Consider the following 115,343-nt stretch of genomic DNA (forward strand, 5'->3'; position numbering starts at 1 on the left):
TGAAGATTTAGGGCAATCGCAGAGTGACTTAAAGCAGCGTTACGGTCAATATCTTGGCGATGAATTTGGCGAGGGTGAAGGCGCTGAAATGCTATCCAATTCCAATGTTGATGTATCTGAGCCAAACAGCGAAGCGTTATCTCATCAAGATGATGAACACCTTGAGCACCAAAAGAATGCACAACAAGCCAGCACACAAATTGCTGAGCACGGTCACGAAGAGCACGATCATCAAAATAATAATGATAAAAGTGGTATGAGTGAAATCTTAGCACGTTTTGGCCACAATCATGGTGAGGCCGATCTTGGCCCTATCACTAAACGTAATCCGAAAGCGTTGATGAAACGTGCGGTAAGTATTATGTGGCAAGCCGAATTACATTTAATGCTATCACAACCTGAAAAAGCACTGCCATTTGAGAAGGAGGCTTATAAGTACCTAAAACTTGCCAAACAGGCTGATCGTATTTATGTCAAACGCCTTGGCTTTGAGCCACCACCAGTAAAAGAAGATAAACGATTAAGCGGTGAGCTTGAGGATATTTTGTCAAATAATTTAATTACTGATGCCAGCTTGAATTTAAATGATGACTCGATATTGTTTCAGCAACTGTTTCAACTATTTAATGAACAACAATACAGCCAGCAATTATCCGCAGCTCATTTAGCACTTATTGAAGAAGCAAAGCAACGGTTTACCATTTTAGCCCAAGATAACCCAACATTGATTAAACAAGCTGCGCTACTCGAACAGGTGATTATAGCCGGCTCTATCGCAGCGCTTGAAAACGTTAAGACATGTGATGACTGCGTTAATCAATTTATGCAAAAGCTGTGGCAGATATTACCCGCAGCGGTGGCAATACCAACAACGAGAAAAATCATGGTTGATACAGACTCTCCACTTTATAAAGAGTATTTATTGCACACTCAAAAGCAAAGTAGTGCAATGCAACATGGTGGTAAACAATAATGTTTTTCAGCCAATTAAGTTTTAGTACATCGTTACCTTATTTGATGGTTACTATTGCCGTACTGTTAACCAGCTTTTTTATCGTTGGCTATTTTCTATACCAGCGTTTTGCCAGCAAACAAGAGTTACGTTTTTGGCTGTTGCTAGCCCTTAATGGCATCGCAGCTTTAGCCTTATTTGGTTTGGTGAGCCAACCACATTGGCAAACTAACGAACCACAGTTTGCCACATTAATTACTGCTGGCAGTGGTCAAATGGCAACTGACCTAACATCGCCAGCATTTATATTCAACGATAATCAAAAGCCAAAAAAACACACTCAATGGCCACTAATTTATAGCACCGAACAGCTAAGTGAACATTTACCAAACTTACAAAAACTGCAAATTGTCGGTCATGGCTTATATCCTTCACAGCTCCAGCATATCTCCGATATCGCTATTAAATTTACCCCAGATGATATTAGCCCAGGCTTGATTGATGTTAGTTGGAATAAACAATTAATTTTAGGCGAACCATTAAACTTCAGTGCGCGTTTTAGAGCCTCAAATGCTAGCGCCATTCTAACAGCAAGGATATTGGACTTAACCGGTAACACTGCAGCCGAGATGAATATATTAGCCAATGAATCATTTCAATTAACCTTGCAACCCAAAGCGCTTGGTCATTATCTTTATCTGATACAAATAATAGATAACAATCAACAAATACTCACTCAACAATCGATTGGTGTGAATGTGACTAAGAGGGTGGATACTAATATTATGATCATTCAGTCTGCGCCCTCTTTTGAAAGCAAGCAATTGGCTAACTGGATAAGTCAGTATCAGTCAAAAGTGATTGTTCATACCCAGATCAGTAAAAATAAGTTTTTATCGCAACGTTTTAATATTGCCGCTAACGTAGGTATATCTTTAAGTCCTAAGTTGTTGGCAAGGCAAGATTTAGCGATTGTTGATGGCACAAGTTTAATAGCGATGTCCTCGTTGCAACGGCAATGGCTCTCTCACGCCGTTGACAATGGTTTAGGATTGCTGGTACTTGCTGATACAAAACTAATAGAGCATTTAAAAACTGAATCGTTAGACATTATTAATGACTTTTCATTAACCGAATCGGCACAAAGTAACAGCAGCATTTACCCCGTTTGGGCACAATCGCAAACGATAGATAATATTTCCGAGGTTGCTTTAACGCGTTTACCGGCAGCATTGAAGGTAAAACAAGGCAAAGTACTCATTGCTGATAAACAACCTTTAAATGTAGCAAAAGACAAAGGGTTGGGAGTCATTTCCATGTCGATATTACGAGAGCGGCATCGATGGTTCACCCAGGGAGAGTTAACTACTTACAGCAATTACTGGCAATTTTTGCTCACGAAAATCAGCCGCTCAAATAATCGCGATCGATTTAGCACAGGCGTTTTAACTGCGCCAATTTTAGCCACTCACAAACAACAAATATGTGTTTTTGCCAAACAAGATATAACGGCACAAATAACTCAGCTAAGCAGCCAAGAAACTAGGCCAATACAGCTAAATAAAAGCCTGCTGGTGGAAAATCACCATTGTGGTGTTTATTGGCCTCCAGTCGGTGATTGGTATAAATTAACCTTAAATAATGCCTCAACAACTAATGCTATTAGCCATCAATATGTGCATGTAGCTGCGAGCAGTGATTGGAAAACTTGGCAGCAATATCAAAAGGTACGTTCGACATTGCAAGCAGTTCAAAATAGCAAAAATAACACTCCAGAAAACTCCACTTTGGGCGCTAAGTTACCGATAAATACAAGTGTCTTTTGGTGGCTATTTATTATTAGTGCCACTATGTTGTGGCTTGAACAGAAAACACGAGCTTCGATAAAGCAATAGCCTTAACGGATTGGTTGACCTGGGCTCGGTTCAATAAATGTTGCTTAAGCCGCATTCCAGTAGTTTACATATAACCGGTTTTTACTAAAATAATACAACCTTGTTTGCTAAATGGATTGTGTTTTGAATAATTAGGCGAACGTAACCAAGTACCTTGGGGATAGCTGCCATGCTCATCTTCAAATACCCCATCCAGAACAAATATCTCTTCACCGCCAGCATGCACATGTGGTTGAAAATGTGTACCGGGTTGCCAGCGAACAAGCGCTGTATGCTCGGTGCCAAATGAATGTAATGGCATTACCGACAAGCCATCTACTAAACCGGGTAACCACTCTTGCTTAGCGGTTTCAATTTTTACAAACTCACTGTCGCCTGTTTGAAACTGATTAAGCTTTACAAATAACTCACAACCTTCAGGGCTTTTCGGTGAATGACTTGAGCCTGGAGGATTACGAAAATAAGTCCCCTTTGGGAACTTGCCATGCTCATCTTCAAACACGCCTTCTAAAACAAATATCTCTTCGCCACCGGGGTGAGAATGCGCCGAAAACCCAGTTTCTTTCTCGTATTTAACCACGCTGGTAGTCAAGCCCGATTCAGCGCCTTCACGCTCTAACTTTTTACGATAAACACCTTTGCTTGGGGACTCTTCCCAAGACATATCAGCGGTGTTTATTGCTAACGCGACACTACGATCTAAATTTAAATTCATCAAATTTACCTTTATAATATTCTTATTATGACTAAAAATATAAGAGCTGTAATCATTTCGTAACAGATACGTATTATTTCGTTACAATTTTAGTTTGATTCTTATATCTAAAAGTTTTACAACACCACGACTATGTTATAAAAACAATGTCGAATAATAATTTTTAGCCTAAGTAAATCAATTTTAGCTTAGGTAATAGTAAGCATTACAGGGGAATACCTTAAATGAAAGCACGTATATTAACGCCAATTGCGTTAGCCATTGCTCTTGCAGGTTGTAATTCAGCTACCACTGAAACAACAGCAAGCACCGAAGTAGCTCAGCAAACAGTAAATGTTGAAGCATCTAATCCGTTTTACCAAGAGTACGACACTCCGTTTGGTATTCCTCCATTTGAAAAAATCAAAATGGCGCATTACAAACCTGCGATGGAAAAAGGTATTGCAGAAATAGAAGCTGAAATTGCGGCAATTATTAACAACCCGGCTGCGCCAACATTTGAAAACACAATTGAAGCGATGGAAAAAGGTGGCGACTTACTTGATAAAGTAACCAATACTTTCTACGGTTTAATTGGCTCGATGTCGTCTCCGGAAATGCAGGCAATTTCAAAAGAAATGTCACCTAAATTCTCAGCAATGAGTGATGATATAAACCTAAACGACAAGTTATTCCAACGTGTTAAAGCTGTATTTGATCAAAAAGACTCATTAACGCTTAACACAGAGCAAAAAACATTATTAGAAAAGACCTATAAAGGCTTTGTTCGCGCCGGTGCAAACTTAAACGATGCAGACAAAGAAACATTACGTGGTTTAAATCAACAGATTTCTTCATTAAGTATTCAATTTGGTGAAAATTTATTAAACGAAACCAACGGCTTTGAGCTAGTTATTGAAAACGAAAAAGAACTAGATGGTTTACCAGAAAGCATTGTTGCTGCGGCAGCTGCTACTGCAACCGCTAGAGGCCATGATGGTAAGTGGGTATTTACTACTCATCGTCCAAGTTTTTACCCATTTTTAACTTACTCAACAAACCGTAAGTTACGTGAACAGTTGTTCTATGCATATACGCATCGTGGCGATAATGACAATGCCAACGATAACAAAGCAATTGCTTCAGAAATGGCATCACTTCGTTATCAACGTGCGCAAGTACTAGGGTATAAAACTCATGCTCACTACGTACTTGAAAACAACATGGCAAAAACGCCTGAAAATGCTTACGGATTATTAGACAAAGTTTGGCCAGCATCACTTAAACGCGCTAAGCAAGAAGTTGCAGATATGCAAGAGTTTGCTAATTCACAAGGTGCTGATTTTAAACTAGAAGCATGGGATTGGTGGTACTACTCTGAAAAAGTTAAAAAGATGAAATACGCTTTAGACGAGTCAATTACAAAACCTTACTTTGAACTTAACAACACAATGCAAGGTGTGTTCTACACAGCAAACCAATTATGGGGCGTTGAGTTTAAAAAGCGTGATGACTTACCTAAGTATCACCCAGACGTAACTACTTATGAAGTGTTCGATAAAGACGGCTCTTCAATTGGTATTTACATGACCGACTTCTACGTGCGTGAATCAAAACGTGGTGGCGCTTGGATGAGCTCTTTCCGTAAACAATTCAAAATGTACGGCGAAAACGTTCAGCCTATTATTTATAACGTATTAAACTACCCTGCTCCTGTAAATGGTGAGCCAGTGTTACTAACGTTTGATCAAGCATCTACATTATTCCATGAATTTGGCCATGCTATCCAAGGCTTGTTATCTGACGGTTACTACCGTTCATTAACAGGTACATCTTTGCCTCGCGATTACGTGGAATATCCTTCACAAGTGATGGAAAACTGGATGACCGAGCCACAAGTGTTGAATAATTTTGCTAAACACTACCAAACAGGTGAAGTGATTCCAGCTGAATTAGTAGAAAAAATTCAAGCCTCTGGTAAGTTCAACCAAGGTTTTGCTACTACTGAGTACATGGCAGCGGCTTTACTTGACTTAAAATGGCACACGCTTGAAACAGCTGAGCTACAAGATGCAGATAAATTTGAAGCTGATACGTTAGCTGAATTAGGTTTAATTAACGAAATCGCACCTCGATATCGTTCAACTTACTTCTCACACATCTTCGCTGGTGGATACTCATCAGGTTACTACGGCTACATTTGGTCAAACATCTTTGATGCCGATACATGGGAAGTATTTAAAGAGAAAGGTATCTTTAACCAAGAAGCTGCTACAGGCTATCGCGTAAACGTACTGCAAAGTGGTGGTACTGAAGATCCGATGACAATGTACAAGCGCTTTAGAGGTAAAGAGCCAAACCCTGTATACTTACTTGAACGTCGTGGTTTAGTACCTGAGAGCAAGTAAATTCAATTGAAGAGAACCAATCTTTGAAGCACTCATACTAGATTGGCATCTTGTCATAAAAACCCGCTAAGTTAGCGGGTTTTTTATTGAGTTAATTTAACTCATGTTGGCCTTTCTATTTTTCAATAACCAGTAAACCCAATACCCCGCCAATGCAGACAATAAGTGCTTCATTGTATGACCACTTATAACGCCTGTTAATTCCAAAATAGGTTCATCATAAACCTCACTAAACTTAGCTAGTGCATAAAACAAAAAAATAAATATGCATGAGTATTGGTGACTATATTGCCATTTATACTTAATCAACATGATGGGCAACAAAACCAGAGGAAGGTATTGAGTTAACAGGTAAAAACGCATATCGCCATGCATAAAATGCTCGGAAATGCCCCAATATATAACACCAGAAACTCCTAACCCCACTAACGGTAGCAGAATTTTACGGGCTAACCTTACTGACACTAGTTCACCAACAAACGCCGTAAATAACGCCATAAAGCTTATCGCAATAGCCAATCGGTCAAACACTAACGTGAAGTTATTCGGTTCAATATGGTAATAACTAGAGCCGATAAACGTCAACATAAGGCCGATGAAAAACAATTGATAACTGGGTAAAACACTTATGTCGCAGTATTTTTCCGGTTTATTTAATAAAGCTGTAAGACCAATTAAACCAACAATAAAAAATGCGATGTTAGAAATTACATTTAGCGCGTTTGGAATAAAATACAGAGCTTGCTGATCGGCAAATTGATGATACTGCGGTTCTTGTGCCAATGGCGGTACAAGTAAAAGAAACATGACTAATGCCAAACTGCCAAAAATTAAATAGTTTTTGTTCATAATCGACCTTGTAAGTAGTGACTCATAAATAACATCTTGATTCACTTCTTAAGAGCAGGTTTTATGCCACCTAGCACCACCGTGTAAACGCCTGAATTTTATACATTAATTCCAATCAACAATAATAAATATTATACAAACATACAAAAATGTACATTTAAACTACACTTTTACCTGTTAGACAATTTTAGTACATGGTAGGGGCTATGCAAAATTTAACAGCTGTAGAGTATACGTTTTTTTCAAAATTCATTCGTGCGGTGTTATCAAACCCGTTTACCGATGAGCGAAAAATTTTAAGTGATCTGATTTCCAAAAATTACTTTCCAGAAAAAGATTCAAAAGTACACTTTTTCAAAAAACTGCAACCTTTGCTTAATGAGAACATCGATAAACTCGACAAACGTGGCTTTAAACAACTAAGTGATTTTAGCGGCATGGAGAGTAGACTGATTTATTTTTCATACATAGTTGCCATCTATTTAAACTTTGTCGATGACTTTGATGAGTTTATTAATCACCAATCAAATAATAAAAACGCCAGTCTGGCATTTCCCAAAGGGCAAGAGATATTAGTTCAATTAGAACAACGCGGTTTTTCAGCTAAAGAATCTTTACGCTTGCTTGAGCTTTATTACCAATTTCGACGAGCCTATTTATTTCTTAACAACGGCCTTGTCGGGCAAAGTCAGAGCATGGCCAAGCTGAGAGTTGAGTTATGGAATAACTTATTTACCTTTGATGTGCCAAATTACCATCAAAGCTTGTGGAATCAAATGGAAGATTTTTCACTATTTATATTAGGTGAAACAGGTACTGGTAAAGGTGCAGCAGCCAGAGCCATAGGTTTATCAGGACACATTTTATATGACAAAAACACAGGATGTTTCAGAGATAATTTTCAAGATATTTATGTTGAAGCGAATCTATCTCAGTATTCAGAAAATTTAATTGAATCAGAGTTGTTTGGTCATAAAAAAGGTGCATTTACTGGCGCCTTTGAGCAATACCAAGGCCTATTCAACCAATGTAAACTAAACGGTTCATTGTTTTTAGATGAAATTGGCGACATAAGTGAAAACATTCAAATAAAGTTATTAAAGGTGCTACAAGAAAGAGTTTTTACCCCAGTAGGAAGCCATAAATCAGAAGCGTTTCATGGCAGAATAATTGCTGCAGCAAACCAACCTTTACAGGAGCTTCGTCAAAATAACAAACTAAGAGACGATTTTTACTATCGCTTATGCTCAGACATTATTGAAATACCAACCCTTAGACAACGCCTGTCTGAATCTTCTGATGAATTGGTAATATTAACCAGAGAGCTGGTAAAACGCATTTGTCATCAAGAAGATGAAAACATTGTTTCATTGGTTATTGAGTCGCTAAACAAACACGTGAGTAAAGATTATCATTGGCCAGGTAACGTTCGTGAACTTGAACAAGCCATTCGGAGAATTATCCTCAGAGGTAGCTATCATGGCGATACTTTACGAATACAAGGCAATAATAGTGTAGATAATATTATGCAACTTATGGCGGATTCAAATATAGATGTTAAAGAGCTAACCATACGGTATTGCCAGAGTTTATACGAGCAGCTGAATACCTACGAAGCCGTTGCCTTAAAAACTAATTTAGACCGAAGAACGGTAAAAAAACATGTGACTGGTGAATAATGCACATCAGTATTAAATTTAACAATATCGACTATGAAATCGAATATTGTTAAATTTGATCATATGTTTTGATGTAAGACCTTACACAAGATTAACTTTTAATATTCTGCCATTGTTTCATTGCCTCTGGATTTCCGTTTTTTGCTTGAATATATAAATTCAGCATTTTTATTTCGTGGCATTGATACTGTGGAGCCGTGTCGGCAGGTACTTCAATTAATGTTATACCTTTATTTTCTCTAACCGATTGTTCGAAGACTTGAGTAAACTCAGCAATAGTTTCACAGTGAAACCCTTTACCGCCATAGGCACTTACGAGTTTAATAACATCAAAGTCTGGTGTTGAACAATGATATATGTCCCCTTCTCCACTTTTACCTAAATGATAAATATCGTTTCTCATGTAAATTATAATTAGGCTTGATTGATCTTTTTGCAGATGTATTAATTCGTTCAGCTGAAAATGAAAGCCGCCATCTCCGGTGATCAATACCGCGATGTCATCTGTTTCTTGTTTCTGTATTTCATTACAAATAGCTCGAGCGTAAGGCAAGCTAGTTCCCATAGCAGCATACCAGGGGTTTGTAATCCAACTTCTACCAATAGTTGCTTTCTTAGTGGTTAAGCCATAAGAAGCAAAGTATGAATTGCCAATTTCTGGAATGTAAACAAATGGTTTGCGAGTGTTTTTTTGAATGTTGTTAAGTACTGCAGAAAGGTTATGAAAATCAATTTTTGCTGAATCGTCAAACTCTTTTGCTTCTTTAGCAGGCAGTGTTATATCAAATTTATTAATACCTGATGTTAATAAGTTTGCAAAAATATTTATTATTTCTTGCTGGTTTTGTACCGTCCCTTTGATTGTGGTTTTATTTTCAAAAGAGTCAATTTGGTGTGTCCCGGTATTAAAGGCTGAGTTAGTATCTTGCGCATGAATACTGGTGTCGACTTCAATAATGTAATCTGCCTGTTGCTCAATATAATCTCGATTTTCAGGTAAGCTGAATACTCCGTTATATGTGCCAAGCGATAACGGATCATACTCGTCGAATAACCCTTTGGCTAACCAAGTTGTCGCGTAAGGAATATTATAGGTATGGCAAAATTCCATTAATTGGCCGCGCAGCTGCTTATTAAGCTTTACATTTTCACCTATAAACACTAAAGGTTTTTTAGCTGCATGTAATTTTTTTACTATGTGGCTGGCAATCAAGGCTTCGCCCTGTAGCACAAAATTGTTTTTGTTAAGCTGATTTATATTTTTTGGTAATGCGATTGCTTGTGTTTTTTGGAATATTAAATCTCTTGGGATCTCAATGAACACAGGTTCTTTATTTAAATAAGCGTGGCTAACAAGTTGGAAAAAACGTTCTGCGGCCATATTGGGTTGCCCCAAGGAACGCGCTCCCTGTAACCGTTCAGCTTTCATCCCTAACGAACGAAACGATTCTAATGCACAATCGTAGTTTGCTCGCCAGGTGGAAGATGATGCAACAGTGTGGTGGATGGTGTGATTTGAGATTTCATTTTCGCCCGGCGCACCGGATATAAATATTACTGGTAATTTTTCTGTGATCGCCAAAGCTGCAGCACTGGTACAAGGCAAGCTTCCAACTGTGTAAGTGGTAAGCGCCACACCAATACCCTTAATTTCAGCATGCCCGCAAGCGTTGAAGCCGGCATGCATCTCGTTGCTTGAAGGCGAAAGGGTTATGTTAGAGCTTAAAGCGGAAATAAGGTTTGCGGCAAAATCCCCTCCTACACCATACAATTGATCACAGCCGAAAAACTGCAACACATTAACAAGTGCATCCCCCAATTGTGGTAACGTTTTACTGTAATCCCCACCAAAATTATTTTGGTAATGTACGTTTATATCTGTCATTAATCCCCCTAAAGACCGATCTTTTTTTGTTATTATTTTGATCGAAAAATGTTAAGTGTGGAGGTATTTTCGTCGATAATATTTTTGTAAGGTTGCGCTGTATCAATAATTCAGGTGATAGAGTTTAGACTGTGCTGTATTCACTTAATTATTTGGAAAGAATATTTTACATCCATATCCTGCTCAATTCATTTCTGGATATAAAAAAGCCCCCTAATTGCTAAATGAGGGGGCTGATAACTACATGAAGTAATTAGTCACTAATTAAAATTGAAGCCTTGGTTTGTGTACCAGACGGCGCTGTAATTGTAACCGTCAATGGTCCGGTATCAGCTACTTCCTCGGCATCGTCTGATTTTTTAATCACAACGCTACACGATTCAAAGCCAAGGCTCGAAGAGTTCAATACGGTACAACTGCTAGGACCAACGATTACGCCATTACTTGCAGAGAAGTTGACCGTAGTGCCTGCTGGCATTCGACCGTTATGCAGATCAGTAAAATTAGCAATCACAGTGGCAGGACCATTGGCAATATCTACCGTTTGAAAATAACTATTGATGTCTTTATTATTTAAACCACTTTCGATTAAACCAATTACGGCGTACGAACCTGATTGCAATATAGTAATGTTTTGCCAAATAGGAATTAACTGTTTGGTACAACCTTGCCCTTCAACTGGACATAAAACAGTATTAACCATTTGGTTACCCTGCCAGTCATAACGACCATTAGAATTAAAATCTACATACTCTTCATTATCGCCACCATTTTGATGACAAACAAAGCCAGTATCTGCGTGGCAAGCATCGATTTGCTCTTGCGCACCAACTTCTAATGTCCCATCACTGTATCGACCGCCATAGAAACCATCTTCATTATCATCTCTAAAACCTTCGGCAGGTAAATCCTGAAACGCTTCATTTTCGTCATACAGACCATTGCCATTACTATCAGAGAAGCTTTCTTCACCAATTAAATGAGCAAAAATAGTTATTCTATTGCCATAAACAGAGCCAAGTCCGCCCCACATTGATGGCATATCTACTGTTGCTAGCTGACCGTTATCGTATGGGCATGGCACAATGTCGTTCGTTGAATTTAAGTTTGTATTTACACCATTTTGATCTAAACAATCCATACCATCTCCCAGCCAGCGGCTAAAAGTATTAGGCTCTCTGAAATCAGGAATTGGTGTTCTAGGATTAGAGCTTGTCCAAGTAACGACACAACGGCCATTAGTGGTTTTACACGCTGGCTCAATTTGACCAAACTCAGTAGTAAATGCAATAGCTGTACCATCTGGAACCGGGTTATTAAAATGATCAGCTACATGTGCAGTGACCTGCACTTGCACACCATCAATTAACCATGTTTCCGGATTTAAATTAGAAACAGCCAGACTAAAGCTATTAGAATCTGCAACACCTGATGAGATGACCAGCAGATCTGAAACGGTAGACAAATCTGGATTAGACACTAAGGTAGCAATAACTCTTATTGTTGACGCAACATGCCCAGATTGGACAATAACGTCAACAAAGCCATCGGCGTTGGTTTGTGCACTTGTATAATTTAAAGAAATATTACCTACTTGCGATGACAATTCAAACATCACTTCTTCATAAGCAGCCGGATTCCCCGTTACATCAAGCACTTGAAAAGTTAATACAGAGGTTTCACTGCGAGTAACTCCACCGCCACTACCTCCGGTTCCCTGTAAAGCGATAAATTCATTTGATGCTCCGATAAAATTGATACTGCCAGCAGTAGCGTCTTGCACATCAATGACTACACTGGAGCTAAGCAGTTGACTACCGACCTTGGCGTTTACTTCTATAGTATCGGCTTGTCCACAGGCAATATCTTTATAAGTAGATTGCGCGGTCCCGTTCACACTGACAACAACGGATTCAATTGTTGCTAAACCTGCTGCTACACATACAGAAGAAAAATTCACCACTACCGGTTCATTATAGGATGTCGCATTATCGTCATCGTTGATAGTTACACTAACAGTTGATGTTCCTGTTGCACTTATCGATGCTGGTGAAGCAACTGCCTCAGACATAGAGACGTTAGTAGTTTCAGCGCTAACTGAAAAGTTCATACTCGCCGACAAGCCGCCACCAGAAGCAATTATCGTATCAGCCCCTGCTTGATTCCCTGCACTGAGAATAATAGACGCAACGCCATTTTCATCAGTTAACACAGTCCCAATAGCAGGGTCTAGTACACCAAGGTTATATTGCATGGAAAACGCTATTAATACGCCAGCTTGCGGCTGTTCATCAATAAGCATGGTTGCACTTACAACAACAGGGCTGCCTGTAACAACATTTAAGGTTTCAACACCCAAACTATCAGCCATTGTAACGTTGAAACTAATTACCTCTTCAACAGTTGTTGTGACAGTATCATCAGAGGAGGTATCGGTTGAAGTATCGGTTGAGTTATCTGTGCCATTAAGATGGGCGGCTATATTTTCCGGACTTGGTTCATCACCTTCACAACCAACCAACAGAAACAAGATCACAAATAAAGAAGTTAACACTTTGATGGTGTAGTTCATTAAATTATTCCTTAATATCATTCTGTAAGCTACAGCCCTTTGCTACAGATATTTTTTTTGTAGTCTTTTAGCTTAGTTGAATTAAAGGTTAACTTTCTAAAATCAATTAAAAACGCAATCTGATGACATAATATGCAATATTATGAAGTAATTAAGTAAGGAGGGTGACTGATTAAACAGAAGTGCTAATGGCAGTTGTTAACAATAACAATTGCCATATTTATACTCTCAGTGTGTATAAATTAATTAACTTGTTCAATTTCGAAAACAATGCTTTTTAATAGCCGTTCTATTTGTTCAGTATTGTTTGCGACTATCTCAGACTCCAGTTCAACCGCAACATCAGATATTTTTTGAAAACCAAACATAGCAGCGGCACCGGCAAGCCTATGAACTAGATGTAAAAACTGCTTAACATCATTATCTTGATGATATTTAATGAGTGATATTCTATCTTTGTCTAAATCTGTTTTAAACGCTGACACCAAGTCAGAAATATCAACATCTTTAAACGTATTTTCAACTTCATCAGTATTTATATCGCTATTATAATAATGACTGACGGTATTGATAAACACATCTCGTTCTATCGGCTTTTTAAGGTGGCCATCAAAGCCTTGTTGCAAATACTCACTAACTTCGTGGGCCATAGCATTAGCCGTTAAAGCAATAATAGGTACTTCACAACCATGCTGGCGCAGTTTAATCAGCGCTTCTAAGCCATCCATTTCTGGCATTTGAATATCTAATAGTATGAGTTCTGGCTGATGGATAAAATTTTGCTCGATAGCTTGAAGACCATTTTCTGCAGTAATAACCTCTAGGCCAAGATGTGATAACAAACGTGTTATTAATCTTCGATTATCAGCATGATCTTCCGCTAATAGAATTTTACCTTTAAGTTTAATATTTTTACTTGTTGAAATAGGTTGTTTTACTTGTCTAACTGTAGCCAAATCAGCTGGCGAATATGGCAAAGTAAAGGTAAAGGTACTGCCTTTTTTGTATACACTCTGTACGCTAATTTCACCTTTCATCATTGATGCTAATTGCCCTGACAAAAATAACCCCAACCCAGTACCACCAAAGCGACGATTAATACTGCTATCGGCTTGCACAAAACTATCAAATACAGTGCTTATCTGTTTATTATTCATGCCTATACCTGTATCAGACACTGTAAAGACCAGACTATTATTTGCCAAACTAACATCAACTAGAACTTTACCTTGTTGAGTAAATTTTATGGCATTAGAACAAAGATTTATAAGGATTTGATTTAATCGTAAATAATCTACGTTTACAGCACATGGCACTGGTATGTTATTGGTTACGGTAAACTCTAGATGTTTCCTTGAAGCTTGTTCAGTAAACATATTAGATAAACCATTACAAAGATCACTAATATCATGTGCACTTATATCTAGTTCTAATTTCTCAGCTTCAATTTTACTGATATCTAAAATGTCATTTACAATTTGTAATAGGTGCTGGCTATTGGAGTGAATAACCTTTATTTCCTGACTTAAATCAATCGCTTCAACTTCTCCGTTAATAATCGCTTCAGATTGTCCGATCACTGCACTTAAAGGGGTACGAATTTCATGGCTCATATTAGCCAAAAACTGACTTTTAATTTTATTCGCTTGTTCAAGCTTTTTAGAAGTTTGTTCAAGTTCATAGGTGCGTTCTTTAACTTGACTGGCTAATAGCTTTTTAGTGCTAAGTTCTTTTTTACGACGATAAAAGAAGAACACTGCACCTAACATTAAAACAAAAGCAACAATGATAAAGTTACGAGTTAATTTGTCTTGCGAATTTTGTAAAAGTTGCAATTGTTTGGCTTGTTGTAACTGTTTAACTTGTTGAGCTAATTGCTTGGACTCGAATACCGCCAACTCTTCATTAAGTGCTTCATTAGCGTCTTTATCTTTTTCACGCTGGTATTGTTGATAAATGTTTACCGCTTCTTGTGGGTTGTTTTTAGCCGCATGAAGTAAGGCGTAAAGTGCTAAATTACCATTCATCAAAGCCTTATGCTGAGAAGAAACCGCAATATAATTGGATAAATCATTAAACGTTAATGACTTTTGGTAATCACCTTTATAAAAATGTCCCCTTGCTAATTCATAATAACAATTACCTAAAGCCGTTTGATGATTGAATTGTTCGCTTAATTTCACGCAAGAAGTCGCAAGCTTAATAGCTTCATCTACTCTGCCCATTTGATTGTAAAGATCTGAGAGATTATTATGCTGTGAAGCAATATGATAGCCTTCATTATTGTTTTCATAATACGCAAGAGCTTTTAAAGTGTTTTGCTCTGCCAATTCAAATTGCTCGGCACTTTTATACGCGACCCCTAAATCACTATAGGCCAATGCTAACCCTGCTTTGTCATCAATTTCGGTCCGATCATTTATAATTTGCGGTAATATTTCTATCGCTTTATCAAAGCGCTTCAACGTTATATATAAACCTGAAATATTAAAACGAATATCGATTTTGTCTAACCTACTGCCATGTTCTTGATATATCGCTTGTGCCAATCGATACGAGTTTAATGCACCGCGGGTATCACCGGTGTTATTTTGTACTAATCCAATGTTATTGTATAAATGTGCCTGCTTGATCAACTCATCAGTGGTTAAATAGAAATCTAATGACTCTTTATAGGCTGCAAGGGCTTTGGGGAAGTCACCTTTGTAATAATTAAATACACCGATAAGTTTTTCTGCATCAGCATTCGCGTACGGAAGTTTATTTTCTATAGAAGTATTTTTTGCAAGGCTAATGGTAGAAATAGCACTATTTAAATCACCCAATGAAAAATGATTTAACGCGATTTCTGTTAACAGGCTTATCGACTGCTCTGGTGTTGGTGATAATTGTTGAAGAGCGTTCTCTAATCTTAGGTTTGCCGCAGCTTTATCTTCGATGCTTTTTACACTTTCAATGAACACTTCAAAGTTGTCAATTTCTGCCCGTGCAGATGCAGTGACAACGGAAGAAATTAACATAAAAACAGCGACTAAAATCGACATTCGATTCATACACGACCCAAAATTATAATTGATTATTCGTTATTATTTTCAGCACTATAATGCGGTAATGGACTGTTATAACATTTAATCAAGTTTAAAAAAACTACAGATGAAAATAAATAGTTACGGGCATGTAAATTACTTTGGTCATCATGTTAAGCTAACGCGGAAATTAACATTGGAAAGTTAATAACTAAAAAAGGTAAAACATGAACGAAATTAAAAAAATTAATGTCCCGGTAAAGAGTCTCGCAGGCGCGCTTGTGGTAGCCATAGGCCTTTTTGGCTCGATATACACAGTTAATGAAGGCCACATTGGCATAGTAAAGCGTTTTAGTGAAGCAAAAGAGCAAGTAAATCCTGGTTTACACTTTAAAGTGCCATTCATCGATACCGTTGAAGAAATCGAAGTCAGAACACGTAAAAATGAAGAGAAAATGGCGTCAAGTACTAAAGAGCAGATGCCAGTAACCGTAATCGTTTCAGTAAACTGGACCGTAGATAAGTCAGCTGCACTAGATTTATTTCGTCAATATGGTGGTTTAACGCAATTTGAGTCAAGAATTCTTGATCCTAGATTTAGATCAGCAACAAAAGATGTAATTCCTAAGTACGACGCCGAACAACTAATACAAGATAGAGCCAGTGCTATACAGGCAATAGAAGCAAACTTTATTGAAGAGATGAAAGACTTTCCTGTAAGTGTTGATAATATTCAAATTGAAAATATTCAACTTCCTGCAAAGTACTTAACGTCAATTGAAACTAAGCAAACTGAGAAAAACTTAGCGGCAGCTGAAGAACACAAATTAGCCCGTCAAAACCTGGAAGCTCAGCGTGCAGTAAATACAGCGAAAGCTCAAGCTGACGGTATTGAACTTGTTGCTATTGCTGAAGCAAAGGCGATTAAACTAAAAGGTTTAGCTGAAGCTGAAGCCATAACAGCAAAAGCTAAAGCGCTTGGTAATAACCCATTAATTGTTAAATTAACCGAAGCGCAAAACTGGGACGGCAAGCTACCAGCAACAATGCTTGGTGGCGATAACCTGCCTATTTTAGATCTGCGTAACAAATAATATTTAGCGCTAATATTCTACGAACATTAAGATATTAGCGCTTTTTCCTACCCAACTTCCCCACGATATAAAATTCATTCTTTTAAATAACCAATACTCTACTGATTCTGAGCGTCTAAATATTCGCATTATTTAACCGAAAACAAGCTGGTTAGTTACCTTCAAACTAAGGGTTCGGTGTGCCGGGATCATTTTTTATCGATGCTAAGTGCTCTTCAATAACTTGCCATAAGGGTGTGTCTACCCAAGTGTCATCAAGATAGAACTTTTCAGGTTCTTCTTCCTTTGGATCTACCAACAAATTGTAGATTGATGGATAAGCCATGTTTTTAATCGCATAGCTACTTTCATCAATCTCCTTAAGGAGCATCTTCCAGTTTCGCCACTTCACGCCAAACAGTTCATTACCAATATAAATAACAATAGATTCTCGAGCAGATTTAGGCGACTTAGCCATAAAGAAATTAGATTGATCAACACCATCGAGTATCCTATCTTGTGGAATCTTACCACCTCCAAAGTTTGCCAATGTTGGAAACATATCTACCAGGTGAACGATGTCATTTGATACTTGTTTCGCCGGTATTTTTTCTGGATAACGGATCAAAAAAGGCACTCGTAAGGAGCCTTCATAAGGAGAAAACATAGTGCCACGCCAGGGCCCTGTGAATCCAAATGATCGCTTTATCCCTTCACGACCATTGTCTGAGGTAAAGATAAAGATAGTGTTTTCTTTAAGCCCTAGCTTATCAACGGTAGCAAGAAGCTCACCAACATAAGAGTCTGTTTGTGCCAAAACGTCAGCAAAACTGCCATTACCTGTTTTGCCTTTAAAGTCGGGGTGAGCGTCTACAGGTTCATGAGTTTGCGTATAAGGCAGATAGGCGAAAAATGGCTGTTTATTTTTAGCTTTGCGCTTAATAAAATCGATGGCGTGATCGGTTATTTCTCGGTCAATAGTGGCACGTTTGGCACGACCATACACTTCATGTTTTGTTGGTTTTTTGTTTTTTTGTGCCGTCATGATATGGGTAAATTTAACGCCTGCGTCTTTTTGAAAACTATCACTGTCTGGCCAAAAAGCTTGGTCCGAAGAGTTGGGAATGCCATACCACTCATCAAACCCTTGGTCGGTTGGGTAACGTCCCTCGGCGTCACCTAAATGCCATTTTCCGAACATGCCAGTCTCATAACCAGATTCAGACAACATCTCAGCTAAGGTGATTTCCCATTTCGTTAATCCATACCATATATCTCTCGGGGGACCTTCTAGGTTTTGTCGGGTGCGAATACCATAACGACCAGTCATTAATGATGAGCGAGAAGGTGTACATTCAGCTTCTACATTAAAATTAGTGAGTTGCAAACCTTCGGCGGCAATACTATCAATATTGGGTGTTGGTGCACCACGCAACACTCCACCACCATACACACCAATTTCGCCATAACCAAAGTTATCCATAAGCACCAGAACAATATTTGGTTTATCTTCATTCTTTGCCTGTGCATGCGCCAATGGAATTGACTCTAATAGGACTAACGAAAATACTAAATAACTTACACCTAGGATGTACTTGTACATGGCCTACTCCTTTGTTGGCACATGACCCATTTGGCGAGTAATCGCTGTTGATCATTTTTAATATAGTTATAGTCAATAATTTATAGACAAGCCTCCCTTAACTGAATACCCAATAAGGGTAGAATATTTCTAAGTAAGCTATTAAATGTTGGCATTCTTTCACATTAAAACAAAAAGCAATTTGCTTAATATCCCCTGCATAATCTAAAATGTCTGCAATATAACTTATCATCAAAACAAAAAGGTTTTCACATGGCATTGCCAGACAAATTTATCTATTCGATGAACCGCGTTTCAAAAGTTGTTCCGCCTAAGCGTACGCGTTTAGTAATCGAAATATACTATAGATAAATTGAATAAAAAAGCCCTAATTAAAGGGCTTTAAAAAATTAGAATGTAGGTATCTTAAATCTGATCAACCATTATTGGAGCAGGTAATAGGTAATACTACCCTCAATTTTATAGTTCCAATAGAAAACCTTGTTATGCGTTACTTCTCTCGAATATTGGCCTTTGGTAACTTTAAAATTGCCTCGCCAGCACCTTTATATAGGGGGTGTCCCAAAAGGTTCTCTGTTTCACAGTGAGTTGGTTGTGGATATTGAAAGTAGTGTAAATTCTTTGCGGCAACGAAAAATAGTCTGCGCCTTTTTTGAGGGACACCATAGTCTGCCGCCATCAACTCCCTATGTGTCACATCGTACCCTATATCTTGAAACGACTTATATATTTCCTCAATCATATTAGCGCTCTTAACTTGCGCCAAGCCATAGACGTTCTCCATAACGACAATTTCTGGCTTCAAAGCATCAACATGTCTTATGTAATCTCTATATAGGACACCAAGAGGATCTTTAGTAGCCTTCTGTTTTCCTGCTACACTAAACGGCTGGCAAGGAGGTCCTCCAATTACAATGTCAGGATTTTGGCCTAGCACTTCTTTTACTATAGAAGGTTCAAGTTGAGTAATATCTTCTCTGTGAAAATTCCATTCTGGTCGATTGTGACTAACGGTAGCTTCAGCCCATTTTTCAATGTCGGTCGAAAAGCGTGTTTCAAACTGAATTAGTTTGTCAGACGCCTGTTCAAAGCCTAAATCTAGCCCACCTGCTCCAGTAAAATAAGATGCAACCTTCAACTCACCGCCCTTGTTAAGTCGTTCGAAATATTTAGCCACCTCTCTAGCTAATTCTTTTGCAAGTCCCACAGGTACCGCATTACCTATTTGTTTTTGGACTTGGCCTAAAGTTCCTTTGAACTCATAATCAAGTGGAAAGTCCTGTAAAACAGCGGCCTCTCTTGGAGTTATATATCTATCTTCTTTAGGGTGTACAAACTTGTTAAAAATGTATGCTGTCACAGTTAGAGAAGGTTTACCTTTTTCCAACCTCAACAAACGCATATTCGGACCACCTGTTTTTTTATCCCCCTTACGAATAAAGCTTTCATGTTGAAGGTGCTCTGGTAAATCCCCCATTTTACCTCCGGGAGGGAGGTGTTTCATTCTCTCAAGGACTATACCTGTATACTCTCTAGTCTCATGGTTTGGTATTTTCATAGATTAATATCGCGTAAAATAGGTTCTTCAAGTGTGATTATAAAGTCGAATGCCCTGCGGAGCCTATTAGAAAGTATGCCTTTTTGACCATTTAGCTCACTTATATCTTCATCAAGCCCCCAAAGCATATCGACAAATGGGTCTACATATTCCTGCCCGTGACGATAAGCTGGGAGGTTGGATATTATAGCCGTTTTTATGCTAGGTTCATCTTTTAAATTAGTGCCTATTTTCAAAGACTGATATATCCCTTTTTTGATGTCATCGGTGCGATCCATTCCAGCGCTAGTCTTGCTATCACTAATAGATTCTTTTTTAGGCCATCCATCTCGATCTTTTGCAATTTTAGGAGGACTTCCACTAGCGTTTGCAAGGTAGTACATTTTGTTTTGTCGGTCTTTTTTAGAATAAGCATCTCTGGCAGATAACCACTCGTTGATGCATTTTTGAATTATCGGCATATTAACTTCTTCAATAAGGAAGTCTACTAATGGCTTGAATGGCCATAAGTCATCACCGACTTTTCCAAGATTAACGGGACCTATACTGTGAAGAAAAATAGCGGAATCGCACGCTCTAAGTTGTGAATTTGTTATAATTAATTTTTCATGCTCTCCTTTTAAACAACTATTAGGCGCTTTAAATAGAAAAGGGTAAGTTAGCAATGGAGCTGATTTTACTTCTGCTAGTATAACCATTCCATTTTTATGCTTTAGTACAGCGTCGGCAGCTTCTGTTCCACCGACAGCAATAACTTCATTTAGCTGTGGATAAAGTTTTTCAATGAACCTTAATATTACTTCACTACTAAGTTTACCTAATGCTCCTGATTGAGGTTTTACCGCTTTTTGATAAGACCATGTTTCGTTGTTGGTATAACAAGGTGAGCAAAGATTTATAAACCCTAAGTGGGCATTATACTTATCTTCTATATTGTCACATTGTTCAATTGATTTTTCTATCCCTGCTGTAGCATCTATATAAGCAGACGACATAACCAAATCAAAACAAAATGCTTGTATATGGGAATCTTTATCTACAAGCCAACTGAGTAGACGATCTACTTCAGTTCTCCACGGGTAATCAACCAGCGGTTCTCTGCCAGCAATATTGTTAATTTCGAATGTCATTTATTTCTCGATGTATAAAATTGATTTGTCGAACAGCTATTTAAAATGAAAAATGTGCGAAAGGAGGGGTGTCCCACCTTAAACAAAGTTTATTTTATCAATTAAAAACCTAAGTGAATTACTATAGTCAGCTCAAAATAGAAGCTAATATTTTTTCATACCCATTACTTTAATGACTATCCAAAAAATGTAAACCCTCACTAGAAAAAACAATTCTTATCATGGTTTTATTCAAAATAAATTTAAGTAAGTAAAAAGTTAATAACATCAGCGTTTTGTATCAATATTACAGTTCTCACGCCCTAATAGAGAGGAAGGGGTTTTAGATAAATCGAATTAGAAGTAATACAAGCTAATTTCGACTTAAAAAGTTTCTATTTACCTAAATCGATACAAATCCCAATCCAAAGCACTTTTAAACCAATTCCACATCCAAAATAGGACTAAAACATGGCAAAAGGTAATAACCGAGTAAAGCTAGGTATCAGTAGAAATCTGATCGCTAAAATTTCTGCTCGTTTCCCTGAAGTAACAGCAACACAGGCTCTAGAATTTTTCATTCTATCGCATTTAGACAGAAATCCAGATAAGAGTGCCCCTGTGCACCAAGGAATAAACAATGAGCAAAGACAAACTACAAAATATAAGGGTTAGATATAACCTTACAAACTACACACAAATTGACATGCAATATCTAGAAGTTGGTTCAAGGTCGTATATAGAATTTAATGGCTATTCATCGGCTGTAATCAAAAACCCGAAGAGACGACCAGATCTTCGCTCTAAATTAAAGTCTGAACCATTAAGACAATACATCAGATTAAGAAGTGATGTATGGTTTAGAAATATTGAATTAAAAGATATTGCCATCAACCAATTTAAAAACTCAAGAAGAAACGCTGATCCACCGATTAAAAATAGTTGGTGCGTTACATTCATTGATAAGTTAACAAGGAGCAGGTATATCTTTGCCTATATTAATGGTAAAAAATATATTGATATTCACAAATCCTAAGCGGGGGTTTATAGCGAGGGTTTCGATGCTTAACAATAAATCCTAAGCGGGGTGTTCGCTCTATAACCCACGACTTATAGAGGGATAGCGTCTAAGCGGGGGGTTCCCAATATATAGTCCCCGATTATCCCCCTTAATTAATAATTCTAACTAACATCTTTCAGAGTTAAATCTAAAAATAAACCACGGAGCGAAGCGACCCGAACGGCAGAGCCGTGAGGAGCTAAACGAACGATAAGATTCTTAAGCTCTCGACCTTCGGTCTCGGTTCCGCGACTTCGTCGCTACACGTATTATTTAGAGGTTTTTTAATACTGAATATTAGGTAATAACTTAGCTTGTAAATGTTCAGCTTATGCGAGCGCAGCGAGGCAGGATTATGGATGGCTTACCGAGAAAGATCTTAGCTAATACCTTAAAACACCTATAAATCCTATTATCTCCTTCGATATTAAACGATCTTAATTATCCAGTACGAATACCAACGATATAGTTTTCCGTCCGAATTTAGGCTTTAAAAGCGGTTAAATACTTACTAATTTAGTTTTCAGTTATCACGCCCTAATAGAGAGGAAAGAACTAACTTTAAAGGAACATTAATAAAATGAATGATTTATCAATGTCTTTTAAATCAGCACTATATTTTGATGCTTTAATCAGATCTGAAATAAATGCTAATTTTCAAGACGTTAAATACCCCGAAAGCTTTAAAATTGAAGAGCTTTCAAATACCGAAGTATTAATCCATATAGATGGTCAAAGTCTTATAGGCAATTTATCGCTTCCGATCAAGACTGATCAAAACGGCAGGAAATTGTTAAGTGGCATACTTCGTCATTTTAGAACTTTAGGTTTAACGCCAGCCGTGCAGGGGAAATTTAATAACTATCCTAAATCTTACTTTTTAGTCATTAACCGCACAGGTAACGATGGTAAGCAAAATAAGTTAATTTTCACTTACATTAATTCTGAGCTTCATTTTTATAAGGAGGTAATAAATGCCTGATAAAGTAATTAACCGCAAACATAGCCCCGAAACTAAAGCCAAAATATCTGCTTCAATGACAGGCAAAAATAACCCTCGCTTTGGAGCTAAATTAACCGACAACCATAAAAAGGCTTTAACTAAAGGGCGAATTAAAGCTCAAGCCGAAGGTAAGATGGGTAGACCTATCGTTAATCCTAAAATTACGGTAAACGGTTATTCATTTCAGCTAACCAACAATGTTAAAACCGCTACTTTTAATGGCATAAAAGCGATCCTCGCTCATTCAAAATTAAACCCTAATGGTTACTTTAATAATGAATGGTTTGCTAGGAGAAATATCACCATAAAATTTTTAAACAAGTAAGGACTACATATGTCGAAACAATCCAACTACCGACGACAATTTTTCTTATTAAAACGTAAGGCTGAAAAGGAACAACCTAATGAATCAATCAACCCGTGAAAAATTAAGCCTAGCCCTTAAAGGGCGTAAACTAAGTAAATCCCATGTTCGTAATATGCGTAAAGCTTTAACTGGGCGAAAAATGACTGACGAAACTAAAGCTAAAATGTCTGAGTCTGCCAAACAACGCCATGCTAGAGAAAAACTAATCGCTTAAATAAAAATATTATTCCGGTGATATTCTAAATATGGCTTATGCTCTTCTTTAATAAATCTAAGACTTAATTTATCGGTTATCTGCAACGCTTCAATTTCTTGAATAGATAATAACTTCGATATTTTAATCAAACCGTTATTATTAAAAGTAATTAACCCTCGGTCGAATAGCCGATCTAAATTAGGCGCTAATAATAAACCATTATATTTGTCGACCTTTTCAGTATTCGAAGAAACGCTCCAAGGCTTAATATGTGAAGCATTTAATAATTCTGTTCTCTTAAGAGCAGTAACAGAACAAGAGCCCCATAATTCGATTAAAGCATCCCTATATTTACCTTGACCTAATCGCGTTTCAATTTCGCGTACTTTAGTCACATCTAGGGGCGTAGCTATTATTTGTTCAATATCAGTTATTGAATCATTAACCCCAGTATAAGAACTAGCAAACTTAATATATTTATTAATTGCTGACTTAAAACTAGATATGTCATTGAGTAATTGGTATTTATCTCTTTTTTCTCGGTTAGCCTTCAATTCTTCAAGCTTAACCTCTGCAATATTTTTATCTAACGAAAAATCTATTAGCAGCCCTTGGGAAGAAACATACCTTAGCCAAGATATATAGTTATTCTTCGACTGATTGGAGTTAGGTCCTTGCTCACGCATAAATTGCCAGAATTCAGTTTCTTTATAAATTACGTCCATTTACTACCTAATACGGTTGTCGTTATGTCATTCAGTTTATCGCTAAGATAATACTTGAGGCTTTGTTGATAGGTTAGCAAACAAAATGATAAAGGTCATAAGTTATTGTCTTTCTGAGGTAGTCTGCTGCTACCCCTTATGGCTATGGTGTCTATTGAGTTTTATAAAATGTAATAAAGCCCTTCAATATACAGGGGGGCTGTCATAAAAAACCAGGCATTAACTGGCCTAACCCGCGCTTACTTAATTTTACACGTATTTTAACCAGCTAACGTCACTAATCACATTACGATTAAAAGCCATAAAAACCGCTAATTCTTCGCCATATAACGGCAAAAACCACTGAGTTAGTAGGCTTGTATCACAAAGCAATAAATCTAACCGTTTTACCCACTAAATTTCACCCTATTAAAGGATTAACTATGACAAAAGCTCTATACCTTCGCTGTGAAGAAGGCGAAATAAAATTAAACCCTGATCTCACTTACAATGTATTTGACCAAAATATGACAGCCAAGCAATTAGCTAAACTAAATATAAATCATTTACCTTGGCTAGACCAAACGACTGCACTGCAAGAAATTGAAAACTTCCAAAAACTCTCGATACTTTACCACCCTGATATTGTTAGCTCTTTAATTACCGAAGAAGAAAACTCTATTTATTGGGGGAAAAGAGAGCATGAAGCACTCATTATCTTTAGGCGTGAAACCGTTAATAAAAGTGAAGATGATTTGTCTGAGTCTCAGCGCAAACGATTAATCGCTTCGCCTTACGATATAACCGCGAATAAGGCGAGAGTTAAGAAGCACTCTATCATTAAGCAATTAGTTAGCCTTGGTTACCACAAAGATTCAGCGCAAAGTCTTTTTGATGATTTTATGGATAAGAACGGCATTGGTCACATGAACCTAAAAGCAGGCGATATTGTGACTTTGATTGATGAATTTACCCTAGAGAAAAACTAACGTACTCCTAAAGCCTATTTGAAGTTTAAGTAGGTTTTGTGGGTATTGGTTCCCCCTTCCTACGATAGAAAAGCCTGAGCATGCGTATTCACTGCTTACCCCCTAAAAATCCCCTTAAAACTTAAATTATTAACTAAGCATTTTTCAACAATTTGATATTTTCGGATGCATAGCTACTTTGCGGAGGTTTAAGTTTTGGTGGGGGTTTCTAACTGTCAGACAGGCAGTAATGCGATCTAATAGCTATTAGTTCACTTCGTGTAAGTCGCGCCTATGCGTGCAACTTATTTAAACGTAAACCCCAAACTCGCAAGTAAGCGATAAAGGTAAAAAATATGAAAATTAAAACCTATGCACAATACCAAGCTGCATTAGCAAAAATTAAAGCAATTATCGGCAATGAAATGGATCACACAACCATTAACCGCCTAAAAAGCCTTTCAATATCAGACGAACAGAAATTACGTCAAATTGGCTCGGCATTAAATGAAGTCTGCGATAGTGATATTGCAGAAATGAAATCTGCTCATTTAGCACTTCGCCTTAAAGCGAAAACTATTAAGCCAACAAAATCTAAAAGCCAATTAAAGACTAAAAGTAAGAAGGTAAATGACGTGAAAAAACAATTAAAAACCACAACTAAAGCAGAGCGTGATAATCATTTACGCGGTAAAGCCCTTTTATCTTCGGATGCTGCTGTAGCGATTGATAAGTCGCTTCAATTAAAAGTTATTGAACGCGCTCGCGCGGTTGGTGGACTATTCGCAGATGTAAATATTGAAGTTGTTGATAGCCTAATTGTTAAAGCTAATCCTGTCGCCCTAACCGCAGCACAAGTTGCAGCTTATACAGAAAGTGACGGTTCAGTCGCATTTGTTCGCGGTCAAACAGGTTTAGGAACGATGGTTCAGCCTACGGTTTATACGGGCAAAAATGAATTTAAAGATTACATTTCTAAAGAAGTCATTAACGATGTTCACGTAGACGTTGAAGGTTGGCTTTTAAATCAAATGTCACGTTCTTTTAATAATGAGTTTGCCATTCAATTTGTCGCTGGTGATGAAACAACGAATAAAGAGTTTATGGGAATATTCGGTAATCGCTTCCATACCACTAATTCATTTGTTGCGGATAGCTCCCGCGATATTGAAACCCTTGGCGCTTTTGATAGTAAAGTTAATGGTTCATTAGGTGGCGCAGACCCAAGCGTTGCAGGTAATGCCGTTGACAATATACGTGATTTTATCGACACCCTACCGACTGAGCATAGAGATGGCGCTAAGTTGTATATGCATAAAAGCGTATTAAGCCATATTCGAAAACTTAAAACTCTTGAAGGCGCTTCTTTAGTCGTTAACGGAAAAATTGACGATTTTGACGTTGTTCTTGATGACATGATGCCAGCCTATGACGAAGTTGCGGCAGTAGCCGAACCATTAATTCTTTTCGGTAAAGTAAACGAAGCTTTTGCTGTTAAGTCTCATGCCTCAGAGCTAGATATTAACCCGTATAAAATTGATGGTGCTGTTGCCTATGAAGAGGTTCAACGTATGTCCTCATTCATCAAAGACAATAACGCACTTCGAATATTCTTTGCAGGTACTAAAGCACCATAACCTAGCTATAAATCAGCTAAAAACCACTAATTCAAGGGGCTAATTCAGCCCCTTTTTAATATCCAATACAAAACATCACCGTATCCATACGGGATTAAATAAAATAGGAAAATAACTATGTCTTTACGTGACAAATTACGCACTCGCCAAAGCAATATCACCGTTCTTGGCTCAGATAAAGAAAACGAAAATGTTTACGGTTTAAATGCTACGTCGAATGAAAATAAATTAGCGATCTGGAATGACCTTTTAAAGTCTGAACGAACGCAATTATCTTATGGTTCAATATCACTTAGGGGCGTTAGCGGAACCGTTACTGGTAAACGCGAATATCAAATGATGTCCATGCTCATCGGTGATACATTAACTTCAAGTACTTCTGTCGATATAGCCAAGCGTTATATTGATACTTACGACAAGGGCAGCAAGCACGATAATGTCGTATTTAATGAAGGCAATTATAAAGCTTACGGCTGCCACCACGCTAAAAAGCCGTTTATTCCATCGGAAATGAAAGAAGAAAGTGTTCAGGTTTATGTAGTAGATCGCGTAGATACCCAAACGGGCGAAAAGATTGGTCGATATGTAAAAATGACCAAGTCGGAAGCTGCCGATTATCATGCCAAGCAAACGGCTGAATATAAAGCAGGCAAAAATACGATTGAAACTCTAATGGGTGATCCAAGTAAACGCGCAAAGCTTGAAGCTTTATTGGCTGAATAATGCCATTAAATATAAAGTTATTACCGCCAACTAAAGTTACCCTTCCTATTGCACCACTTAAGTATCAACGCAAAATCTGCCAATTTGAAAGGCGTTATTTAGCTAAAGGTGGCGTTCATGAGTATTTAGTCACTACGTCATCATTACGATATTTAGTACGTGAATTTTGCTATTTTCGCTGTCACGGTTGGTGCTTAGAGAGTAACGAACCGCAAACGATTCACTACTGCATGTGGGAAGGTCGTTCTTACGCTATTTCAACTTTAGTAGGATGGGGCAATCGTAAGCATAAAAACTTTAAGCGTATAGATCGTATTTGCCTAGTGGAAGTGGAAGATAGGAAATATAGCTGAATCACTTACCAAAAGTGAGTAAATCAAAAAAGCCAATATAGTGTTAAACTATATTGGCTTTTTATTTCAACAATAACATTAATCGTTTAGATACATTTTCTTAGCTAACTCTTGCTTACGGATTAATTCACTGAAGTTAAACCGACCACCTTCAGTAAATTCGCAAAAATCACTATAACCTTTATTTATAGTTAATTTAGCTCTGTCTTTTAATAAATTTTTATTAAAAAGATCTTGGTTACCTTCAACCACATTAGGAGTTACTTTAATATTCTTCGTTTCATTAACAGTAGCACTTGCAAGCTGACTTTTAGCAGCTTTTATTGCCCTATATTTAGTTTCAAACTTAAAAATAAATTCCCCTAACTCATTAACAGTACGAACATTATAAAAATCATAATCAATAAAAGTATTCCCGTTAGAGGTTCTTTTATCAAGACTTAATGCTTTCACCGTTTCTTCAAAAATAGAATCATTTTCAGCTTTTTTAAAATAGGTAATTCTAGGGTTCGAACCACATCTATTTATAAATCGGTTATCCGCTAGCGTGACACGAATAGGTGACAGCTGATTTTTAATGTGAAACAACTTTCGAGCCTCTATAAAACCAACTTTTATTAGCTCATCTCTCCATTCAAGTTGATTTTTTGAAAAATCAGGGACTTCATTAAAAACTTCCAGCGATGATTGCTCACCAAAGGCTTCAAATTCAAACTTACTAATACTCATATCTATTTTCTCCTCAAAGACATATAAAAAATATTTTTCGAGGCTAAATTAAAGAAAAAGCCAAAGCTTGTATCGCCTAAATCAAGTTATTAATTATTACTTCTAACTTGCGAACTTGGCTACGCTTTAATTTCAAAATAGCACCGAACTAACTTACGTTCTTTTCAAAGCATAGACACAAAAAATAACCTTTACAATCAATATTTTACACAATTAAAAATACGCTAAAAACGTATGGTTTAGTAGGTAATTAAAGGACTAATTTTGCGACAACCACCCTACTACCGATTAAAGAAGAAAAGAGATTCTAACTAGCTAAATTTGCTGTTTTTGGGGCTTTTATCGTATTCTGGCTTTATAGCGTTCAAAAAAGAAACAATTAATGGACTAAGAAAGCTAACCTCGTATAATTATTGAAACCGACAAATAAAAATTAATTAAGGCGCATTAGTGAAAATAACAGCAACAACAAAAGAAGAATTTTCTGTGCAATTTCGTAATTATCTAAACCAAGATAAGAGCCGAAATTTATGTAATATCGTTTACAAGTGGAAAGTTGAAAACAATATTCCGCGGATGAAAGGTGAAAGTAATATCCTTTATATTGGTCAAACTAAACGTAGCCTATATGACAGGTATTCAGATAAAAGATCTTTCAATATAGAATTAACCTATTTTGAGCAATTTTATAAATATGCGATTCAAGAATACGGTAGCTTATTTATCGAAATTTTAGCTGTTGACGATGTAAAACTAGAGGAACATCGGGAGTTAGATCATTATCGCAGTATGCACTTTGAGTATCCGCCATTAAATAGAGCTATCCCTCGAATGCAAAAAAACAATAACTAATACACCTGTAAATGTAACTGCCTGTTACTTATTAGTATTTCCATAACTTCTCGCTTTATGTATAGCTTTATAATATTATTTTTATAAATATAAAAATTAAACTAGCGACATTTTTCAAGCTGGTTATATCAGCTAAAATAAAGGGACTTCATGGCTATACTTAAATTATTTGAAACAAACAACGAACATTTTCAAGAATATTTTTCTCGCATTTTTCAATCCTCAAATATTAACTTCTTATTTGGTGCCGGAGCATCAAATCCAGCGATTACAGTTGCTGGAGATATAGAAAACAAAATTCAAGAGTTATACGATGAAGGAAATGTTAGCGAAGCTGAGAAAGTTGAATACGACTTTTTAGCGAGTGTTCAAAAAATTTGTGCAAAATTAGTTCAAGGAGCGTCCTTTCCGGCTAATAGCCATGAGATTTTAGTACTATCAAACTACGAGCTATTTTTAGACATAATTCAAGACATGCTCCAGCAAAGAAGAAACAGCTTGCTCCCTAAGAAGGTAAATATTTTTACAACAAATTATGACTTATTTGTTGAACAAGCAGCACTTAAGTTTAAAGGGTTAGTATTGAATGATGGTTTTCAAATACGTTCGACTTTGAAAAATGAATATCAATATGAAACCAGAAGCTTTAGTCGTACATTTTTTGAAACTAGTGCTTTATATGATTATAAAGTTGAGTTACCCGTTGTTAATTTATTGAAGATACATGGTTCTATGACTTGGACAATGGATGCTCCAAACTCAGAAATAATTAAGTATAAAGCTGAAACTAACTTCCTCCCCTCAATTGAAGAACTAACCGAGGAACAAATAAAGCAACACCTTGAAAATTACTACTTAATTTATCCTAAAAAAGAAAAATTCAAAACAACATTGTTGAATCACACTTACTACGATTTAATGAGAATTTACTCGAATGAGTTAGATAAAGAGCAAACAGTTTTGATTGCATTTGGCTTTTCATTTCAAGACGAGCATCTATTTGACTTAACCAAAAGAGCATTAAGAAATTCAACCCTTAAAATAATTATATTTGCATTTAACAATAGTGCAAAAGAGTTACTTCTAGAAAAATTCTCAAACTTTAACAATGTAGACATTATCTACAGAAGCAATGATGAACAAATAAAATTTGAACAATTTAATGATGCTATGCAATGTTTCAGAGGTTCAGGAGCAAAAAAATATGCATGATAAAGAGTCAATACTAAAGGTCGGTGAAGTTTGTGAAGTTCAGGGCCGAATAATCATTATTAGAATCTACAAAAATAAGAACCTTTCGGACCTATTTTATGACGGAACCATTATTAAGAATGTTTCCGTAGGTAGCTTTATAGAAATTAAAAAAGGGTTCACTAGCCTAATAGGGAAAATTGAAGGAGAAAGGTTAACTGAAGACAAAATAACCCAATCGACTAACCAGCCTACCTCTACTTATCAACGATATTTAACTGTGAGTTTATCAGGCTATATAGATCGCTCTGCTAAGTTTATTGGTGGGACAACGGAATTGCCGCTAATAGGCAACGAAGCCTATATACTCACCCATGATAAAGTTTCTAAGATTCACAATATAGGCACTTCATGTAATGAACAGTCTATTAATATTGCTGAAACTCATGTAGATAAAATGCCTGTTTCTTTGCCTGTTGATGGTTTATTAAATACCCATATAGCTATTTTTGGTAACACCGGAAGTGGTAAATCAAATACACTAACATCCTTTTATCAGTCTGCGTATAGCTGCTTAGAAAACCATTATGGTTCTAATATCTTTAATGAACGTTGTAAGTTTTTATTATTTGATTTTAATGGAGAATACACTTCAGCTCCTTGTATTACCCGAAATAAAAAAGTCTACAACTTAAACACTCGAAATAAAAATTCAGATAAGGTGCCATTGCCTGGTGAAGGTATTCTAGATATTGAAGTTATCTCCATAATATGCGAAGCAACTGAAAAGACACAAAAACCAATGCTAGAAAGAGCATTAAAAAAATATAAATTAACTCAAGAAAAGGGTTCACCAATAGAGTATGTAAAAGCTATATTAAAAAATATTATTACTAAAACTTTATTGATGGCTGATAAACAAAAAACGGCAGTATTAATAGGATACTTTAGTTCAATTTTTAATAATGCGGATGATCTTCAAGACGACCTTGAGCTACGACAAGATTCTGTTAGGTATATAATTGGAACTGCCCACAATCAAGGATTTATAAATAACCCTGAAAGCCCATATATTCCACGCACAAATTTATTTAAGAAAGTAGATCTATTTTCTTTCGAAGACAATGACTTTAATAATTTTATTAAATTTGTCTATATTCAATTAATTGACGACCTATTAAGCTCGCGTGTAGCAAATGAGCATGTAAAACCTGTACTTGGAAAACTAAAACAGAAAAAGTCATACATTGAGAAAGTAATTAATTTCGATGGTGGTGATATCTGGGAAGGTACTAATTTTGTTGTTATTTCTTTAGATAAAGTAAATATAGACATTAAAAAATTACTTCCACTTCTAATTGCTAAAACCATTTATGATGAAAAGAAAAATTCCCGCAATAACCAATCACTCAACATAATTATTGACGAAGCACACAACATATTATCTAACGAGTCGTTTAGAGAAACAGAGGCATGGAAAGATCATAGATTGGAAACATTTGAGGAGATAATTAAAGAAGGGCGTAAGTTTGGTACTTTTATGACAATTTCAAGTCAGAGGCCAAATGATATCTCTCACACAATTACTTCACAAGCGCATAATTATTTCATCCATAGACTAGTCAATGAACGTGACCTAAATTCAATTTCAAACGCTGTTTCTTACATTGATAAAATAACTGAAGAGTCTATACCTAATCTGCCAACTGGCGTTTGTATATTTAGTGGTATATCAACACAGATACCACTAAAGTTGAAAATACATGAATTAGATGCCTCAGAGCAACCTAACAGTAACACTTTTAAATTTTTTGATAAAAACTTTAATAGTTTAAACGCAAATACTTTGGCCGAATACCTTGATTTAACTGAAGAAGAATTAGAATCTATGGATTTGACTCTTGAAGAGAATACAGGTCATTCAGGTGAAATGGTTTATAGTTTTTATTTTAATGTCCCTGAAGGCACTCCGACCTATATTCTTGAGAAAAAAGGTTGGCAAATAGGTCAGAGTGTTTGTGATATTCCTATTGAATTAGGTGTAGGCTAGCTCCACAGAATCGTCATAAAATCAGTTAAAAAATAATCCAGTTATAATATATAGCTGGAATTTAACCTGAATTTTTTATAAAACCATCAATCGTTGCGGTATATGTCCAACGTTTTTCTTTAGTACTAAACCATACCGCACGACTTTCGCCAGTATTAAAAATAATATTATAAGTAAGTTTTTCTTTATCTTTAAAAGTCGGTTTTTGCATACCTTCAATATGCGTTGTTAATTCATCATCATCAAAATTTCTCTTGAAATCTTCCCACTGTTCGTCAGTTTTAATGCTGCTACCATACCGATAAACGTCGATGCGTTTAATAAATTTCGGTAACATCGACTTTAACTTTAACCTAGTATCAGTAGGGATTTCGCTATGCTTGACCTGATTTAGTAACTCTAAAAACTCGACTTCTTCGGTAGTTTCTAAATGCGTTGCAGCTTCAACTTCACTCTTAACTTTGACAAGATCTTGTTTTAATTTTGATATATTTTCTTCTATATTTTCCTTGCGTAAAACGAAGGTTTCTTTAGTTATAACGCCATCTAAAAGAAGGTCTAATAGTTTATCTAGCTTAGGCTGCAGTAAGTCAATTTCGGAGGTTAAATCAGCCTGTTTTACCTGTAACGAGCCAACATCAATAACATTTCCTTTGAATATCAGATCGTAATTAACTTTATCCTTACAAAGCTCAATTAGTACTTGCTCTAAGAATCGCGCCCGCGAACTACCACCAAAACAAACCGACTCACCCTTGGCATGACCAGAACAACGAATAGATGCCGATTTATTTTTCTGCTGCTGAACCACAAAACGCGACCCGCAATAACCACAAAATGTAATCCCCATATAAATTACAGGCGGATATTTACGCATCGAAGGCGTAGTAGTTCTTGTCTTACGAATTTCTAATGCTTGATAAAATACGCCTTTGGGAACCGTTATAGGGTAATAATCATCAACTTGGGACTCATTGTCCTTACCTACGTTAAAAACTCTACGCCCAATAAGGCGGTAGTCCGTAAGAAGGCGCGTAACATACGATTCATTCCAAACACTTCTTATCTTTCTGGTATTTTTATGGGCAGCTACCCGTTTATGATGCTCCATCCAAACAGCTTCATTTTCGTTTAACCATCTAACGATGCTATTTGCTCCCTTCCCATCGTTATACATTTCAAAGATTTTACGAATAACTTCGCCACGTTTCGGGATCACTTCAAAACCGACGATTTTCGGTGGCGTATGTGATGTATCGTATACTTTAGAAATCCAATTAGGTAAATTGCCCACGGCTACAACTTCGCCATTAGCAACTCGCTTCTGGTAACTGGCGATAGTTCGTTCAGCCCTAGATCGAGATTCTTTGTTAGCTGCTTCGGCTTGCGCCTGTATTCCTACGAAACGCCCAAAATCAGAAACATCTTCCGGTGAAATCGTTTGTCCAGTAGTAGAAAAGTGTATCAATAACCCCGATAAAGCTATTTCTCGAATTTTAGTCGCGGCATCAAAAAACTCTTCACGGCTAAAACGCGTCATATCGAACATTACAACGACACTTCCTTCTGGATATGCGCCATTGCGAGCCGAAGTTAAGATCTCCTGTAAATTTGCCCCTCGATAGGCGCTTACGCCAGCTTCTACAATATCATCTAACCTAACATAATCGTCTTTTTCCATAAGACGCTCTATTGCTTGGTTATTAATATGGCGTTGGTTATCCAACCCACTGCCGTTAGCAGCTTGTGAGCTATCACTTACTCGGATATAATTTACGATAATTTTATTCATATTCTTAAGGTTTCCCCAATGGCATTGCCAGATAAATTTATCTATTCGATGAATAGAGTATCAAAAGTTATTTCAAGTACCAAACGTACAATTTTAAAAGACATCTCCTTATCATTTTTTCCCGGCGCTAAAATTGGTGTTTTAGGTTTAAATGGTTCAGGTAAATCAACGCTACTGCGTATTATGGCAGGTGTTGATAAAGAGTTTGAAGGTGAGGCGCACGCACTTGCCGGCACCAAAATTGGTTATTTAGAACAAGAGCCGCAACTTGATGAAGAAGCTACGGTTCGAGAATGTGTAGAGCAAGCAGTTAGTGAAGTTAAAAATGCCTTGGCGCGTTTAGATGCTGTCTATATGGAATATGCCGAAGAAGGCGCTGACTTTGATGCTCTTGCCAAAGAACAAGGTGAACTGGAAGCAATCATTGAAACCCAAGACGGCCATAATATTGATAACGTGTTAGAACGTGCTGCTGATGCACTGCGTTTACCTGAGTGGGATCAACCAATAAAAGTATTATCTGGTGGTGAACGCCGCCGTGTAGCGTTATGTCGACTACTACTTGAAAAGCCAGACATGTTATTACTTGATGAACCAACTAACCACTTGGATGCAGAATCTGTGGCATGGCTTGAGCGTTTCTTACATGACTACTCAGGGACGGTTGTTGCCATTACCCATGATAGATACTTCTTGGACAATGTTGCCGGTTGGATCCTAGAGTTAGACCGTGGTGAAGGTATTCCTTGGGAAGGCAATTACTCTTCATGGTTAGAGCAAAAAGATGCGCGTTTAGAACAAGAAAAACGTCAAGAAAATGCTTTAGCGAAAACCATTAAGCATGAGCTTGAGTGGGTTCGCTCCAATCCGAAAGGCCGCCAAGCGAAATCAAAAGCTCGCATGGCTCGTTTTGAAGAATTATCAAGTAATGAGAACCAAAAACGTAATGAAACTAACGAGCTTTATATTCCACCGGGGCCACGCCTGGGCGATAAAGTTATTGAGGTTGAAAACCTAACTAAGTCATATAACGACCGCGTACTAATTGATGATTTAAGTTTCTCAATGCCTAAAGGCGCAATAGTAGGTATTATCGGTCCAAACGGCGCAGGTAAGTCGACTTTATTTAAAATGTTATCGGGTGCAGAAGCGCCGGACTCAGGTTCAGTTACAGTTGGTGAAACCGTTAAACTTGCCTCTGTAGATCAGTTCCGTGACGACATGGATGATGCAAGAACCGTTTATCAGGAAATTTCAGAAGATAATGAAATTATTCAAATTGGTACTTATGAAATCCCTGCACGTGCCTATGTAAGTCGTTTTAATTTTAAAGGTACAGACCAACAAAAAGTGATTGGTCAATTGTCAGGTGGTGAACGAAATCGTGTGCATTTAGCCAAACTTGTTAAAACAGGTGGTAACGTATTACTTCTGGATGAGCCAACCAATGACTTAGATATTGAGACATTACGTGCTCTTGAAGAAGCTATTTTAGAGTTCCCAGGTTGTGCGATGGTTATTTCCCATGACCGTTGGTTCTTAGACCGCATTGCCACGCACATCATTGATTACCGTGACGAAGGCGAAGTAAACTTTTTTGAAGGTAACTTTACCGAATACGAAGAGTGGCTTAAGAAAACTTATGGTCCACAGGCAGCTGAACCACACCGCATTAAGTACAAACGTATTACTGCGTAGAAGACACGAATAATGGTTTAAATTACCATTCTCGTTGCTTAAAAAGGATAAGGAGTCGTTGGCGCCTTATCCTTTTTTATTTCGTTATTTCGCTAATTTTGCCATTAACTCGTTTACCGCGTCCAAATGCTCCGGGTTGTTATGACACATGCCTTGAAACACTGCGCAAATATCAAGAAAGTCTGGTAATTCTGTACGCTGCGCCATTTTCATCAAGCGTTTGGTCATACGAAGCGCTGCGGTTGGTTTACTGGCGATTTCGGTAGCAAGTTCGTTTGCTTTATTCAATAACTGTTCAGGTTCAACAACATCGAGTAATAAACCAATTTCTTTTGCTTCGAATGCATCAATGACTTTACCGGTAAAAGTAAGCTCTGCCGCTTTTTGATAGCCAATAACACGTTGCATAAACCATGCTCCGCCATCACCTGGAATAATGCCTAAATTGACAAAGGTTTCGCCAAATTTTGCTTTAGTCGAGGCTATGCGTAAATCACACATATTACAAATATCAAAACCAGCGCCTATTGCCGGACCATTAACAGCCGCAATGACTGGCACTTCACACGATTGGATAGCCAAAGGAATGCGCTGTATGCCTTGACGGTATCTATTTTCAAGTTCAGATACATCGCCAGCAAAGTCCCCACTACGATTAGCCATATCTTTAATATTCCCGCCCGATGAAAATGCAGAGCCAGCTCCGGTTATGATTAGCACGGCAATATCAGCGTTTTTATTGATCCAAGTAATGGTATCTACAATGTCATCAGCAATTTGAGTACTGGTTAAGGCATTTCTTAAATCGTGACGGTTGAATGTTAATGTTACGACTTTATTGTCTAAACATAGTGTTGAGTCAGTAAGTTGTGGTAATTGGTTCATAAGGCTCAGCTTTAAATTTAATGATATTAATTGATTCTATCGAACCTGCTGCCAAATTGTAATGAAATATATCTGCTACTGGTTTTGCATAAAAAATTAGCTATATTGTATGGGTACAATTTTAAAAAATATAAACAAAAAATAATTATTATTACATTCATATTTCAGGACAGATCAATGAAAAAGTTATTAATCCCCTCATTAATTGCTATGGGACTTTTTGCTTGCTCCAATGGCGAGTCAGATAGTGTAGCATCTACACAACCAACACTTAGTTCAGGTATATTACTTGAAAACATGGACACAACAGTAAACCCCGGAGATGATTTTAATCAATACGTTAACGGTAAATGGATGTCTACTGCCACCATCCCAGATGACAAATCATCTGCAGGTGTGTGGGTACAGTTAAGAGATGCCTCTCAGGATAATGTTAAGAAAATTATCGAAGAATCATCGACAGGTACATTTGCAAACGGTTCAAATGAACAAAAAGTTGGCGACTTATATAATTCATATTTAGATATGGAAAAACGTAATGCGCTGAGTGTCACTCCGCTTGATTTTGAGTTTTCTGCGATTAATGGCATAAGCGATTATTCAGAGCTTGCCGTTTACTTTGCCGAAGCGAATAAACGTAACTACAACCCTCCTTTTGCTCTTGGCCAATACGTTGATTTAAAAAATCCATCTACCTACATGATTTACACTTGGCAAGCGGGTCTAGGCTTACCAGATAAAGAGTATTATTTTAAAGAAGGTGAGAAGTCTGAAAGTATTCGAACTAAATACCGTACTCACATTGAAAACATGTTTGCATTGGCTGGTTTCAATGATGGTAAAACGGCAGCAGAGACCATTTTTTCAATAGAGTTAGAATTAGCCGGATATCACCTGGAAAAAGAAAAAACTCGTGATATGGTCGCGCTTTACAATAAGATCCCGCGTAATGAATTAAATACCATTATGGCCGATTTCGATTGGGATAGATTCCTAACCACCGCAGGTGTTAACGATATCGATGGTTTGGTTGTCACCCAGTTAGATTACATGAAAAATTTAAATAAGGTGATTAAGAACACGCCAATTGACAGTTGGAAAGTGTATTTAAAATGGCGTGCATTAAGTGCTAATGGCTCGCGTTTAACAAGTGCTATTGATGATGAGAATTTCGATTTTTATACTAAAACACTGTGGGGCGCAAAAGAGCAAAAGCCTATGTGGCGCCGTGGCGTAGGGGTCGTAAATGCAACCTTAGGCGAAGTCGTTGGTAAAGTGTATGTAGATCGTCACTTTCCACCAGAAGCGAAAGCACGCATGCTAACGATGGTAAACAATTTATTTAAAGCCTACGAGCAAAGTATTAAAGAACTTGATTGGATGACTGATGAAACTAAGGCACAAGCATTAGATAAACTGTCAAAATTCACACCTAAAATTGGCTACCCAGACAAGTGGAAAGATTATTCAAAATTAGACATTAAAGGCGATGATTACTTTGGTAATATTGAACGAGCTGCACTGTTTACTTACCAACAAAACTTGGACAGACAAAACAGCCCTGTAGATAAAACTGAATGGGGAATGAATCCGCAAACCATTAACGCCTATTACAATCCACCATTAAATGAAATTGTTTTTCCTGCCGGAATTTTACAACCACCATTTTTTGATATGAATGCAGAAGATGCGGTTAATTATGGCGCTATTGGTGCAGTTATTGGTCATGAAATCGGCCATGGTTTTGATGATGCAGGCTCTACTTTTGACGGAGATGGTGTGCTTAGAAATTGGTGGACCGACAAAGATAAAGATGAATTTAAAAAGCGTACCTCAGCATTAGTTGCACAATATGATGCTTTTAAAGTATTTCCTGATTTAAATGTAAACGGTACATTTACGTTAGGCGAAAACATTGGTGACTTAGGTGGTTTAAGTATAGGTATGAAAGCTTATAAATTATCACTCAATGGTGAAGAGGGTCCGGTATTGGATGAATTTACCGGAGAACAAAGGGTTCTAATAGGATTTGCTCAGGTTTGGCGCGGCATTCATAGAGAAGAACTATTACGTCAATTAGTTGGCACTGATCCACATTCTCCGCAAAAATTTAGAGTAAATGGCACGGTAAGAAATGTACCAGAGTTTTATACCGCTTTTGACATTAAAGAAGACACTAAACTTTACTTAGCGCCAGAGCAACGCGTTAAAATTTGGTAATTCTTAACAGTAACTGAGAATAGCCAATTACATTGGCTATTCTTCAGACCATTCAAATTCATCAATCGCCGTTCTAGCTTCTGCTATAGTGCAATTAGCTAGAACGACTAATTCTGTAACACTTATACCAGGGTTTCGTTTAACTAAGTTGAGTATTTCAGTATGAGTAAAACTGCCCCGCTCTTTTTCAATTAACTTAACCAACCATTGCCAAGTTTCTTCTTCAGAGTTTCGTACAAGCTCAATAATTTTTGTCATTTGCTCACGGTCAGCTGTTAGCCGCCAGTTTCGCGAACGACCAATACGGTTTAATTCACAGCCAGATTGTCTTACAAGTGCCTTCAACTCAAACGCTCGCATGGCGCGACGTAGAAATGATGGCAATAAGATGTGATGAACTGCTGGCAAAAGTTTAATCTCTTAATTAAAAGTTAATAAAATTGCTACGAGTATATCAAGCTATTAATAAACAAAACAAAAAAATGCTCCTGCTTTTTTATCGTACAGCACATCCATGTGCAAAAAAACCACTGATAAACAGTGGGTTTGAATTTATTATCCTGATTTGATTACTCAGGTATACCGTGCATTTCGTAGCATTTAACTAGTAAGTCTTCTTCTGATTCAACATGATCAGGATCAGGCTTAATACAATCTATTGGGCAAGCAATAACGCATTGTGCTTTTTCATAATGCCCCACACATTCGGTACATTTATTAGGATCAATTTCATAAATCTCCTCGCCAAGGGTTATCGCCTCGTTTGGACATTCCGGGTCGCACATATCGCAGTTGATGCAGGTGTCTAATATTTTTAATGCCATGTATATGATTTCCTTGACGAAAAGCATTTAGCTGATTGTTTTAAAAGAGTTTTCATATCAAGCCTAGTAGAAAAATGCGTTACTTTGATGGTAACTAAAAGTAATAAAATTACTTACATTGTACCAAATTGGTAACACAAATCAGTAACACAAATTTTAAATTTGAAACTTTGTGTTACTGACACTTAAAAATAAATCAAAATTTTTTCGTTTAATCATGATGTGGACACCCGCAGGTTACTATATCTCGTGTTGCAACATTTACTTAGAAGATCTTCGAAAATTGGCCTTGAATGCCAAGGCCTCCTTTTGTTTAAATTTTGGAGATACAAATCATGAAAATTAGAAAACCTGTTAAACCAACGCGAGAAATATACGAAGCAGCCAAAAAAAAATGGGAGTCAGTAAAGCCTAGTTATGAACCTGATGATTTGGAGAATTGTCGTTGTTACGCAGTAACAATACTAGCTTATACAGGTAATGCGAAGCTCTCCAAGTACGAACAAGAAAACAATCTTCGTATCGACTTCACTAAAGGAGGGCGTGTAACCATACGCTCTAATTTCCCTAAAGCTTCTAGGATGAAAAACTTTACAATAGGTGATTACCCTCTGGTTCAGCTTGTTTCGTCTCGCACAAAAATTAAGGAAGTTTTTGATGGCAACTCTAGTAGAGGCACAGTGAGTGACGCAATTGATTTATATGAAAAGGATCTGGAACGTAAAGTGGCTAATAACAAGTTAAGTCAAGGTAGCTTTGGTACTTACGAGTGCCGACTTAATAAATTGCGCCCTTACTTTAACAAAGCCCCAGTTTTTGCTGACTTAATGGCGGGAGGGATAGAATGTGTACTTGACCAAATTATTGAAAATGAATCGCCAAATTATGCTCCAGAGCTTTTCGCAGAATTAAAGAGAGTATGGGGGTTTGCAGCATCTAAGTTAGCTAACGGAAGAAACATAGCTGCGAGCATAGCTGTTGACTATGTGTCTTCACGGGTGGAATGTGTTTCCGCAACAAGGCTGTATACAGATATAGATAGCATTGTAGAGCTTTATATCAATATCGGCTTAGCCCCCAGTACTCAGCAGAAAAACGCTATGCGGTACATGATATTAACAGGTGTACGTCCCATTAATGTCTGTAATTTGCGGTGGGAGTGGCTAGACGATATCCGTTGTCCAAGGAAGATAACCTATCCGAAAGGCACGATGAAGGACAAAAATCGCCCTTTCGAATTACCTGTAACTTCTGCCCTGCGAGCATTACTAAAAGAACAGCGACAATGGCAATTACAAGCTGGTAGCTGCAATAAAGAGTTTGTGTTTTTACAGCCAACTAATCCAAGTGAAGCATTTGCTGTGCGTTCTCTGGACAAGTTAATCAAAGACTACAGTCCTGTTGACTGTGTTAAGGGTGACATTGAAAATGCGAATGTAAAAGGCACAAATGGTGCTTTTAACACCATGTGTCGCAAATTTTGTAAAACTAACATCAAGGGGTTGCTGAAACAAAGCGGCCGTACCTATAGCGATATCAATTTCATTGCAAATTTGGCCATGCACCACAAAACCACTGATGAAGACCACAGAGATGATATGAAGGAACCATACGATTTTACAAACGAACTCTTTCCGCATGATTACCAAGAAAAATTTAACGCCTTTAAGTTACATCAGGCGTCAATTTTAGCTAAAGCTAAAGAGCTTGTAGGAAAGAAAGTCCGTAAAACAGGAAGAGAACAAGCTATAGAAGAGCGTGCTATTGAAAATCAAGAACGCAATAAACTTCGAGCAGAGATCAAATCAAGCATCGGAAAAAAAGGATATTCTTTGTTTATTAGAGATCCACTTCCTAATGGTAATACATTAGTCAAAGATTTAATTTTGGACCAAGAAGGACGTCAGGAAGTAAGGGAACATCTTAGTTCTAGTATGGCGATCGCAGCGTAGTTGATCTCCGATGTTCTAGTTGTAGTGGTCAAGTAAAACTGGCCACGGTCTTGTATTCTTGCCAATATCTTCTTTCTGATTCATTAAAGCTAATATAGCTTGTAAACAATTCAGTTAGATATAAATAAAAACAAGAGAGATAAAACCCAAGGCTCTAATCCGAAGTGGGGAGCAGAGAATAAATGAGATTCTGCATGCAAACCGTTATATTTCCCTAGCTTAAAAACTATCTATAAGTGTCATTACTTCGCAAGAAGTAGATGACTAAAGCTTCGCTATTTGGCGAGGCTTGCAGGAGTGGCGAGAGCCATTTGGATTTTGACGGGGATCTCGTTGATTGAAAACTGTAGTCCGGTTTATCCCGAACACGATTGAGGCTCCCATAGGGAGCTTTTTTTATTTATAATGAGAAGGGCTTTGCTATGCGAAAAATATTCATCAAGTGCGTTATTGCTTTACTTCTGTTTGCGGTCGTCGCTCCGCTTATCAATCAAGCAGTGCCATTTTTTACTGCGTTAAAAATCATTCCTAGCCAGTGGTTGGTATAGTTTTTGAAAAAGCCTTAGTCCATTTTAGGTTGCTAAATTGATCAAGGCTTTTGACTAGGAGCGAACGCAGAAAAATAAAAGATAGGACGGTGGATTTAGCTGCCTGGCTGCCCCCGTTCTTTATTTTCGTCGCGTGCGACTAAGCAGCAAAGCTGTGAGCGAGAGCGAATTTTCACCCTGTGAAAACTTGTTGTGAATCATCTAAAGCCGCGCCCAAGCGCATAAGGCAGACCTCCCCAGCGGTCGTTTTTGGTGAGAGCCGACAGGCTGCCACCCGTCAGCAGCAAACTTGTTTGCGAGTGGCTGACCAACCGATTCCCCGAGTCCCCGAGGACAGGAAGTGGTTGGTCAGGCGCGGAGCGCTGGACGGGTGGCGTTTATTCTTAAATTGAAGTGGAGCGACAGTGACAAGTAAACGTAGGGCGTCCAGCCCGTAAGCGTTTGAGTCCAATTTAATGATAAATAATGAGCGGAGCGAATCAGTCTATTCACGTATGTAATACGCGTCTGTTTTTGTGCCTTGGTGGTGTGCGCAACACATCGACGCTTTATTGTTCACTGTTCCCACGCGTAAAAATCCCCGAGGTGTATCTCTATTTATTTTAAACACACACCAACCAGACGAGCAAAATGAGCGATTATCTCAATAACAACAACTTTTCACCCATCAATAATTTCGGCACAAAATACGGTGGTACAGCGAGCCGTAAAGCTTCTTTACTTTTTGAGCAAAAAGTTTTAATTTGGCTCTCAAAATTCAAATTCACAAACAATATTATCATTGCTGACCTTTGCGATATGAAGCCTACTAGCGCACGCGATAAGTTGCGCAAGTTGGCGAATAAAAACCTCATTCGCAAAGTTCAATGTATGTCGGTCCGTGATAACTTTGTTTACATTCTCACCCAAAGCGGAGTGAATAAACTCTTTGATAATTACAACATTAAAAGCCCGTCACCGTGGCTTGATGTAACCAAAGTCAGAGACAAAACACAGGCTACGCACGATTTATGCGTGCAGTATTTTTGCGCAATACAAAGCGCAATTAATGCAACCTATAGCATAAAAAGCGAATTTGAATTGGGCGATCTGCCAAAAATAAAAGGACGTATTGGGAATAGCAATGTTGAGCTAAAGCACAAACCCGATGCAATTATAAAACACGCTGAAGGCTCTGATTTTAGTGGAAATTGGGCGGTGGAATACGAAAGTGTTCGCAAAAGCAGCGACCGCCTGACTGAAATTTTCACGTATCATTATTTACATAGCAATTTAGATGATCGAGAGCGAAAGTATTGGGCGGTGCATTATTTTTTCAGTCGATTTTCAGACTTAAAATACTATAAGAAGATACTAAATAAAGTAGCAATAAACCGTTACCCTGTATGCTTTACTCACGTTGATGGGGGCGAGGAATACGATGAAAACCAAGAGCAGCGCGACAATTTTTTAAACTGTTTTCACTTCCACCATATTCATAATCAATTATCGGAAAATTTCTATTTTAGGGACAAGGCTATCGATATTAATTTTTGATTCGTAGTTAATATCCCTAAAAAGTCGCTTCTAATTCAATCATAGATAACAACTACTATCGTCTTTTTGCTCACTATAAGATAGCGCGGAAGAGCTTATATACTCTTGGATTGTGCGCTTTAATTGACAGAAGTCTATAAATAATTCAAATGTTTGACAAATTAAAACGCTCAGATGAGCACCTTTTATTGCACTATTGTAGAAAAACATGGGAGAATAAAATGATTGAAATAAAACAATAAAACAGGAAAACAATGAAAAAAACATTAACTACACTAGCATTAGTATTAACCTTAGCTTTAACTTTATTTGGATGCGGCAAAGACATTCCTAGCGATGACTATGTAAGGGAGCTAATTGAAATCCAATTTACTCTTAAAGAACAAGAGGAAATTTTTATACAAGAGTTTAACCTTAATGATGATTTTACCCTTGGCATCATGATATTGGACGAATTTGAAATAACCAAAGCTGAATTAATTAGTGAGAGTCAATATAGGGTAGAGGCATCAATTCTATTTCATTTCACAAGCGACACCGATAAAATTGCGAAAAGCATAGTAGAAAAAATGCGAGCTCACTCTAACGAAAATTTTGACGACGAATACATAGAAGTATTATCACAGTCTTTTACACGTCCGCTTGAAAAGTTATTTGGCAAATCAAAGAAAGGCGAAAGTAAATTTCGCTCTGGATTTTATATATTTAAAAGAGTAGATGGTGAATGGATACTTTCTTAGTACCCTCAGACAATCTATATATTTATTATAACTCTTATTTTAGATGGCATTAGAGAATAAAAAGAAGCACTTAGCGAAAGCGGTGTTTTTTTTATGGCTGAAACAGCACAATCCACCGCCAAGCACTTTCAGGAGTCTGTTTTCGGTTGTGCAGTCAATTAGCTTGCTAATTGACTCCACAGATCAAATAATAACGCTCAATGCATGGGTTATCTAACTACGTTAAAAATTACGCCATTATTGGTCACCGAAAATTTAAAAGGGATTGTGCGCTTGTTTTCCGCATTGCGATGACGAGCCTTGCTAAACACCCACTCAATGTGCTCTTTGGGTTCTTCATTTTTCTTAACTGTAGGTGCTTTCAAATCAATAGTTAAGTCATTAAAGGTGTCTAGTATTGAGCTACCCATTCGGTCTCCAGATTTAACTGTGTGGTTGACTGTGATCACAGCTAGGCCACTTGAACGGAGTTTGCGTAACCAATTAGTGAATTCTTTCATTTTCAAAGGATCTTTATCATCCGTTTCACTTAGCACTGAGATAAAATTATCCAATACTAAAACTTGAGCATCTTTTGCATAATGCTCGACAATGCCTTGCCCAATTTCGGATGTTAGGTCCGGGATATTTAATCCAATGTCATCGGTGTTCATCACAGATAAGTTGTTATCCAATAACTCTAGTTGTTCGCCGTTAAAGCCTTCAGAAAACTGAAAAAGCCTTTCTTGTATGTCTTCTTCGGGCATTTCAGCGTCTATATAAACGATTTTAACAGGAGTCTCAGCTTTCCAATAGAGGAACCTTGTTGCTGTTGCCATCGCCACGCAAGTTCCCAAGACAGTGTAAGTTTTACCACCACCAGCCCCTGCGGAAAAGTTGTTGATGGTTTTAGACCGTATTAAGCCTTCTAAGTAATTCTGCCTTAAAGGGATTACCTTATTCTTTATAGCTTTTACCGTTTTTGGCGCGAATGCTTCAAGCTCTATTCCTTCGCTAGCACATAATTGCTCAAGCCGATTTTTGTTAAAGTCATTTTTGGAACCGACTAAAAACGCTTCATTCAGATCATCGTTAAAATTTTTCAATTGTTTTCACCATAATATCAATTGGTTATTTAAAAAAAGGGAAAGTCTGGCCTCAAGGTTTAGATATTTTTGTATGTCCTGAACCTATAAATTTTCTAATTTTGCAAAAATTAAAAATTTATAGGTTTAAAATGAGTAATGCTGCTGTTTCAAATCACTAATAAATTTACAACTGAACAAGTTAGCAACAGTAAGTTCTGTGCTCAACAAGCACAGTAGTATTAGTACTAATGCACGTAAGCTCTCGTCGTCAACCATGTCAAGGTTCACTTTGTATTCCTGACCAACAGCACAATCATCAGCCTTTATTAAAGATAGGATAATCTGTCCAATATCAATAGAAACGTCGCTATATGCGAACACTTCTAAAAGAGCCTTGAGCTGCTGGATAGCTAGTTCAGTTTGTTTATCTAATATCATTGAGTATTCCTCGATTAAATGAAAAGGAGTGGCAAAAGACACCACTAATTAAGTCGAGAAAAATATACCCTCAACAGATAAATTTTAATAAGTTTGATTATGCTAAATATTGGTAAAAATGGATTGAAATATTGATTGGTTTGTTATCAAATAGCACAAATTACCAATAACAAGAAAAACTAAAGGAATTAATGTGAAAAAAATACTACTTATGTCGTTACTACTTTCTTCGACAATAGCGCACAGCGCAGAGGTATCGGTGACTTGCAACTATCAGAAACACCGAATTTACCACAATAATGAGACTATAAAAATTGATTTTGACAAAAGAAAACTGACACTAGCTAACTCTTTAGAGTACAAAATCACACATATTGGTTCTTACAAAAACACCCCTATTTCCTTAACCGCTGAAAAAAACACCTATACACCATATAGAAAAGAAAGGGTAATTCTAAAATATACCCCAGAAAAGAAACAAATAGGGTCTGTTATAGTTATTGATGAAATTCACCCGAGTAAACAAGGTGAATACTCATCTAAACCTTACAAGGGTGATGATGGATTCCAAGTGATCTCTAGTTCATACATATGTAATCGATAACTTTTAGCTAAAGTAGAACTTACAGTCTATAAGCACTTTCCATTATTGACTCATTAAATTGCTTTAATGAGTCTTTACAAAATTCAATTTTCTTATGAGATAACTTATTGCACTTAATTAAATGTTTCATAGGGTGTTTAGTACGATATACCCACAAGGTTTTACGAGTAACATTTAAATACTGACAAGCTTCTTGATGCGATAACATCACAGTTTTACCTCCTCAAAGACTTGATTACAGAAATGGTCTAATGAATCTGGACAAAAAAATAAATGTCTTCCTGACCGTTTGAATGCCTTAATCAGCTTGCGATGCTCATGTGTATACATATATGACCATAAAGTCTTACGGCATATTTTCAATCTTTTGCAAGCCTCTGTAGCAGTGATAAGGTTATCTATATTCATTGTAACTCCGGTTAATTTGAAGAATTACAGCAATATTAATGTAAGGGTGTCTTTATGTTGAATAATGCGCTAAATTTGGAGAGAGCGTGCTGATATGGATAGAAATCTATGTTACTGTGACAAGGTCTTCTGATAATTGTCAGTAACACGGCAAGTAACACAGATTTCTATCTAGATGAAAACAAAGGCGTTATTTTAGGTGATCGCACATATCACAATTTATGCAAGTATCTAAAATGAGTAACGCCATATTGATCGAACCTTGCGTTAAGCGCTTGCTTGGTTTTGTGCAAATGGGTGACGAGTATTCTCACCATCATTTAAATACCGCATAATAATGCCGTATTCCAAGTCAAAATCAGTATCGAGTTTTATTTGTACAAAATGCCCCGAGCCTTTAGCGTCGGTAACTTCTTCGCCTTTACGGTTTTGCATATACTCCAAGACAAAGCTAATATTGCCTTGTGGGGTCATTAATTCTATTGAATCACCCGTTAAAAACTTATTTTTAACGTCAATTTCAATCAAACCATCTTCCGTTCGACCTAACACTTCACCAACAAACTGCTGACTGTCAGACTTTGAATAACCATATTCATAATTTTGTAAATGGTCATGGCGATGACGCGCCAGGAATCCTTCGGTATAACCACGGCTGGCTAAGTGCTCTAGATTGCCTTTCAGATCTTCATTAAAACTTTTACCTGCAACGGCATCATTCATTGCTTGTTTATATATTTGCGCGGTGCGGGCACAGTAATAGAATGATTTAGTACGTCCTTCAATCTTTAATGAGTGCACACCCATTTTAACTAATCGTTCTACATGCTCGATTGCACGTAAATCTTTAGAATTCATGATATAGGTGCCGTGCTCATCTTCAAACGCCGGCATATATTCACCTGGACGACCTTGCTCTTGCAATAAAAACACTTCATCGGTTGGCTTTTGCTCTTTTTTGGCCATATCTGGCGTCCAAATTTCTGGCTCTTCTGCACCAATAATATCTTGCTGAGGCGCTACGGCAATAATTTCACCATGCTCATCTTCTTTGGCGTCATGGGCATTGTAGGACCAACGACAAGAATTAGTACACGTGCCTTGGTTAGGGTCTCGTTTATTAATGTAACCTGATAATAAACAGCGGCCAGAATAAGCCATGCATAACGCGCCATGTACGAAAACCTCAATTTCCATTTCAGGCACTTTCATGCGAATTTCTTCAATTTCATCTAATGACAATTCACGCGACAAAATAACTCGCTCTACACCTTGTTGGTGCCAAAACTTTACTGTTGCCCAGTTTACAGCATTCGCTTGAACCGATAAATGAATTGGCATATCAGGGTAAGCTTCGCGGATCATCATTATTAGGCCTGGATCACTCATAATAAGTGCATCTGGCTTCATTGCGATAACAGGTGCGATGTCTTTTAAATAGGTTTTAAGCTTTGAATTATGTGGTGATATGTTGCTTACAACATACAACTTTTTACCAAGTGCATGTGCTTCATTTATGCCAATTTCAAGGTTGGCTAAGTTAAATTCATTATTACGAACGCGTAAGCTATATCGAGGTTGGCCTGCGTAAACAGCATCGGCGCCATAGGCAAATGCGTAACGCATGTTTTTAAGACTGCCAGCAGGAGATAATAATTCTGGTGAAAACATGTAAATACCAACCCTATTTATTGTAAGGACATTAAAAAAGAGCGGTATTTTAGTCGCTGAAGGCGAAAGGTTCAATACACATACAGTTAACAACTGTTATTAAATGTACGAACCTTGTTCAATATCAATAAAAATAGATACTTAACGGTTAATCTTCTAAGTAAGAATTAGTTGCTAATTCAAATTGCGCTAACATATCTTCAATGAAACGGTTCACTTCACCGGTCATAAGGGTAAAGTCAGCATCAATTTTAACCATCATATCGTCAGTTGGAATGTCTTCATTTTGCTCATAAACGCTGTCGTGGAACTTAACGCGTTTAACACTTAAGTCATCTGCCAGTACACAAGATAAGGTTTGATCCCAATCAAAAGCAATTTTAACTACCTGTTTTTCACCCTTTTCGCCTAAATGCGCCAGGATTTCATCTGACAATAAATCTTGGTTTTTACAACGAAGTACAGCGCCATCATCGCCCATAGCTTTTAATTCGCCTTCAAAGCCAATAGTAAAGCGTTCAGGTAATGTTTGCTCTAATAACCAACTGGTCATTGTCGTTTCAGCGCCAGCATCTGGTACAAAACTGGTCACCGGTAATGATCCTAAGCACTTACGCAGTAATGCTAAAAAGTCTTCTGCTTTGCCGCGAGAGCTGGTATTAACAACGATGATATTTTTTTCAGGACAAATATAGCCTTGTGTATCACTAATGCGAGAAAAAGCACGAGGCAATAACGCAAAGGTTATGTCTTCTTTAAATTGTTCTTTTTCTTTTTTAGTAGCTTTACGGCTGTGCTCTTGTTCAAGCTGCTCAACCTTTTCTTCCAGCGCTTCTTTTACAACAGAAGCAGGAAGGATTTTTTCTTCCTTACGAGCCGACAATAGGTAACATCCATTTGCATGATGTAATAATCGATTGCCATGCTTACCTATAGCACTTGCCCAACCAAAGCGGGCTAATTCTGTTTTACCACAAGGTGCAAAAACATGCTCTTGTAAAGCTGTTTCAAGCTCTTCTTCAGTTTGAGTAAATGGGCGAGTAAACGCGAAAATGTATAAATTTTTAAACCACATGATGAATTTCCTTGCCCAAAAGTTTAAAGTGGGAGTATTGATAATGAGAATTTTAATTATTGGACAGGCATGATAACCAAACTATTACTACTAAGTATATCTATTTTTTTAGTTTCTAGATTGATGGAGGGAATACGTTTAAAAAGCTTTGTAACTGCCGTTGTAGTCGCTGTGGTTTATAGCGTTGCTGACCTATTATTGTGGTGGTTGATGGTATTCTTTTCTATGCCATTGATCATATTAACATTTGGCTTATTTGTATTTGTTCTGAACGCAATTTTACTATGGATAACCGACCAAATTATTGATGATTTTGAAATCAAAGATCTCAGCACAACGTTTATTGCGTCACTGATTATTTCTGCAATTAACTTAATATTAAATTGGCTTTTTTAAGGCTTTAATTTAACACTGTCTTCTATCTTGAATTTGAGAGTGAATGTACTGCCTTTGTTGATTTCACTTTCAATAATAAATTGAGCATTATGATGATTTGCTACGTGTTTTACGATAGATAAACCAAGCCCTGTACCACCAGTATCACGTGAACGTGATTTATCTACACGATAGAACCGTTCACTTAATCGACTAATATCTTTGCTTTCAACGCCACAACCATTATCGGTAACACTAAATAAACAAGAATCATCAACGATAGCCCATCTGACTGTGATATTACCGCCTTCAGGCGTGTAATTCATCGCGTTGACCATAAGATTAGAGCATGCGCTTTTTAACTCTGATTCTATGCCTAAAATACCAAGGCTCGATTCTATTTCAATATTAATGGTGTGATGCTTGGTCTTATTTAACCAGTTAATGTCTTCAACTAACTGCTCTATAAGTTTTGGCATGTTCACTCGAACACGGATATCCTCGTCGGTATGTACTTCAATACGCGAAAGTACTAACAATTGTTGCACCAGTCTGTCCATGCGCGTAACTTGTTGTTCAATAGTAGCGAATGATTTGCCCCAGTGAGCAGGAATATCTTCATCTTCCTGTACCATTTCGACATAACCACGCATAACCGTTAACGGTGTTTTTAACTCATGAGAAACATTGGCAACAAAATCACGACGCATCATTTCCAGACGTTTTAACTGGCTCACATCACGAGCCAGTAGTAAGTACTGCTCATCACCATAAGTCATAAACCGTAATTCCAGTTGTTGGTTATCATCATCTGGCGATAAGATACTGCAAGGCTCTGAGAAATCGGATTTTTTCAAATATTTAGTCAATATAGGTGAGCGAACGAGGTTGTTAATTCGTTGACCAGAATCTGCAGGCCATTTTATTCCCAACAAGCGTGTGGCTTTTTTATTCGCCCAGCGAATTGAATAATCTAACCCTAATACTATTGCCGCATCAGGGAGCGCTTCAGCGCCATCACGAAATTGTCGAATACGAGAGTTTAATTGCTTTTGTTTTTGACGATAGTTTTTAATGCGCCTGTAAATACCATCATATACATGCCCCCAAATTCCTTTTGACTCAGGAGGATGAAGTAAGTTTTTTTGCCACAACCAATCAATAATATTGATTAAATGTTTGTAATTCCACAATAGAGAAATTACGGTATAAATCCATAAGCACAACCAAATACTATTAAGCCAGTAACCGACAAAGATACTGGCTAAAATGTATAAAAATTGCTTAAAAATAAATTGCTTTGTCGAAAAGCGATAGATCATAAAGGTGCGTTACCTAATTAACTTACTTTACTTGAAAATCGGTAACCAGCACCACGAACCGTTTGTACAAACTCTTCATGACCTTGCCCTGTAATTGATTTTCTAAGGCGTCTAATATGAACGTCTACGGTTCTGTCTTCAACGTAAACATTTGTGCCCCATACATTATCAAGTAATTGTTCTCGCGAATAGACTCTTTCAGGATGGGTCATAAAAAAATGTAGCATTTTAAATTCGGTTGGGCCCAACTCTATTGGGTTACCATCAATTTTAACTCGATGAGATACCGGATCTAAAGTTAAGCCTTTAAACTCAATAGTTTCTTCTAATGACGTTGGAGCAACGCGGCGAATAACAGCTTTAATGCGAGCAATTAACTCTTTCGGTGAAAAAGGTTTGGTGACATAGTCATCGACACCAACTTCAAAGCCTTTCACCTTATCATCTTCATCAGATCGTGCGGTTAGCATAATGATAGGTATCTTTTTGGTATAGTCTTGCTGCTTTATCTCGCGTGCAATTTTAAGACCACTGCCACCTGGCAGCATCCAATCTAATAGAACTAAATCTGGAAGTGGATCAACCAACAATGCTTTTGCTTGCTCATAGTCTGCCGCTTCAATTGCATTAAAACCATTTTGCTCAAGTACAAATGTGATCATTTCCCTAATTGGGGCTTCGTCTTCTACTACCAAAATTTGTCGGCTCATAGCGTTTCCTGACAAATGCTAAATAACGTGTTAACTATCATGCCTTACTTAGATGACAGTTTTATGACAGTGTTCAAATTCATATCATTGTTGATACGATTTTAATTATAGAAGTTTACTAAAGGTTTGTAATCAAATAAAAAATTATCAATGAGGTACAAACTTATTGCCACCCTTGGCAGTTTGCATTCCTTCATCCATGAGTGAGCCAACTTTTGTGCCATCCCTGGCAAGTTGGCATTCCTTCATCCATGAGTGAGCCAACTTTAGTGCCATCCCTGGCAAGTTGGCATTCCTTCATCCATGAAGTAAACAATTAAGTGGCTTTATAAGTAGGATGTTTAGATATTAGAATTTATATTCAATACCTGTTGATAAATAACTTTCGTCTTCATCACCAGTTACACCTTCATCTAAATCAAATGCGGTGTAAAATGCAAAAACTTTTGCATTTTTAGCTAGGGCGTAATCAACACCAGCAGTAAATGCTGTTTTTTCTGCTTCATCACCAAAATCTTCTTCTGATGTTTGTACTTGACCTTTTAACGTAAAGTCTTTGTTTAGCTTATACGCTGCTGATACTAAGAAGCCAGTAGTTTCATCACCGGTTGCCACAACTTCTTGAGAGTGAGCAATAAAACCAAGCTTGAATGCACCCAATTTGGTTGCAACATTTAAACGCATTGCATCTTCACCGTCTACTTCACTGTCTAATGCCACAGAAGCAAACCAGTTTGACTTTTTCAGTCCTGCGTCACCGTAAAATACTGCAGTAGAAATACCCGCTTCACCGCCTTGGTCATCATCACCTTCAGCTACATAAGTAACACCTGCATAGAAATCACCAAACTTTGGAGAAACATACGTTACTGACTCACCCATACGGTTTTCACCTGCCCAAAGGTTTTTAATATCGCCTTCGTAATCACTGAATAAATCAATTTTACCCTGTGATTGCTTTAACATAGTGTCGTTACGACCGAGTAAAACAGTACCAAAATTGCCTTTTAAGCCAATGTACTGGTTACGACCTTTGATGTTATCTTTATCATCAGAATCGTCTGCCATTTCAAGTTGAACTTCGGCTTTATAAACAACTGATAATGAGTCGTTAACTTTAAGATCGCCAGTTACACCTAAACGAGAAGCGTTTGATTTAACTTCTGTTTGAGATTCACCACCTTCGTCTGAATACTGCAAACCAACGTTCGCTTTACCATAAAAATTAATTTCGTCAGACGCCATTGCTGGTGCTGCGAATGTAGCGGCTATTGTTAAAGCCATTGTAGTTTTAACTAAGTTCATAGGTTTACCCTGTTTAAATATCATTAAGTTTTGTAATTGTGGCTATAATGGCAGGTGAATATTACACTTTTATTACACATTGTAATAATATTTAAATTTAATTAATTACAGCAATGTAATAAAAACGTCACATAGCTCTTTTAAGATGGCTTCATCAAATTTAAACCTTAACTTAAATAACTAAAACTCTTTGGAGAGATAGATGAAACTTAAAAGCATATTAACTGGTGTAAGTATTGCGGTAGCAACATTTACAAGCCAAAACGCTTTAGCAGTAGACAGTGACTTACCAGAATATACAAAAACAAGTGGTGTATCAGGTAACTTGTCTTCAGTAGGCTCTGACACTTTAGCAAACATGATGACGTTCTGGGCTGAAGAATTTAAACGCACTTACCCAAGTGTAAATATTCAAATTCAAGCGGCAGGCTCTTCAACAGCGCCACCGGCATTAACCGAGTCTACATCAGGTTTAGGACCAATGAGTCGTAAAATGAAATCGAAAGAAATCCAATCTTTCGAGAAAAAGTTTGGTTACAAGCCTACTCCAGTGCGTGTTGCTATTGATGCCTTAGCGGTATTTGTTCACAAAGATAACCCAATAAAAGGACTAAGCATTCAACAAGTTGATGCAATTTTCTCTAGTAACAGAAAATGCCGAGGCGAAATTGATGTTGATCGTTGGGGCGCTTTAGGTTTAACCGGTGATTGGACAGGTAAAGATATACAATTATATGGACGCAACTCCGTATCTGGCACTTACGGTTACTTCAAAGAAAAAGCGCTTTGTAAAGGTGACTTTAAAAATACAGTAAATGAGCAGCCGGGTTCAGCATCTGTTGTACAATCAGTTTCTGCATCATTAAACGGTATTGGTTACTCTGGCATTGGCTACAAAACCTCAGGTGTTCATGCACTACCATTAAGTAAGAAGGGAAATAAATACGTAGAAGCAAATATGGCTAATGCGATTTCAGGCGATTACCCTCTTTCTCGTTACTTATACGTGTATGTTAATAAACACCCAAACAAACCATTAGCGCCAAAAGAAGCTGAATTCTTAAAAATGGTGTTATCAAAGTCTGGTCAAAAGATTGTTGAAAAAGATGGTTACATTCCACTACCTTCATCAGTGGTAAACAAAGAACTTAAAAAATTAGGTCTTAGTTTCTAAAATTCATTTCGTAAAATACCAAAAAGCCCCGCTGAAAAGTTTTCAGCGGGGCTTTTGTATATTTTATAGTTATACGTTTATATCAACCATTAGATCATCGGAAATCCCTTCCAACGCTTCAACTAAATTATCAACTTTATCTTCACCGTTAATGGCGATAATTGCAGACGCTTTAAAAATAGGTTGGCCAAAGTCTGGTGCACTGCCTTGGCTGCTTACCAACTTAACCAGGTTGCCATGTTGCTTGTGAATCACCGCCGAAATTTCACCAACAATACCTTGTCGATCATTTGCCGTTAGCTCCAGTGATATTGTTTTATCATCGTATTGTTGTGGATGAGTCACTTCAACAATCACATTCAAGCCATCTACTTTTTGCAGATCATCAGCTAAAGGTTCAGCATTTTCTTCACTGACTAACACTTCAATAATTCCGCCAAAAAAACCAGACAAATGACGCAAACTACTGGTTTGCCAATTACCATTATGTGTTTTAACTATTGATGCGAAGTTATCAACGATACCAGGACGATCTTTACCCAAAAAAGAAATTACAACATGTCTCATAAATCATCCCCTCAAGAACAAATAGGTTGTGAAAAAATCTAATACTTTTTAATGAATTCAATTAATTAATAACAGAGCAGATTTGTTTACGCAAAGATTTTTATATATTTTTTATATAAGGTTGCTATAAACACTTTTATTTTTTAGTCTGGATACTATAAATACAGCTTAATAACGTTAATTAAGCAAGTTTAAAACTTATAAATAACAAAGAGAATAAAATGAAACTTAACCAAATAGCGGCCACTTTATTACTAAGTTGTGGTTTAACCACTGGCTTACTGTCAGGTTGCTCTGATACGAATAATAATAATTCAACAGAACATGTATTATTAGCCGATGCTCAGTCTAGATTAAATATTTATAAAGAAGTTACCTTAGATGCCGATTTAAGCCACTTGAGCAGCAATCAAAAACAAGTAGTTTCATTATTAATTGATGCATCAAAAATTATCGACAACTTGTTTTGGCAACAAGCATTTGGCGAGAATAAAAAAGCATTTCTTGCGAGTATAAAAGATCCTGCCACGCGTCGTTTTATAGAAATAAACTATGGCCCTTGGGATAGATTAAATGGTGATAAACCACTATTAACCAATGTGAGTGATAAACCATTAGGTGCTCAGTTCTACCCTGAAGATATGACTAAAGAAGAATTTGAACAAGCTGACTTTGAAGGTAAAAAGTCTTTATATTCAGTTGTAAAAAGAAATGAAAAAGGCCAACTGTTTTCTATTCCCTATTCAGAAGTTTTTAGCAAACAGTTAGAACGCGCAGCAGCAATACTGGAAAAGGCAGCAAGCTTTGCCGATGACAAAGAATTTGCTAACTATTTAACCATGCGTGCTGAAGCATTTAGAACTGATGAATATCAAGCTTCAGATTTTGCCTGGATGGATATGAAAAATAACCCTATCGATGTAGTTATAGGGCCAATCGAAACGTATGAAGATTTACTTTATGGCTACCGTTCAGGATTTGAATCTTATGTATTGATTAAAGATTTAAGTTGGAGTGAGCGTTTAGCGAAATACGCGGCCTTTTTGCCTGAACTACAAAAAGGCTTACCGGTTAGTAAAAAATATAAAGCTGAAGTGCCTGGCTCAGATGCAGACTTAAACGCCTATGATGTGGTTTATTATGCAGGCCATTCTAACGCAGGTTCAAAAACCATTGCCATTAACTTGCCAAATGACGAACAAGTACAACTTGAAAAAGGTACCCGTCGTTTACAACTTAAAAATGCAATGCAAGCAAAATTCGACGCCATTATGTTGCCTATTGCCGATCAGTTAGTGAGCGAGGAGGATCGTAAACACGTTACCTTTACCGCGTTTTTTGCCAATACGATGTTTCATGAAGTTGCGCATGGCTTAGGCATTAAAAATACCATCAATAATAAAGGCACTGTTCGCCAAGCATTGAAAGAGCATGCTTCAGCGCTAGAAGAAGGTAAAGCAGATATTCTTGGCTTATATATGGTTCGCCAATTGTTAGCTAAAGGCGCTATTAGCGAAGGTGAATTAAAAGATTATTACACCACATTTATGGCTGGTATTTTCCGCTCAGTTCGCTTTGGCGCATCAAGTGCTCATGGTAAAGCCAATATGGTGCGATTCAACTACTTTAGTGATAACGGCGCATTTGCCAAAGATGAATTGGGTTTTTATAAAGTTGATATGGATAAGATGACTAAAGCTATAGACTCATTATCTGAATTAATTTTGAAACTGCAAGGTGATGGTGACTATGATGGTGTTGCTAAACTGGTCAGTGACATGGGCATTATACGTGAAGATTTAGCGGCTGATTTAGCTAAACTTGAAGCAGCTAATATCCCTGTAGATATCGTATTTAAACAAGGTAAGATGGTGTTAGACCTTTAATTTAAAGCCTTCATGGTAATTCTAAGTTAATTCATCCTTTAAATAAAAACAGCGCTAATTAAGCGCTGTTTTTTTTGATGCTCAATTTTATCCGATTTGATTAATCATCATCATCATCTTTAAAGCCTAATGGGAAGTTTAATTCCACTTCTTCACCGGTGATAACAGTGACAACATCTAATTGTCCTTTAGGGTTTGCGATAGTTAAGCCATCATAAGTTACCGGGTCATCTTTTAATGAATCGCTGCCAATATTACAGGCAAACGCGACTGTATAAATTGCATCGGTGGGGTCCACTTCAACACCAAAGCCTTCACCGTTTGGTACAAAACCAAATTCATATTCATACTCATCAGCTGAGTCATCCTCCTCTTCATCATCCTCGTCATCCATAACTATAGTGGTACTTGCAAATGGAGCAATTGCCCCCGGAGGAAGATCTGCCGCGTTAAAGCCAACATCATCAGCATCAAAATTATCAGCTAACAGTTCTGGGTTTCCAGTTTGATCGCCTTTATATAAATAAACGGTATGATCCACGCCTGTACATAAGGGATCGACATCTGACTCTATCGCCAGCATTTCAACTAAGCCAACATCCCCTTCTATAGTACCGCTGCTGCTACTGGCAGTAATTCGAACTCCGTGAGGTTTAATAATAAAGCCATTTTTACTTGGGTCATTGCCTCGCAGAACCAGAGACTGAGTTAAATCAAATTCAACGGTATAAGCAGGTCCAGCTGATGACTCTACAGCTCCAAGAACAACATCGAACTTGCCTAAACGTAAGCGTGTACTTGGAACTTTGATGTCATAACAGCCCTCACCGACATAACTGGTCAAATCATCTTCGTTATCAGTTTCAGACATACACATTAATTCATCATCGATCAACTTAACAAAAGAGCTTGCACCGTCTATGACTAATTCCATTTTGTATCGACCGACAGGGACTTCGATACCATCGTCTTCTTTAACGATTGAAAGTTGATCACTGCCAGTGTATTCCAGTAAGTCGATTGTTACTGATGGTTCACCATTAAAATCTTCGATAATTATGGTTTCACGATCATCATCGACGTCGTCATCGTCGTCGTCATCGTCGTCGTCATCGTCATCGTCGTCGTCGTCGTCGTCGTCGTCGTCATTTATAGGGATCAAGCGAATTTCGTCAATTGTAATTACTACTTTATCAGCATCATCGACAAATCCGTCAGATACACCTAACGAGAATGGAACAGAAATTGTTGGTTCGTCGCTTGAATCACCGCCACAACTGTTGACACCAAGAGCAACAGACACCATGAGAGCAGCGTAACTAAGTTTTACTTTTAACATAAGTTACCCTTACCTTTTAATGAGAAGTACTCTTTATTCTAGTTGAATATTCAAAACTTTCTTAGTTAAAGCTTGTACGCCTGCTACGAACAATCAAAAAAAAGCCCTAAGCAATTGTTTACTTAGGGCTTTATAACTCTGAATCTTTTGTTTGGTTATGGACGGTAAACTTTTACATTCATAAAGCCATTATCATGAAGATATAAAGCTTGCAGCTTACTCATTACGCCACGGTCGCAATATAAAAGGTAGGTTTTATCTTTTGGCAAGTCACCAAATTGTGTCGCCAACTTATAGAATGGTATGTGTTTTACATCGATGTCATCAAACTCTAAAGGGTTTGCTTCTTCTTCTTCAGGGCTACGAATATCAAGTATCACATTATCATGCCCCGCGTTGTCTACGGTCTCTACCCGTGAAACGGTATTTACTTCCGCTTCAGTTTCTTTCGCTATATCACGAATGTCTTGCATACGCGTTTCTTCGACAACTTGATCAAGTATGCTCATATCAAAATTAGCTTCTTCAGCTTCAATTTTTGACAAAATGGCTTTAACTGTTGGTTTTTGCGAAATAACTCCACAATATTCAGGAATAGTTTTAGCAAAATCTTCGGTGCCAATTTTACGAGCAATATCAATAATATCTTGCTTGTCATAAGCGGCTAAAGGGCGAAGAATAAGCGTTTCTGTTACTCTATCAATAACATTTAAATTTGTTAATGTTTGACTGGAAACCTGACCTAATGCTTCACCGGTAATTAATGCTTGAATACCGGTTTTTTCAGCAATTTGAGCAGCAGCGCGCATCATCATACGTTTTAAAATAACGCCCATTTGGCCGTTTTCTACTTTTTCAAGAATTTCAGCAACCACCGGTTCAAAATCTACCGCAAAGAATTTAACTTTGTGTGAAGAACCAAATTTATTCCATAAATAATAACTTACTTGTTTAACACCAAGTTCGTGGGCTGAACCACCTAAATTAAAGAAACAATAATGGGTTCTAGTGCCTTTTTTGATCATTTGATAACTGGCAACACCAGAATCAAAGCCACCAGACATTAAAGATAGAACATCTTCTTGGGTAGCTATTGGAAAGCCGCCAAGACCTTCATGACGCTCAGTAACGATTAGCAACTTGTCATTCTTCACTTCAATGCGAACTGTCACTTCAGGTTTTTTTAATTGAACACGGGCCGATTCTACATTTTGATTTAAACCACCGCCAACGTATTGCTCTAGTTCTAAAGATGAGAAATCATGCTCGCCTTGACGTTTGGCTCGAACACAGAAACTTTTGTTTTCAATGTTTTTACCATGTACAGCAAGAGTCTTTTCATAAATGTCGTGCTTGTCGGTAAACTCAAATTGCTGAACTTCTAAAAAGTGAGCAATACCAGGGATACTTTGTAATGCTTCAATTAACTGTAAACGGTTTTCAGGCGTAATATTTTTACTGGTAACTTCAATATTGTCCCAGTTCAATTGAGTACGTACGTCTTCATCTAAACGGCGCAATACATTTTTAATGTTGCCATTTAACAGTTTAGTAAAACGCTTACGTACAGGACGCGACTTCATGGCAATTTCTGCCTGTAATTTAACGATAAATTTCATTATCAAAACCAATTAATTAAAAACGGGCGCATTATATACCCGTTACCATTCAAAGTGTAGGATTTAAGTTTATACCAATTAAGTAAAATTCAAGGTAAAATACCCGCAATAATTATAATTGCTTTTATCTTTGCGATTAAAGAATTACAGATATCACCGTAAATGTAGGTAGCCGAGCGTGAAAAAACCTGAAAATCAAAGTTTTGAAGAATCGATGAATGAGCTTGAAACAATTGTCGATGACCTTGAACAAGGCGATTTGTCGTTAGAAGATTCAATGAAACTGTTTGAACGAGGTTTATCATTAAGCCAAGCGAGCCAAAATAAATTAAGCAAAGCTGAACAAAAAATTCAAATATTGTTAAACAACAATGGTGAAGAGCAACTGCAACCATTTACGGATAACGAGAGTCAAGATTAGTGTCCCAGTTAGAAAACCTATCATTATTTCAAAATCGTATAGATAACTTTTTAAAGCAAAAGCTTGCTGAAATTAAGATCAATGATCAACGCTTATTTGATGCTATGAATTATGGCTTACTCATCGGCGGCAAACGAATGCGTCCTTACTTAGCGTATGTTACAGCAGAAATGTTAGATTTAGATTTAGATGACATTGATCCAATTGCTGCAGCTTTAGAGTGTATCCATGCATATTCGTTATTGCACGATGATTTACCCGCGATGGATGATGATGAGTTACGCCGAGGCCAACCAACATGCCATGTAAAATTTGATGAAGCGACAGCAATACTTGCTGGTGATAGTTTACAAACCTTGGCTTTTGAAATTATTTCAAACCATAAATTTAAACGTATCAGTGCTACTACTCACATTAAGCTTATCCAAATGCTAAGCTTTGCTGCCGGTTATCAGGGTATGTGTGGTGGTCAAGCGATGGATTTAGCGGCTACAGATAAAGTGGTTCCATTAGAACAGCTACAAACCATTCACCGTTTAAAAACGGGGGCATTACTGCAAGCGGCAATTTTAATGTCGGCGCGTTGTCGAGAAGACTTGCCACAGCAAACCTATAATGGCTTACAGCAATTTGCCGAGCAGATTGGCTTAGCGTATCAGGTGCATGATGACATTATTGATATTACCAGCAATGAAGAAACGCTAGGTAAACCCGCGGGCTCAGACTTAGATGCGAATAAATCTACGTATCCTGCACTGTTAGGGTTAGAGGGTGCAATCGAGAAAGAACAGCAGTTATTTCAACAAGCACTTTCAGCTTTAGAAACTTTACCCTACAATACACGCAACTTATCTAATTTTTCGACGTTTATTATTAAACGTGCACATTAAGAAATACTGATTTTATATGACTACAGACTTGTCTCATTACCCATTACTAGCGCAAATTGATAAGCCAGATCAGCTGCGTGAATTTCCCCAGGAAAAACTTCAGCAAGTTAGTGATGAACTACGTAGTTACTTACTAAACTCAGTAAGTAAAAGTAGTGGCCATTTTGCCTCAGGCTTAGGCGCAATTGAATTAACCGTTGCCCTACATTATGTATATAACACTCCATTTGATAATTTAATTTGGGATGTAGGTCATCAAGCATACCCACACAAAATTTTAACTGGTCGCCGAGACCAATTGCACTCTATTCGCCAAAAAGATGGTTTACACCCTTTTCCTTGGCGAGAAGAAAGCGAATATGATGTATTAAGTGTTGGCCATTCAAGTACGTCGATTTCTGCCGCTTTAGGCATGGCAGTTGCAGCTGAGAAAGAAAATAAAGATCGTAAAACTGTTGCGGTAATTGGTGACGGTGCGATGACTGCCGGCATGGCATTTGAAGCACTTAATCATGGCGGTGATATACACAAAGATATGCTTATTGTATTGAACGATAATGAAATGAGTATTTCAGAAAACGTTGGAGCATTGAATAACCATTTAGCTAAATTATTATCTGGCAGTCTTTATACTGGTCTAAGAGAAAGCTCGAAACGTATTTTAGGATCAATTCCACCAATCAAAGAATTAGCCTCTAAAGCCGAAGAACATTTAAAAGGAATGGTTGTACCTTCCACCTTCTTTGAAGAGCTAGGCTTTAATTACATTGGCCCAATTGATGGTCATGATGTAAATGGCATGGTTGATACAATTCGTAATATGAAAGGTCTTAAAGGCCCACAAATATTGCATGTGATCACCACGAAAGGTAAAGGTTACGAGCAAGCTGAACAAGATCCGATTAAATACCATGCTGTACCTAAATTTGATCCAACCAGTGAAAGCCTGCCGAAAAGCGCCCCAAGTTTACCAAGTTATTCAAAAATATTTGGCGACTGGTTATGCGAAACAGCTGAGCTTGATAACAAACTTGTTGCGGTAACACCTGCAATGCGCGAAGGCTCTGGTATGGTTGAATTTAGTCAACGCTTTCCAGACAAATATTTTGACGTTGCAATTGCAGAGCAGCATGCCGTTACGTTTGCTGCGGGTTTAGCTATTGGCGGCAACAATGCTGTTGTTGCAATATATTCAAGCTTTTTACAACGTGCTTACGATCAACTTATTCACGATGTCGCTATCCAAAACTTACCAGTGCTATTTGCAATTGATCGAGCAGGCATCGTTGGTGCCGATGGGGCAACTCATCAGGGGGCGTTCGATTTATCGTTTATGCGTTGTATACCAAACCTGGTAATTATGTGCCCTGCGAACGAAGCTGAATGTAGATTAATGCTTAGTACCGGTCACAAACATAATGGTCCAGCAGCGGTAAGGTACCCTCGTGGTAATGCCATTGGTGTTGAATTGCCAGATATAAACAACACTATCGAGATAGGTAAAGGCTTAGTAATTCGTGAAGGTAAAAAGCTCGCTATTTTGTCATTTGGTACCATGTTAGCTGCGGCACAAAAATCAGCCATAGAGCTCGATGCTACATTGGTTGATATGCGCTTTGTTAAACCACTTGATCATGAATTAATCTCTAGATTGGCTGCTAACCACAGTCATTTTATTACCGTAGAAGATAATGTAATTGCTGGCGGTGCAGGCTCTGCGGTAAATGAATATGTTCTAGCCAATCAATTAAATACGAAAGTATTAAATATTGGCATACCTGATGAGTTTGTGAAGCACGGTACTCAGGATGAGGTACATAGTGAACTAGATCTAGACGCGCAAGGTATCCTGTCAAAAGCGAAAGCGTTTATAAAATAAGACCTAATACTAACTTCAAAATATAAAGCCCTGATATCAACGATATCAGGGCTTTTTGCTTCAAGGATGAAGGAATGCAAATCACCATGGATGGCATTAGATTTGTAAATTCATGGAGGAATTAACTTAGAATTGCCATGGACCGTTCTTTCACATCCTAGTGACCACGGCATATACAACGTCCATGTTGAAAACGGCATAAATTCTGTTGCTTCAAGGATGAAGGAATGCAAATCGCCATAGATGGCATTAGATTTGAAAATTTAATGAGCAGATAAATATAAATTTTACATAAAAAAAAGCGCGTTACTTCAAATACGCGCTTATAGAGTCAAAAGCAGTCCAGGGAAAAATTGCTTTCATTATGTATGACGACGCTTAGTTCAGATAGTTCAAATTAATTTTACATTTTTTTTACAAAAGTTCGATTTGTACATTTAAAACGAAAAAAATGTAAAAAACGTACAAAAAAAAACGCATAAAAATATGCGTTTAAAATGTCATTCATAAGGAAATAAAATGTCTTACACTTTATATGAGTGGCACATTTCAATTTAGTTCAAAATTATTTTAAAATTTTTATAATAAATTTATTTTTCAAAATAATCAGCTAGAAATTCATCAAAACTCAATGTATCCCCAGCTTCAATTTCTTGCTGTTTTGCTAATGATTGTTTTGCCAAGTCAACAAACAAGTCTTCATTAAACACTTGATAATTATGAGCTTCTGCTTCTTGGTTGTATTGGTTTACATAATCCATTGACCAAGTAACAATACCTTTCCCTGTCGTTAATAACTCATCGATAATTCGAGCCGACGGCGTTAATGTTGGGTCATTTATTTTAGCAAGCTCAGCCTTAACTACATTGCTGTATTCGCTAGTGCCATAAGCTTTGTCGTATAACGAAGCAATTAATTTCATCTCAGAAAAAATTTCACTCCCCCACTGCGGTATAGTCTTTTCTATACCACAATCGTTTAACGTTAATGAAGGATCGCGGCCTTCTAAAATAACTTTATTGGTATTGTTATTAAACACCTGCTTTTGTTCTACGGTTACTTCTGGGCTATTTTTAAGCATACAAAATGTAATAAACACATCTAAGAAATACATTTGCTCTTTGCTGATACCGGTACTTACAAATGGGTTAACATCCATAGCTCGCACTTCGATGTATTCAACACCGCCTTCTTTTAGTGCTTCCGATGGTTTCTGTCCAGATTTAGCAACACGTTTAGGTCGAATTGGTGCGTAAAGCTCATTTTCAATTTGCAAGATATTACTGTTTAACTGTTGATATTTACCATCAACTTTTACACCTATTTTGGCAAACTCTTCTGAAGGTAAATTAATTGCTTTTTGCACTCCCTCAACATAATTGTCTATGTGATTATTGCAAATATGAAGATTAGATTGTGACGAGTTAGTGTAACCCAGGTCACTCATTCTAAGTGATGTTGCATACTCTAAATATAAACAACCTGCCGGTGCTTTCTTAAACGGTAAACTTTGTGGTTTACCTTGTAAAAAAGATGGACACAATGCCGGTGAACTACCGTATAAATACGGGATCAGCCAGCCAAAACGTTTATAGTTTCTTATCAATGAAAAGTATCGTTCAGAGATAAAGTCTTGCTTACCCTGAGTGTCGCCGGTTATTTCCTGCAAACTGTCAAAAAATTCAGGTGAAAATGAAAAGTTAAAGTGAATACCGGCAATAACCTGCATCATACTGCCGTAGCGGTTTTTTAACCCTTGACGGTAAACAGTTTTCATTTTTCCAATGTTTGATGAGCCGTATTGCGCAAGGTTTACTTCATCTTGTTCAACCACTGCACATGGCATACTCATCGGCCAAAAATAATCACCTTCTACATTTTCAAGAGTGAATTTTTGAATATCTTTTAGTTGATTTAATGTTTCATCAATTGAAGGGGATACAGAGGTAATAAACTCTAATAAACTTTCAGAATAGTCAGTAGTGATATATTCATGAGTCAGTGCCGAACCTAAAGCTTTATTGTGACTTTGACTAGATAGTTTACCATCTGGCCTGATCCTAAGTGTTTCTCGTTCGATACCACGTTGAACACCTGCAACTGCAGATAAATGTTTTTCTGAAAAAGCTTTAGTTAAATCTAAAATAGAGAAAGTCAAAGTCACCCCTGAGTGCAAGTTGGCCTAATTTGTATTGAAAATACACCAATTTGCTTATTATAGTCATTAAGTAATAAATGTGGGGCAAGTATACTATTTTTCAATACCTTGAAAGTCTTTTTTCTAGCCGAACAGATAAATAACTTATAACAAATAACCATTGTTTATAACTAGATAACAGTATTAAAACAGCTTTAGAACAAAAAACATACAAGCGTTTTTAAATGTAATTAAAGGTCTGAATTCTCCAACATTTCTTTGTACTAGTCATGATTGCAATGTACAGTAAGCACAGATTAATTATTTAAGTATTCAAGTTTATGCAAGATTCCGCTTTAACCTTACTACCTCCAGCCCTGGCAATAGCTGTTGCCATTTGGCGTAAAAATGCCACTTTAGCACTCATTAGCGGCTTGTTTTTATGTTTTCTTTTATTAGACAGTTGGAATCCCTTAAACGCGGGCATTGCAACAGTTGCTGAAATTGGCAATGTATTCAGCTCTACAGGCAACGCCCAAATTATTGCTTTTAGCTTGCTCATTGGTGCCTTAGTTGAACTCATGAGTCGCTCAGGTGCAGTACAAGGTTTCATCAACAACTTAGCAAATCTAAGTTTGGTTAAAACCAAACGTCAAGCAACATTGCTGCCAACCATAGTAGGTACGACCATATTTACCGATACCAATTTAAGCATGTTTTCCGGAGGTATGGCGTCACAAAAGTTGTTTGATCAGCACGGTATTAGTAGAGCCAAGCTAGCCTATTTGCTTGATTCAACGTGTTCGCCAATTAGTGTATTATTTCTAATTAATGGTTGGGGTGCATACCTATTAGGGTTACTAGATGGTTATAACCTAGAAGACCCTGTAAGTGTATTGCTTGGCACGTTAACCTATAACTTCTATGCCATTATTGCAGTATTACTTGCTTATTATACTGCTTATAGTGGCAAAGTTTATGGACCAATGGCTAAATGTGAAAGCCTTGCAACTGCAACAACACAGACGCAGTCCATTAAACCGGCAAAAGCCCGAGTAATGTGGATACCAATGATCAGCTTATTGGTACTAACGATAGTGTTACTTTGGATAACCGGCGACGGGGATATTCGTCGCGGTTCGGGCTCATTCTCAGTTTTAACTTCAATAGTAACTGCGCTCGCATTATTAATACTGATGATATTTTCATATAAATTATTAACAGTGAAAGAACTTGCCAACGGCTTTGTTAAGGGTATTAAAAATATGGCGCCAGCGGTTATCATTTTGGTGTTATCATTTGCTTTTGGTGATGCCATTAAAGCTCTTGGCACAGGTACTTATGTAAGTAGTTTGATAAGTGCTGACTTCCCACTGATTCTAATTGCACCGCTGATATTTTTAGCCGCGGGGATTATGGCATTTTCAACAGGTACATCTTGGGGTACATTCGCCCTACTCATACCTATTGCTGTTCCTATCGCATTAGACACTGGGTTGCCAGTTCCATTCCTAGTTGCTGCTGTGCTTAGTGGCGGTGTATTTGGCGATCACGCTTCACCGATTTCTGACTCTACCGTTGTCGCATCCATAGCCAGTGGTTGTGATCACTTTGAACATGTTAAAACTCAATTGCCATACTCCTTGTTTGCAGCAACATTAACTATTATAGGCTTTTTAATTGTTGGTGCTTCAGTTTAAAAATGAGCAAACAGCCTTATTCAATTGTATTTGAAAATACCGATTTCATCGTCGTCAACAAAGCTGAAAACATTAATTTTCATGATGAAGATGAGGTCGGTACAGGCCTGTTTAATATAGTTAAACAGGCTGGTAACTATAAAGAGCTATATCCCGTTCATCGCCTTGATAAAATGACTTCTGGGTTAGTGTTATTTGCCAAGACCAAACGTTGCGCAGCAGAGCTTGGTAAATTATTCGAACAACACAATATACAGAAATTTTATCTAGCCATCAGTAAAGACAAACCAAAGAAAAAGCAAGGTTGGATAAAAGGAGATATGGAAAAGAGTCGGCGTAGTAGTTGGCGCTTAGCTAGAACCATGACGAATCCGGCAATAACACAGTTTTTCTCTTACGGTTTAACCCCGAAAGTTAGGTTGTTTATAGTTCGGCCATTAAGCGGGAAGACCCACCAAATAAGAGTAGCGTTAAACAGTATCGGTAGCAGTATAGCGGGTGATCCTATTTATAACCCTAGTGACGTTTCAGATAGGGGTTACCTTCATGCTTTCGCATTGAAGTTTGAGTTGAACGATAAGCAATTCGAATTTACTCAATTACCCAATACCGGTGAGCACTTTCAAACTCAGCAATTTAATCAAACGTTGGAAAATATTGGCCAGCCCTGGTTATTGAACTGGCCAAAATAGCATTATTTATAACAGCAAGTTAGAACGCTAAACGTACACCTACACCTGCCATTTCTGATTCAATTTCATTATCGAACACTAAATATTCGGCATAGATGTCGACGGTATCGAGGATATCAATTGACATACCTACGCCACCAAAAGCTTCTTCACCATCATCACTATATTTTTCACCGTTAATAACGGTTTCACCTTCAACCATCGCCATGCCAACTTTGCCGTAAAGCTCTATAAATGGCCCAATAGGAAGGTATGCCACACCAGCTAGCGTGTATGCTTCGGCTTCAGACTCATAATCGTCACCGTTGGCCGACCCTGAAAAACTCCCCAAATCGTAATACCCGCCCTCTACAGAAAACATGAAAACATTGCTATCAACGAAATTATAACCGAGGAAAACAGCTGTTGCTTCTTCGTCATCATTGGACGGAACACCTTCCGTTTCAGATTTATAAGCACCCGCGCCAATGTATATATTGGCAAACGATGGTGCTGATAGAGTTAGCATAGATAGTGCAGCTATTGGTGCAAGAAAAGGTTTTTTTAATAATTTTTTCAACATTTTATGGTCCGTAAGTATTTTTATTTGCTCTCCATCAGTATGAGTTTTGGCATACAAATATTTAAGAGCAACTATGTAATGATTCGCAACCGATTGTAAAAAATGATGATTATTTAATCCCTATGATTTATTTAACCCAGTAAGTAATCTTTTATTGCCCGAAATTATCGATTCTGTCATCATTAACTCAAATTATTTGTTTCTAACAACATTAGGGCTTAAACAAAAATTTATGAAAATCAGTGAACGACAATTTCAGTATTTGAACACTATGGGTGTAAGCCTATGGCAAAGTCGACCTGAATTTTTTCATCATGAAAATAGAGCTCCCGCAGAAGATGATAGTGTTACTTTAGCCCCAACGGTTGATACGAATAACCTAACATCCAAAGACTCTGCCATTAGTAAAAAAGAACGTGGAAACGCACATGATTTTGATAATATCGAGCAATTTTTCACTCACCCATTGAGCGCAGATATACTCATGGTTTTAAACTGTGATAAATCAGATGTTTCACTAACAACTGAAGGTATTCAGCTTGATACCTTGTTATGGCACTTTAATAGTGCCGATAAATGTAGCTACCAAGAACAAACTCTTAATACGCCAAACCTTGCTAAGTTAACGAAAAGCGTGCCACTTAAATCAGCACTCTGGGCTTGTTTATGCAAGCATATAAATAACCGTAAAAATTAATATTTTTCATAACAGAGCAATCAATCCAAAATGACTAAACCAACGATTAACAATTTCACAAAAAATGATGTTGATGTTATTTACTCCGTTGAAACTGCCAGTAACCCATTTCCCTGGACTAAAAAAACACTGCTTAGTTGTATTGGTGGCAGATATATAACCAGGCAATTAGTTATTGGTGAAAAAGTGGTTGGTTTTTATGTCGGCGATTTGGTTATCGATGAATTTACCCTTATGGAAATTTGCGTACACCCAGAGTTTCAGGGAAAAGGTTATGGTCAACAGCTCCTGTCCGACTTTTTAGACACTGCAAAAACAAAGCACGTGGTTAAATGTCATTTAGAAGTACGAGCTAAAAACATTGCTGCGCAAATGCTATATATGAAAAATGGTTTTATCCAAGTACACCGCCGAACCGGTTACTACCCTGCAGCAGTAGGGTATGAGGATGCATTAGTGATGAGTTTGTCGCTATAAATCTTTTACTTTAAACGGTTAAAATAAACGTCAGATTAAATCCACAAAGATCGTATTTTAAATATATTCCCGCCTATTAAAAATTTTGTGATTAAAATCAGCCATAATTACTGCTTAAGCGCATCTATTTCTGTATAATACTGCGCTTTTATGCCTGTTTGTTTTCTAAACACAGACACATTACGATATTTATTAAGCAGCGAGTAATTGTAAAACATGACAATTCAACAGCAGGAAGTGAGCAAACGCAGAACTTTCGCCATTATCAGTCACCCGGATGCGGGTAAGACAACCATTACTGAAAAGGTATTACTTTTTGGTCAAGCTTTACAAAAAGCCGGTACCGTAAAGGGTAAAAAGTCTGGTCAACACGCCAAGTCTGACTGGATGGAAATGGAAAAAGACCGTGGTATTTCAATCACTACCTCGGTTATGCAATTTCCTTATCAAGATTGTTTAGTAAACCTGTTAGATACTCCTGGTCACGAAGACTTCTCGGAAGATACTTATCGTACGCTTACTGCAGTTGATTCATGTTTAATGGTTATCGACACCGCTAAAGGTGTAGAGGATCGTACCGTTAAATTAATGGAAGTAACTCGCCTTCGTGATACACCTATCATCACTTTTATGAATAAAATGGACCGTGATGTACGTGATCCAATTGAAGTAATGGATGAAGTTGAAGAAGTTTTAAAAATTAAATGTGCGCCAATTACCTGGCCAATTGGTATGGGTAAAGAATTTAAAGGCGTTTATAACCTGTTAACCGACGAAACCATTTTATACAAAACTGGTCAGGGTCATACGATTCAAGACAAAGTTATCATTAAAGGCCTAGACAACCCTGAACTAGACGTTGAAGTTGGTGCGTTTGCCGATGATTTACGTGAAGAGTTAGAGTTAGTATTAGGTGCTTGTCATGAGTTTAACCTAGAAGAATTTTTAGCTGGTGAGCTAACGCCTGTGTATTTTGGTACAGCGTTGGGTAACTTTGGTGTAGACCATATGCTTGATGGTTTAACCGAATGGGCACCTACCCCGCAACCTCGTGCAACAGATAAGCGCGAAGTTATTGCTGACGAAGAAAAGTTCTCAGGCTTCGTATTCAAAATTCAAGCGAATATGGATCCAAAACATCGTGACCGTATTGCATTTATGCGTATTTGTTCAGGTAGTTATACCAAAGGTATGAAAATGCGTCAGGTGCGTATTGGCAAAGACGTCAAAATTGCCGATGCAGTAACCTTTATGGCAGGTGATCGTTCTAATGTTGAAGAAGCCTTTGCCGGTGACATTATCGGTTTACATAATCACGGCTCAATCCAAATTGGTGATACCTTTACCGCCGGCGAAGAAATGAAGTTTAGTGGTATACCAAATTTTGCCCCGGAAATGTTCCGCCGTATTCGTTTGCGCGATCCATTAAAAGCCAAACAATTACAAAAAGGCTTAATCCAGCTCTCTGAAGAAGGTGCGGTGCAAGTATTTAGACCAATGAGCAACAATGACATGATTGTTGGTGCGGTTGGTGTACTGCAGTTTGAAGTTGTTGTACATCGACTTAAGAATGAATATAACGTAGATGCGTTATACGAGCCAATCTCTGTAGCAACTGCTCGCTGGGTAAATTGCGATGATGATAAAGTAATGGCTACCTTTGAGAAAAAAGCATACGATCATTTAGCCTTAGATGGCGGCGACAACCTTACCTACATTGCCCCTACGATGGTTAATTTAAGTTTAACTCAGGAACGCTATCCTGAAGTAAGTTTCCATAAAACCCGTGAACATTAATTAAAGATTTAGACAGAAGATAATATGAATATTCGTCAACTTTTAAATGAAAGAGTTAAAGCAGCAATGATCGCTGCCGGCCTACCTGAAGATACTAACCCTGCGGTAAGTGCTTCATCTCGCCCACAATTTGGTGATTATCAAGCTAATGGCGTTATGGGGGCAGCTAAAAAGCTTAAAACTAACCCGAGAGCTTTAGCACAACAGGTTGTTGATAACCTTGAAATCAGCGATATAGCTGAACATATTGAGTTAGCCGGTCCGGGGTTTATTAACATTCACTTAAACAATGCTTGGTTAGGTGAACAACTTGCTATTGCGGCAACTGATAAACATTTAAACGTGAGTCAAAATGCAACGCCGAAAACGGTGGTTGTGGACTACTCGGCTCCTAACCTAGCCAAAGAAATGCACGTAGGTCATTTACGCTCAACCATTATTGGTGATGCTGTTGTTCGTGCCTTAGAATTTCGTGGTGAAACAGTTATCCGTCAAAACCACATGGGTGATTGGGGCACACAATTTGGTATGTTACTTGCGCACTTGAGCGATAAACTTAACAGTAACGAAGTAGCAGAAACTGCGCTTGCCGATCTAGAAAACTTTTACCGTGAAGCAAAAATTCGTTTTGATGAAGAAGAAGGTTTTGCTGATAGGGCTCGTGACTTTGTTGTTAAGTTGCAAGGCGGCGACAATGAATGTTTAGTGTTATGGAAACAGTTTATTGATATTTCTATTCATCATTCTGAAGAGATTTATGACGCATTAAACGTTACCTTAACCCGTGATGACATTATGGGTGAAAGTGCTTATAACCCAGATTTACCAAACGTAATTGATGAATTAATGGCAAATGGCATTGCCGTTGAAGATCAAGGCGCAAAGGTTGTCTTCATTAAAGAGATGGCTAATAAAGATGGCGAGCCTTCAGTATTTATCGTACAAAAATCTGGTGGCGGCTACTTGTATGCAACTACTGATTTATCGGCATGTAGATACCGTAGTGGCGATTTGGGTGCAGATAGAATTATCATCTTTACCGATGCACGCCAGGCTCACCACTTCAAACAAGTAGAAGTAACTGCTCGCAACGCTGGTTTCTTGCCTGAAACCACTGCATACGATCATTGCCCGTTTGGGATGATGATGGGTAACGATGGCAAACCATTTAAAACACGTACCGGTGGAACAATTAAACTGGCAGAGTTACTTGAAGAAGCCGTTAGCCGTGCGACTGATTTAATGGCTGATAAAATTGCTGACTTCTCAGCGGAAGAACGTAGTGAGATAGCTCGCAAGGTTGGCATTGGTGCGGTTAAATACGCTGATTTATCGAAAAACCGTACGTCAGATTATATCTTTAACTGGAAGACCATGCTCAGTTTTGAAGGGGCAACAGCGCCTTACTTGCAATACGCATTTACTCGCGTACAAAGTATTTTCAGAAAGGCAGGCATTGCTGCCAACACAATTTCAGCAGAGATGATCATCAACGAGCCGCAAGAAAAAGCATTAGCGGTTAAGCTAATGCAGTTTGAAGAAGTACTCGATGCTGTAATTAGCGAATGTACACCGAACCTGTTATGTAATTACCTATACGAATTAGCGAGTCTTTATATGAGTTTCTACGAAGCTTGCCCAATTCTAAAAGACGATATTAACGAAGAGATTAAACTTTCTCGCTTACGCTTATGCCATGTAATAGCACGAACGCTTGAGCAAGGGTTAGAGCTGTTAGGTATCGAAGTAATGGAACGTATGTAAGGCTTTAACCTTTATATATTTCCAAAAAAGCCTGCTATGCAGGCTTTTTTATTTCTTCTAAGAAACAAGAATATTTTAAGATTTTTCTTTCATTTGTACAGGTATCTACTATGTATAGATATCGATACAAATCCATTCATTAAAAGTTACAATTTACACTTGTTAATATCTTGTAAAACATAGCTTTTATGGCATAGTTGTTCCGTAAAAATAACTAGAACTATCAAAGGAACGATATGAAAAATTTATTAATAACATCAACAATAATTGCCACTCTTTTATCTTCAACATTTGCTTATGCTGAATCTGTTGAAACAGCTGAAACATCTGAAACAAATGCGACCCAACAAGAAAAACAATGGAGCGTTGGCATTGGTAGCTATGCGCTAGTTATTGATGATGACGATTATGGGGATGATGAGTTTACAGGCCTCACGCTATCATCAACATATGCATTTTCAGATGAATTTGCAATGCGAGGCAGCTATTACTCATTAGAGCATGACGATTGGTCGGCGTTAGAAGTTACCGGTTTTGATATAGTCGGCTACTGGGGAACAGGGTTAATGTCTGAAGGTTTCAAAGCATACATCGGTGGTGGTATTTACCACGAGTCGTTAGAAGTTGAAAATCTAGACGAATCTTTCTCTGGTGCGCAACTTAATGGTGGTATCGGATATAACTGGGAGTCTGTTGCATTAGACTTGTCATTAGGTATTAGAACTGTAGGCGATTATGAAGATTTTGCGGAAGATAATGCAGACCTTACAGCGGTTACAAGCTCGCTAACAATATCTTACCGTTTCTAAAAATAGTTAAACGGTAGTTAAATGAAGGCCTGCATCTGCAGGCCTTTTTGTTATCAACTTTTTTGTTAAAGAATATTTGCTCGTTCAACGCCATAAGAGTAAAGTTAAATCATGTTTACTGATAGTCACTGCCATCTAGATTTTATTGAGTTTGACGCCTGTCGCGATGAACTTATACAACGCTGTGCAATACTAAACATCAATCGATTTATTGTTCCAGGTATTACCGCAAAACGTTGGCCGCGCGTGTTAGAGCTTTGCCAAAAATACTCAAATGCCTTGCCATGCTTAGGTTTACACCCTTGGTGGATTGCAAAGGCCACTGAAAACGATTTAATTCTGTTAGAGCAATTAATCAACCGACATGATCTGGCAGCTGTTGGCGAAATAGGCATAGATGGAGCGATAGACAATATAGAAAAACAAACTGATTATTTTGTTAAGCAATTACACATCGCTAAAAAACACAGCTTACCTGTCGTTGTTCATCATCGTAAGAGCCATCATTTAATAGTACCAGAGCTTAAAAAGGCAAGCCTTGAAAAAGGCGGTGTTATTCACGCATTTTCTGGCAGTTACCAACAAGCCAAAGCCTATATTGATATGGGCTTTAAACTCGGTATTGGCGGTACTATCACCTACCCTCGAGCAATTAAAACCATTAAAACAGTTAAAAAATTGCCGTTGGATAGCATTTTATTGGAAACAGACGCCCCTGCAATGCCACTTGAAGGTTTTCAGGGAGAGGTTAACTCACCTGAAAAAGTCGTAGATGTGTTTCAGCAGCTGTGCAGTATCAGAGAAGAGAGCCCTGAACTATTGCAACAAGCTATCGAACAAAACCTACAGCAACTATTTAAACTCGATTAAGACTGCTGTATACGTGTTTTAATTAAACTTTATTTTAGTTTGATTAGCCTAATACCTGTCTGTACATTGCTTTTAAATTTGGTTAATGCACTGATGTCTCTATATCTTTTAATTACCTAAATCCTTATTGATGATTTATGTTCTATGATCATATAAAGCCTTTAGCTATTTAACTTTCAACATAGCTAAGGCGAACTATATTAACTTTTAATGAGACTTTACATGGTTAACCCCAAGCTGTTTGTGCTTGTTTTTATATTAATATCCCCTCTGGCTTACAGTAATAATTTAGCTAGAGATATTTCTGCGACAGGCGATATTGAGAGCCAATCATTAATCATTCCTTATGGATTCTATAATGACAGTACCGAAGTTGCCGCAGCGATGGTGTTCATTAACAGTGGTTATTTTCAGCCACAAGCCGTGACCTTGTTTAATGTCTTTGCAGGAACAAACTCTACCTATTCGGTATTTGGCGCTCTCAAAGATTTTCAAGTAACAGCATTTGACCGTTTGTTCGTTGATACAACTTTGTTGGTCTCAAGTTGGGGAGAGTTAGATAGCTATCAAGCAGGCAATCCTGACTTTCCAGATGAGATAGCAGGCTCAATTGGTTCCGATAAAGATAACTTTATTGTTGCTAAAGGTGACGATAATTTCCTGCGCTTAACTTTTAAGTATTTACTGCCAATTGGTCATGGAAAAAAGGGAGCAATTCATCAGTTTAGAACCGACAGAGGCCTGTTGGTTCCAGGCTATGAGGCAGGAGGCGATCAATGGAACCCGATGACTTCAGGAAGAACATCATTTATTATTCAACCGTTTTATCGAGAACAAGATTTTGAAGATGATAATAATAATGAATTTTATAACATTACTTCAGGCATAAAGTTTGAGCTTGAATATGACAACTCAGATTGGTATGTAAACCCGACGAAAGGCAGTATTATGTCACTGTCTGTGGCACGCGACTGGGGAGCAGAAAAAGAGTCCTCTACGTGGACGTCTATCCAATTCGATTACAGTAAATTTATTTCTTTTGGTGGTAATGATAATGCAAGGCAAAGAACGTTAGGGTTTAACATTTGGACCAGTGATGTGCCCACATCAAATTCTTATCACTTAAAAGGTTATGAAAAGATTTTCCATAAAGCGCCACTTTTTGAGGGCTCTACGTTAGGTGGAATTGATCGCCAGCGCGGTTTTGCTACCAATCGGTTTCATGACCGTTCAGCAATTAATTATAGTGTCGAATATCGCTACACTCCTGTTAGTAATCCGTTTGTAGATATGCCTTTAATTGAAAAACTTGATATCCCCTTCTGGCAAATTGTCACGTTTACTGAAGTTGGCTCTGTTGCTGATAATTGGTCCATATCAGATTTACATCATAAAATGAAAGTATCGGTTGGCGCAGGGCTCAGAGTATCTGTGTCAGGGTTAATCATAAGAATTGATGCTGCAGGTTCAGAAGAAGGCGGTGAACTACAAATGTTCTTTGGTCATACATTTTAGTCAGTGTTTATGATAAAACTCAACAGCAATACAGCTAAAGATTCTATTCGTACTTCTCCTCAACTACCAAGCAACACATAGGTAATTACATATAAATCTCGCACATTTGGATAAATTTCGTCGATCACAGCTTTTAACTCTTCGAGACTCATATTTTCTTGATTAGCGTGAAATTCAGATAGCTCATCATAACGAATAGGCTGCACATCTTTGATAAGTATCTGGCAAAACCATCGCCTTGTTTCATAAGTTGAAACTTGAACAATTGTATTTGGTAAAAAGTTCTTTTCTGTTTTATCGCGAATTGTTATGGTTTTTGCACCAGATAAGATATCAACTTCAAAGCGCTCGAAGAACAATATATCGGCTAAGTACATCATTATTTCCTAAACGTTTTTGTGCTATTAAACAGGGTGTTTATATTGCAAACTCAACGGCTTTTTGGGCATGGATGGCCGTGGTATCAAGCAATGTTACTTCAGTATCTGTTTGCTTTACTAACATGCCTATTTCGGTACAACCAAGAATTACCGCTTCAGCCCCTTGGTTTGCTAATGATTGGATAATCTTCAAATAATGCTCCTTAGAAGCAGGAAGTACTTTTCCTAAGACAAGTTCTTTATAAATCACATTGTGAATAATCGCTCGTTCATCTGCATTAGGGGTAATTACGGTCAAACCAAATTGCTCGCTTAATCTGCCTTTATAAAAGTCTTGCTCCATTGTAAATGCTGTTCCAATTAGCCCTACCGTTTTAATGTTTTGCTGAACAAGCACCTCAGCTGTAGCATCGGCGATATGTAAAAGAGGTATGTTTATGGCAGCTTCAACTTGCGCTGCAACTTTATGCATTGTGTTTGTACAAATAAGTAAAACATCAGCCCCCGCAGATTCAACATTGGTCGCAGCTTTGATAAGTATTTCTGCTGTGCCTTGCCAATCACCGCGATGCTGTAACTTCTCAATGGGTGCAAAGTCAACACTGTACATTGCTATTTTGGCAGAGTGTAGTCCACCAAGTGCTTCTTTCACACCTTCATTTATCATTCGGTAATAGCCCGCAGAACTTTCCCAGCTCATACCGCCAAGCAGACCAATTGTTTTCATATTACCTCGATAAGATTTTTGTAAATTAACACGGTTAAATTACAAACAGGATTTAAGGTTGTTTGATAATACTTTAAAATAAAGTGAAAGATTAACCCCACAAATTTACTTTAATGCAGCCCACTCGTCTGCACTTGCTTTCGACTTTTGAAACTCCATCATCATTAACCACTTGCCCGATTTTTTCACAAACAACGCATCAAGATGTGCAATAAACACATCTTCTTTGCCATTAGAATCTATGGTTGCATAACGGAACATTCCAGATTCGTGAGCGGTTGTTTCATCATGAAATCGTTTTGATAGTTTGAATTCCAATGACACAGTCACTTTTCCAGCTTTGGTATCTTCAAACCCTTGTTTCCAACGTTTCATTGCGGTTGCAATTGGGTAGCTTGTATTTGAAAACCCACTGACCAATACGGCATCTTCATGATACGCTGCTTGATAAGCAATAAAGTCACCACTCATAACCGCACGCTCCATTTCTGCCCACGCAGCATCTAACTCAGCCAGCGTTTTTTCATTGGCAAAAACAGGAAAGGTTAAGCAACAAAAAAGAAGTGAACCAATGATACGTTTGACTGAGTTTAACGCTTTAAATTTATTCATTTGTTGCTGCTGCCTTGGTTGCTTTTGGTTTGCTTACTCGTAAACCTTGACGCGAAAAGCGATTAAAGCCTCGAGTTAATAAAAAGCCGGCAAAGACAGCAATAATCAGCATGATCCTAAACAGTTCAAATTGAGAATATATTTGTACCTGCATGGTATCAATCACCTGATCTTTAACCAGGTTTAAACGAATATAACCAATAAGTTTATCGGTGCGAATCTCTTTAATGAAGGGGACATATAAGTCGCTATTATCAATACTGCCCTGCTCAATACCAACCAAGGTACTAACTGAAGTACTGCGCTCAGATTCAGCGATAGTTTGACCTTGCGCATCATAAAGCCTTGCCTCGGTTACTAAATCAGAATCACTCAGCGATTGCACAAATGCTTGCAGTTGCTTTTTGTTTTTATTAACCAGTAGCACTTTACTGGTATTTACCGATTGCTCAAGGTACTGTTTTGCCACTGTATTGAAATGATTTTCAAGTAACTTTTCAGAATCATCCATCCCCATTATCGACAAATTTAAAATCATCAATAAAAGTATGATTGCTACGCCAATTTGCAGCAGTTTGTTATAAATAGATGTTACTTTTGGATATATTATTTCGTTTAGGTCTGTCATCTTTAAAAAAGGTCTAAGAAATAGTAGAAATCTATATACACTATAGTGGGTTATTTGCGATTATAGAATCACTTTTTTTCTATTACCAAAACACTCAAGTAGTAACACCATGACTTTGCCAACCTCTATTGAATTAACAACTTGCACACTTTCTCAGCCATTATCAGAAATAATATCTGATTTACCCGTACAACTTCCGATTCAACTTGACCTGCAAAGCTCGCAATTGTTGGCCAGCAGCTGCGATCGATTAGATGATAATGCAATCGAGTTAGTGGTTTTTAACGATCTTGCCATTGAGCACTTCATAAAGCTGCTTGCCTTGACTAAACAATCAACTTGCACATTAACGGCAATTAATGAACGTGCGGGCAAAACCAGTTACCGCTTTAATTTACAGGAAAATTGTTTATCTGCTAAAGCTGCAGTTAACGAATACGCATTAGCAAATAATTTTGAAGTGGCATTATTTAGTGAAGCTCCAAGCTTAGCTGAACCCGGTTTATTGGTTATGGATATGGACTCAACCACCATTAAAATTGAGTGTATCGATGAAATTGCCAAACTTGCAGGTGTTGGTGAACATGTGAGTGCAGTAACAGAGCGCGCCATGTTGGGTGAATTAGACTTTGCCGAAAGTCTACGCGAACGTGTTGGAACCCTGGCAGGGGCACCGGAAAGCATTTTAGCTGAAGTTGGCGAAAATTTACCATTAATGCATGGCTTAGAAGTGTTAATAAAAGCGCTACATCAACGCAATTGGAAAATAGCAGTTGCTTCTGGTGGGTTTACTTATTTTACTGAAATATTAAAAGCACAATTAGACCTTGATGCTACGCAAGCCAATGTATTAGAAATTGTTGATGGCAAACTTACCGGTAAGGTATTAGGGGATATTACCGACGCGCAAGTGAAAGCAGATACGCTTATTCGCTTAGCTGCAGAGTACAACATTGACACCAAGCAAACCGTCGCCATGGGCGATGGTGCAAATGACTTGGTAATGATGAGCGCAGCAAATTTAGGTGTCGCATTTGAAGCAAAGCCAGTGGTTTTACAACAAGCTAAAACCAGTATTAACTTCTCCGGACTCGATTGTTTATTACACTGGTTAAAATAATAACCGGTGTTATAGGTTACTTCCTCACAAAATTAAATTTCTGGCAAGGTTCTACTTGCCAGAATTAATGCTTACCAATATACTGTATATTCATACATACTTATTACAATATAAATAAAGATGGCGACAACTAAAACTAAAACAGCATTTGTTTGTAACGACTGTGGTGCCGACTTTCATCGTTGGATGGGGCAATGTTCAGAGTGTAAAGCTTGGAACACATTGGCTGAAATTAAAATATCTAACGCTAAAACCAAAACCAGTACTAACCGAACCTCTATATCAGGATATGCTGGTGTTAGTGGCGGCGGCTCAAAAAAGATTAATGAAGTAAAAGCCACTGAAGCCGAAAAACAACTTACCGGTATTGGTGAACTGGACAGGGTATTATGCGGCGGTGTAACAACCGGATCAGTAAATATAATATCTGGTGATCCTGGTGCAGGTAAAACCACCCTCTTATCAGATTTAGTTGCTCGAATGTCGCAAACAACAGCATCTTTGTACTGTACAGCTGAAGAATCACTGTCTCAATTTAAAAATAGAGTGCACCGTTTAAAGCTGGAATATAACGAAGATAACCTTTATTTATTATCGGAAACCAGCGTTGAAGCAATTATTGAAGAGCTGGAAGTAAAGCAAATAAAATTTGCTGTTATTGATTCAATTCAAGCCGTTGTTACCGACAACGCTAATGGTAGCCCAGGTTCACCATCTCAGGTTAAAAGTGCCGCTCAAGCATTAACCCAATATTGTAAGCAAAATAATGTGACCATGTTCATTATTGCTCATGTGAACAAAAATAATGAAATTGCCGGCCCACAGACTCTGGTTCATATTGTTGATGCACTATTACACATTGACACCAACGATGGTCAAATACGTACCTTAAGAGCCAATAAAAATCGCTTTGGTGATATTGATACCGTTGGTATATTTAAAATGTGTGAACGTGGCATGCTCAGTGTAGACAACCCTAGCGAGATATTTTTATCCGGATCAAGTACAGAGTCGCCCGGTTCATCAATCACCTGCATTCGCAAAGGTAACCGTAATCTACTGTTAGAAATACAGTGTTTAACCACTGAAACAGAAGCAGAATTCCCACAAAGGGTATGTGTTGGGTTAAACATGAACCGAATTAAAATGCTAACAGGCATTTTAAGAAAGCATACCAAAACAAAAATTTTCCATGATACGTTTTTTAATATTGTTGGAGGCCTAAAGATAGACGAATCGGAAACCTGTATAGACTTGGCCCTGGTAACAGCACTATTAAGTAGTTTGAACGATTTTGTCGTGCCAAGGACTACATGCATTATGGGAGAGTTGAGTTTAAATGGTGATGTTCGCCCCATAGACAGTGGTGTTCCTCGTGTTAAAGAAGCTGCGCAGCATGGGTTTAATGAGATATTTATTCCTTATCGTAATTACCATAAATCAATGGAAGGTCTGGGAGCAAAAGTAACCCCTGTTAAAACCATCCACGAATTAATTGAGTTAATAAAGTGAATAAAAATATAACCTTACAAATTAACTGCTGATTTATTGAATAAATATAGAATATAACTTCGACACAGCAGGGCTATACCGTTACACTATTCGGCAATTTTTTATCGTTACGCCCTTAGTGAACATGTTTATATTTTCTTCCTTAAAAAACTCTTTATTTATAGTTTGTGCGACTGTATTAGCCTTTACAGCCTCAGCCCAGGTACCATTTAACATTGATTCTGAAAATTCGCTTACCATTGAGCGAATTTATTCTGCGCCATCATTAAATGGTCCTACATCAAAACAGTTAAAGTATTCTCCTGACGGTACTACCGTTACTTATTTGAAAGCGAAAGAAACAGATAACAATCGTTTCGATCTTTGGCAATATAATATTGCCAATGCGCAACATGAGTTATTAGTTGATTCCGACAGCATTTTTTCAGGAAAAGAAGAATTAAGCGATGAAGAAAAAGCTCGCCGTGAACGACAAAGAGTGTATGGCAGCGGCATAATTGAATACGTATTATCAAATGACGGCAAGAAAATATTATTTCCAATTAATGGCGATCTTTATTTATTCACCTTAGAAACTAAAAAGTCTCGTCGTTTAACACTCGATCAAGCCTATGAAACGGATATTAAATTCTCCCCTAAAGATCGTTACGTTTCGTTCATTAAAGAGCAAAACATTTATATCATTGATTTAAACAATAACACCCAAACTCAGCTTACTGATGATGGTGCAGGTACTATTAAAAATGGTATGGCTGAATTTGTTGCTCAGGAAGAAATGGATAGGATGACCGGTTATTGGTGGTCTCCTAATGAAAAGCACATCGCTTTTTTGCGTATTGATGAAAAAAATGTAGAAACTGCGATCCGCAATGAAATTTACGCTGAAGAAGTGAAACTTTTTGAACAACGCTACCCTGCTACAGGTACTAACAATGTTGAAGTGTCTTTACGCAGTATAAAGCTAAATACAGAAAAAGTGACGACTTATAATTTAGGTAGTGATAAAGATATTTATATTGCTCGTGTAGACTGGTTACCTGATTCTAAAACGATAAGTTATCAATGGCAAAATCGATCTCAGCAAACCTTGAAATTAAACTTTCAAAGACTTAATGCTCGTCGACCTCGTACTGTAATTGAAGAAACATCAAACCATTGGATTAATTTAAATAACGATTTACGTTTTTTGAAAGACTCTAAGCAATTTATTTGGGCGTCTGAAAGAGATGGTTTTAAGCATTTGTATTTATACAATTATGACGGCGAATTAATCAGTCAATTAACGAAAGGTGACTGGGTGGTTGATAGATTAATAACCGTTGATGAAAAGCAAAACTGGTTATACTTTACTGGCCGTGCTGATACACCAATTGAAAAGCATTTGTATAAAGTGACATTAGACGGTAAATCGCCAGAGCACGTTACACGAATATCAAAAAGAAGTGGTTTTCACAAAATAGCGTTTGCCAATGACAAACAAAGCTACTTAGATAATTTTTCAAATCGAACTACCCCGCCGCAGTTAAGCTTGCATAAAGCCAATGGTAATCGCTTAACCTATTTAATTGAGAATACCATTGATGAAAACCACCCTGTCTTTCCATATCAGGATACCTTAGTAACACCTAAGTTTGGTTCAATTAAATCAGACGACGGCAGCACTGATTTATATTATAAGCTGTATACGCCTAAATCTTTGGCACCTGGTAAGAAATATCCGGTTATTGTTAATGTTTACGGTGGTCCACATGCACAAAGAGTGACAAATACTTGGGGCGGCGCAAATATGACTCAGTATATGGTTAACAACGGTTATGTTGTTTTCCAACTAGATAACCGAGGCTCTAATTATCGCGGTACTGAATTTGAGTTTGCTATCTACAAACATCTTGGCAGTGTTGAATTAGATGACCAAATCTCTGGGGTAAAATATTTACACACCCTGCCTTTTGTTGACAAAGAACGTATCGGAATATTTGGCCACAGCTATGGCGGTTACATGGCATTAATGGCTATGTTTAAAGCAGGTGATTATTTCACTGCTGGCGTTAGTGGAGCACCGGTTACCGACTGGATGTTATACGATACTCATTACACTGAACGCTATTTAGGTCATCCTGAAACAAACAAAGACGGTTATGAAGCCAGCTCAGTATTTCCATATGTAAAACAGTTTGATGACAAGAATAATTCATTGTTTTTATATCACGGCATGGCCGATGATAATGTGCTATTTACTAATACCACCAAGCTGATTAAAACGTTGCAAGATGAAAACAAAATATTTGAATTAATGACTTACCCTGGCAGTAAACATAGTATGCGAGGCAAAAAGGTTAAGACCCATTTGAATTATTCAATAATGAATTTCTTTGATCGTAAGCTGAAACAATAGAAACGAGAAAAAAAACATAGAAACGAGAAACGAAGAGCTGTGAATGTTTAGCCTTTACTGAACTTTCTCCTAGCTCTTCCTTGAACTAGTTTCAGGGTCTGCAGTTAAAACAATAAATCCTGAAACGAGTTCTGAAAAGGGAAACAGTACTTATTGATTTTAGTCTCTCGTTTCTAGTAATCTCGTTTCTGGTTTTCTAAGTTCTATTTACTCTTTTTCAAGTCGGTAATTAAGGTCTCCAACCAACGCTCTTCAGATATAAAGTTCCAGCCCCAATCTTTATACTTATCGCCAATACCGTTAGCCATAATTTCACCACTATCAGCCCCTTCGTGTACGGCAGCATCTACTTTATTTACCGAATATTCCACCATGTCGATAAACTCCATTAATCCTTTCATGTCTGTCAGCGTACCATGACCAGGGATTATCTTTACATCAGGTGAAAAGTGATTCGCTATTTTTTTGATATTAGCTAAATAACCTTTAACTGATCCACCTGCATTTAAGTCAATATAAGGAAAGCGTCCTTGAAAAAACAGATCGCCCATATGCAGCACATTGGCTTTTTTGAAATAAACTATAGAGTCTCCGTCTGTATGACCGTTTGGAAAATGCATGACTTGAATTTCTTCATCGCCTAAGTATATTGTCACGCCATGGTCATAGGTAACTACAGGTAAATCAACGCCTGATTTTTTGTTATCCTCTTTCACTCGTTTACGTACATTTTTATGAGCAAAAATAGGGGCTTGTTTACCAAAGTGACCATTGCCACCTGTATGATCGCCATGATAATGCGTATTAACAATATATTTTAACGGCACGGCTTTAATCGTTTTCATTGCAGCTTCAATTTTGGCAGCTAAGGGCGCAAATTGATCATCAATGAGTACCAAGCCTTCATCAGTTGCGAATACTCCAATATTACCGCCCGAGCCAGATAACATATAAACCCCACCCGCCACCGGTTGGGCATTGATTTTGATCTTAGAAAAATCTCGGGCAGCATGTGAAGGTAAACTCAAGCCAATAAGTAAAAGTACTAAAGCGGATATGTTTTTCATAATTTTATCTTTTTAATATTGAATGACAGTATTAATATGGCCAAAAAACAGTGAAAAATCAAAATTAGTGCTATTTTATTTAATAAAAATAGTACGTTACAAAGGCAGGCTTAATTGGGGAGTGTATAATTTTTTGGCTTGTTCCGGGGCAAAGCCTACTGTTAACCCAATTAGGCGAATTTTTTTACCATTGCCCCTTGAGACGGCTTCCTCGAGTAAAGGTTTAAACAAGTCGATATCTAAACTGCTTTGGCTTTGCTCTACTGTTGTTTGGGTAAAATCAGCGAATTTTATTTTAATACCTTGTTTTACAATTTCTAGATTTTCAATTTTATCCAGCCTTGTTAAAAACTTTGGCAACAATTCAGCAACAACCTTAAGACAACTGTTTACCTGCTCAATATCTTCACTAAGGGTCGTTTCTATCGCTAATGACTTTCTAATTCTGCTGGTTTCAACTTCTCGAGCATCAATACCAAAAGCTCTCTTAAAAATAACAGGGCCAAACTTTCCCATTATTTTTTCCATAGCTGCTGCGTCTGTCACCCTCACATCAGCACAAGTAAATAAGCCATGTGCATTTAACTTTTCTAAAGTCTTTGGTCCTACCCCAGGTATTTTTTTTAAGTCCAGCATATTTACAAAATCGCTTACTTGCTCTGGGGGCACAACACATTGGCCATTGGGCTTATTTTCATCGGAGGCAATTTTGGCAATAAATTTATTAGGTGCCACGCCAGCAGATGCCGTTAAATTGAGCTCTTGATATATTTCGGCTCTAATTTTTTCGGCAATTAACGTGGCGCTGCCATTACATTCAGTGCAGTCGGTGACATCTAGATAGGCTTCATCTAAAGAAAGCGGTTCAATTTTATCAGTATAACGAGCAAATATTTCACGGATATGGTTGGATGCCTCCTTATAGGCCGACATTCTTCCTGGCACTAGTTCAAGGTGAGGACATAACTGTAATGCTCGGCCAACAGGCATTGCTGAGCGTACGCCGTATTCTCGAGCAAGATAATTGCACGTAGCGGTAACACTTCGAGGCCCTTTACCTGCAATAGCGATTGGGATATTTGCTAAGCCGGGATTATCGCGCATTTCAACAGCGGCAAAAAAACAATCCATGTCGATATGAATAATTTTTCGCATAACTTAGCTCCCTCAACACAACCACTGTATATTAATACAGTTTACGTAACATTGCGTATCGATGCAATTAATATTCTGTTAAACTTTAGTCCATAAATTAAATGAATAAGATGTTGATGTACCAATATATAAAGTTACTTACCAAGCGACCACAAAAAACCTTTTTTAACGAATTCAGTCTTGAGTTTGAGCAATCGGCTATTGCAGATAAAAAAATTGCTAAATTTCGCGCTTTATACAACCTTGATACAGATATCGACTTACCGATAAGCTACGCTTTTATTGCTGGTTTCAACGCGTTAATTAAAACTTTTTCACATAAACACTTTGCTTTTTCACCACTAGGCTTAATTCATTTAAAAAGCGAGTTTGAAAAAACCTTTGAATTAGACTTTCAACAAGACTTTAAAATTATCAATAAAGTTAGGCAAGATCGTCGCCATCCAATGGGGAAGATTATTGTCATTGAAACACAGTTTTTTCAAAATGACCGCTGCTGCTTAATTAATAAAAACACGTTTTTAAAGAAACTTAAGTCCAATAAACGAGAACGAATTAGCAAACAACAAGCATTTATTGGTGACACTAATTTCATCTTAAATCATGCTAAAGCTCTTGCGTACGCGAAAGTAAGTAATGACTTTAACCCCATCCATATTAATAATAAATTAGCTAAGCTTTTCGGTTTACCCAATGCCATTATGCATGGTGGATTTTTAGCGCATCTGGTGCTCATTGAAAAAGGTGTTGAAACCAACAAAGTAAAATTCGATTTTAAAAAGCCTTGTGTTTTACCTTGTGCTGTAGGGATATTTTCGAATGATAAAGAGCATCACGTATTTTCTGCTAACGACCAATTGCATTTAAGCGTAAAGGTGGGGGAATAATCACAATACCTTATATTTAATTAACGGGATGAAGTGTGATTATGGTCTAATTGTAGGCGAGTAAAACGTTAGGTTTGCACTGACTAAGATATCATTAATACCCTGCACATTAAGTAAGTAAACTTTTCCGCGAACGATCTCTACCAGTCCTTGGCAGGCAAATTCTTTTAATACAGCATTAACTCTTGGCCTAGTTACATCGGCCAAGTTTGCAAGTTGCTGTTGGGTGATTGTAAGCATTGGCATTACCCCATTGATATCTGCTTGTTTTGAGGCTACATCTAATAAGGCAAAAGCTACTTTTATTGGAATTGAAAACTTTTGATTTAAAACCCCCTTTTGCACAAGAGGCAAAGTATTTTTCTTCAAAACAGAGAACATCAATTTATATATTTCTGGTTGTGTCTTGGTAAGTTCAACAAAGTTTGAATCGGTTACTTTTAAAAAAGTAGAGTCTTGTAAAAAGTCTGCATTTATTGATTCTTGCAAGCGATAGTCCATCAGCTTGCCATAATAAAGAAAATCCCCCTTGCCAAGTAACTTATAGGTGAAGTGATCAAAATCAGATGTACGAATTGAAATGATCACACTGCCCTCTAATAAATAAAACAATCCATCATTAGTCAAATCAGACGTTAAGTGATAATAGCCTTCATTACGAGTTAGTATCATTCCTGCTTGCACAATAGTTTGTTTAAACTCTTCACTTAGATCGCATGGCCAACGCACTTCTTTTAGTAATTCTGCAACTTTTACATTAGATATAGACAATTAATTACACTCTCAAACAATAAACATTAATTTAACAAACAGAAATGTCCCTATGGGAACATAACTCGATCGTAACTTGTTTAATAATAGCCCCATCAAAACACAACTCAATGTTTTTCAACAGCTATTTTCTACTGCGTTGTACAACATTGGCATACTTTAGAAAATTAGTTTTAAAAGGAACTAGCGATGAAAGTAAGAAATGTAAGTAAATTAGCGGCTCTAGTATCGGCAGCACTATTATCTACAACAGCAGTGATCCCAGCAGCTATGGCAGCTGGCGGCGGTAGCGCAGCACCTGCAATTAGCTTAAAGGCTGAAGCCGGGAATACCTTATTTACTAACGTTAATGTATTTAACGGTACAGATAACAAGCTATATAAAAACTTAAACGTTTTAGTTGAAGGCAACAAAGTTGTAGCAATCACAGAAAAAGATATCAAGACTAACAAAAATACGGTTGTTATTAACGGTGAAGGTAAAACGTTAATGCCAGGCCTTATCGATGGTCACGCCCATATTATGATCAACGCTCATTTTGACAGCGTTGAGAAAAACATGGACTTAACCGACATGGCTTACCGTGCAACAATCGTGACCGAGCGTTTCTTAATGGACGGTTTCACTACGGTTCGTGATATGGGTGGTCCAGCGTTTGGTTTAATGCGTAACATTAATGATGGCCATGTTATTGGTCCTCGTATCTTCCCATCTGGTACTTTCATTTCTCAAACATCTGGCCATGGTGATTTCCGTGACCGTAATGATGCAGGTTTTTCACCATCAACAACTGGTGACCTTTCAAACTTCGAAAGAATGGGCATTGGCGCTGTAGCGGATGGTAAAACAGAAGTATTAAAAGCAACTCGTACTAATTTACGTAACGGAGCTACACAAATTAAGATGATGGCTGGTGGTGGTGGTTCATCACGTTTTGATCCGATGGATACGACACAATTTTCTCAAGAAGAAACCTGTGCCATTGTTGAAACGGCTAAAGATTGGAACACATACGTTGCAGCACACGTATTTACCGACCGCGCGATGGATCGTTTAATGGATTGTGGCGTTAAATCATTTGAACATGGCTTCTTTATGAATGATGAAACAATGAAACGCATTTCAAAAGAAGGTGTTTATGTTGTGCCACAAATGTGGGGATTATCTCCAGATTTAGCGAAAAACCCGTTAATGCCTAAAGAAAAACTGCCTATGGTTGCCGTTCTTCAAGAAAAGTTTGGTGATTACGGTCAGCGCTTAATCGAAAATGACGTTAAAGTTGTATTTGCATCAGACTACGTTGGTGTGCATGAAGATGCAGAGCGTGCTCGTCGTTATGAAATCTGGTGGCGTGGTCAATCTTTTGGCGATAACTTTGAAGTGTTAAAGCAAATGACTTCAACTGCTGGTGAGTTAATGGCTATGTCAGGTCCTCGTAACCCATATTTAGATGCTGGTAAACTAGGTGTTGTTGAAGTAGGTGCTGCTGCAGATTTACTTTTAGTTGACGGTAACCCTCTTAAAGATTTAGGTGTTATTGGCGCAACTAACAAGTGGTTTGATGCAGATCCAGAGTACAAACAAATTGATACACTAAACGTTATCATGAAAGATGGTGTAATCTATAAAAACACAATAAAGTAATTTTAAGATTATTTTTTAACATTAAAACAGCGACTTAGGTCGCTGTTTTTTTTGGGTTTTAATTCTTAGTAATTAGAAAAATACTTAGTAGATTCATCATTAATGGTCTATAAATATTAGTAACTAAAATAATTTGGTATTTAATATGCGCCAACTGACTTTTTTTAAAACTACTCTAGCTGCTAGCTTTTCTTTGCTATTACTGTTGGGCTGTACCAATACGCCATCAACGGTAGATTATGATACCGAAACCAACTTCGGCCAATTCAGCTCATATCAATTAGCCGATACTACGGCTGATACCTCTGCCCCTAGCGATGAGATTACAAGTGAACGAATTAAAGAAGCCGTTATTGCTCAGTTAACACAAAAGTCTTTATCTTTGGTTGAACAAGATGGTGATTTACAGGTGAATTATTTTACTACCCTGGAACAACGTGAAAAAAAATCTTCATTTAGCATTGGTATAGGTGGCTCAAACCACAGCAGTAACTCATCGACCGGTGTCGGCGTAGGCACAACCATTCCTTTAGATTCAAAATTTAATACTTACATTCAAATAACTATTGATATGAACCACCAAGGAAAGCTTATTTGGCGAGGTTTTGATGGCTTTGAAGCTGAGCAGGATATTAGCCCAGAAGATAAACAAAAAGGCATTAATGAAGTTGTCGCTAAAGTACTGGCTAATTATCCCCCCAAAAAATAACCTTGCGCTAATTTGACTGTCACGCATTTAGTAAAATCATATAACCAATTGATATAACCTTATAAGCCAATAAGGTTTATTATTATAAGCATAATTATTGTTGATTGGTGGTTTATGACTGTGGCAAACATTGGGATTAATTTAACATCCATAAAAAACTCAGCTCTTTGGGCAAGAATAGTATTTTCGTCACTATTTGTGGCGTCATTATGCGCAGCCTTAATATGTGCCTACTTGGGTGAAACAAACATTAGTGTTATTGCTATTGCTCTTTTACTGGGTTCGGCTCATGGAGTTTATTCAGCAGAAAAAATTCGTAAAGGAATTGGCTTTAACAAATACAGTGAGCAAGTAGAGAGCCTACATAGAGATAGGTAGTTCTTGGTTAATTCATCCATGAGTTAACAGAATGAAAAAGGGAGCATATTGCTCCCTTTTCTATGAAATTGGTTTCTTGTGCTTAAATGTTTTTCACATCTATAGCATTTTCTTTCAAAGCGGCTTTACGTTCACGCTCTTTGCGCTTTTCACAAGGATTATCGCAGTTACACGCTTTATCAATACCGATACTGCCTAAACCACCACAACTACCTGCTAACGTTTTTTGTTGGATAACATAACCAATCGCCATTGCTAAAAACATAACAATGAAAAAACCAAAGGTTAATAAAAATATATTCATTTAAAATCTCTTTCTTTTTACTACATGGAGCCCCGCCTACGTGGGGATGACAATAGTCGCTTTCTGCTTTTACTTAGGTTTAGCAACTAACCGCATAAATTGCTCGGTAGATTGTTCGCTAAAGCCGTTTTCAGTTTTGCTAATTAAAAACACCGCCAAGTTATTTGCCTTGGCAAATTCAAAGCCTTTTTCAGGTCCCATCACTTCAATCGCCGTTGCGAGTCCATCGGCAGTCATTGATGATGGATGTACGACAGTTACCGATACAAGTTTATGGTTTATCGGCCAACCTGTCTTTGGATCTATAGTATGAGAATAGCGGACCCCATTATCTTCAAAATAGTTTCGATAATCACCAGAAGTTGCCACTGCATTATCGCCGGGTATTATAGCCTTTTGTACGGCTCTTGTCCCAGAAATAGGTTTTTCCACAGCAATGACCCAATCGTCACCATCAGTCTTTTGACCACCAACGCGCATTTCTCCACCAATATCAACAATATAATTGTTGATATCATACTGCTCAAGCAACTCAGCAACCTTGTCTACAGCAAAGCCTTTCGCTATTGCAGATAGATCAACATAAACATTGGCATCACTTTTTGATAATAATCGATTTTCAAGATTTAATTTATCAATACCAATGTGTTGCTTGGTAGCGAGGATTAACTCCTGCGAAGGAACCTTCTCTGCGCGTTTTTCAGGGCCAAAACTCCATAGATTAACCAATGGACCAATAGTGACATCTAATGTGTTTTCTGTGAGTTCTGCTAATCGAATTGATTCTGTTAATACTTGATTTAATTCTACTGATATTTGGCGAGCATCATTACCTTGATATTGATTGAATTTCGATAACTCAGAGTTTTTGTCATAGGTAGACATTTGTGCATTGATTTTTTTTAATAAATCATCAACTTTCTGGGCTAATTGAATTTCTTCAACGTGCTGCTTTTTACCAATTAACTTAACGCTATATACGATTGGCCCCATGGTATAGCCGGTTAACTGTAATTCTTGCAGCTCAGTTTCACTATCAATAACAGGTTCAGAGCAGGCTGTTATAAGCAACAAAGAAATAACGAAAAGAGCATTAGATATTTTTGATAAAAACATAGATGGAAACAAGTAGTAAATTTGCGCGAATTATAAACTAAAGTGCATTGGGTGTCAGGATTGAAAATTGATATTTTTTAAATTTATAGCTCCACCTTGGTTCCCCGCCTTCGCGGGGATGACAGTTTTGCAACCTTATCAACTATGCTTTAGGTGTCAGCAAAAACAAATTTAATGCCATCCATGGCAATTTGCTTACATTTATCCCTGAATGTAAAAAAGACGACCGAAGTCGTCTTTTAAAATCTACATATCATTAATATTAGTTTATTGATTCGGATTTAAGTCTGTTAATCAAGGCAGAAGCGCGGAGCCTAGTTTACTAGGTGAGCACTTCTAACGCAGAGTAACTGCTTAAAGACTATCAAGAAGTAATATTAACCACCGAAGTCGTCAAGTAAGATGTTCTCATCTTCTACGCCTAAATCTTTAAGCATACCGACAACTGCCGCGTTCATCATTGGTGGACCACACATGTAGTACTCACAATCTTCTGGCGCTTCGTGGTCTTTCAGGTAGTTTTCATAAAGTACATTATGAATGAAACCTGTCATACCATCCCAGTTGTCTTCTGGTTGTGGATCAGAAAGTGCCACATGCCAGTCGAAGTTATCATTATCAGCGGCTAAGCCGTTGTAATCATCTTCATAGAACATTTCACGCTTAGAACGAGCACCATACCAGAAGCTCATTTTACGTTTTGATTTAAGACGCTTAAGTTGGTCAAAAATGTGTGAACGCATTGGCGCCATACCAGCACCACCACCGATAAATACCATTTCGTTGTCAGTGTCTTTAGCGAAGAACTCACCAAATGGACCTGAAATAGTAACTTTATCGCCAGCTTTTAAGCTAAAGATGTATGAAGACATTTTACCTGCAGGTAAGTGTAAACGTCCTGGAGGCGGCGTAGCAATACGCACGTTAAGCATAATAATGCCTTCTTCTTCAGGGTAGTTCGCCATTGAGTAAGCACGTAATGTGTCTTCTTCAACTTTTGATTCTACATCGAAGAAACCAAAATGGTTCCAGTCGCCACGATACTGTTCGTCAATATCGAAGTCTGAGTATTTAACGTGATGCGCAGGGGCTTCAATTTGAATATAACCACCTGCACGGAACGGCACAGACTCGCCATTAGGAATTTGCAGCTTAAGTTCTTTAATGAACGTTGCTTTGTTATCGTTAGAGATAACTTCACATTCCCACTGTTGAACACCGAAGATTTCATCTTCAAGTTCAATTTCCATGTCTTGTTTTACCGCAACTTGACATGCTAAACGACAGCCTGCTTTAGCTTCACGCTTGGTAATGTGACCTTCTTCTGTAGGAAGAATATCGCCACCACCAGAATGCACGTCTACACGACACTGGCCACAAGTACCACCACCACCACAGGCAGACGGTACAAAAATACCTTGGTCAGCTAATGCACCAAGAAGTTTGCCACCCGCAGCAGTTGTTACTGCTTTTTCAGGGTCGCCATTAATCGAAATAGTTACATCACCTTCGGCTACTAACTTAGACTTAGCAAATAAAATCACTAACACTAAAGCAACAACGATAGCGGTAAACATGCCTACGCCGAGAATTATTTCTTGCATAGTATTTTCCTTTGTACTTCGAGCCTAACCAGCTTCACACCAGTTAAGCTACATTAACCTTATAACGAAATACCACCGAAAGACAGAAAGCCAAAAGCCATCAGTCCTGAGGTAATAAACGTAATACCTAAACCTTTCAAACCATCTGGTACATCTGAGTACTTCATTTTCTCACGTAAACCCGCAAGTAAAACAATCGCTAATGCCCAACCAATGCCTGAACCAATACCGTAAACCACTGACTCACCTAAAGTAAGGTTTTTAGCAACCATGAAAGACACAGCACCAAAAATTGCACAGTTAACAGTAATAAGCGGTAAGAAAATACCTAACGCCTGGTATAACGCAGGGAAGAATTTATCCAGTACCATTTCTAATATTTGTACCAATGCCGCGATAACGCCGATAAAGGTAATAAAAGAAAGGAAGCTAAGATCAATAGATTCTTTCGGGTCTGTAATGCCCATAATCCCATCTAATGCGCCAGGAGCTAGAATTGATTGATAGATGATTTGGTTAGCAGGTACAGCGATACCTAAAACCACAACAACGGCAACACCTAAACCAATAGCAGTATCTACTTTCTTAGAAACAGCTAAGAAGGTACACATACCTAAGAAAAACATTAAGGCGATGTTTTCAATGAAAATCGCTTTAATTAATATAGCTAAATAATGTTCCATCGAATTAATCCTTCTCTACTTGTTCAGGTTTGAACTGGCGAATAGCCCAGATAATTAAACCAATGATGAAGAATGAACTAAACGGTAATACTAAAAGACCGTTAGCCTGATACCAGCCACCATTTTGAACTAATGGCAAGATTTCGATACCAAATAACGTACCAAAGCCAAACAGTTCACGGAAGAAAGCTACGGTCAGTAGGATGAAGCCATAACCTAAACCATTACCAATACCGTCCATAAAGCTAACCACTGGCTTTTCTTTCATAGCAAAAGCTTCGGCGCGGCCCATAACGATACAGTTAGTAATAATTAGACCAACGAAAACCGCTAACTCTTTTGATAACTGATAAGAGAAGGCTTTTAACACCTGATCTACCACGATAACTAAAGACGCAATAATCGCCATTTGCACGATAATACGAACACTAGATGGAATGTGATTACGAATAATCGAAATAAATAAGTTTGAAAATGCTGTTACAAAAACAACCGCTAATGTCATTACTAATGCATTGGCCATTGAGCTTGTAACTGCTAATGCAGAACAAATACCAAGTACTTGTAAAGCAATAGGGTTATTGTCAACGATTGGTTGCGTTAACACCTTTTTAGCTGAAGTATCGCTCATTAGTTAAGCCCCTTTTCACGTAAGTTAGCAATGTATGGACCGTAGCCCTCTTCGCCTAACCAGAAGTGTATTGTTTTCTCAACACCAACACTTGTTAGTGTTGCGCCAGATAAACCGTCGACACCGTGGATATCACCTTTCTTAGCGTTACCTTTAACGATACGAATAGCAATATCACCTTGCTCGTCATACATTTTTTTACCAGGCCATAACGCTTTCCAGTTCGGGTTCATAACTTCTGCGCCTAAGCCAGGAGTTTCCTTATGATCAGAGTAAACAACAGATTTAACAGTGTTAACATCTTCTTCTAAGCCGATGAAACCGTACATTAAGTCCCAAAGACCAGAACCAACGATTGGTAAGATAACGGTATCTACAGTGCCTGCACCGTTTCTTACTAGGTAAACAACAGCGCTGTTTGCACGGCGGTTGATACCAGCAATGTCGCTAGCAGGCTTGATTGATTTAGTCACATCTCGAGCATCACGACGCTCTTCAAACATATCAGGGTTACCATCAATGTATTCACCTGTGTCTAAGTTAATCATTTTTGCGGTAACAAATTTATTGTAAGTCGCAACAATGCCATCTTTTTCGCCAAGTTCTAATAAACCAGCGGCTTCTAAGATTTTTGTTTGTTGATCAAGTAATTTGTTTGCTACTTGTCTATCTTTTAGGCCTACGGCCGAAACAGAAACTAAGGCTGCACAGACTAAACATACTGCAACAACGAAACCAAGGGTTCCTAAAAAGCTTTCTTTTTTACTAGCCACGTGCAAGTCTCCTTTTAACATTCGATTTAACTACGAAGTAATCGAATAATGGCGCAAACAAGTTGGCAAATAATATTGCTAACATCATACCTTCAGGGAAAGCAGGATTAACAACACGTACTAGTACAACCATAACGCCAACTAGGGCACCAAAGAAATACTTACCAGTGTTAGTAAATGATGCCGAAACTGGGTCAGTTGCCATAAACATCATACCAAAGGCAAAACCACCAACAACTAAATGCCAGTACCAAGGCATAGCAAACATAGCGTTTGTTTCGCTGCCGATAGCGTTAAATAAGAATGCAGTTGCAACCATACCACCGAACACGCCTAACACGATGCGCCAAGAGGCAATGCCTTTATAAAGGATATATGCACCACCTAGTAGAATAGCGAATGTTGATACTTCACCAACAGAACCAGGAATAAAGCCCCAGAATGCATTCCACCAATCAGCATTGATTGAGTAATCTACAGTGCCAGCCAAAGCAGCACTTAACGGTGTAGCGCCAGAGAAGCCATCAACAGCAACCCAAACTGCATCACCTGAAATTTCTGCAGGGTAAGCAAAGAATAAGAACGCACGACCAGCTAATGCCGGGTTTAAGAAGTTCTTACCTGTACCACCAAAGATCTCTTTTGCAATTACAACACCAAAGGTAATACCTAAAGCAACTTGCCATAACGGAATTGACGCCGGCAGTATTAGTGCAAAAAGAATAGATGAAACGAAGAAGCCTTCATTTACTTCATGCTTACGAACAGCAGCAAAAAGAACTTCCCAAAAACCACCAACAATAAATGTTACGGCATAAATTGGAATGAAGAACATTGCTCCGTAGAACATTTGCATAAATATGCTAGCACCTTCGCCTAAGCTACCACCAAGAGCGGTAAATAAGTTAGCCTGCCAAACATCAGGAACAGCAAAACCAGCAGCTAATGCTTCATTTGCTTGGAAACCAATGTTGTACATACCCCAGAACATAGCCGGGAATACAGCCAACCAAACAGTGATCATAATACGTTTAAGATCAATACTGTCACGGATATGCGTTTTACCCTTAGTTACGTAACCAGGAGTAAATAAGCCCGTAGCAACGGCTTCGTATAATGCGAACCATTTCTCGTGCTTGCCGCCTTTTTCAAAATGCGGCTCGATATCTTCAATAAACTTTTTCAAGCCCATGTCTAACCTTCCTTTTCAATAGTGGTTAGGCAATCACGAAGGATAACGCCATAATCAGTTTTACCAGGACATACGAATGTACATAGTGCTAAATCTTCTTCGTCTAGCTCTAATGCACCTAACTGCTGAGCACCATCGGTGTCGCCAGAAGCTAAGTCACGTAATAACAAGGTAGGTAAAATATCTAACGGCATAACGCGTTCATAGTTTCCAATTGGAACCATGGCACGAGCACTACCATTAGTCGTAGTAGTCATGTTGAACAATTTGTTACGGAAAAAGTGCGACATATACGCACGAGTAACAGAAAACATGTTCGGACCTGGGTACATATAGCCGATAAATTCTTTCTCGCGGCCTTCACTCAACGCACTTACTTGTACTTGGTAACGACCAAGATAAGCGTGAACGCCTTGAGCAGTAGCACCTTGTAGAGGAGAACCGGCAATAACACGTACTTCACCACTTGCTAATTCGCCAGTAGTTAAATCAGTTGTGTTTGCACCAAGTACGGTACGAACTAAACGAGGTTGCTTAACGGCAGGACCGGCAAGCGACACAACACGGTTAGTGTCTAATTTACCTGTGGTAAATAACGTACCAAAAGCAATAACATCCTGATAACCAACATGCCATACAACTTTCTCAGCAGAAACTGGAGATAAGAAGTGAATGTGAGTACCAACTAAACCTGCAGGATGTTTACCAGCAAATTCATTTACTGTTGCGTTACCTGTTGGAATGTTTGCACCAGGCGCTTTAGAAACAAATACGTTTCCTGAAGTTAATTGAGCTAAAACAGCTAAACCGTTGGTAAACGCTTCGCTTTGCTCATTGATAATCACTTCTGGGTTAGCGGCTAAAGGATTGGTATCCATTGCGCTAACAAAAATGTCTCTAGCTTCGCTACCTAAAGCAGGAACTTTGCTAAATGGGCGGGTACGCAATGCTGTCCACAAACCTGAGTTAACTAGGTTAGCTTCTACATCTTCACGAGATAAAGATGAGATTTGATCAGCTGAATATGCGTTGAATGTTTCTTCATCGTCGCCATTAACTTCAATAACAACAGATTGTAAAACACGTTTTTCACCGCGATTGATTTCTTTTACAACACCGGCTGCAGAGGCTGTGAATTTAACGCCTGGATTCTTTTTATCTTCAAAAAGAACCTGACCTTTTTTAACGCTGTCACCTGCTTTTACAAACATGGTTGGGCGCATACCCACAAACTCTTCACCTAATGTTGCAACAGTATTGATGGTCGAACCATCATGGATTACTTGCTGGGGAACACCTGTTACAGGAATATCCAGACCTTTTTTGATTGTAATCATAAACACATGCACTACTTTTTGACGGGAGTATTTAAAATTAATAGCCCTGATTATAAGCGGTTATTAATCCAGTGTTTCTTGAATGATAAGCAACTAAAATATCAGCTGTTTACAAACAAGAGCTCTAAGTTAAATTTTCTGGCGCGGATTTTAACATAAATAGCCTTATGATTTCTATGGACAGGGACACATTTAATAACAAATTAATTAAAAATACTTAAAAGCACATATAGGCGATTCAATTATCCAATAAAAACAATAGCTAAATCATTGTAAATAGCAAATTTGAAATGCATTAATCAGGAGAAAAAAGGTAAAAAAAACCCCTGCTAATGCAGGGGTTCGACTAAAGTTTAATAAATCAGCTTAAATTAAACTAGATTGTTTATTTCGGCTAATGGACTTACATCAGCATCGTAATCAACGCCGTCAACTTCAAAACCGAATAATTTTAAGAATTCGTGATGGTAACCAGTGTAATCGGTAAGCTCATCAATCGTATCAGTATCAACGCTATCCCAAATAGTTTGCACTCGGTCTTGCACGTCATCTTCTAATTCTTTTAGGTTTTGCATCAAACGGTTATGTTCACCAATTGAACGTTCTGTACTGTAAAGATTGTCACGGAACAAACCTTGAATTTGGTGAATAGGGTTTTCTTGAGTACCGTCTGCTTTCATCACTTTAAACAAGCTAGAAATATAAAGTGGCATAATTGGAATTGCCGAACTCGCTTGCGTTACAACGGCATTTAAAGACGTTACAAATGCTTCGCCGTTAAGGTGGTTGGTAACTTTACGAATTTCAGATGCTGCACGATCTAAATCTTCTTTCGCACGGCCAATTGTCGCTTTACCATATAATGGCCAAGTTAACTTCTTACCAATGTAGGTGTAAGCAACAGTTTTAACGTTATCTGCTAATACGCCAGCGTCGTTAAGAGCATTCATCCAAAGCTCCCAATCTTCACCGCCCATAACTTTAATGGTACCTGCAATCTCTTCTTCAGTAGCAGGTTCAACCGCAACTTCTTCGATTACACGCTTAGAAGTGTTTAAGCTTTTAGTCGTAAAACCATTACCAATTGGCTTAAGCGCTGATGAATACACTTCACCAGTAACTGGGTCAGTACGGCGCGGAGACGCTAAAGAATAAACAACTAAATCAATTTGACCTAAATCGGCTTTAATTGTTTCAATGGTTTGTGCTTTGATTTCATTAGAAAAGGCATCGCCATTAATGTTTTTTGAATAAACACCTGCTTCATCAGCCGCTTTTTGAAACGCTGCAGTGTTATACCAACCGGCTGAACCAGTACGCTTTTCAGAAGGCTCTTTTTCAAAAAACACACCTAATGTGCTTGCACCATTACCAAAAGTGGCGGTAATTCTTGAAGCTAGACCGTAACCTGTCGATGCACCAATAACTAATACGTTTTTTGGTTTAACATCAGCTTGTGGTTGCGATTTTACGTAATCAATTTGTTCATTAACGTGCTGAGCACAACCTACTGGATGAGCGTTTGTACAAATAAATCCACGTACTTTTGGTTTGATAACCATAATAAAACCTTAATTTTTCTTAATTTATGTTTAACACCGTATTAATAGCAACTCATTACTGTCAATACCGTGTTGAAAAGTTAACTGGCGCTATTGTAGCAACTTTTACTTGCTATGAGGTCAGAGCAGCCAGTTTTTTAACTATTTATTTATTAACATTCAAAATAGTGTGGTTATTGGCGGTTTTCAAGGTACGCTTGTTCGGTAATTTTATGATAAGCACGAATATCATCATAAAATGCTTTATATGAAGACCAAACTTCAGCAACCGATGGCTCGTTCGCCGCCATCTCTTCAATAACTTGCGCTGTTGTTGCCTTAAGTTTAGCCATAACCTCAGGTGGGAATGTACGAACCTGAACACCATGCTTTTCTTCTAATACTTTTAAAGCTGAGCTGTTTCTAGCGGTATATTCACTTAACATGTCATCATTTACTGCACGTGTTGCTACTTTAACAATTTCTTGTAAATCTTCAGGTAACGCTGCAAAGGCTTTTTCATTGATTAAAAACTCGAGCGTTGCAGTAGGCTCTTGCCAACCTGAAGAGTAGTAGTATTTTGCCGCTTTATAAAAGCCAAATGATAAGTCATTGTATGGCCCTACCCATTCAGAAGCATCTAGTGCACCACTTTGTAATGATGAGAATATTTCGCCGCCAGGCATATTAATAGGAACTGCGCCGGCTCTGCTCATCACTTCACCACCAATACCACCGATACGCATTTTAAGACCGCTTAAGTCATCAATTGAGTTAATTTCTTTATTGAACCAACCGGCAAATTGTAAGCCAGAATTACCGCCAACCATAGGGATAATACCAAATGGCTTATACAGTTTTTGCCACAGTTCTAAACCGCCGCCGTACTGTAGCCAAGCGTTAGTTTCTGTCGCATTCATACCAAACGGTACTGCGGCAAAGAATGATGCGGCAGGTATTTTACCTTTCCAGTAATAAGCACCGCTATGGCCCATTTGGGCAGTACCTGCGGAAACAGTATCGAATACTTCAAAACCAGGAACCAGCTCACCGGCGCCATATACTTTTATTTTTAAACGCCCCGCACTCATTTTTTCAACTTGCTTGGCGAACGTTTCCGGTGCGCGACCTAAGCCAGGAAAGTTCTTTGGCCAAGACGTTACCAACTTCCACTCAAATGTTTGCTGCTGTGTAGCTGCCTGTTTTGAGTCTTGCTGTTTGTCACCACATGCTGACAGGCAAATCACTGAGAATAAGATTGCGCTTAATTTAATAATTGATTTCATTGTTTACTCATAATCCATTTTGTTTTTAATTTTGTATTTTACTTTTAACGTTCAATTTATTGGGTTAATAGTTAACCATATATTTTAGTTGGTAGCCACGTAACTAATTCAGGCCAAATAGCTAACGCCAATAACAGCATAATTTGCATGATGATAAAAGGAATAACCCCTTTATAAATCTTGATTGTTTTAATCGATTTATCAGCGACGCCGCGTAAATAAAATAATGCGAAGCCAAATGGCGGTGTTAAAAATGACGTTTGTAAATTTACTGCGATCATAATTCCGAGCCAAATTGGGTTAATGTCCATCATAAAAAGAATAGGCGCAACAATTGGCACAACAACAAAGGTGATCTCAATAAAATCAAGAATAAAACCTAATAGAAAAATAACCAACATCACCAATAATGTTGCAGTTATAGCACCACCGGGTAATTGACTGAAGAAATCTTGAATAAGCTCTTCGCCGCCAAGCCCCCTGAACACTAATGAGAATAAACTCGCACCAATTAAAATCAAGAAAACCATAGAGGTCACTTTAACTGTACTGTCCATTACTATTTTCAAATTAGTAATATTCAACTGACCATTAATTGCGGCGAGAATCAAAGCGCCAAAAGCCCCTACGCCAGCAGCTTCTGTTGGGGTAGCAAATCCGGCTAAAATCGAGCCTAAAACCACTACCATCAGGGTAAGTGGAGGAAACAACGACTTCAGTAATAAACCAAAACTAATCGCCGGTTGATCGTCATAGGATACTGGCGGTACTTTTTCCGGTTTAACTACTGCCATATATATTGAATAGCTAATATACAAGCCAACTAAAATCATTCCGGGAACCACTGCGCCGGCAAATAAATCACCTACGCTAATGGTATCTGGGTTGTAATTACCGAGTTTCAGTTGTGCTAACTGATAAGAGTTTGATAACACATCGCCTAATAAAACCAGCGCAATTGAAGGTGGAATAATTTGCCCTAAGGTACCTGTAGCACAAATGATCCCTGTAGCAAAAGATTGATCGTAACCACGTTTGATCATCGTAGGTAATGATAACAGCCCCATCGTTACCACCGTTGCGCCAACAATTCCGGTACTCGCAGCTAGCAGCATACCAACAATAGTTACTGAAATAGCCAAGCCGCCGCGGAACCGGCCAAACAATTGCGCCATGGTGGATAATAAATCTTCCGCTATTTTTGCTCGCTCTAATACACAGCCCATAAATACAAATAAAGGCACTGCGAGTAGCGTTTGATTACTTAAAATACCGTAATAGCGAGAAGGTAAAGCAGATAAAAACGAACTATCGAAATAGCCCATAACACTGGCAATACCAGCGAAAACAAGCGCGGTACCGGCTAATGAGAATGCAACTGGATAACCGAGCAGCAACACCAAACAAATACAGACAAACATTACTAAAGATAAATATTCCATTATTCATCTCCGCCTGAATTAACGCTTTCATCTTGAAGTATTAATAGGTTGCGTGCTATCTCACTTAATCCTTGTAGAGTTAAAGTGATAACCAATAATAAGATCAAACTCTTGTTAAGATAAACAGCTGGAATGCCGCCTGGCTCTTTCGATTTCTCTAATATATCCCAAGACATTAAAACGTAATCGACACTTATGTAAAAAATAAACACACAAACAGGCATCAACAAGAATATGGTGCCAAACAGATTAACCAATGCTTTTTGTTTAACTGAAAATTTGCTGTAAAAGATATCAACACGAACATGACCATCATGTTTCAATGTATAAGCTGCACCTAACATAAACACAGCGCCATGTGCATAAAGAACAGCCTCTTGCATGGCTATCCAACCAATATTAAATCCATAGCGCAGAAGAACAACGGTAAAAGTTAACAAAACAACTAATAGGGTTAACCAAGCGATAGCCTTGCCAATCGTTTCGGTTATTCCGTCAGTTATTGAGATAAACTTAGGTAAAAGAGAGGTGAGCATTATTTCCTCAAAGAAATTATATTTTTTATTATTGCCTATAAATAACAGAAAATTAACAATGAGGAAATATCAAATAGCTCTAAATTAAGGTTAAATCGTCTTTGCCTGGGTTATTTACCACCACCCATACAGTTTGGCGATTTTGGTATTTCACCGTTATTCATAGTTTGCCATTGCTCAGGGGTATAAGTGTGCATTGCTAAAGCATGGATATGATTTTCTAATTCATCTGCTAAAGTAGCATTAACTTGACGGTGACGACCTATTAAACGTTGGCCTTCAAATTTTTCGCTAACGATCACTACCTTAAAGTGGGATTCGCTGCCTTCAGGTACGTTATGCATAAAGCTTTCATTATTTACTTCAAGGTATATAGGGGTAAATTCGGCTAATAACTTTTGCTCAATGATAGCGGCTATGGTCATGATTATTCCAGAATACTAATTGTTTATTATATGACGAAAGGTAAGGTTTACTCGCCCTTGCAATGGTTTAGCTGATTTTGGCAGGGCATGCTGCCAGTTCTGTTGTAAATCGCCTTGCATTACTAGCAAGCTCCCCGATTGTAGAGTTAAATTAATTTTTTCGCTACTGTATTTATGCTTTAAACAAAACTTTCGCTCTTGGCCAAAGGACACTGAAGCAATTGTTGGTTGAAAACCGAGTTGTTTTTCATTATCACTATGCCATCCCATAGAGTCGTTATTGTCTCTATAATAGTTTGCTAACACAGAATTAAAGCGGGTTTGCAGTTGTTGTTGGCAATGCTCTTTAATGGTTAATAAGGTTTTATTCCATGGCAAGGGAGTTAATGGTAATCCGGAATATTTATATTCAGCATATTCATCACCATACCAGGCTTGTAATCTTGGGATAGTGACAAGTTTTCCAAACATTTTAATTTGCTCTTGTCGCCATTCGAGTTGTTCAACACAGGTATTATAAAACTCATTAGCCTGTTGCTGTAAATAAAACCCAGGCCAATATAATAGGTCTCCTTCGCAATAACTTTCTATCGGAAAACTCAACATGTTTGACAATTTCATCAACCTTTTAAAAACTTGTCTTTTACCATTAAATTATAGGTATAATAGCGCCACTTATTACTGTTGAAAATAATTTATGTTAAGCCCTTTCTTTAAAAACGACCAACCTATTCATTTAGAACGTTTTCCTGTTGCGCAAGTAAATCGAAGCTTGCAAGCATGGGATTCTGCTGATGAATATATCATTGATTATTTACAAGAAAACAATGTATTGGCTGAGACTAAAAACATTGTTATTTTCAATGATAGCTTTGGTGCATTAAGCGTAAATCTATATCATCACAATCTGCAATTGATACATGATTCTTATATCTCTCAACAAGGTGTTAAATATAACCTTGATAGTAATTATATTGATATGGATACCATTCAGTTTTTGGATAGTTTAGCCACTATCGCAGCGCCTGTGGATATTGTTATTTTAAAGCTACCAAAAAGTAAGGCATATTTAGAATACCAACTACAGCAAATACAGCAATGTGCAAATAAAGATACGTTAATTATTGCAGCGGCCCGCGTTAAAGAAATCCATACTTCTACTTTGAAACTCTTTGAAAAACATATTGGCGAAACCAAAACATCATTAGCAGTCAAAAAGTCACGATTGATATTTTCAAAACTTAATGCAGCTAACAAAACCGAGCTACCTAAAGCAAAAGTTTGGCCATTAGAAAAAACTGACTTTTCTATATCGAATTTAGCCAATGTGTTTTCTCGTGACAGTCTAGATATAGGCGGTAGACAGTTGCTTGAGAATTTACCGAGCGTTAATGGTAATTTAGATGTTGCCGATTTAGGTTGCGGAAACGGTGTGGTTGGTCTTGCGATGTTGGCTAAAAATCCTGACATAAATATGCATTTTTATGATGAATCTTTTATGGCCATTCAGTCAACTAAAGACAACATTATCAAAAACTTACCAGGTAACCAAGAGCAATGCTTTTTTCATGTAAACGATTGCTTAACCGATGTGGAATCAAGTAGCTTAGATTTAGTGTTATGTAACCCTCCTTTCCATCAACAAGCTGCGGTAACTGATCATATTGCCTGGCAAATGTTTAAACAAAGCTATAATGCTTTGAAAAAAGGCGGAGAATTAAGGATAATAGGCAACAGGCAACTTGCATATCACATTAAGTTACAACGCTTATTTGGAAATTGTGAGACAATTGCCAGTAATTCAAAGTTTGTCATTTTATCAGCGAAGAAGTAAAGAAATTGAAATTAATCCCTGTTGTATTATCTATTTTATTGATTGCAGGTTGTGCTAGTGAGCCAACAGCTATTACCCTGAACCCAACCGTAACTAATGATACAGGTAAAGTTTATAAGAATTTAAGTGCTAAAATATCGGTTAATGATCTGCGTTCAACGGCGCATATCGTTGAATTATTAAGTGCAGAAGATCCATCGACATTGATTGGTACTACTAGTTCGTTAAGAGAAGTGTTGGTGTCAAAATTTTCTACAGAATTGACTTCTCAAGGTTTAAATGTAGCTGACAGCTCAGATTTAAAAGTTGAATTTAATGTTGAACGTGCACGTACATATGTAAATCAAGATGTTTTAGATTACCGCGCCAACACCATCATAAAATTAAAAGTTAAAGTTGAAAACCCGGCACAAACACTGTCGAAAACGTTCACGTTACGAGCAACAACGCGTGGCGCGTTAACCGCTGACATAGACGAATTACAACGAGATTTTAATATTCAACTTGCTAAGCTTATTTTGCAGGTATTAGAAGACCAACAATTACAAGAATTTATTAAGGGATAAATATAATGCGTTTATTAGTCACTCTGGTTTTATGTGTTGTTTCTTTATTCAGCCAAGCGGCAAGCAAACAAAAAATTATTGATGCTAATAACCTTTATCCGCAAATAAAAATGGACACCTCACACGGGGTGATTATTGTTGAACTCGACCGAGTTAAAGCCCCTATCGCTGTAAATAACTTCTTGTTTTATGTGATTTCAGGTGAATACAACAATACAATTTTTCATCGCGTAATTAGCGACTTTGTTGTCCAAGGCGGCGGCTATGACGCTAACTTTATCCCCAAAAAAGAACATGACACCATTTTTAATGAGTCAGGTAATGGATTGAAGAATACTTTTGGCTCTATCGCCATGGCACGTCAACATGATCCACACAGCTCAATTAGACAGTTTTATTTTAACGTTGGTGAAAACACCAGTTTAGATCCAGGCCGTTCATGGGGCTATACTGTCTTTGGTTCAGTAACCTTTGGTGAAGAAGTATTAGAGAAAATGGCTGCGAGCGAGACTGACTTTCACGAAGGACAAGGCTGGCCCGACGTACCACTTGAGCCAATTGTATTGATCAAGGCAACGTTAATGCCTGAAGATTATATCCATGAAGAATTGCAACAACCTGTTAAAACTCAATAAATTATGAAAGTACATTAACATTCGATAGTTATTCGAAGAATATTTAAACAACTTTTAACATTTATATATTCGCAATATAAAAACTTCTCATCTAGTCTTTTAAAGAGACTCGTAACTTTGAGTCACTTTGATGTTTAATTTAGGTGGGTAATTTGCATATCGAAATTTTCATAAACGATAAAATATCACAGTTAATGTATTTTCTTGAGGCTCTCCTCAAGAGCTCTGTTCATCATACTGAAGTTGAGAACTTTATCTGGGACTGCTTTGAAGAGTGGGGACAATTAAATGTTACCGACGAAACTCCCGGCAGCACTAGAGAAAGAGTTTTTTGGCACCTTATTCATGAACTAAAACTGGGCGGTATTGGTAATTTAGCTGATGATGAAGATTTAATTACTGAAATTACCACTTGCCTTGAATTCTTAAAGGGTCATGGCGCTTATCCGATTCACTGCGTAGGCTGGCGACCTGTCGATTAACTTACCTGCCAGACTATTCTTTACTTCTTTTTTTACCACGCATTTGTTAGCCTTACTCAGCAGTTATCTTAAAAATAATCATTTAGGCTTTCCCAATGTCAAGCACTTCGCCTGTTAGTAATTCTCCTACAATAAAAGAAGCCCTTTTCAACAAACGCATACTCATTTGTATATTTACCGGCTTTAGCTCCGGTTTACCTTTGTTCTTTCTTTATCAATTAGTCCCTGGTTGGCTTAGAAGTGAAGGAGTGAGTCTTGCTGAAATTGGGCTGTTTTCATTAATTGGTATTCCCTATGTATGGAAATTTTTATGGTCACCGGCAATGGACCGGTATTCTTTTCCATTTTTAGGCCGTCGCCGCGGCTGGATGCTGTTCACTCAAGTCTGTTTGTTAATATCCATTGCCAGCTTTGGTTATATTAACCCGACCATGTCTATTTGGACCGTTGCCTATTTGGCCGCAGCGGTCGCTTTTTTCAGTGCTAGCCAAGATATTGTCCTTGACGCTTATCGTCGTGAATTATTACCTGATCATGAATTAGGTATAGGTAATTCTATTCACGTGCAAGCATATCGGTTATCTGGATTAGTGCCTGGCTCTTTAGGCTTTATATTAGCGGACCATATGCCGTGGCAATTAGTATTTTTTGTCGTCGCAGCATTTATGCTGACAGGCATAATCATGACTCTGTGCGTAAGTGAAGCAAGGCGAGAAGCCAATGCACCGCAAACTCTTAAGCAAGCTGTAGTGTTACCCTTCAAAGACTTTATCAATCGAGAAGGGGTTAAGTCTGCCTTAATGATTTTATCATTTTTATTCTTATATAAGCTTGGTGATAACATGGCAACGGCTCTGCAAACACCGTTCTTTATTGATTTAGGTTTTTCTAATACTGAGATAGGTGTGGTAGCAAAAACAGCCTCGTTAATAGCAATGACGATTGGCTTAGCTGTTGGCGGTATTATAATGATCAAGCTCAGTATAAATCGTGCCTTATGGCTTTTTGGTTTTGTGCAAATTATTTCAATACTTGGTTTTGCCGCATTAGCCGAAATTGGTCACAACACTTATGCATTAGCTTTTGCCATGGGGTTTGAATATTTAGGTGTGGGCTTAGGAACCGCAGCTTTCACAGCATTTATCGCAAAAACGACTAATCCTACGTTTGCTGCAACGCAATTTGCGTTATTTACCGCTTTAACTGCTTTACCAAGAACCTTTGCCAATGCGTCTACGGGCTTCATTGTAGAGCAAGTTGGTTGGACTTCATTTTTCTTATTATGTACAGCGCTAGCCGTGCCAGGCATGCTAATGCTATTTAAAGTTGCGCCATGGAATCCAAAAACAAAGGCTGAAAATAAACAACCGTAGAAAATTACGCTATTATTTAAATATCTGTATATAATAAAAACAATTCATTAAAACAATTACTTAAGGCCTTTTAAAATATGATCCGTTTGTTTTTCTTAATCCCAATAATCATGAGCTTAGTATGGTTTTGGTACCTAAAAAAGCATAACTATACGTTAAAACAAGGCCTGATAGGTTTTGGTTATATCATTGCGTTTAATTTGATCATAGTAGGTTTCTTTAGCTTAATGATTTATCTGACCCAATAAGTATCATCTTTTTGTGTTGACGATTTAGACTTAAAATTCCTCTTGTTTGCATCAGCAAAGACTATACTGTAAGCTGCGCCGGCTTACAGTCTAGTACTATCTGTAATCACCTTATTCTATTTAACCAAGAGATCCTTCTATGAGCTTTGACTCTTTGGGCTTATCAGCCCCGATTTTATCTGCTGTTGCCGAACAAGGCTACGACACTCCTTCACCAATTCAGGAACAGGCAATCCCTGCCGTACTTGCTGGTAAAGATGTAATGGCTGCGGCGCAAACTGGTACAGGTAAAACCGCTGGCTTCACTCTGCCTATTTTAGAGAAGTTATCAAAAGGTGAAAAAGTAAAAGCAAACCATATTCGTACTTTAGTTCTAACCCCTACACGTGAGCTGGCTGCACAAGTAGGCGACAGTGTAGCGACCTATGGTAAGAACTTAGGTTTAAGTTCATATATTGTTTTCGGCGGCGTTAAAATTAACCCACAAATGATGCGTTTACGACAAGGTGTTGATGTACTAGTTGCAACGCCAGGTCGCTTGTTAGATCTTTATCAGCAGAACGCGGTCAAATTTAACCAAGTTGAAATTTTAGTATTAGATGAAGCCGACAGAATGCTCGACATGGGTTTTATTCGTGACATCAAAAGAATTTTAGGCTTTTTACCGAAAAAGCGTCAAAACTTATTATTCTCGGCAACATTTTCAGATGAAATACGTGAATTGGCAAAGGGCTTGGTTAATAATCCGGTAGAGATTTCAGTAACACCGCGCAATGCTACCGCAGCAACCGTTGAACAACTCGTTTACACTACAGATAAAAATAAAAAGGCCAGACTACTATCTTACCTTATTGGTCATAACCGTTGGGAGCAGGTGCTGGTATTTACTAAAACCAAGCATGGCGCCAACAAACTGACCAAACATTTAGAACAAGACGGTATTAAAGCATTAGCCATTCATGGTAATAAAAGCCAAGGTGCCAGAACAAAAGCATTAGCTCAATTTAAAGAAGGCGCTATTCGAGTATTAGTGGCAACCGATATTGCTGCTCGTGGTATCGATATAGACCAGTTACCACAAGTTGTTAACTTTGAATTACCTCATGTTGCAGAAGATTATGTACACAGAATTGGCCGTACTGGTAGAGCTGGAAGTACAGGGCATGCGATTTCACTAGTTTGCGCTGATGAATTTAAATTGCTGGTTGCTATTGAACGACTTACACAAAAGCTATTAGAGCGTACAGAAGTTGATGGGTTTCAGGCTGCTAATCCAGTACCGGTTTCAAAAGATGTTCGTCCATTTAAAGCGAAAAAACCTAAAAAGCCAAAAGCCGAACATCATGACGGTCAACGTAGCGGCGAGAACGCTCGAGGTCACAAACCGGCAAGTAAAAATAAATCACATGCACGCCAAGATAACCCTTACGCTAAAAACACCAGTGGTAGAAATGGTAAGCCATCGGGCAATCGTCGCCCTAAACCAGCAGGAGGCTCTAAGCCAAGTGGTGGTAACAGAGGCAGAAGAACCGCAAGCTAAGCAACGATAGTTCGAGGTGAGTCAGATTTACGATAAAGAGCTGACTCTCCTTCTACATGTTACCTGCTTTACTTATCAGACCAAATTGCTAGCTCATTACCATTGGGATCAGTAAAGTGAAATCTGCGGCCACCAGGAAAAGAAAATATAGGTTTTACAATAACACCATTGTTATTTAATACTTTAGCGGCACTTTCTTCTAGATTTTTACTGTAAAGCACAATTAAAGCTCCGCCCTTTTCATAACTACTACGCACATCAACTTGATAAAATCCGCCATTAATAACGCCGTCATTGAACGCACAATACTCATCGCCGTAATCAACAAATTGCCAATCAAAAGTGTTTTGATAAAAACGTTTAATGGCAACTATATCTACTGCTGGCAGCTCTAAATAATTAATTTTTTCATGATCATCCATAAAACATCCTTCTAGAAGTAAAGTTATTGCTCTCGCCTATTCAAACTTAATTTTAATCGGAAAATAACATACATCCATATTGCCATTACCTTTGTATTGATAAAAATCATTATCTAACTTTCGGCGTTTCTCGATTCGTTGTTGAAATTCAGCTGTTGCGGTATTTTCGATATAAACTGTTTGTTGCTTATCTGCAGGCAAGCTGGAGCCAAGATAAGCTTTTACTATATAACTTGCTTTACTTGTGTCACTTATCACCCCGCCCTTTTCTTTTGAACCACGTTTTACCTGGTAAAAGTGCTCCCAGCCGGCAATCATTCGACCAAATATACTCATATTACGGTCAAGGTGGCGAGGTGGAGTACCAAACATGATGGCAAAATCAGTTGTACCAGAGTTTGGCTGCATACCTCTGGCTAAGTTAATTGCACCAGGGCAATGAATTAACCATTCTTTACCTTCGCTGATTGAACGTCCAACGGCAAAGCCATTGATAAATCCAGTTTGCTCTGCCAATAAATCACCTTGTTGTACGAGACTAAATGGCGTTTCTGTTAGGATTTCACGTTCAAACTCGGCTTGCATGGAGCGTTTAACTCGGCTTGCTTTTTGCTCACTCATATCACCACCTTGCACAACAAAGTTTTCAATCACTCGATATAAAGGTAAGCCATTATAGAAGCCCTCATTTACTAACTCTTGAATGTATTTTGTGTGCTTAGGTGCAAAAAAGTCTGCAAGCAATATAGTAACTGTACCTGTGTCGAGTTGCAGATAAAGTAGATTCTGTTGCTTTACTTCAACCCAAGGTTGATTGCTAATTTCTTGATGAGAGTTTTTTTCAGTAACTGCAGGTTTAATGTTGCTGCTGGCTTGTTCTTCGTCATTACATGCAAACAGATTAAGTACCAGACAACTGATAAGTGTGAACTTGCATAGATTAGTTATTGATTTTAAATGCATTATAAAAAAGGCCGGAGAAAATTATAGTAATAATTTACTCCGGCCTAGTCTTGATAGCAACAGCTAACAGGTTATCTTTTGATGATGCTAGTTAGCCAACCAATGCCAACAGTACACCGGCAGCAACAGCTGAGCCAAGTACACCAGCAACGTTCGGTCCCATAGCATGCATTAATAAGAAGTTATGCGGATTTGCCTCTAGGCCAACCTTATTAACTACACGAGCAGCCATAGGAACGGCAGAAACACCTGCTGCACCGACTAAAGGGTTAATAGGGTCTTTAGATAGCTTACCTAATAATTTAGCCATCAGAACGCCTGCTGCGGTACCGATTGAGAATGCCACAGCACCAAGCGCTAATATACCTAACGTTTCAACATTTAAGAACGCTTCAGCACTTAACTTTGAACCAACACCTAACCCTAGGAAAATAGTTACGATGTTAATCAGTTCATTTTGTGCTGTTGAGCTTAAACGATCAACCACGCCACATTCACGCATTAAGTTACCTAAACAGAACATACCAACAAGAGGCGTCGCTGCAGGCAAGAAGAATATGGTCGCTAACAATACCGCTAGTGGGAAGATCATTTTTTCGATCTTAGTCACATGGCGTAATTGTTTCATTTCTATTTTGCGTTCTTCTTCATTCGTTAACGCTTTCATGATTGGCGGCTGAATAATAGGTACAAGCGCCATATATGAATAAGCAGCAACAGCGATAGCTCCTAATAATTCAGGCGCAAGCTTTGACGCTAAGAAGATAGCCGTTGGACCGTCAGCACCACCAATAATGGCTATTGCAGACGCATCTTTTAAGCTAAAGTCAAAGCCTGGTATTGCATTTAAAGCAATGGCGCCAAATAACGTAGCGAAAATACCAAACTGAGCGGCGGCGCCTAAAAACAACATTCTAGGATTGGCGATTAACGCGCCAAAGTCGGTCATTGCACCAACGCCCATAAAGATCAACAGCGGGAAGATCCCGGTATCAATACCTGCGTAGTAGATGTAGTGCAACAAGCCACCAACTTCACTAAAACCGGCTACAGGAATATTTGTTAAAATAGCACCAAAGCCAATAGGTAGTAGCAACAAAGGCTCAAAGCCTTTAGCAATCGCTAAATATAATAATCCTAAACCTACCAACATCATGACCACTTGGCCAAATTCAAAATTAGCTAGGCCGGTAGATAACCAAAGGGTATATAAAGACTCCATGAGTTATCCTTTTATAGCGTTAGTAATGCATCGCCAACTGCGACAGCATCACCTTCTTTAATGTTTACCGAACTAATCGTACCTGAAGCGGTTGCGCGAATTTCGGTTTCCATCTTCATCGCTTCCATAATAATAACAACATCACCTTCAGCTACAGAGTCACCTGCTTTAGCCAAGATTTTGAAGATATTACCTGCCAGTGGCGCATTCAACGTTTCTCCACTAGATGCTGCGGGCGCAGCAGGTGCGGCGGCAGCAATTGGAGCAGCTTGACCTGCAGGGGCAATATTTTCAATGCTGCCACCAGGAGCTACGACAACATCGTAAACTTTACCATCAACTTGTACGGCATAGCTTTCAGGCTTACCATCATTGGCTGCAGCAAGTTTCACATCATCTTTACTTGGTACTGGTTCGAATGCATCTGGATTATTACGATTTTCTAAGAATTTAAGACCGATTTGTGGAAATAATGCGTACGTTAATACGTCATCGATCACGTCATCGGCAAGAGTGATGTTTTTCTCTTTTGCCAACTGACCTAATTCATCAGTTAATTTATCCATTTCAGGCGTTAACAAATCAGCAGGACGACAAGTAATCGCTTCGCTACCATCCAATACTTTTTGTTGTAATGGGCCATCTACGTCGGCAGGAGTAGCACCGTACTCACCTTTTAAAACACCAGCAGTTTCTTTGGTAATTGATTTATAACGCTCACCGGTTAATACATTAAGTACTGACTGAGTTCCAACAATTTGCGACGTTGGCGTTACTAATGGAATATAACCTAATTCTTTACGAACACGTGGTATTTCTTGTAATACCTCATCGAATTTATCAGAAGCGCCTTGCTCTTTTAATTGGTTTTCCATGTTAGTTAACATGCCACCAGGAACTTGTGCTAATAGGATTCTAGAATCTACACCTTTTAAGCTACCTTCGAACTTGCCGTATTTTTCACGAACATCACGGAAGTAAGCAGCAACCTCAGCAAGCTTGGTTAAATCTAGGCCAGTGTCGCGATCGCGACCTTGAACTGTTGAAACAATAGCTTCTGTCGGTGAATGGCCATAAGTCATACTCATTGATGAGATAGACGTGTCGATAACATCAACACCAGCATCAATTGATTTCATATGGGTCGCCATACTTAAACCAGTAGTTGCATGACAATGAAGTGCAAGTGGCAATTCAACAGTTTCTTTTAATTTAGTAATTAACTCTTCTGCATCATATGGGTTTAATAAACCAGACATGTCTTTTATACAAAGAGAATGCGCGCCCATATCTTCAAGTTGTTTGGCCATATCTAACCAACCTTGAAGGCTATGAACAGGACTTTCTGTATAAGAAAGAGTACCTTGAGCGTGTGCACCAACTTTAACTGCAGCTTTAATGGCAGTTTCAAGGTTACGAGGATCGTTCATTGCATCGAAAATACGGAACACATCAATACCATTAACATGTGCACGTTCAACGAACTTTTCTACTACATCGTCAGCATAATGACGGTAGCCAAGAATATTTTGACCACGAAACAGCATTTGCTGCTTAGTATTTGGCATTGCCGCTTTTAATTTACGGATACGTTCCCATGGATCTTCACCTAAATAACGAATACAAGAATCGAAGGTGGCACCACCCCAAGACTCAATTGACCAATAGCCAATTTCATCTAACTTACTTGCGATTGGCAACATATCTTCCAAACGAAAACGAGTGGCCAATAACGATTGATGACCATCTCTTAGTACAACTTCAGTAATTCCTAATGGACTTGACATACCTTGCTCCTAATTCTTTACATTATTCTTGCGATATTGAGCGACTGCTGTAGTTATAGCAGCAACAACACCAGCTGGGATTTGATTATTTGCAGCCTGACCAGTGCTTATCTTATTGGTAGCTGGAGCAGTTTCAGGAAATTGGCTCGCGAATTTTGCTAATAAAGTAATAGCAATAATTAATAAACCAAGAAAAGCGAATACAAATCCCATGCCCACCAGCATAAGAACTCCCGCTTCAACAAATGTTTCTGATAAATTTTCCATAACCTAACTCTTCAGTTAAAAGAAATAGAATAATCACTCCAATTATT

104 protein-coding genes (1 of these 104 cut by a window edge) are annotated in these 115,343 nt (G+C 37.9%); 50 read left to right on the forward strand and 54 right to left on the reverse strand.

From position 1 onward, the window contains the following. Positions 1-973 carry the 3' portion of a hypothetical protein gene (locus tag RI845_RS13430; RefSeq protein ID WP_348386673.1) on the forward strand. It extends 1,433 nt beyond the left edge of the window, so only the last 973 of its 2,406 coding nucleotides appear in the window; its start codon lies beyond the left edge, outside the window; the stop codon is at positions 971-973. Beyond that, the gene (locus RI845_RS13435; protein ID WP_348386674.1) at positions 973-2,847 is read left to right on the forward strand and encodes a hypothetical protein; all 1,875 of its coding nucleotides are present in this window, start codon (positions 973-975) and stop codon (positions 2,845-2,847) included. The genes RI845_RS13430 and RI845_RS13435 overlap by 1 nt, the downstream gene beginning before the upstream one ends. 64 nt (positions 2,848-2,911) lie before the next feature. Here RI845_RS13435 and RI845_RS13440 read toward each other — a convergent pair whose 3' ends face one another. Beyond that, entirely contained in the window at positions 2,912-3,565 is a 654-nt protein-coding gene (locus RI845_RS13440) for a cupin domain-containing protein (RefSeq protein WP_451923614.1), read from the reverse strand. Between the two features lie 221 nt (positions 3,566-3,786). Here RI845_RS13440 and RI845_RS13445 point away from each other — a divergent pair, with 221 nt between their 5' ends. Next, a complete protein-coding gene (locus RI845_RS13445; RefSeq protein WP_348386676.1) occupies positions 3,787-5,949 on the forward strand; it encodes a M3 family metallopeptidase in 2,163 nt (720 codons plus the stop codon). Positions 5,950-6,045: 96 nt separating this feature from the next. Here RI845_RS13445 and RI845_RS13450 read toward each other — a convergent pair whose 3' ends face one another. Then, complete coding sequence (locus RI845_RS13450; protein WP_348386677.1) at positions 6,046-6,798, reverse strand: hypothetical protein; 753 nt, start codon at positions 6,796-6,798, stop codon at positions 6,046-6,048. Positions 6,799-7,004: 206 nt separating this feature from the next. Here RI845_RS13450 and RI845_RS13455 point away from each other — a divergent pair, with 206 nt between their 5' ends. Beyond that, complete coding sequence (locus RI845_RS13455; protein ID WP_348386678.1) at positions 7,005-8,477, forward strand: sigma-54-dependent transcriptional regulator; 1,473 nt, start codon at positions 7,005-7,007, stop codon at positions 8,475-8,477. A 91-nt stretch (positions 8,478-8,568) separates the two neighbouring features. Here RI845_RS13455 and RI845_RS13460 read toward each other — a convergent pair whose 3' ends face one another. From RI845_RS13460 to RI845_RS13470, 3 genes are all read right to left on the reverse strand, one after another. Then, positions 8,569-10,362, reverse strand: a complete 1,794-nt coding sequence (locus RI845_RS13460) for a thiamine pyrophosphate-dependent enzyme (protein ID WP_348386679.1) — start codon at positions 10,360-10,362, stop codon at positions 8,569-8,571. 253 nt (positions 10,363-10,615) lie between these two features. Then, the gene (locus RI845_RS13465; protein ID WP_348386680.1) at positions 10,616-12,934 is read right to left on the reverse strand and encodes a hypothetical protein; all 2,319 of its coding nucleotides are present in this window, start codon (positions 12,932-12,934) and stop codon (positions 10,616-10,618) included. Positions 12,935-13,176: 242 nt separating this feature from the next. Further along, complete coding sequence (locus RI845_RS13470) at positions 13,177-15,987, reverse strand: ATP-binding protein (RefSeq protein WP_348386681.1); 2,811 nt, start codon at positions 15,985-15,987, stop codon at positions 13,177-13,179. Between the two features lie 200 nt (positions 15,988-16,187). Between RI845_RS13470 and RI845_RS13475 the strand changes: the two genes are divergently transcribed. Beyond that, positions 16,188-17,054 (forward strand): prohibitin family protein, encoded by an 867-nt coding sequence (locus RI845_RS13475; protein WP_348386682.1) that lies wholly within the window; start codon positions 16,188-16,190, stop codon positions 17,052-17,054. A gap of 166 nt (positions 17,055-17,220) precedes the next feature. Here the strand turns inward: RI845_RS13475 and RI845_RS13480 are convergent, their stop codons facing one another. The 3 genes from RI845_RS13480 to RI845_RS13490 form a co-directional block, all read right to left on the reverse strand. Continuing rightward, the gene (locus RI845_RS13480) at positions 17,221-18,636 is read right to left on the reverse strand and encodes an arylsulfatase (RefSeq protein WP_348386683.1); all 1,416 of its coding nucleotides are present in this window, start codon (positions 18,634-18,636) and stop codon (positions 17,221-17,223) included. 490 nt (positions 18,637-19,126) lie between these two features. Continuing rightward, on the reverse strand, positions 19,127-20,194 hold the full coding sequence (gene dcm / locus RI845_RS13485) for a DNA (cytosine-5-)-methyltransferase (RefSeq protein WP_348386684.1): 1,068 nt from the start codon (positions 20,192-20,194) through the stop codon (positions 19,127-19,129). After that, the gene (locus RI845_RS13490; RefSeq protein ID WP_348386685.1) at positions 20,191-21,324 is read right to left on the reverse strand and encodes a hypothetical protein; all 1,134 of its coding nucleotides are present in this window, start codon (positions 21,322-21,324) and stop codon (positions 20,191-20,193) included. Before RI845_RS13490 ends, dcm begins: the two co-directional genes overlap by 4 nt. A gap of 450 nt (positions 21,325-21,774) precedes the next feature. On the opposite strand from RI845_RS13490, the gene RI845_RS13495 reads away from it, so the two are divergent. The 5 genes from RI845_RS13495 (at position 21,775) to RI845_RS13515 (ending at position 23,947) form a co-directional block, all read left to right on the forward strand. Beyond that, positions 21,775-21,978, forward strand: coding sequence for a hypothetical protein (locus tag RI845_RS13495; protein ID WP_348386686.1), 204 nt, complete (start codon positions 21,775-21,777; stop codon positions 21,976-21,978). Then, positions 21,944-22,339 carry a hypothetical protein gene (locus tag RI845_RS13500; RefSeq protein WP_348386687.1) on the forward strand — a complete coding sequence of 132 codons (396 nt, stop codon included), beginning with the start codon at positions 21,944-21,946 and terminating at the stop codon, positions 22,337-22,339. The genes RI845_RS13495 and RI845_RS13500 overlap by 35 nt, the downstream gene beginning before the upstream one ends. A 604-nt stretch (positions 22,340-22,943) precedes the next feature. After that, complete coding sequence (locus tag RI845_RS13505) at positions 22,944-23,345, forward strand: hypothetical protein (RefSeq protein ID WP_348386688.1); 402 nt, start codon at positions 22,944-22,946, stop codon at positions 23,343-23,345. Beyond that, positions 23,338-23,691, forward strand: coding sequence for an NUMOD3 domain-containing DNA-binding protein (locus RI845_RS13510; protein WP_348386689.1), 354 nt, complete (start codon positions 23,338-23,340; stop codon positions 23,689-23,691). Before RI845_RS13505 ends, RI845_RS13510 begins: the two co-directional genes overlap by 8 nt. 79 nt (positions 23,692-23,770) lie before the next feature. After that, a complete protein-coding gene (locus RI845_RS13515) occupies positions 23,771-23,947 on the forward strand; it encodes an NUMOD3 domain-containing DNA-binding protein (protein WP_348386690.1) in 177 nt (58 codons plus the stop codon). Here RI845_RS13515 and RI845_RS13520 read toward each other — a convergent pair. Next, positions 23,944-24,654 carry an HNH endonuclease gene (locus RI845_RS13520; RefSeq protein ID WP_348386691.1) on the reverse strand — a complete coding sequence of 237 codons (711 nt, stop codon included), beginning with the start codon at positions 24,652-24,654 and terminating at the stop codon, positions 23,944-23,946. The two genes, RI845_RS13515 and RI845_RS13520, sit on opposite strands and share 4 nt — an antisense overlap. Before the next feature lie 422 nt (positions 24,655-25,076). Between RI845_RS13520 and RI845_RS13525 the strand changes: the two genes are divergently transcribed. The 4 genes from RI845_RS13525 to RI845_RS13540 all read left to right on the forward strand — a co-directional run bounded on the left by RI845_RS13525 (position 25,077) and on the right by RI845_RS13540 (position 28,314). After that, positions 25,077-25,622, forward strand: a complete 546-nt coding sequence (locus RI845_RS13525) for a hypothetical protein (RefSeq protein WP_348386692.1) — start codon at positions 25,077-25,079, stop codon at positions 25,620-25,622. A 335-nt stretch (positions 25,623-25,957) separates the two neighbouring features. Then, entirely contained in the window at positions 25,958-27,238 is a 1,281-nt protein-coding gene (locus tag RI845_RS13530; RefSeq protein WP_348386693.1) for a phage major capsid protein, read from the forward strand. 117 nt (positions 27,239-27,355) lie between these two features. After that, positions 27,356-27,961, forward strand: a complete 606-nt coding sequence (locus RI845_RS13535; RefSeq protein ID WP_348386694.1) for a hypothetical protein — start codon at positions 27,356-27,358, stop codon at positions 27,959-27,961. Beyond that, positions 27,961-28,314 carry a hypothetical protein gene (locus tag RI845_RS13540; protein ID WP_348386695.1) on the forward strand — a complete coding sequence of 118 codons (354 nt, stop codon included), beginning with the start codon at positions 27,961-27,963 and terminating at the stop codon, positions 28,312-28,314. The genes RI845_RS13535 and RI845_RS13540 overlap by 1 nt, the downstream gene beginning before the upstream one ends. Before the next feature lie 78 nt (positions 28,315-28,392). Here RI845_RS13540 and RI845_RS13545 read toward each other — a convergent pair whose 3' ends face one another. After that, a complete protein-coding gene (locus RI845_RS13545) occupies positions 28,393-29,043 on the reverse strand; it encodes a hypothetical protein (protein WP_348386696.1) in 651 nt (216 codons plus the stop codon). A 450-nt stretch (positions 29,044-29,493) separates the two neighbouring features. On the opposite strand from RI845_RS13545, the gene RI845_RS13550 reads away from it, so the two are divergent. The 3 genes from RI845_RS13550 to RI845_RS13560 all read left to right on the forward strand — a co-directional run bounded on the left by RI845_RS13550 (position 29,494) and on the right by RI845_RS13560 (position 33,136). Next, a complete protein-coding gene (locus RI845_RS13550; RefSeq protein ID WP_348386697.1) occupies positions 29,494-29,895 on the forward strand; it encodes a hypothetical protein in 402 nt (133 codons plus the stop codon). Between the two features lie 150 nt (positions 29,896-30,045). Next, positions 30,046-31,107, forward strand: a complete 1,062-nt coding sequence (locus tag RI845_RS13555; protein ID WP_348386698.1) for an SIR2 family protein — start codon at positions 30,046-30,048, stop codon at positions 31,105-31,107. Beyond that, positions 31,100-33,136, forward strand: coding sequence for an ATP-binding protein (locus RI845_RS13560; protein WP_348386699.1), 2,037 nt, complete (start codon positions 31,100-31,102; stop codon positions 33,134-33,136). Before RI845_RS13555 ends, RI845_RS13560 begins: the two co-directional genes overlap by 8 nt. 61 nt (positions 33,137-33,197) lie before the next feature. Here the strand turns inward: RI845_RS13560 and RI845_RS13565 are convergent, their stop codons facing one another. Then, on the reverse strand, positions 33,198-34,928 hold the full coding sequence (locus RI845_RS13565; protein WP_348386700.1) for a recombinase family protein: 1,731 nt from the start codon (positions 34,926-34,928) through the stop codon (positions 33,198-33,200). Between the two features lie 18 nt (positions 34,929-34,946). Here RI845_RS13565 and ettA point away from each other — a divergent pair, with 18 nt between their 5' ends. Then, entirely contained in the window at positions 34,947-36,626 is a 1,680-nt protein-coding gene (gene ettA / locus RI845_RS13570; protein ID WP_348386701.1) for an energy-dependent translational throttle protein EttA, read from the forward strand. Between the two features lie 84 nt (positions 36,627-36,710). Here the strand turns inward: ettA and RI845_RS13575 are convergent, their stop codons facing one another. Continuing rightward, complete coding sequence (locus tag RI845_RS13575) at positions 36,711-37,511, reverse strand: enoyl-CoA hydratase-related protein (RefSeq protein ID WP_348386702.1); 801 nt, start codon at positions 37,509-37,511, stop codon at positions 36,711-36,713. Positions 37,512-37,688: 177 nt separating this feature from the next. On the opposite strand from RI845_RS13575, the gene RI845_RS13580 reads away from it, so the two are divergent. Continuing rightward, complete coding sequence (locus RI845_RS13580) at positions 37,689-39,731, forward strand: M13 family metallopeptidase (RefSeq protein WP_348386703.1); 2,043 nt, start codon at positions 37,689-37,691, stop codon at positions 39,729-39,731. A gap of 36 nt (positions 39,732-39,767) precedes the next feature. Here RI845_RS13580 and RI845_RS13585 read toward each other — a convergent pair whose 3' ends face one another. Both RI845_RS13585 and RI845_RS13590 read right to left on the reverse strand, forming a co-directional pair. Next, positions 39,768-40,139, reverse strand: coding sequence for a ribosome recycling factor family protein (locus RI845_RS13585; protein ID WP_348386704.1), 372 nt, complete (start codon positions 40,137-40,139; stop codon positions 39,768-39,770). 161 nt (positions 40,140-40,300) lie between these two features. Then, entirely contained in the window at positions 40,301-40,555 is a 255-nt protein-coding gene (locus RI845_RS13590) for a YfhL family 4Fe-4S dicluster ferredoxin (protein ID WP_348386705.1), read from the reverse strand. Positions 40,556-40,890: 335 nt separating this feature from the next. Between RI845_RS13590 and RI845_RS13595 the strand changes: the two genes are divergently transcribed. The 3 genes from RI845_RS13595 to RI845_RS13605 all read left to right on the forward strand — a co-directional run bounded on the left by RI845_RS13595 (position 40,891) and on the right by RI845_RS13605 (position 45,331). Continuing rightward, positions 40,891-42,507, forward strand: a complete 1,617-nt coding sequence (locus RI845_RS13595) for a hypothetical protein (RefSeq protein WP_348386706.1) — start codon at positions 40,891-40,893, stop codon at positions 42,505-42,507. A gap of 1,178 nt (positions 42,508-43,685) precedes the next feature. Further along, positions 43,686-44,591 (forward strand): hypothetical protein, encoded by a 906-nt coding sequence (locus tag RI845_RS13600; protein ID WP_348386707.1) that lies wholly within the window; start codon positions 43,686-43,688, stop codon positions 44,589-44,591. Between the two features lie 254 nt (positions 44,592-44,845). Next, entirely contained in the window at positions 44,846-45,331 is a 486-nt protein-coding gene (locus tag RI845_RS13605) for a hypothetical protein (protein ID WP_348386708.1), read from the forward strand. A 209-nt stretch (positions 45,332-45,540) separates the two neighbouring features. Here the strand turns inward: RI845_RS13605 and RI845_RS13610 are convergent, their stop codons facing one another. Then, entirely contained in the window at positions 45,541-46,416 is an 876-nt protein-coding gene (locus RI845_RS13610) for an AAA family ATPase (protein ID WP_348386709.1), read from the reverse strand. A gap of 126 nt (positions 46,417-46,542) precedes the next feature. Beyond that, a complete protein-coding gene (locus tag RI845_RS13615; RefSeq protein WP_348386710.1) occupies positions 46,543-46,836 on the reverse strand; it encodes a hypothetical protein in 294 nt (97 codons plus the stop codon). Positions 46,837-47,029: 193 nt separating this feature from the next. Here RI845_RS13615 and RI845_RS13620 point away from each other — a divergent pair, with 193 nt between their 5' ends. After that, positions 47,030-47,440, forward strand: a complete 411-nt coding sequence (locus RI845_RS13620; protein ID WP_348386711.1) for a hypothetical protein — start codon at positions 47,030-47,032, stop codon at positions 47,438-47,440. A 19-nt stretch (positions 47,441-47,459) separates the two neighbouring features. Here RI845_RS13620 and RI845_RS13625 read toward each other — a convergent pair whose 3' ends face one another. The 4 genes from RI845_RS13625 to rdgC all read right to left on the reverse strand — a co-directional run bounded on the left by RI845_RS13625 (position 47,460) and on the right by rdgC (position 50,594). Next, entirely contained in the window at positions 47,460-47,651 is a 192-nt protein-coding gene (locus RI845_RS13625) for a hypothetical protein (RefSeq protein WP_348386712.1), read from the reverse strand. After that, positions 47,648-47,848 carry a helix-turn-helix domain-containing protein gene (locus tag RI845_RS18820; protein ID WP_405054024.1) on the reverse strand — a complete coding sequence of 67 codons (201 nt, stop codon included), beginning with the start codon at positions 47,846-47,848 and terminating at the stop codon, positions 47,648-47,650. The genes RI845_RS13625 and RI845_RS18820 overlap by 4 nt, the downstream gene beginning before the upstream one ends. A gap of 267 nt (positions 47,849-48,115) precedes the next feature. Continuing rightward, positions 48,116-49,519: a prephenate-dependent tRNA uridine(34) hydroxylase TrhP gene (gene trhP, locus RI845_RS13630; RefSeq protein ID WP_348386713.1), complete on the reverse strand. Its 1,404-nt coding sequence runs from the start codon at positions 49,517-49,519 to the stop codon at positions 48,116-48,118. Positions 49,520-49,667: 148 nt separating this feature from the next. Then, on the reverse strand, positions 49,668-50,594 hold the full coding sequence (rdgC, locus tag RI845_RS13635; RefSeq protein WP_348386714.1) for a recombination-associated protein RdgC: 927 nt from the start codon (positions 50,592-50,594) through the stop codon (positions 49,668-49,670). Between the two features lie 69 nt (positions 50,595-50,663). On the opposite strand from rdgC, the gene RI845_RS13640 reads away from it, so the two are divergent. Further along, positions 50,664-50,990, forward strand: a complete 327-nt coding sequence (locus RI845_RS13640) for a phage holin family protein (RefSeq protein ID WP_348386715.1) — start codon at positions 50,664-50,666, stop codon at positions 50,988-50,990. Here RI845_RS13640 and phoR read toward each other — a convergent pair. The 3 genes from phoR to RI845_RS13655 all read right to left on the reverse strand — a co-directional run bounded on the left by phoR (position 50,987) and on the right by RI845_RS13655 (position 54,306). Beyond that, positions 50,987-52,291, reverse strand: coding sequence for a phosphate regulon sensor histidine kinase PhoR (gene phoR / locus RI845_RS13645; RefSeq protein WP_348386716.1), 1,305 nt, complete (start codon positions 52,289-52,291; stop codon positions 50,987-50,989). The genes RI845_RS13640 and phoR overlap by 4 nt on opposite strands. Before the next feature lie 17 nt (positions 52,292-52,308). Further along, on the reverse strand, positions 52,309-53,001 hold the full coding sequence (phoB, locus tag RI845_RS13650; protein ID WP_348386717.1) for a phosphate regulon transcriptional regulator PhoB: 693 nt from the start codon (positions 52,999-53,001) through the stop codon (positions 52,309-52,311). Between the two features lie 348 nt (positions 53,002-53,349). Next, positions 53,350-54,306, reverse strand: coding sequence for a porin (locus tag RI845_RS13655; RefSeq protein ID WP_348386718.1), 957 nt, complete (start codon positions 54,304-54,306; stop codon positions 53,350-53,352). 202 nt (positions 54,307-54,508) lie between these two features. Between RI845_RS13655 and RI845_RS13660 the strand changes: the two genes are divergently transcribed. Then, complete coding sequence (locus RI845_RS13660; protein ID WP_348386719.1) at positions 54,509-55,480, forward strand: PstS family phosphate ABC transporter substrate-binding protein; 972 nt, start codon at positions 54,509-54,511, stop codon at positions 55,478-55,480. A 69-nt stretch (positions 55,481-55,549) separates the two neighbouring features. Here RI845_RS13660 and RI845_RS13665 read toward each other — a convergent pair whose 3' ends face one another. Further along, positions 55,550-56,047, reverse strand: coding sequence for a glycine cleavage system protein R (locus RI845_RS13665; RefSeq protein ID WP_348386720.1), 498 nt, complete (start codon positions 56,045-56,047; stop codon positions 55,550-55,552). A gap of 221 nt (positions 56,048-56,268) precedes the next feature. On the opposite strand from RI845_RS13665, the gene RI845_RS13670 reads away from it, so the two are divergent. Further along, positions 56,269-57,933 (forward strand): dipeptidyl-peptidase 3 family protein, encoded by a 1,665-nt coding sequence (locus RI845_RS13670; protein WP_348386721.1) that lies wholly within the window; start codon positions 56,269-56,271, stop codon positions 57,931-57,933. A gap of 100 nt (positions 57,934-58,033) precedes the next feature. Here the strand turns inward: RI845_RS13670 and RI845_RS13675 are convergent, their stop codons facing one another. Both RI845_RS13675 and thiI read right to left on the reverse strand, forming a co-directional pair. Next, positions 58,034-59,272 (reverse strand): DUF4382 domain-containing protein, encoded by a 1,239-nt coding sequence (locus tag RI845_RS13675; protein ID WP_348386722.1) that lies wholly within the window; start codon positions 59,270-59,272, stop codon positions 58,034-58,036. Between the two features lie 155 nt (positions 59,273-59,427). Then, complete coding sequence (gene thiI, locus RI845_RS13680) at positions 59,428-60,891, reverse strand: tRNA uracil 4-sulfurtransferase ThiI (protein ID WP_348386723.1); 1,464 nt, start codon at positions 60,889-60,891, stop codon at positions 59,428-59,430. A 178-nt stretch (positions 60,892-61,069) separates the two neighbouring features. Between thiI and RI845_RS13685 the strand changes: the two genes are divergently transcribed. From RI845_RS13685 to dxs, 3 genes are read left to right on the forward strand one after another with little or no spacing between them, the layout of a single operon-like run. Next, the gene (locus RI845_RS13685; protein WP_348386724.1) at positions 61,070-61,312 is read left to right on the forward strand and encodes an exodeoxyribonuclease VII small subunit; all 243 of its coding nucleotides are present in this window, start codon (positions 61,070-61,072) and stop codon (positions 61,310-61,312) included. Then, positions 61,312-62,202 carry a (2E,6E)-farnesyl diphosphate synthase gene (ispA, locus tag RI845_RS13690; RefSeq protein ID WP_348386725.1) on the forward strand — a complete coding sequence of 297 codons (891 nt, stop codon included), beginning with the start codon at positions 61,312-61,314 and terminating at the stop codon, positions 62,200-62,202. The genes RI845_RS13685 and ispA overlap by 1 nt, the downstream gene beginning before the upstream one ends. Before the next feature lie 16 nt (positions 62,203-62,218). Next, a complete protein-coding gene (gene dxs / locus RI845_RS13695) occupies positions 62,219-64,081 on the forward strand; it encodes a 1-deoxy-D-xylulose-5-phosphate synthase (RefSeq protein ID WP_348386726.1) in 1,863 nt (620 codons plus the stop codon). Positions 64,082-64,671: 590 nt separating this feature from the next. On the opposite strand, the gene gshA is transcribed toward dxs, so the two are convergent. Further along, a complete protein-coding gene (gene gshA, locus RI845_RS13700; protein WP_405054025.1) occupies positions 64,672-66,246 on the reverse strand; it encodes a glutamate--cysteine ligase in 1,575 nt (524 codons plus the stop codon). Between the two features lie 314 nt (positions 66,247-66,560). On the opposite strand from gshA, the gene RI845_RS13705 reads away from it, so the two are divergent. Together RI845_RS13705 and RI845_RS13710 are read left to right on the forward strand one after the other, a co-directional pair. Then, positions 66,561-67,919 (forward strand): Na+/H+ antiporter NhaC family protein, encoded by a 1,359-nt coding sequence (locus RI845_RS13705; RefSeq protein WP_348386728.1) that lies wholly within the window; start codon positions 66,561-66,563, stop codon positions 67,917-67,919. Positions 67,920-67,921: 2 nt separating this feature from the next. Further along, positions 67,922-68,611: a TIGR01621 family pseudouridine synthase gene (locus RI845_RS13710; RefSeq protein WP_348386729.1), complete on the forward strand. Its 690-nt coding sequence runs from the start codon at positions 67,922-67,924 to the stop codon at positions 68,609-68,611. Positions 68,612-68,630: 19 nt separating this feature from the next. On the opposite strand, the gene RI845_RS13715 is transcribed toward RI845_RS13710, so the two are convergent. Further along, positions 68,631-69,173: an outer membrane beta-barrel protein gene (locus RI845_RS13715; RefSeq protein ID WP_348386730.1), complete on the reverse strand. Its 543-nt coding sequence runs from the start codon at positions 69,171-69,173 to the stop codon at positions 68,631-68,633. Between the two features lie 232 nt (positions 69,174-69,405). On the opposite strand from RI845_RS13715, the gene RI845_RS13720 reads away from it, so the two are divergent. The 7 genes from RI845_RS13720 to RI845_RS13750 all read left to right on the forward strand — a co-directional run bounded on the left by RI845_RS13720 (position 69,406) and on the right by RI845_RS13750 (position 77,102). Continuing rightward, complete coding sequence (locus tag RI845_RS13720) at positions 69,406-69,870, forward strand: hypothetical protein (RefSeq protein WP_348386731.1); 465 nt, start codon at positions 69,406-69,408, stop codon at positions 69,868-69,870. A gap of 30 nt (positions 69,871-69,900) precedes the next feature. Then, entirely contained in the window at positions 69,901-70,347 is a 447-nt protein-coding gene (gene rimI, locus RI845_RS13725) for a ribosomal protein S18-alanine N-acetyltransferase (protein ID WP_348386732.1), read from the forward strand. A 216-nt stretch (positions 70,348-70,563) separates the two neighbouring features. Next, positions 70,564-72,144, forward strand: a complete 1,581-nt coding sequence (gene prfC, locus RI845_RS13730) for a peptide chain release factor 3 (protein ID WP_348386733.1) — start codon at positions 70,564-70,566, stop codon at positions 72,142-72,144. Positions 72,145-72,168: 24 nt separating this feature from the next. Beyond that, positions 72,169-73,908: an arginine--tRNA ligase gene (argS, locus tag RI845_RS13735; RefSeq protein WP_348386734.1), complete on the forward strand. Its 1,740-nt coding sequence runs from the start codon at positions 72,169-72,171 to the stop codon at positions 73,906-73,908. 236 nt (positions 73,909-74,144) lie between these two features. Beyond that, complete coding sequence (locus tag RI845_RS13740; protein WP_348386735.1) at positions 74,145-74,717, forward strand: outer membrane beta-barrel protein; 573 nt, start codon at positions 74,145-74,147, stop codon at positions 74,715-74,717. Positions 74,718-74,828: 111 nt separating this feature from the next. Continuing rightward, on the forward strand, positions 74,829-75,587 hold the full coding sequence (locus tag RI845_RS13745) for a TatD family hydrolase (RefSeq protein WP_348386736.1): 759 nt from the start codon (positions 74,829-74,831) through the stop codon (positions 75,585-75,587). 222 nt (positions 75,588-75,809) lie between these two features. Continuing rightward, positions 75,810-77,102, forward strand: coding sequence for a BamA/TamA family outer membrane protein (locus tag RI845_RS13750; RefSeq protein WP_348386737.1), 1,293 nt, complete (start codon positions 75,810-75,812; stop codon positions 77,100-77,102). A gap of 59 nt (positions 77,103-77,161) precedes the next feature. Here RI845_RS13750 and yqfB read toward each other — a convergent pair whose 3' ends face one another. The 4 genes from yqfB to RI845_RS13770 form a co-directional block, all read right to left on the reverse strand. After that, on the reverse strand, positions 77,162-77,479 hold the full coding sequence (gene yqfB / locus RI845_RS13755; RefSeq protein WP_348389546.1) for a N(4)-acetylcytidine aminohydrolase: 318 nt from the start codon (positions 77,477-77,479) through the stop codon (positions 77,162-77,164). Between the two features lie 40 nt (positions 77,480-77,519). Further along, complete coding sequence (locus tag RI845_RS13760) at positions 77,520-78,209, reverse strand: aspartate/glutamate racemase family protein (RefSeq protein WP_348386738.1); 690 nt, start codon at positions 78,207-78,209, stop codon at positions 77,520-77,522. Between the two features lie 105 nt (positions 78,210-78,314). Further along, positions 78,315-78,821 carry a YybH family protein gene (locus tag RI845_RS13765; protein WP_348386739.1) on the reverse strand — a complete coding sequence of 169 codons (507 nt, stop codon included), beginning with the start codon at positions 78,819-78,821 and terminating at the stop codon, positions 78,315-78,317. Further along, positions 78,814-79,449 (reverse strand): AhpA/YtjB family protein, encoded by a 636-nt coding sequence (locus tag RI845_RS13770; RefSeq protein ID WP_348386740.1) that lies wholly within the window; start codon positions 79,447-79,449, stop codon positions 78,814-78,816. Before RI845_RS13770 ends, RI845_RS13765 begins: the two co-directional genes overlap by 8 nt. Positions 79,450-79,558: 109 nt before the next feature. Here RI845_RS13770 and serB point away from each other — a divergent pair, with 109 nt between their 5' ends. From serB to RI845_RS13785, 3 genes are all read left to right on the forward strand, one after another. Further along, a complete protein-coding gene (gene serB, locus RI845_RS13775; protein ID WP_348386741.1) occupies positions 79,559-80,569 on the forward strand; it encodes a phosphoserine phosphatase SerB in 1,011 nt (336 codons plus the stop codon). Between the two features lie 120 nt (positions 80,570-80,689). After that, positions 80,690-82,081 (forward strand): DNA repair protein RadA, encoded by a 1,392-nt coding sequence (gene radA, locus RI845_RS13780; protein WP_348386742.1) that lies wholly within the window; start codon positions 80,690-80,692, stop codon positions 82,079-82,081. 124 nt (positions 82,082-82,205) lie between these two features. Then, on the forward strand, positions 82,206-84,476 hold the full coding sequence (locus tag RI845_RS13785) for a S9 family peptidase (RefSeq protein ID WP_348386743.1): 2,271 nt from the start codon (positions 82,206-82,208) through the stop codon (positions 84,474-84,476). Between the two features lie 203 nt (positions 84,477-84,679). Here RI845_RS13785 and RI845_RS13790 read toward each other — a convergent pair whose 3' ends face one another. Both RI845_RS13790 and dinB read right to left on the reverse strand, forming a co-directional pair. Beyond that, entirely contained in the window at positions 84,680-85,543 is an 864-nt protein-coding gene (locus RI845_RS13790) for an MBL fold metallo-hydrolase (RefSeq protein WP_348386744.1), read from the reverse strand. A 96-nt stretch (positions 85,544-85,639) separates the two neighbouring features. Further along, the gene (dinB, locus tag RI845_RS13795; protein ID WP_348386745.1) at positions 85,640-86,698 is read right to left on the reverse strand and encodes a DNA polymerase IV; all 1,059 of its coding nucleotides are present in this window, start codon (positions 86,696-86,698) and stop codon (positions 85,640-85,642) included. A 116-nt stretch (positions 86,699-86,814) separates the two neighbouring features. Between dinB and RI845_RS13800 the strand changes: the two genes are divergently transcribed. Then, positions 86,815-87,585 carry a MaoC/PaaZ C-terminal domain-containing protein gene (locus RI845_RS13800; RefSeq protein ID WP_348386746.1) on the forward strand — a complete coding sequence of 257 codons (771 nt, stop codon included), beginning with the start codon at positions 86,815-86,817 and terminating at the stop codon, positions 87,583-87,585. Positions 87,586-87,624: 39 nt separating this feature from the next. On the opposite strand, the gene RI845_RS13805 is transcribed toward RI845_RS13800, so the two are convergent. Further along, positions 87,625-88,356: a Crp/Fnr family transcriptional regulator gene (locus RI845_RS13805; protein WP_348386747.1), complete on the reverse strand. Its 732-nt coding sequence runs from the start codon at positions 88,354-88,356 to the stop codon at positions 87,625-87,627. A gap of 189 nt (positions 88,357-88,545) precedes the next feature. On the opposite strand from RI845_RS13805, the gene RI845_RS13810 reads away from it, so the two are divergent. Further along, a complete protein-coding gene (locus tag RI845_RS13810; RefSeq protein WP_348386748.1) occupies positions 88,546-90,000 on the forward strand; it encodes a metal-dependent hydrolase family protein in 1,455 nt (484 codons plus the stop codon). 145 nt (positions 90,001-90,145) lie between these two features. Next, positions 90,146-90,709 carry a DUF4136 domain-containing protein gene (locus tag RI845_RS13815; protein WP_348386749.1) on the forward strand — a complete coding sequence of 188 codons (564 nt, stop codon included), beginning with the start codon at positions 90,146-90,148 and terminating at the stop codon, positions 90,707-90,709. A gap of 460 nt (positions 90,710-91,169) precedes the next feature. Here RI845_RS13815 and nqrM read toward each other — a convergent pair whose 3' ends face one another. The 14 genes from nqrM to RI845_RS13885 form a co-directional block, all read right to left on the reverse strand. Next, positions 91,170-91,391, reverse strand: coding sequence for a (Na+)-NQR maturation NqrM (gene nqrM / locus RI845_RS13820; protein ID WP_348386750.1), 222 nt, complete (start codon positions 91,389-91,391; stop codon positions 91,170-91,172). Between the two features lie 69 nt (positions 91,392-91,460). Beyond that, complete coding sequence (locus RI845_RS13825) at positions 91,461-92,507, reverse strand: FAD:protein FMN transferase (RefSeq protein WP_348386751.1); 1,047 nt, start codon at positions 92,505-92,507, stop codon at positions 91,461-91,463. Between the two features lie 377 nt (positions 92,508-92,884). Next, on the reverse strand, positions 92,885-94,111 hold the full coding sequence (gene nqrF / locus RI845_RS13830) for an NADH:ubiquinone reductase (Na(+)-transporting) subunit F (protein ID WP_348386752.1): 1,227 nt from the start codon (positions 94,109-94,111) through the stop codon (positions 92,885-92,887). Between the two features lie 59 nt (positions 94,112-94,170). Next, positions 94,171-94,794: an NADH:ubiquinone reductase (Na(+)-transporting) subunit E gene (gene nqrE / locus RI845_RS13835; RefSeq protein ID WP_348386753.1), complete on the reverse strand. Its 624-nt coding sequence runs from the start codon at positions 94,792-94,794 to the stop codon at positions 94,171-94,173. 4 nt (positions 94,795-94,798) lie between these two features. Next, complete coding sequence (locus RI845_RS13840; protein WP_348386754.1) at positions 94,799-95,425, reverse strand: NADH:ubiquinone reductase (Na(+)-transporting) subunit D; 627 nt, start codon at positions 95,423-95,425, stop codon at positions 94,799-94,801. Continuing rightward, the gene (locus tag RI845_RS13845; protein ID WP_348386755.1) at positions 95,425-96,198 is read right to left on the reverse strand and encodes a Na(+)-translocating NADH-quinone reductase subunit C; all 774 of its coding nucleotides are present in this window, start codon (positions 96,196-96,198) and stop codon (positions 95,425-95,427) included. The genes RI845_RS13840 and RI845_RS13845 overlap by 1 nt, the downstream gene beginning before the upstream one ends. Beyond that, positions 96,191-97,390, reverse strand: coding sequence for an NADH:ubiquinone reductase (Na(+)-transporting) subunit B (locus RI845_RS13850; protein WP_348386756.1), 1,200 nt, complete (start codon positions 97,388-97,390; stop codon positions 96,191-96,193). Before RI845_RS13850 ends, RI845_RS13845 begins: the two co-directional genes overlap by 8 nt. 2 nt (positions 97,391-97,392) lie before the next feature. Then, on the reverse strand, positions 97,393-98,727 hold the full coding sequence (locus tag RI845_RS13855) for a Na(+)-translocating NADH-quinone reductase subunit A (RefSeq protein ID WP_348386757.1): 1,335 nt from the start codon (positions 98,725-98,727) through the stop codon (positions 97,393-97,395). A 371-nt stretch (positions 98,728-99,098) separates the two neighbouring features. Then, the gene (gene fabV, locus RI845_RS13860) at positions 99,099-100,289 is read right to left on the reverse strand and encodes an enoyl-ACP reductase FabV (RefSeq protein ID WP_348386758.1); all 1,191 of its coding nucleotides are present in this window, start codon (positions 100,287-100,289) and stop codon (positions 99,099-99,101) included. Positions 100,290-100,462: 173 nt separating this feature from the next. Continuing rightward, positions 100,463-101,554 carry a TRAP transporter substrate-binding protein gene (locus RI845_RS13865; protein ID WP_348386759.1) on the reverse strand — a complete coding sequence of 364 codons (1,092 nt, stop codon included), beginning with the start codon at positions 101,552-101,554 and terminating at the stop codon, positions 100,463-100,465. A gap of 71 nt (positions 101,555-101,625) precedes the next feature. Continuing rightward, positions 101,626-102,996 (reverse strand): TRAP transporter large permease, encoded by a 1,371-nt coding sequence (locus RI845_RS13870; protein WP_348386760.1) that lies wholly within the window; start codon positions 102,994-102,996, stop codon positions 101,626-101,628. Beyond that, on the reverse strand, positions 102,996-103,532 hold the full coding sequence (locus tag RI845_RS13875) for a TRAP transporter small permease subunit (RefSeq protein WP_348386761.1): 537 nt from the start codon (positions 103,530-103,532) through the stop codon (positions 102,996-102,998). Before RI845_RS13875 ends, RI845_RS13870 begins: the two co-directional genes overlap by 1 nt. Positions 103,533-103,642: 110 nt before the next feature. Then, on the reverse strand, positions 103,643-103,957 hold the full coding sequence (locus RI845_RS13880) for a BolA family protein (protein WP_348386762.1): 315 nt from the start codon (positions 103,955-103,957) through the stop codon (positions 103,643-103,645). A gap of 15 nt (positions 103,958-103,972) precedes the next feature. After that, entirely contained in the window at positions 103,973-104,578 is a 606-nt protein-coding gene (locus tag RI845_RS13885; protein ID WP_348386763.1) for an alpha-ketoglutarate-dependent dioxygenase AlkB family protein, read from the reverse strand. A gap of 76 nt (positions 104,579-104,654) precedes the next feature. Here RI845_RS13885 and RI845_RS13890 point away from each other — a divergent pair, with 76 nt between their 5' ends. The 6 genes from RI845_RS13890 to RI845_RS13915 all read left to right on the forward strand — a co-directional run bounded on the left by RI845_RS13890 (position 104,655) and on the right by RI845_RS13915 (position 110,635). Continuing rightward, positions 104,655-105,791: a methyltransferase gene (locus RI845_RS13890; RefSeq protein WP_348386764.1), complete on the forward strand. Its 1,137-nt coding sequence runs from the start codon at positions 104,655-104,657 to the stop codon at positions 105,789-105,791. 5 nt (positions 105,792-105,796) lie between these two features. After that, positions 105,797-106,357 carry a YajG family lipoprotein gene (locus RI845_RS13895; RefSeq protein WP_348386765.1) on the forward strand — a complete coding sequence of 187 codons (561 nt, stop codon included), beginning with the start codon at positions 105,797-105,799 and terminating at the stop codon, positions 106,355-106,357. 5 nt (positions 106,358-106,362) lie between these two features. Beyond that, on the forward strand, positions 106,363-106,992 hold the full coding sequence (locus RI845_RS13900) for a peptidylprolyl isomerase (protein ID WP_348386766.1): 630 nt from the start codon (positions 106,363-106,365) through the stop codon (positions 106,990-106,992). 152 nt (positions 106,993-107,144) lie between these two features. Beyond that, positions 107,145-107,474 (forward strand): hypothetical protein, encoded by a 330-nt coding sequence (locus tag RI845_RS13905; RefSeq protein WP_348386767.1) that lies wholly within the window; start codon positions 107,145-107,147, stop codon positions 107,472-107,474. 95 nt (positions 107,475-107,569) lie between these two features. Continuing rightward, a complete protein-coding gene (locus tag RI845_RS13910; RefSeq protein ID WP_348386768.1) occupies positions 107,570-108,847 on the forward strand; it encodes an AmpG family muropeptide MFS transporter in 1,278 nt (425 codons plus the stop codon). Between the two features lie 387 nt (positions 108,848-109,234). After that, the gene (locus tag RI845_RS13915) at positions 109,235-110,635 is read left to right on the forward strand and encodes a DEAD/DEAH box helicase (protein ID WP_348386769.1); all 1,401 of its coding nucleotides are present in this window, start codon (positions 109,235-109,237) and stop codon (positions 110,633-110,635) included. A gap of 68 nt (positions 110,636-110,703) precedes the next feature. On the opposite strand, the gene RI845_RS13920 is transcribed toward RI845_RS13915, so the two are convergent. The 5 genes from RI845_RS13920 to RI845_RS13940 form a co-directional block, all read right to left on the reverse strand. Beyond that, on the reverse strand, positions 110,704-111,057 hold the full coding sequence (locus RI845_RS13920) for a VOC family protein (RefSeq protein ID WP_348386770.1): 354 nt from the start codon (positions 111,055-111,057) through the stop codon (positions 110,704-110,706). 36 nt (positions 111,058-111,093) lie between these two features. Continuing rightward, the gene (locus RI845_RS13925; protein ID WP_348386771.1) at positions 111,094-112,020 is read right to left on the reverse strand and encodes a peptidylprolyl isomerase; all 927 of its coding nucleotides are present in this window, start codon (positions 112,018-112,020) and stop codon (positions 111,094-111,096) included. A gap of 91 nt (positions 112,021-112,111) precedes the next feature. After that, positions 112,112-113,242 (reverse strand): sodium ion-translocating decarboxylase subunit beta, encoded by a 1,131-nt coding sequence (locus tag RI845_RS13930; RefSeq protein WP_348386772.1) that lies wholly within the window; start codon positions 113,240-113,242, stop codon positions 112,112-112,114. An 11-nt stretch (positions 113,243-113,253) separates the two neighbouring features. Next, positions 113,254-115,029: a sodium-extruding oxaloacetate decarboxylase subunit alpha gene (gene oadA / locus RI845_RS13935; RefSeq protein ID WP_348386773.1), complete on the reverse strand. Its 1,776-nt coding sequence runs from the start codon at positions 115,027-115,029 to the stop codon at positions 113,254-113,256. A 9-nt stretch (positions 115,030-115,038) separates the two neighbouring features. Continuing rightward, positions 115,039-115,296 (reverse strand): OadG family protein, encoded by a 258-nt coding sequence (locus RI845_RS13940; protein WP_348386774.1) that lies wholly within the window; start codon positions 115,294-115,296, stop codon positions 115,039-115,041. Between the last annotated feature and the right edge of the window lie 47 nt (positions 115,297-115,343).

Origin of the sequence: Thalassotalea nanhaiensis (genome assembly GCF_031583575.1) — a bacterium.
Classification (GTDB): Bacteria; Pseudomonadota; Gammaproteobacteria; order Enterobacterales; family Alteromonadaceae; genus Thalassotalea_A; species Thalassotalea_A nanhaiensis.

What these genes read in the sequence shown, in the direction of transcription:
- RI845_RS13825 (WP_348386751.1), bottom strand. Translation starts at nt 92,507, where the DNA reads ATGTTTTTATCAAAAATATCTAATGCTCTTTTCGTTATTTCTTTGTTG.
- RI845_RS13655 (WP_348386718.1), bottom strand. Translation starts at nt 54,306, where the DNA reads ATGAACTTAGTTAAAACTACAATGGCTTTAACAATAGCCGCTACATTC.
- RI845_RS13590 (WP_348386705.1), bottom strand. Translation starts at nt 40,555, where the DNA reads ATGGCATTAAAAATATTAGACACCTGCATCAACTGCGATATGTGCGAC.
- RI845_RS13900 (WP_348386766.1), top strand. Translation starts at nt 106,363, where the DNA reads ATGCGTTTATTAGTCACTCTGGTTTTATGTGTTGTTTCTTTATTCAGC.
- phoB (WP_348386717.1), bottom strand. Translation starts at nt 53,001, where the DNA reads ATGAGCCGACAAATTTTGGTAGTAGAAGACGAAGCCCCAATTAGGGAA.
- thiI (WP_348386723.1), bottom strand. Translation starts at nt 60,891, where the DNA reads ATGAAATTTATCGTTAAATTACAGGCAGAAATTGCCATGAAGTCGCGT.
- RI845_RS13850 (WP_348386756.1), bottom strand. Translation starts at nt 97,390, where the DNA reads ATGGGCTTGAAAAAGTTTATTGAAGATATCGAGCCGCATTTTGAAAAA.
- RI845_RS13600 (WP_348386707.1), top strand. Translation starts at nt 43,686, where the DNA reads ATGAGCGATTATCTCAATAACAACAACTTTTCACCCATCAATAATTTC.
- RI845_RS13815 (WP_348386749.1), top strand. Translation starts at nt 90,146, where the DNA reads ATGCGCCAACTGACTTTTTTTAAAACTACTCTAGCTGCTAGCTTTTCT.
- RI845_RS13455 (WP_348386678.1), top strand. Translation starts at nt 7,005, where the DNA reads ATGCAAAATTTAACAGCTGTAGAGTATACGTTTTTTTCAAAATTCATT.
- RI845_RS13810 (WP_348386748.1), top strand. Translation starts at nt 88,546, where the DNA reads ATGAAAGTAAGAAATGTAAGTAAATTAGCGGCTCTAGTATCGGCAGCA.
- RI845_RS13505 (WP_348386688.1), top strand. Translation starts at nt 22,944, where the DNA reads ATGAATGATTTATCAATGTCTTTTAAATCAGCACTATATTTTGATGCT.
- RI845_RS13595 (WP_348386706.1), top strand. Translation starts at nt 40,891, where the DNA reads ATGAAAATTAGAAAACCTGTTAAACCAACGCGAGAAATATACGAAGCA.
- RI845_RS13580 (WP_348386703.1), top strand. Translation starts at nt 37,689, where the DNA reads ATGAAAAAGTTATTAATCCCCTCATTAATTGCTATGGGACTTTTTGCT.
- RI845_RS13770 (WP_348386740.1), bottom strand. Translation starts at nt 79,449, where the DNA reads ATGACAGACCTAAACGAAATAATATATCCAAAAGTAACATCTATTTAT.
- RI845_RS13915 (WP_348386769.1), top strand. Translation starts at nt 109,235, where the DNA reads ATGAGCTTTGACTCTTTGGGCTTATCAGCCCCGATTTTATCTGCTGTT.
- serB (WP_348386741.1), top strand. Translation starts at nt 79,559, where the DNA reads ATGACTTTGCCAACCTCTATTGAATTAACAACTTGCACACTTTCTCAG.
- RI845_RS13670 (WP_348386721.1), top strand. Translation starts at nt 56,269, where the DNA reads ATGAAACTTAACCAAATAGCGGCCACTTTATTACTAAGTTGTGGTTTA.
- rdgC (WP_348386714.1), bottom strand. Translation starts at nt 50,594, where the DNA reads ATGTGGTTTAAAAATTTATACATTTTCGCGTTTACTCGCCCATTTACT.
- nqrM (WP_348386750.1), bottom strand. Translation starts at nt 91,391, where the DNA reads ATGAATATATTTTTATTAACCTTTGGTTTTTTCATTGTTATGTTTTTA.
- RI845_RS13500 (WP_348386687.1), top strand. Translation starts at nt 21,944, where the DNA reads ATGAGCAAAGACAAACTACAAAATATAAGGGTTAGATATAACCTTACA.
- argS (WP_348386734.1), top strand. Translation starts at nt 72,169, where the DNA reads ATGAATATTCGTCAACTTTTAAATGAAAGAGTTAAAGCAGCAATGATC.
- RI845_RS13715 (WP_348386730.1), bottom strand. Translation starts at nt 69,173, where the DNA reads ATGTTGAAAAAATTATTAAAAAAACCTTTTCTTGCACCAATAGCTGCA.
- RI845_RS13880 (WP_348386762.1), bottom strand. Translation starts at nt 103,957, where the DNA reads ATGACCATAGCCGCTATCATTGAGCAAAAGTTATTAGCCGAATTTACC.
- dcm (WP_348386684.1), bottom strand. Translation starts at nt 20,194, where the DNA reads ATGAAAATACCAAACCATGAGACTAGAGAGTATACAGGTATAGTCCTT.
- RI845_RS13930 (WP_348386772.1), bottom strand. Translation starts at nt 113,242, where the DNA reads ATGGAGTCTTTATATACCCTTTGGTTATCTACCGGCCTAGCTAATTTT.
- RI845_RS13785 (WP_348386743.1), top strand. Translation starts at nt 82,206, where the DNA reads ATGTTTATATTTTCTTCCTTAAAAAACTCTTTATTTATAGTTTGTGCG.
- RI845_RS13445 (WP_348386676.1), top strand. Translation starts at nt 3,787, where the DNA reads ATGAAAGCACGTATATTAACGCCAATTGCGTTAGCCATTGCTCTTGCA.
- RI845_RS13855 (WP_348386757.1), bottom strand. Translation starts at nt 98,727, where the DNA reads ATGATTACAATCAAAAAAGGTCTGGATATTCCTGTAACAGGTGTTCCC.
- RI845_RS13495 (WP_348386686.1), top strand. Translation starts at nt 21,775, where the DNA reads ATGGCAAAAGGTAATAACCGAGTAAAGCTAGGTATCAGTAGAAATCTG.
- RI845_RS13760 (WP_348386738.1), bottom strand. Translation starts at nt 78,209, where the DNA reads ATGAAAACAATTGGTCTGCTTGGCGGTATGAGCTGGGAAAGTTCTGCG.
- RI845_RS13460 (WP_348386679.1), bottom strand. Translation starts at nt 10,362, where the DNA reads ATGACAGATATAAACGTACATTACCAAAATAATTTTGGTGGGGATTAC.
- yqfB (WP_348389546.1), bottom strand. Translation starts at nt 77,479, where the DNA reads ATGTACTTAGCCGATATATTGTTCTTCGAGCGCTTTGAAGTTGATATC.
- oadA (WP_348386773.1), bottom strand. Translation starts at nt 115,029, where the DNA reads ATGTCAAGTCCATTAGGAATTACTGAAGTTGTACTAAGAGATGGTCAT.
- RI845_RS13640 (WP_348386715.1), top strand. Translation starts at nt 50,664, where the DNA reads ATGATAACCAAACTATTACTACTAAGTATATCTATTTTTTTAGTTTCT.
- RI845_RS13870 (WP_348386760.1), bottom strand. Translation starts at nt 102,996, where the DNA reads ATGGAATATTTATCTTTAGTAATGTTTGTCTGTATTTGTTTGGTGTTG.
- RI845_RS13525 (WP_348386692.1), top strand. Translation starts at nt 25,077, where the DNA reads ATGACAAAAGCTCTATACCTTCGCTGTGAAGAAGGCGAAATAAAATTA.
- rimI (WP_348386732.1), top strand. Translation starts at nt 69,901, where the DNA reads ATGACTAAACCAACGATTAACAATTTCACAAAAAATGATGTTGATGTT.
- RI845_RS13920 (WP_348386770.1), bottom strand. Translation starts at nt 111,057, where the DNA reads ATGGATGATCATGAAAAAATTAATTATTTAGAGCTGCCAGCAGTAGAT.
- RI845_RS13885 (WP_348386763.1), bottom strand. Translation starts at nt 104,578, where the DNA reads ATGAAATTGTCAAACATGTTGAGTTTTCCGATAGAAAGTTATTGCGAA.
- RI845_RS13575 (WP_348386702.1), bottom strand. Translation starts at nt 37,511, where the DNA reads ATGAACCAATTACCACAACTTACTGACTCAACACTATGTTTAGACAAT.
- RI845_RS13675 (WP_348386722.1), bottom strand. Translation starts at nt 59,272, where the DNA reads ATGTTAAAAGTAAAACTTAGTTACGCTGCTCTCATGGTGTCTGTTGCT.
- RI845_RS13800 (WP_348386746.1), top strand. Translation starts at nt 86,815, where the DNA reads ATGTACCAATATATAAAGTTACTTACCAAGCGACCACAAAAAACCTTT.
- RI845_RS13865 (WP_348386759.1), bottom strand. Translation starts at nt 101,554, where the DNA reads ATGAAATCAATTATTAAATTAAGCGCAATCTTATTCTCAGTGATTTGC.
- RI845_RS13450 (WP_348386677.1), bottom strand. Translation starts at nt 6,798, where the DNA reads ATGAACAAAAACTATTTAATTTTTGGCAGTTTGGCATTAGTCATGTTT.
- RI845_RS13705 (WP_348386728.1), top strand. Translation starts at nt 66,561, where the DNA reads ATGCAAGATTCCGCTTTAACCTTACTACCTCCAGCCCTGGCAATAGCT.
- RI845_RS13555 (WP_348386698.1), top strand. Translation starts at nt 30,046, where the DNA reads ATGGCTATACTTAAATTATTTGAAACAAACAACGAACATTTTCAAGAA.
- RI845_RS13520 (WP_348386691.1), bottom strand. Translation starts at nt 24,654, where the DNA reads ATGGACGTAATTTATAAAGAAACTGAATTCTGGCAATTTATGCGTGAG.
- RI845_RS13540 (WP_348386695.1), top strand. Translation starts at nt 27,961, where the DNA reads ATGCCATTAAATATAAAGTTATTACCGCCAACTAAAGTTACCCTTCCT.
- RI845_RS13510 (WP_348386689.1), top strand. Translation starts at nt 23,338, where the DNA reads ATGCCTGATAAAGTAATTAACCGCAAACATAGCCCCGAAACTAAAGCC.
- RI845_RS13910 (WP_348386768.1), top strand. Translation starts at nt 107,570, where the DNA reads ATGTCAAGCACTTCGCCTGTTAGTAATTCTCCTACAATAAAAGAAGCC.
- RI845_RS18820 (WP_405054024.1), bottom strand. Translation starts at nt 47,848, where the DNA reads ATGAATATAGATAACCTTATCACTGCTACAGAGGCTTGCAAAAGATTG.
- prfC (WP_348386733.1), top strand. Translation starts at nt 70,564, where the DNA reads ATGACAATTCAACAGCAGGAAGTGAGCAAACGCAGAACTTTCGCCATT.
- RI845_RS13465 (WP_348386680.1), bottom strand. Translation starts at nt 12,934, where the DNA reads ATGAACTACACCATCAAAGTGTTAACTTCTTTATTTGTGATCTTGTTT.
- RI845_RS13530 (WP_348386693.1), top strand. Translation starts at nt 25,958, where the DNA reads ATGAAAATTAAAACCTATGCACAATACCAAGCTGCATTAGCAAAAATT.
- dinB (WP_348386745.1), bottom strand. Translation starts at nt 86,698, where the DNA reads ATGCGAAAAATTATTCATATCGACATGGATTGTTTTTTTGCCGCTGTT.
- RI845_RS13615 (WP_348386710.1), bottom strand. Translation starts at nt 46,836, where the DNA reads ATGATATTAGATAAACAAACTGAACTAGCTATCCAGCAGCTCAAGGCT.
- RI845_RS13740 (WP_348386735.1), top strand. Translation starts at nt 74,145, where the DNA reads ATGAAAAATTTATTAATAACATCAACAATAATTGCCACTCTTTTATCT.
- RI845_RS13890 (WP_348386764.1), top strand. Translation starts at nt 104,655, where the DNA reads ATGTTAAGCCCTTTCTTTAAAAACGACCAACCTATTCATTTAGAACGT.
- fabV (WP_348386758.1), bottom strand. Translation starts at nt 100,289, where the DNA reads ATGGTTATCAAACCAAAAGTACGTGGATTTATTTGTACAAACGCTCAT.
- phoR (WP_348386716.1), bottom strand. Translation starts at nt 52,291, where the DNA reads ATGATCTATCGCTTTTCGACAAAGCAATTTATTTTTAAGCAATTTTTA.
- RI845_RS13750 (WP_348386737.1), top strand. Translation starts at nt 75,810, where the DNA reads ATGGTTAACCCCAAGCTGTTTGTGCTTGTTTTTATATTAATATCCCCT.
- RI845_RS13790 (WP_348386744.1), bottom strand. Translation starts at nt 85,543, where the DNA reads ATGAAAAACATATCCGCTTTAGTACTTTTACTTATTGGCTTGAGTTTA.
- RI845_RS13545 (WP_348386696.1), bottom strand. Translation starts at nt 29,043, where the DNA reads ATGAGTATTAGTAAGTTTGAATTTGAAGCCTTTGGTGAGCAATCATCG.
- RI845_RS13565 (WP_348386700.1), bottom strand. Translation starts at nt 34,928, where the DNA reads ATGAATAAAATTATCGTAAATTATATCCGAGTAAGTGATAGCTCACAA.
- RI845_RS13660 (WP_348386719.1), top strand. Translation starts at nt 54,509, where the DNA reads ATGAAACTTAAAAGCATATTAACTGGTGTAAGTATTGCGGTAGCAACA.
- RI845_RS13940 (WP_348386774.1), bottom strand. Translation starts at nt 115,296, where the DNA reads ATGGAAAATTTATCAGAAACATTTGTTGAAGCGGGAGTTCTTATGCTG.
- dxs (WP_348386726.1), top strand. Translation starts at nt 62,219, where the DNA reads ATGACTACAGACTTGTCTCATTACCCATTACTAGCGCAAATTGATAAG.
- RI845_RS13435 (WP_348386674.1), top strand. Translation starts at nt 973, where the DNA reads ATGTTTTTCAGCCAATTAAGTTTTAGTACATCGTTACCTTATTTGATG.
- RI845_RS13745 (WP_348386736.1), top strand. Translation starts at nt 74,829, where the DNA reads ATGTTTACTGATAGTCACTGCCATCTAGATTTTATTGAGTTTGACGCC.
- RI845_RS13710 (WP_348386729.1), top strand. Translation starts at nt 67,922, where the DNA reads ATGAGCAAACAGCCTTATTCAATTGTATTTGAAAATACCGATTTCATC.
- nqrE (WP_348386753.1), bottom strand. Translation starts at nt 94,794, where the DNA reads ATGGAACATTATTTAGCTATATTAATTAAAGCGATTTTCATTGAAAAC.
- RI845_RS13480 (WP_348386683.1), bottom strand. Translation starts at nt 18,636, where the DNA reads ATGTACAAGTACATCCTAGGTGTAAGTTATTTAGTATTTTCGTTAGTC.
- ettA (WP_348386701.1), top strand. Translation starts at nt 34,947, where the DNA reads ATGGCATTGCCAGATAAATTTATCTATTCGATGAATAGAGTATCAAAA.
- radA (WP_348386742.1), top strand. Translation starts at nt 80,690, where the DNA reads ATGGCGACAACTAAAACTAAAACAGCATTTGTTTGTAACGACTGTGGT.
- RI845_RS13490 (WP_348386685.1), bottom strand. Translation starts at nt 21,324, where the DNA reads ATGACATTCGAAATTAACAATATTGCTGGCAGAGAACCGCTGGTTGAT.
- RI845_RS13720 (WP_348386731.1), top strand. Translation starts at nt 69,406, where the DNA reads ATGAAAATCAGTGAACGACAATTTCAGTATTTGAACACTATGGGTGTA.
- RI845_RS13560 (WP_348386699.1), top strand. Translation starts at nt 31,100, where the DNA reads ATGCATGATAAAGAGTCAATACTAAAGGTCGGTGAAGTTTGTGAAGTT.
- RI845_RS13515 (WP_348386690.1), top strand. Translation starts at nt 23,771, where the DNA reads ATGAATCAATCAACCCGTGAAAAATTAAGCCTAGCCCTTAAAGGGCGT.
- RI845_RS13470 (WP_348386681.1), bottom strand. Translation starts at nt 15,987, where the DNA reads ATGAATCGAATGTCGATTTTAGTCGCTGTTTTTATGTTAATTTCTTCC.
- nqrF (WP_348386752.1), bottom strand. Translation starts at nt 94,111, where the DNA reads ATGCAAGAAATAATTCTCGGCGTAGGCATGTTTACCGCTATCGTTGTT.
- trhP (WP_348386713.1), bottom strand. Translation starts at nt 49,519, where the DNA reads ATGTTTTCACCAGAATTATTATCTCCTGCTGGCAGTCTTAAAAACATG.
- RI845_RS13475 (WP_348386682.1), top strand. Translation starts at nt 16,188, where the DNA reads ATGAACGAAATTAAAAAAATTAATGTCCCGGTAAAGAGTCTCGCAGGC.
- RI845_RS13765 (WP_348386739.1), bottom strand. Translation starts at nt 78,821, where the DNA reads ATGAATAAATTTAAAGCGTTAAACTCAGTCAAACGTATCATTGGTTCA.
- RI845_RS13605 (WP_348386708.1), top strand. Translation starts at nt 44,846, where the DNA reads ATGAAAAAAACATTAACTACACTAGCATTAGTATTAACCTTAGCTTTA.
- RI845_RS13840 (WP_348386754.1), bottom strand. Translation starts at nt 95,425, where the DNA reads ATGAGCGATACTTCAGCTAAAAAGGTGTTAACGCAACCAATCGTTGAC.
- RI845_RS13925 (WP_348386771.1), bottom strand. Translation starts at nt 112,020, where the DNA reads ATGCATTTAAAATCAATAACTAATCTATGCAAGTTCACACTTATCAGT.
- RI845_RS13875 (WP_348386761.1), bottom strand. Translation starts at nt 103,532, where the DNA reads ATGCTCACCTCTCTTTTACCTAAGTTTATCTCAATAACTGACGGAATA.
- RI845_RS13535 (WP_348386694.1), top strand. Translation starts at nt 27,356, where the DNA reads ATGTCTTTACGTGACAAATTACGCACTCGCCAAAGCAATATCACCGTT.
- RI845_RS13665 (WP_348386720.1), bottom strand. Translation starts at nt 56,047, where the DNA reads ATGAGACATGTTGTAATTTCTTTTTTGGGTAAAGATCGTCCTGGTATC.